At 63.7% G+C, this 113,764-nt stretch carries 106 protein-coding genes (2 of these 106 running past the window's edge); 41 read left to right on the top strand and 65 right to left on the bottom strand.

Translation table 11 applies throughout. The features are described 5' to 3' along the window. The 8 genes from NKH67_RS13665 to NKH67_RS13630 form a co-directional block, all read right to left on the bottom strand. Positions 1-1,249, bottom strand: the 5' portion of a protein-coding gene (locus tag NKH67_RS13665) for a dihydroxyacetone kinase subunit DhaK (RefSeq protein WP_352469939.1). The gene continues 395 nt to the left of window position 1, outside the view; only the first 1,249 of its 1,644 coding nucleotides appear in the window; its start codon is at positions 1,247-1,249; its stop codon lies off the left edge, out of view. Positions 1,250-1,316: 67 nt separating this feature from the next. Then, positions 1,317-2,330: an ABC transporter ATP-binding protein gene (locus tag NKH67_RS13660; RefSeq protein WP_352448469.1), complete on the bottom strand. Its 1,014-nt coding sequence runs from the start codon at positions 2,328-2,330 to the stop codon at positions 1,317-1,319. After that, positions 2,323-3,435 carry an ABC transporter ATP-binding protein gene (locus tag NKH67_RS13655; protein WP_352448470.1) on the bottom strand — a complete coding sequence of 371 codons (1,113 nt, stop codon included), beginning with the start codon at positions 3,433-3,435 and terminating at the stop codon, positions 2,323-2,325. Before NKH67_RS13655 ends, NKH67_RS13660 begins: the two co-directional genes overlap by 8 nt. 3 nt (positions 3,436-3,438) lie before the next feature. Then, complete coding sequence (locus NKH67_RS13650; RefSeq protein ID WP_023676334.1) at positions 3,439-3,639, bottom strand: hypothetical protein; 201 nt, start codon at positions 3,637-3,639, stop codon at positions 3,439-3,441. Continuing rightward, entirely contained in the window at positions 3,636-4,586 is a 951-nt protein-coding gene (locus NKH67_RS13645) for a carbohydrate ABC transporter permease (protein WP_352448471.1), read from the bottom strand. The genes NKH67_RS13650 and NKH67_RS13645 overlap by 4 nt, the downstream gene beginning before the upstream one ends. Beyond that, positions 4,583-5,530, bottom strand: coding sequence for a carbohydrate ABC transporter permease (locus tag NKH67_RS13640; RefSeq protein ID WP_031211681.1), 948 nt, complete (start codon positions 5,528-5,530; stop codon positions 4,583-4,585). The genes NKH67_RS13645 and NKH67_RS13640 overlap by 4 nt, the downstream gene beginning before the upstream one ends. Before the next feature lie 110 nt (positions 5,531-5,640). Further along, positions 5,641-6,972 (bottom strand): ABC transporter substrate-binding protein, encoded by a 1,332-nt coding sequence (locus NKH67_RS13635; protein WP_352469942.1) that lies wholly within the window; start codon positions 6,970-6,972, stop codon positions 5,641-5,643. 212 nt (positions 6,973-7,184) lie between these two features. Further along, a complete protein-coding gene (locus NKH67_RS13630) occupies positions 7,185-7,874 on the bottom strand; it encodes a PIG-L deacetylase family protein (RefSeq protein WP_352448473.1) in 690 nt (229 codons plus the stop codon). Between the two features lie 27 nt (positions 7,875-7,901). Here NKH67_RS13630 and NKH67_RS13625 point away from each other — a divergent pair, with 27 nt between their 5' ends. From NKH67_RS13625 to nhaA, 5 genes are all read left to right on the top strand, one after another. After that, positions 7,902-8,792 (top strand): DMT family transporter, encoded by an 891-nt coding sequence (locus NKH67_RS13625; RefSeq protein ID WP_352448474.1) that lies wholly within the window; start codon positions 7,902-7,904, stop codon positions 8,790-8,792. A 75-nt stretch (positions 8,793-8,867) separates the two neighbouring features. Beyond that, positions 8,868-11,486 (top strand): ATP-dependent helicase HrpB, encoded by a 2,619-nt coding sequence (gene hrpB, locus NKH67_RS13620; RefSeq protein WP_353031131.1) that lies wholly within the window; start codon positions 8,868-8,870, stop codon positions 11,484-11,486. Positions 11,487-11,575: 89 nt separating this feature from the next. After that, positions 11,576-12,901, top strand: a complete 1,326-nt coding sequence (locus tag NKH67_RS13615) for an ActS/PrrB/RegB family redox-sensitive histidine kinase (protein ID WP_352448476.1) — start codon at positions 11,576-11,578, stop codon at positions 12,899-12,901. Between the two features lie 63 nt (positions 12,902-12,964). Then, complete coding sequence (locus tag NKH67_RS13610) at positions 12,965-13,528, top strand: ActR/PrrA/RegA family redox response regulator transcription factor (RefSeq protein WP_023676342.1); 564 nt, start codon at positions 12,965-12,967, stop codon at positions 13,526-13,528. Positions 13,529-13,619: 91 nt separating this feature from the next. Beyond that, entirely contained in the window at positions 13,620-14,813 is a 1,194-nt protein-coding gene (nhaA, locus tag NKH67_RS13605) for a Na+/H+ antiporter NhaA (protein ID WP_352995450.1), read from the top strand. A 17-nt stretch (positions 14,814-14,830) separates the two neighbouring features. On the opposite strand, the gene NKH67_RS13600 is transcribed toward nhaA, so the two are convergent. The 7 genes from NKH67_RS13600 to NKH67_RS13570 form a co-directional block, all read right to left on the bottom strand. Continuing rightward, a complete protein-coding gene (locus NKH67_RS13600) occupies positions 14,831-16,258 on the bottom strand; it encodes a gamma-aminobutyraldehyde dehydrogenase (RefSeq protein ID WP_352969941.1) in 1,428 nt (475 codons plus the stop codon). Between the two features lie 25 nt (positions 16,259-16,283). Then, positions 16,284-17,099, bottom strand: a complete 816-nt coding sequence (locus tag NKH67_RS13595; RefSeq protein ID WP_352469946.1) for an ABC transporter permease — start codon at positions 17,097-17,099, stop codon at positions 16,284-16,286. Next, on the bottom strand, positions 17,089-18,039 hold the full coding sequence (locus tag NKH67_RS13590; RefSeq protein ID WP_352540499.1) for an ABC transporter permease: 951 nt from the start codon (positions 18,037-18,039) through the stop codon (positions 17,089-17,091). Before NKH67_RS13590 ends, NKH67_RS13595 begins: the two co-directional genes overlap by 11 nt. Positions 18,040-18,053: 14 nt before the next feature. Then, positions 18,054-19,049: an ABC transporter ATP-binding protein gene (locus NKH67_RS13585; RefSeq protein WP_353031129.1), complete on the bottom strand. Its 996-nt coding sequence runs from the start codon at positions 19,047-19,049 to the stop codon at positions 18,054-18,056. Between the two features lie 190 nt (positions 19,050-19,239). After that, positions 19,240-20,394 carry an ABC transporter substrate-binding protein gene (locus tag NKH67_RS13580; RefSeq protein WP_352540421.1) on the bottom strand — a complete coding sequence of 385 codons (1,155 nt, stop codon included), beginning with the start codon at positions 20,392-20,394 and terminating at the stop codon, positions 19,240-19,242. Between the two features lie 307 nt (positions 20,395-20,701). Beyond that, entirely contained in the window at positions 20,702-21,628 is a 927-nt protein-coding gene (locus NKH67_RS13575; RefSeq protein ID WP_023676350.1) for a LysR family transcriptional regulator, read from the bottom strand. 78 nt (positions 21,629-21,706) lie between these two features. Continuing rightward, the gene (locus NKH67_RS13570; protein ID WP_352767217.1) at positions 21,707-22,483 is read right to left on the bottom strand and encodes a DeoR/GlpR family DNA-binding transcription regulator; all 777 of its coding nucleotides are present in this window, start codon (positions 22,481-22,483) and stop codon (positions 21,707-21,709) included. Positions 22,484-22,918: 435 nt separating this feature from the next. Here NKH67_RS13570 and NKH67_RS13565 point away from each other — a divergent pair, with 435 nt between their 5' ends. Together NKH67_RS13565 and NKH67_RS13560 are read left to right on the top strand one after the other, a co-directional pair. After that, entirely contained in the window at positions 22,919-23,803 is an 885-nt protein-coding gene (locus NKH67_RS13565) for a phosphotransferase (protein ID WP_353031201.1), read from the top strand. Continuing rightward, a complete protein-coding gene (locus NKH67_RS13560) occupies positions 23,800-26,253 on the top strand; it encodes a GcvT family protein (RefSeq protein WP_353031127.1) in 2,454 nt (817 codons plus the stop codon). Before NKH67_RS13565 ends, NKH67_RS13560 begins: the two co-directional genes overlap by 4 nt. An 18-nt stretch (positions 26,254-26,271) precedes the next feature. Here the strand turns inward: NKH67_RS13560 and NKH67_RS13555 are convergent, their stop codons facing one another. Then, a complete protein-coding gene (locus NKH67_RS13555) occupies positions 26,272-26,904 on the bottom strand; it encodes a class I SAM-dependent DNA methyltransferase (RefSeq protein WP_353031125.1) in 633 nt (210 codons plus the stop codon). Positions 26,905-27,007: 103 nt separating this feature from the next. Between NKH67_RS13555 and NKH67_RS13550 the strand changes: the two genes are divergently transcribed. Next, positions 27,008-27,910 (top strand): phosphotransferase, encoded by a 903-nt coding sequence (locus NKH67_RS13550; protein WP_353031123.1) that lies wholly within the window; start codon positions 27,008-27,010, stop codon positions 27,908-27,910. Here the strand turns inward: NKH67_RS13550 and NKH67_RS13545 are convergent. From NKH67_RS13545 to ilvD, 3 genes are all read right to left on the bottom strand, one after another. Beyond that, positions 27,907-28,827: a DMT family transporter gene (locus tag NKH67_RS13545; RefSeq protein WP_352540426.1), complete on the bottom strand. Its 921-nt coding sequence runs from the start codon at positions 28,825-28,827 to the stop codon at positions 27,907-27,909. The two genes, NKH67_RS13550 and NKH67_RS13545, sit on opposite strands and share 4 nt — an antisense overlap. 220 nt (positions 28,828-29,047) lie before the next feature. Further along, positions 29,048-30,322: an amidohydrolase family protein gene (locus tag NKH67_RS13540; RefSeq protein ID WP_353031121.1), complete on the bottom strand. Its 1,275-nt coding sequence runs from the start codon at positions 30,320-30,322 to the stop codon at positions 29,048-29,050. 231 nt (positions 30,323-30,553) lie between these two features. Continuing rightward, positions 30,554-32,398, bottom strand: coding sequence for a dihydroxy-acid dehydratase (gene ilvD / locus NKH67_RS13535; RefSeq protein WP_352614564.1), 1,845 nt, complete (start codon positions 32,396-32,398; stop codon positions 30,554-30,556). Positions 32,399-32,684: 286 nt separating this feature from the next. Between ilvD and NKH67_RS13530 the strand changes: the two genes are divergently transcribed. Continuing rightward, positions 32,685-33,158: a VOC family protein gene (locus NKH67_RS13530; RefSeq protein WP_352743080.1), complete on the top strand. Its 474-nt coding sequence runs from the start codon at positions 32,685-32,687 to the stop codon at positions 33,156-33,158. Positions 33,159-33,330: 172 nt separating this feature from the next. On the opposite strand, the gene NKH67_RS13525 is transcribed toward NKH67_RS13530, so the two are convergent. From NKH67_RS13525 to NKH67_RS13510, 4 genes are all read right to left on the bottom strand, one after another. After that, positions 33,331-34,929, bottom strand: a complete 1,599-nt coding sequence (locus NKH67_RS13525) for a peptide chain release factor 3 (RefSeq protein WP_502893745.1) — start codon at positions 34,927-34,929, stop codon at positions 33,331-33,333. Between the two features lie 83 nt (positions 34,930-35,012). Continuing rightward, positions 35,013-35,375: a hypothetical protein gene (locus tag NKH67_RS13520; protein WP_352540430.1), complete on the bottom strand. Its 363-nt coding sequence runs from the start codon at positions 35,373-35,375 to the stop codon at positions 35,013-35,015. A gap of 260 nt (positions 35,376-35,635) precedes the next feature. After that, positions 35,636-36,562 carry a haloalkane dehalogenase gene (locus tag NKH67_RS13515; RefSeq protein WP_352681389.1) on the bottom strand — a complete coding sequence of 309 codons (927 nt, stop codon included), beginning with the start codon at positions 36,560-36,562 and terminating at the stop codon, positions 35,636-35,638. Beyond that, a complete protein-coding gene (locus NKH67_RS13510; RefSeq protein ID WP_352614617.1) occupies positions 36,559-37,158 on the bottom strand; it encodes a TetR/AcrR family transcriptional regulator in 600 nt (199 codons plus the stop codon). The genes NKH67_RS13515 and NKH67_RS13510 overlap by 4 nt, the downstream gene beginning before the upstream one ends. A 118-nt stretch (positions 37,159-37,276) precedes the next feature. Between NKH67_RS13510 and NKH67_RS13505 the strand changes: the two genes are divergently transcribed. After that, complete coding sequence (locus NKH67_RS13505) at positions 37,277-38,353, top strand: NAD(P)/FAD-dependent oxidoreductase (RefSeq protein WP_352540433.1); 1,077 nt, start codon at positions 37,277-37,279, stop codon at positions 38,351-38,353. On the opposite strand, the gene NKH67_RS13500 is transcribed toward NKH67_RS13505, so the two are convergent. Beyond that, complete coding sequence (locus NKH67_RS13500) at positions 38,347-39,720, bottom strand: amidase (RefSeq protein ID WP_353031119.1); 1,374 nt, start codon at positions 39,718-39,720, stop codon at positions 38,347-38,349. The two genes, NKH67_RS13505 and NKH67_RS13500, sit on opposite strands and share 7 nt — an antisense overlap. Positions 39,721-39,890: 170 nt before the next feature. Further along, complete coding sequence (locus NKH67_RS13495) at positions 39,891-40,106, bottom strand: DUF6356 family protein (RefSeq protein ID WP_352469961.1); 216 nt, start codon at positions 40,104-40,106, stop codon at positions 39,891-39,893. A gap of 115 nt (positions 40,107-40,221) precedes the next feature. Here NKH67_RS13495 and NKH67_RS13490 point away from each other — a divergent pair, with 115 nt between their 5' ends. The 3 genes from NKH67_RS13490 to NKH67_RS13480 all read left to right on the top strand — a co-directional run bounded on the left by NKH67_RS13490 (position 40,222) and on the right by NKH67_RS13480 (position 41,918). Further along, positions 40,222-40,692, top strand: coding sequence for an Lrp/AsnC family transcriptional regulator (locus NKH67_RS13490; protein WP_023676368.1), 471 nt, complete (start codon positions 40,222-40,224; stop codon positions 40,690-40,692). An 84-nt stretch (positions 40,693-40,776) separates the two neighbouring features. After that, complete coding sequence (dut, locus tag NKH67_RS13485; RefSeq protein ID WP_352448498.1) at positions 40,777-41,262, top strand: dUTP diphosphatase; 486 nt, start codon at positions 40,777-40,779, stop codon at positions 41,260-41,262. Next, complete coding sequence (locus tag NKH67_RS13480) at positions 41,262-41,918, top strand: HAD family hydrolase (protein ID WP_352458656.1); 657 nt, start codon at positions 41,262-41,264, stop codon at positions 41,916-41,918. Before dut ends, NKH67_RS13480 begins: the two co-directional genes overlap by 1 nt. A gap of 33 nt (positions 41,919-41,951) precedes the next feature. Here the strand turns inward: NKH67_RS13480 and NKH67_RS34155 are convergent, their stop codons facing one another. Continuing rightward, positions 41,952-42,482: a TetR/AcrR family transcriptional regulator gene (locus tag NKH67_RS34155; RefSeq protein WP_502893748.1), complete on the bottom strand. Its 531-nt coding sequence runs from the start codon at positions 42,480-42,482 to the stop codon at positions 41,952-41,954. An 11-nt stretch (positions 42,483-42,493) separates the two neighbouring features. Between NKH67_RS34155 and NKH67_RS13465 the strand changes: the two genes are divergently transcribed. The 4 genes from NKH67_RS13465 (at position 42,494) to NKH67_RS13450 (ending at position 45,673) form a co-directional block, all read left to right on the top strand. Further along, positions 42,494-42,844: an SRPBCC family protein gene (locus NKH67_RS13465; RefSeq protein ID WP_353031115.1), complete on the top strand. Its 351-nt coding sequence runs from the start codon at positions 42,494-42,496 to the stop codon at positions 42,842-42,844. A gap of 77 nt (positions 42,845-42,921) precedes the next feature. Then, positions 42,922-43,779: a hypothetical protein gene (locus NKH67_RS13460; RefSeq protein ID WP_353031113.1), complete on the top strand. Its 858-nt coding sequence runs from the start codon at positions 42,922-42,924 to the stop codon at positions 43,777-43,779. A 77-nt stretch (positions 43,780-43,856) separates the two neighbouring features. Then, positions 43,857-44,660, top strand: a complete 804-nt coding sequence (locus NKH67_RS13455; RefSeq protein WP_353031111.1) for an isocitrate lyase/PEP mutase family protein — start codon at positions 43,857-43,859, stop codon at positions 44,658-44,660. Positions 44,661-44,674: 14 nt separating this feature from the next. Then, positions 44,675-45,673 carry a proline racemase family protein gene (locus NKH67_RS13450; protein WP_353031109.1) on the top strand — a complete coding sequence of 333 codons (999 nt, stop codon included), beginning with the start codon at positions 44,675-44,677 and terminating at the stop codon, positions 45,671-45,673. On the opposite strand, the gene NKH67_RS13445 is transcribed toward NKH67_RS13450, so the two are convergent. Further along, on the bottom strand, positions 45,604-46,365 hold the full coding sequence (locus tag NKH67_RS13445; RefSeq protein WP_353031107.1) for a sulfate transporter family protein: 762 nt from the start codon (positions 46,363-46,365) through the stop codon (positions 45,604-45,606). The two genes, NKH67_RS13450 and NKH67_RS13445, sit on opposite strands and share 70 nt — an antisense overlap. 212 nt (positions 46,366-46,577) lie before the next feature. On the opposite strand from NKH67_RS13445, the gene NKH67_RS13440 reads away from it, so the two are divergent. Next, on the top strand, positions 46,578-47,570 hold the full coding sequence (locus tag NKH67_RS13440) for an adenosine kinase (RefSeq protein ID WP_352458263.1): 993 nt from the start codon (positions 46,578-46,580) through the stop codon (positions 47,568-47,570). A 184-nt stretch (positions 47,571-47,754) separates the two neighbouring features. Here NKH67_RS13440 and NKH67_RS13435 read toward each other — a convergent pair whose 3' ends face one another. Beyond that, positions 47,755-50,034, bottom strand: a complete 2,280-nt coding sequence (locus NKH67_RS13435; protein ID WP_352448507.1) for an NADP-dependent malic enzyme — start codon at positions 50,032-50,034, stop codon at positions 47,755-47,757. A gap of 203 nt (positions 50,035-50,237) precedes the next feature. Here NKH67_RS13435 and mutS point away from each other — a divergent pair, with 203 nt between their 5' ends. Next, positions 50,238-52,928, top strand: a complete 2,691-nt coding sequence (gene mutS / locus NKH67_RS13430) for a DNA mismatch repair protein MutS (RefSeq protein WP_353031199.1) — start codon at positions 50,238-50,240, stop codon at positions 52,926-52,928. Positions 52,929-53,039: 111 nt separating this feature from the next. Here mutS and NKH67_RS13425 read toward each other — a convergent pair whose 3' ends face one another. The 3 genes from NKH67_RS13425 to NKH67_RS13415 all read right to left on the bottom strand — a co-directional run bounded on the left by NKH67_RS13425 (position 53,040) and on the right by NKH67_RS13415 (position 56,929). Next, entirely contained in the window at positions 53,040-53,885 is an 846-nt protein-coding gene (locus NKH67_RS13425; protein WP_353031105.1) for an aldo/keto reductase, read from the bottom strand. A gap of 109 nt (positions 53,886-53,994) precedes the next feature. After that, positions 53,995-54,381, bottom strand: a complete 387-nt coding sequence (copM, locus tag NKH67_RS13420) for a CopM family metallochaperone (protein WP_353012057.1) — start codon at positions 54,379-54,381, stop codon at positions 53,995-53,997. 43 nt (positions 54,382-54,424) lie between these two features. Next, the gene (locus NKH67_RS13415; protein ID WP_353031103.1) at positions 54,425-56,929 is read right to left on the bottom strand and encodes a heavy metal translocating P-type ATPase; all 2,505 of its coding nucleotides are present in this window, start codon (positions 56,927-56,929) and stop codon (positions 54,425-54,427) included. Positions 56,930-57,155: 226 nt separating this feature from the next. Here NKH67_RS13415 and NKH67_RS13410 point away from each other — a divergent pair, with 226 nt between their 5' ends. From NKH67_RS13410 to NKH67_RS13390, 5 genes are all read left to right on the top strand, one after another. Beyond that, positions 57,156-59,954 carry a [protein-PII] uridylyltransferase gene (locus NKH67_RS13410; protein WP_353012051.1) on the top strand — a complete coding sequence of 933 codons (2,799 nt, stop codon included), beginning with the start codon at positions 57,156-57,158 and terminating at the stop codon, positions 59,952-59,954. A 46-nt stretch (positions 59,955-60,000) separates the two neighbouring features. Next, a complete protein-coding gene (murJ, locus tag NKH67_RS13405) occupies positions 60,001-61,599 on the top strand; it encodes a murein biosynthesis integral membrane protein MurJ (RefSeq protein WP_353012048.1) in 1,599 nt (532 codons plus the stop codon). A gap of 281 nt (positions 61,600-61,880) precedes the next feature. Further along, on the top strand, positions 61,881-62,957 hold the full coding sequence (trpS, locus tag NKH67_RS13400; RefSeq protein ID WP_353031101.1) for a tryptophan--tRNA ligase: 1,077 nt from the start codon (positions 61,881-61,883) through the stop codon (positions 62,955-62,957). Positions 62,958-63,142: 185 nt separating this feature from the next. Next, on the top strand, positions 63,143-63,634 hold the full coding sequence (locus NKH67_RS13395) for a universal stress protein (RefSeq protein WP_023676385.1): 492 nt from the start codon (positions 63,143-63,145) through the stop codon (positions 63,632-63,634). A 277-nt stretch (positions 63,635-63,911) separates the two neighbouring features. Next, a complete protein-coding gene (locus NKH67_RS13390) occupies positions 63,912-64,481 on the top strand; it encodes a NifU family protein (protein WP_023676386.1) in 570 nt (189 codons plus the stop codon). Positions 64,482-64,591: 110 nt separating this feature from the next. On the opposite strand, the gene NKH67_RS13385 is transcribed toward NKH67_RS13390, so the two are convergent. The 4 genes from NKH67_RS13385 to NKH67_RS13370 all read right to left on the bottom strand — a co-directional run bounded on the left by NKH67_RS13385 (position 64,592) and on the right by NKH67_RS13370 (position 66,237). Continuing rightward, on the bottom strand, positions 64,592-65,209 hold the full coding sequence (locus NKH67_RS13385) for a L,D-transpeptidase (RefSeq protein WP_352448678.1): 618 nt from the start codon (positions 65,207-65,209) through the stop codon (positions 64,592-64,594). A 339-nt stretch (positions 65,210-65,548) separates the two neighbouring features. Then, positions 65,549-65,674 carry a hypothetical protein gene (locus NKH67_RS13380; RefSeq protein WP_352540448.1) on the bottom strand — a complete coding sequence of 42 codons (126 nt, stop codon included), beginning with the start codon at positions 65,672-65,674 and terminating at the stop codon, positions 65,549-65,551. Then, complete coding sequence (locus NKH67_RS13375; RefSeq protein WP_302893588.1) at positions 65,675-65,803, bottom strand: hypothetical protein; 129 nt, start codon at positions 65,801-65,803, stop codon at positions 65,675-65,677. It abuts the gene before it with no gap. A gap of 107 nt (positions 65,804-65,910) precedes the next feature. Next, positions 65,911-66,237 (bottom strand): GYD domain-containing protein, encoded by a 327-nt coding sequence (locus NKH67_RS13370; RefSeq protein ID WP_023676390.1) that lies wholly within the window; start codon positions 66,235-66,237, stop codon positions 65,911-65,913. Between the two features lie 154 nt (positions 66,238-66,391). Here NKH67_RS13370 and NKH67_RS13365 point away from each other — a divergent pair, with 154 nt between their 5' ends. Next, positions 66,392-66,691 carry a DUF1330 domain-containing protein gene (locus NKH67_RS13365; protein ID WP_352613829.1) on the top strand — a complete coding sequence of 100 codons (300 nt, stop codon included), beginning with the start codon at positions 66,392-66,394 and terminating at the stop codon, positions 66,689-66,691. Between the two features lie 712 nt (positions 66,692-67,403). On the opposite strand, the gene NKH67_RS13360 is transcribed toward NKH67_RS13365, so the two are convergent. The 5 genes from NKH67_RS13360 to NKH67_RS13340 are packed head-to-tail and all read right to left on the bottom strand — an operon-like array spanning position 67,404 to position 70,158. Continuing rightward, positions 67,404-67,727 (bottom strand): hypothetical protein, encoded by a 324-nt coding sequence (locus NKH67_RS13360; RefSeq protein WP_352748939.1) that lies wholly within the window; start codon positions 67,725-67,727, stop codon positions 67,404-67,406. Next, on the bottom strand, positions 67,724-67,882 hold the full coding sequence (locus NKH67_RS13355; protein ID WP_353031099.1) for a hypothetical protein: 159 nt from the start codon (positions 67,880-67,882) through the stop codon (positions 67,724-67,726). Before NKH67_RS13355 ends, NKH67_RS13360 begins: the two co-directional genes overlap by 4 nt. Next, on the bottom strand, positions 67,879-68,400 hold the full coding sequence (locus NKH67_RS13350; protein WP_353031097.1) for a type II toxin-antitoxin system VapC family toxin: 522 nt from the start codon (positions 68,398-68,400) through the stop codon (positions 67,879-67,881). The genes NKH67_RS13355 and NKH67_RS13350 overlap by 4 nt, the downstream gene beginning before the upstream one ends. Then, positions 68,387-69,193 carry a hypothetical protein gene (locus NKH67_RS13345; protein WP_353031095.1) on the bottom strand — a complete coding sequence of 269 codons (807 nt, stop codon included), beginning with the start codon at positions 69,191-69,193 and terminating at the stop codon, positions 68,387-68,389. The genes NKH67_RS13350 and NKH67_RS13345 overlap by 14 nt, the downstream gene beginning before the upstream one ends. A gap of 32 nt (positions 69,194-69,225) precedes the next feature. Next, a complete protein-coding gene (locus tag NKH67_RS13340) occupies positions 69,226-70,158 on the bottom strand; it encodes an IS1595 family transposase (protein ID WP_353031093.1) in 933 nt (310 codons plus the stop codon). Between the two features lie 114 nt (positions 70,159-70,272). Here NKH67_RS13340 and NKH67_RS13335 point away from each other — a divergent pair, with 114 nt between their 5' ends. Then, on the top strand, positions 70,273-70,773 hold the full coding sequence (locus NKH67_RS13335) for an MmcB family DNA repair protein (RefSeq protein ID WP_353031091.1): 501 nt from the start codon (positions 70,273-70,275) through the stop codon (positions 70,771-70,773). Positions 70,774-71,206: 433 nt separating this feature from the next. On the opposite strand, the gene NKH67_RS13330 is transcribed toward NKH67_RS13335, so the two are convergent. The 9 genes from NKH67_RS13330 to NKH67_RS13290 all read right to left on the bottom strand — a co-directional run bounded on the left by NKH67_RS13330 (position 71,207) and on the right by NKH67_RS13290 (position 81,013). Further along, complete coding sequence (locus NKH67_RS13330; RefSeq protein ID WP_352448516.1) at positions 71,207-71,569, bottom strand: nuclear transport factor 2 family protein; 363 nt, start codon at positions 71,567-71,569, stop codon at positions 71,207-71,209. Positions 71,570-71,646: 77 nt separating this feature from the next. After that, entirely contained in the window at positions 71,647-72,120 is a 474-nt protein-coding gene (locus NKH67_RS13325; RefSeq protein ID WP_352681353.1) for a carboxymuconolactone decarboxylase family protein, read from the bottom strand. A 111-nt stretch (positions 72,121-72,231) separates the two neighbouring features. After that, entirely contained in the window at positions 72,232-73,785 is a 1,554-nt protein-coding gene (locus NKH67_RS13320; protein WP_353031089.1) for an alpha/beta fold hydrolase, read from the bottom strand. A 105-nt stretch (positions 73,786-73,890) separates the two neighbouring features. Further along, complete coding sequence (locus NKH67_RS13315) at positions 73,891-74,199, bottom strand: formate dehydrogenase subunit delta (RefSeq protein ID WP_352469984.1); 309 nt, start codon at positions 74,197-74,199, stop codon at positions 73,891-73,893. Then, positions 74,189-75,019: a formate dehydrogenase accessory sulfurtransferase FdhD gene (gene fdhD, locus NKH67_RS13310; RefSeq protein WP_352702418.1), complete on the bottom strand. Its 831-nt coding sequence runs from the start codon at positions 75,017-75,019 to the stop codon at positions 74,189-74,191. Before fdhD ends, NKH67_RS13315 begins: the two co-directional genes overlap by 11 nt. Positions 75,020-75,022: 3 nt before the next feature. After that, positions 75,023-77,935 (bottom strand): formate dehydrogenase subunit alpha, encoded by a 2,913-nt coding sequence (fdhF, locus tag NKH67_RS13305; RefSeq protein ID WP_353031087.1) that lies wholly within the window; start codon positions 77,933-77,935, stop codon positions 75,023-75,025. A 12-nt stretch (positions 77,936-77,947) separates the two neighbouring features. Next, the gene (locus NKH67_RS13300) at positions 77,948-79,504 is read right to left on the bottom strand and encodes a formate dehydrogenase beta subunit (protein WP_353022837.1); all 1,557 of its coding nucleotides are present in this window, start codon (positions 79,502-79,504) and stop codon (positions 77,948-77,950) included. Then, positions 79,501-79,980: a formate dehydrogenase subunit gamma gene (locus NKH67_RS13295; protein WP_353031085.1), complete on the bottom strand. Its 480-nt coding sequence runs from the start codon at positions 79,978-79,980 to the stop codon at positions 79,501-79,503. The genes NKH67_RS13300 and NKH67_RS13295 overlap by 4 nt, the downstream gene beginning before the upstream one ends. Before the next feature lie 133 nt (positions 79,981-80,113). Continuing rightward, a complete protein-coding gene (locus NKH67_RS13290) occupies positions 80,114-81,013 on the bottom strand; it encodes a LysR family transcriptional regulator (RefSeq protein WP_352635838.1) in 900 nt (299 codons plus the stop codon). Between the two features lie 193 nt (positions 81,014-81,206). On the opposite strand from NKH67_RS13290, the gene NKH67_RS13285 reads away from it, so the two are divergent. Both NKH67_RS13285 and NKH67_RS13280 read left to right on the top strand, forming a co-directional pair. Further along, positions 81,207-81,848, top strand: coding sequence for a DUF47 family protein (locus tag NKH67_RS13285; RefSeq protein WP_352469989.1), 642 nt, complete (start codon positions 81,207-81,209; stop codon positions 81,846-81,848). Further along, positions 81,848-82,855 (top strand): inorganic phosphate transporter, encoded by a 1,008-nt coding sequence (locus NKH67_RS13280; RefSeq protein ID WP_352469990.1) that lies wholly within the window; start codon positions 81,848-81,850, stop codon positions 82,853-82,855. Before NKH67_RS13285 ends, NKH67_RS13280 begins: the two co-directional genes overlap by 1 nt. A gap of 42 nt (positions 82,856-82,897) precedes the next feature. Here NKH67_RS13280 and NKH67_RS13275 read toward each other — a convergent pair whose 3' ends face one another. Then, positions 82,898-83,275 (bottom strand): VOC family protein, encoded by a 378-nt coding sequence (locus tag NKH67_RS13275; protein WP_353031083.1) that lies wholly within the window; start codon positions 83,273-83,275, stop codon positions 82,898-82,900. 194 nt (positions 83,276-83,469) lie between these two features. Between NKH67_RS13275 and NKH67_RS13270 the strand changes: the two genes are divergently transcribed. From NKH67_RS13270 to NKH67_RS13250, 5 genes are all read left to right on the top strand, one after another. Continuing rightward, positions 83,470-84,654 carry an Mrp/NBP35 family ATP-binding protein gene (locus NKH67_RS13270; RefSeq protein ID WP_353022842.1) on the top strand — a complete coding sequence of 395 codons (1,185 nt, stop codon included), beginning with the start codon at positions 83,470-83,472 and terminating at the stop codon, positions 84,652-84,654. Positions 84,655-84,891: 237 nt separating this feature from the next. After that, complete coding sequence (locus NKH67_RS13265; protein ID WP_353031081.1) at positions 84,892-86,697, top strand: IlvD/Edd family dehydratase; 1,806 nt, start codon at positions 84,892-84,894, stop codon at positions 86,695-86,697. Positions 86,698-87,015: 318 nt separating this feature from the next. Continuing rightward, positions 87,016-87,849: a chromate resistance protein ChrB domain-containing protein gene (locus tag NKH67_RS13260; RefSeq protein WP_353031079.1), complete on the top strand. Its 834-nt coding sequence runs from the start codon at positions 87,016-87,018 to the stop codon at positions 87,847-87,849. Next, on the top strand, positions 87,846-89,234 hold the full coding sequence (gene chrA, locus NKH67_RS13255) for a chromate efflux transporter (protein WP_353031077.1): 1,389 nt from the start codon (positions 87,846-87,848) through the stop codon (positions 89,232-89,234). Before NKH67_RS13260 ends, chrA begins: the two co-directional genes overlap by 4 nt. A 117-nt stretch (positions 89,235-89,351) precedes the next feature. Beyond that, the gene (locus NKH67_RS13250; RefSeq protein ID WP_352469996.1) at positions 89,352-89,750 is read left to right on the top strand and encodes a hypothetical protein; all 399 of its coding nucleotides are present in this window, start codon (positions 89,352-89,354) and stop codon (positions 89,748-89,750) included. A gap of 46 nt (positions 89,751-89,796) precedes the next feature. On the opposite strand, the gene NKH67_RS13245 is transcribed toward NKH67_RS13250, so the two are convergent. The 3 genes from NKH67_RS13245 to pdxR form a co-directional block, all read right to left on the bottom strand. Then, complete coding sequence (locus tag NKH67_RS13245) at positions 89,797-91,026, bottom strand: aromatic ring-hydroxylating oxygenase subunit alpha (protein WP_353031075.1); 1,230 nt, start codon at positions 91,024-91,026, stop codon at positions 89,797-89,799. 115 nt (positions 91,027-91,141) lie between these two features. Further along, complete coding sequence (locus NKH67_RS13240; RefSeq protein WP_353031073.1) at positions 91,142-92,731, bottom strand: trimethylamine methyltransferase family protein; 1,590 nt, start codon at positions 92,729-92,731, stop codon at positions 91,142-91,144. Positions 92,732-92,924: 193 nt separating this feature from the next. Next, positions 92,925-94,418 carry a MocR-like pyridoxine biosynthesis transcription factor PdxR gene (gene pdxR / locus NKH67_RS13235; protein WP_023676815.1) on the bottom strand — a complete coding sequence of 498 codons (1,494 nt, stop codon included), beginning with the start codon at positions 94,416-94,418 and terminating at the stop codon, positions 92,925-92,927. A 255-nt stretch (positions 94,419-94,673) separates the two neighbouring features. Here pdxR and pgi point away from each other — a divergent pair, with 255 nt between their 5' ends. Together pgi and NKH67_RS13225 are read left to right on the top strand one after the other, a co-directional pair. After that, entirely contained in the window at positions 94,674-96,317 is a 1,644-nt protein-coding gene (gene pgi / locus NKH67_RS13230; protein WP_352613841.1) for a glucose-6-phosphate isomerase, read from the top strand. A gap of 5 nt (positions 96,318-96,322) precedes the next feature. Further along, positions 96,323-97,045 (top strand): HAD family hydrolase, encoded by a 723-nt coding sequence (locus NKH67_RS13225; RefSeq protein ID WP_352448533.1) that lies wholly within the window; start codon positions 96,323-96,325, stop codon positions 97,043-97,045. On the opposite strand, the gene NKH67_RS13220 is transcribed toward NKH67_RS13225, so the two are convergent. From NKH67_RS13220 to NKH67_RS13210, 3 genes are all read right to left on the bottom strand, one after another. After that, positions 97,029-97,685, bottom strand: coding sequence for a class I SAM-dependent methyltransferase (locus tag NKH67_RS13220; RefSeq protein WP_352540502.1), 657 nt, complete (start codon positions 97,683-97,685; stop codon positions 97,029-97,031). The two genes, NKH67_RS13225 and NKH67_RS13220, sit on opposite strands and share 17 nt — an antisense overlap. Positions 97,686-97,770: 85 nt before the next feature. Continuing rightward, positions 97,771-99,516, bottom strand: a complete 1,746-nt coding sequence (locus NKH67_RS13215; RefSeq protein WP_353031071.1) for a long-chain fatty acid--CoA ligase — start codon at positions 99,514-99,516, stop codon at positions 97,771-97,773. A 61-nt stretch (positions 99,517-99,577) separates the two neighbouring features. Beyond that, on the bottom strand, positions 99,578-99,847 hold the full coding sequence (locus NKH67_RS13210; RefSeq protein ID WP_353031069.1) for a hypothetical protein: 270 nt from the start codon (positions 99,845-99,847) through the stop codon (positions 99,578-99,580). A 361-nt stretch (positions 99,848-100,208) separates the two neighbouring features. Between NKH67_RS13210 and NKH67_RS13205 the strand changes: the two genes are divergently transcribed. The 5 genes from NKH67_RS13205 to NKH67_RS13185 are packed head-to-tail and all read left to right on the top strand — an operon-like array spanning position 100,209 to position 105,493. Next, positions 100,209-101,801 carry an ABC transporter substrate-binding protein gene (locus tag NKH67_RS13205; RefSeq protein WP_352448537.1) on the top strand — a complete coding sequence of 531 codons (1,593 nt, stop codon included), beginning with the start codon at positions 100,209-100,211 and terminating at the stop codon, positions 101,799-101,801. A 58-nt stretch (positions 101,802-101,859) separates the two neighbouring features. Further along, positions 101,860-102,867, top strand: a complete 1,008-nt coding sequence (locus NKH67_RS13200) for an ABC transporter permease subunit (RefSeq protein ID WP_023676822.1) — start codon at positions 101,860-101,862, stop codon at positions 102,865-102,867. Position 102,868: 1 nt separating this feature from the next. After that, positions 102,869-103,786 carry an ABC transporter permease subunit gene (locus tag NKH67_RS13195; protein ID WP_023676823.1) on the top strand — a complete coding sequence of 306 codons (918 nt, stop codon included), beginning with the start codon at positions 102,869-102,871 and terminating at the stop codon, positions 103,784-103,786. A 4-nt stretch (positions 103,787-103,790) separates the two neighbouring features. Continuing rightward, a complete protein-coding gene (locus NKH67_RS13190) occupies positions 103,791-104,666 on the top strand; it encodes an ABC transporter ATP-binding protein (protein WP_023676824.1) in 876 nt (291 codons plus the stop codon). Beyond that, the gene (locus NKH67_RS13185; RefSeq protein WP_023676825.1) at positions 104,663-105,493 is read left to right on the top strand and encodes a dipeptide ABC transporter ATP-binding protein; all 831 of its coding nucleotides are present in this window, start codon (positions 104,663-104,665) and stop codon (positions 105,491-105,493) included. Before NKH67_RS13190 ends, NKH67_RS13185 begins: the two co-directional genes overlap by 4 nt. 22 nt (positions 105,494-105,515) lie before the next feature. Here NKH67_RS13185 and NKH67_RS13180 read toward each other — a convergent pair whose 3' ends face one another. After that, complete coding sequence (locus NKH67_RS13180; protein WP_353031067.1) at positions 105,516-106,436, bottom strand: LysR family transcriptional regulator; 921 nt, start codon at positions 106,434-106,436, stop codon at positions 105,516-105,518. Positions 106,437-106,529: 93 nt separating this feature from the next. Here NKH67_RS13180 and NKH67_RS13175 point away from each other — a divergent pair, with 93 nt between their 5' ends. After that, complete coding sequence (locus tag NKH67_RS13175; protein ID WP_352540503.1) at positions 106,530-107,402, top strand: NAD(P)H-dependent oxidoreductase; 873 nt, start codon at positions 106,530-106,532, stop codon at positions 107,400-107,402. Here the strand turns inward: NKH67_RS13175 and NKH67_RS13170 are convergent. The 8 genes from NKH67_RS13170 to NKH67_RS13135 form a co-directional block, all read right to left on the bottom strand. After that, positions 107,333-108,625, bottom strand: coding sequence for a cysteine desulfurase-like protein (locus tag NKH67_RS13170; protein ID WP_352540468.1), 1,293 nt, complete (start codon positions 108,623-108,625; stop codon positions 107,333-107,335). The two genes, NKH67_RS13175 and NKH67_RS13170, sit on opposite strands and share 70 nt — an antisense overlap. Before the next feature lie 29 nt (positions 108,626-108,654). Then, positions 108,655-109,329: an amino acid ABC transporter permease gene (locus NKH67_RS13165; RefSeq protein ID WP_352540469.1), complete on the bottom strand. Its 675-nt coding sequence runs from the start codon at positions 109,327-109,329 to the stop codon at positions 108,655-108,657. A gap of 109 nt (positions 109,330-109,438) precedes the next feature. Beyond that, positions 109,439-110,230: an ABC transporter substrate-binding protein gene (locus tag NKH67_RS13160; protein WP_352540470.1), complete on the bottom strand. Its 792-nt coding sequence runs from the start codon at positions 110,228-110,230 to the stop codon at positions 109,439-109,441. Between the two features lie 178 nt (positions 110,231-110,408). Next, positions 110,409-110,804: a RidA family protein gene (locus NKH67_RS13155; protein WP_352540471.1), complete on the bottom strand. Its 396-nt coding sequence runs from the start codon at positions 110,802-110,804 to the stop codon at positions 110,409-110,411. Positions 110,805-110,875: 71 nt separating this feature from the next. After that, positions 110,876-112,024: an acyl-CoA dehydrogenase family protein gene (locus NKH67_RS13150; protein ID WP_353031064.1), complete on the bottom strand. Its 1,149-nt coding sequence runs from the start codon at positions 112,022-112,024 to the stop codon at positions 110,876-110,878. A 224-nt stretch (positions 112,025-112,248) separates the two neighbouring features. After that, the gene (locus NKH67_RS13145; protein ID WP_353031062.1) at positions 112,249-113,061 is read right to left on the bottom strand and encodes an enoyl-CoA hydratase family protein; all 813 of its coding nucleotides are present in this window, start codon (positions 113,059-113,061) and stop codon (positions 112,249-112,251) included. Next, positions 113,058-113,528 carry a MarR family winged helix-turn-helix transcriptional regulator gene (locus NKH67_RS13140; RefSeq protein WP_023676834.1) on the bottom strand — a complete coding sequence of 157 codons (471 nt, stop codon included), beginning with the start codon at positions 113,526-113,528 and terminating at the stop codon, positions 113,058-113,060. The genes NKH67_RS13145 and NKH67_RS13140 overlap by 4 nt, the downstream gene beginning before the upstream one ends. Further along, positions 113,522-113,764: the 3' portion of an SDR family NAD(P)-dependent oxidoreductase gene (locus NKH67_RS13135; protein ID WP_352813737.1), read on the bottom strand. It continues 531 nt past the right edge of the window; the window shows 243 of its 774 coding nt (coding positions 532-774); its start codon lies beyond the right edge, outside the window; it ends in the stop codon at positions 113,522-113,524. Before NKH67_RS13135 ends, NKH67_RS13140 begins: the two co-directional genes overlap by 7 nt.

Below are 113,764 nucleotides of genomic sequence, written 5' to 3'. Positions count from 1 at the left end.
CGACGGCGAGCGTTGCGGCAGGGTCAGCGAGCGGCAGTGTTGCAATGCGGCCAAGCACACTGCGCGCACCGGCCGCCACTGTCGATCCGGTGTCACCGTCTCCCGCCTTGGCATCCAGTCCGTTCAACGAGCCTTCAAGCGAGATCAGCCGTTCGCAGACCGCGACAACCAACCGGTCGGTGCGTGCGTCCTGGCTGGCTTTCGACGCGTTGTTCGGGCCGGCGGCTTTGGCCATCGGCACGACGCTGGCTTGGCGAACGGCTCTTGCCGGCAGCCAGGCGTGGGGGCCTACCGGCGCCCGCAACGCCGCTTCGCGCGACGCATCGAGCCGGATCAGCGACAGGGAAAAGCCGTTCATGTTGAGCGCGGTCATAAGCTGCCCGGGCCCGATTGTCAGCGTCACCTTTTGCGCCAGCGGTGAAGCCAGTACCGCATTGGCGACAAGCAACATTTCCAGCGGTGGCACCGAACCGAGATTATTGATCAGCAAGGCGTAGTGGCTGACCGGATCAAGCCGCGCGGCAAGGCGCTCCGACATGATCGCAACCAGCCTTTCGGCACTTTGCACCGCAATCCGCTCAACGCCCGGTTCGCCATGGATGCCGAGGCCGAGTTCGGCATCGTCCGCCCCGAATCTTTCTTCATGGCTCTGGCCGGGGATCGAGCAGGATGACAGCGATATGCCGAGCGAAACGATATCCGCCGCCACTGCCCGCGCCGCCCCGGCAATCGCCGCCAGGTCAATGCCGGCTTCCGACTGGTGGCCGGCGATCTTGTGCACGAACAAGGTGCCGGCCAGGCCACGCGGCTGGGCAATGTCCGGCAGGGCGATATCGTCGGCGACAATCACCATCTCGACCCGGAAGCCTTCGGCGCGCGCCTTCTCGGCTGCCAGGCCGAAGTTGAGGCGATCGCCGGTATAGTTCTTGACGATCAGCAGACACCCGGCGGGACCGGTCACCGCGCGGATGGCGGCCAATACCGCTTCCACGCTCGGCGAAGCAAAGATCTCGCCCGAAACCGCCGCCGTCAGCATGCCAATGCCAACAAAGCCGGCATGGGCAGGTTCGTGCCCGGCCCCGCCGCCGGAAATGACCGCAACCTTGGTCTTATCCCAGTCCGCGCGGAGAATGACCTTGATCTCGGGATAGCCGTCGAGGCGAGCGAGATCGCCGGCGCCGGTAGTATCGAGGAAGCCGTCCAGGGCCTCAGTTACGATCGTATCCCTGCGATTGAAAAAATGCTTCATCGAATTGGTCCAGTCCGGTGCCCGAAATTGCCGGTTGAAAGGTGCCAGGAAAACACTCGCGCAGCGCTCACATCAGCCGTCGCCCATCGGGGCCGAAATACAGCGGCGAGCGATAGCGGATCATGATCTTGTCGCCCTGAGCCAGGTCGGTGTCGGGGTCGGTTAGCGTCACCAGCTTCCTGGTCCCCACCGTCACATGCAGATGGTTCTGGTCGCCGAGATGCTCGACCCAATCGACGACGCCGTCGGCATGGCCGTTCGCCGCCTTCTCGATCGAAAGATGTTCGGTGCGAGCACCGATCGTCTTTGTTCCCGCCGGCGCGCCGCCATCCGGCAGCAGTCCGACCGGCAACAAATTGATTGCCGGTTGGCCGAGCCGTGCGGCGACGTGTAGGTTTGCCGGCTCAGAATAGATCGCGCGCGGGGAACCGATCTGCACCAGCACGCCGTCGGCGAGAATGCCGATGCGGTCGGCCATGGTCATCGCTTCGATCTGGTCGTGCGTGACGTAGAGCATTGTGGCGCCGAGTTCCGCCTGGATGCGCTTCAGCTCTAGCCTGAGATCGGCGCGCAGCTTGGCGTCGAGCGACGACAGCGGCTCGTCCATCAGGTAGATCGACGGCTTGCGCACCAAGGCGCGGCCGATGGCGACGCGCTGCATCTCGCCGCCAGAGAGTTTGGTCGAGCGATTATTCAGCTTGTGGTGGATGCGCACCATCTTGGCCACGTCCTCGACGCGGCGGCGGATCTGATCCTCCGGCATTTTCCGTGCTGGCGAGCGCAGCGGAAAGGCGAGGTTGTCGTAAACCGACAGATGCGGATAGAGCGAATATTGCTGGAATACGAAAGCGGTGTCGCGCTCGGCCGGCGACAGCGTCGTCGTGTCGTGGCCGGCAATATGGATCGAGCCCGCTTCCGGACGCTCCAACCCGGCGATCAGCCTGAGCGTCGTCGTCTTGCCGGCGCCGGTCGGCCCGAGCAGCACGACGAATTCCCCGTCGGCGATATGCAGGTCGAGATTGTCGACGGCGACATGCTCGCCAAAAGCCTTGGTCACGCTTTTGATGTGAACGTCAGCCATGATGTGCTCTCCCCTGGGAGGCCGAGTCATGGATTTCGGTGCGCACCGCACGCCCGGATCCTTTTGCGAACAGCGACAGCCGCGCGCTGCTCAGCGCCAGGCCCACATGATCGCCCGGATTGAGCCGGATTTCGGCCGGCACCCTGGCCTTGATGATGCCGTCCGCTGTCTCCACCGCGACGATCTGAGTGGTGCCGAGATATTCCGTGCCGTAAATAGCACCGCGCAGCTTCGAAGCGTCATCGAAGCGGATGTGCTCCGGTCGGATGCCAAGCGCCATCTCGGCCGGCGCGACGTCCTCGCGGATCTCCGGCACGGCCACCTTCGCGCCTTGCACAACAATTTCCCTGGCGCCCTTTGAAAGCCCGCCGCCGAAGCCGAGGAAATTCATCGGCGGCGAGCCGATGAAGTCGGCGACGAACATCGTCGCCGGCCGGTCGTAGATCTCGCGCGGCGTGCCGAACTGCTCGATGACGCCGTGGTTCATCACCGCGATCTTGTCGGCCATCGACATCGCTTCCATCTGGTCATGCGTGACATAGACGGTGGTGGCGTGAATGCGGTTGTGCAGTTCTCGCAATTCATGGACCATCAGGTCGCGGAATTCGGTGTCGAGCGTGCCGAGCGGCTCATCCATCAGGAAGCATTTTGGCCGCCGTACGATGGCGCGGCCGAGCGCCACGCGCTGGCGATCGCCGCCGGCAAGCCCGGAGACCGATTTGTTGAGCAGATGGTCGATCCGCAAAAGCTTCGCCGTCTCCTCCACTCGGCTCCGGATTTCAGCGCCTGGCACGCCTTGCGCCAGCAGTGGAAAGCCGATGTTCTTCCGCACATTCATGTGCGGATAGAGCGCGAACAGCTGGAAGACGAAGGCGATGTCGCGCTCGCGGGCACGCCGCATGGTGACGTCCTCGCCGCCAAGCAGGATCTTGCCGCCGGTTGGCAGTTCGAGCCCGGCGATCATGCGCAACGTCGTCGTCTTGCCGCAGCCGGACGGCCCCAGCATGACGAAGAATTCGCCGTCCTCGACGACGAAGTTGGAATCCTGCACGGCGACGAAATCGCCGAATGCCTTCCTCAGATGTTCGACCCTGATCTCGGCCATCGTCTACTCCGGAAATTTCGAGACGATGATGAACATCGCCGTGCCCGCAAGCATGGTGATGAAGGAATAGGTGTAGAGCACCAGTGCGAAGGGCTGGAACAGCATCAGGAAGCCGATGGCGATGATCGCGGTGGCGACGTTTTCCATCAGCCCGCGCCTGGCCCAGACGGGCCAGCGCGATTTGCGTTTTGCGGTCATGCTCATTTACGCACCGCGCCAAAGGTGATGCCGCGCAGCAATTGCTTGCGAAGCAGGATGGTGAAGACCAGGATCGGCACCAGAAAGATCGTCGTGCCGGCCGCGACCGCCGGCCAGTCCTGACCGCCTTCGCCGATGATGGTCGGAATGAAGGGCGGCGCGGTCTGCGCCGTGCCCGAGGTCAGCAGCGCAGCGAAGGCATATTCGTTCCAGGCAAAGATCAGGCAGAAGATGGCGGTTGCGGCAATACCGGTGGTCGCCTGCGGCAGCACCGTGCGCCAGAACGCCTGCAGCCTGGTGTAGCCGTCGATCATCGCCGCTTCTTCATATTCGCGCGGGATCTCGTCGATGAAGCCTTTCAGCAGCCACACCGCCAAGGACACGTTGACCGCCGTATAAAGCAGGATCATGCCGAGAGCCGTGTCCGACAGGCCAAGCTCCCGGTACATCAGGTAGATCGGGATGGCGACCGCGATCGGCGGCATCATCCGCGTCGACAGGATGAAGAACAGAAGGTCGTCGGCGAGCGGCACCTTGAAGCGCGAAAAACCATAGGCCGACAGCGTGCCGAGGAAAACCGCGCAAAACGTCGAGCCGAACGCGATAATCAGCGAATTGACGAAGCGCGGCATGAAGTTGGACGGGCCGGCGATCACCATATTGCGCTTGCGCACCGTCTCGTCGCACAGGCCCGTCGCCGGTCCCAGCGAGTTGATGTATTCCGGTGTTTGCCGAGTCCGGGTCGAGAACAAATTGCAGTAGCCCTCGAGGCTGGGCTGGAACAGGATCTTCGGCGGATAGGCGATCGAATCCGGCGGCGTCTTGAAGCTGGTGGCGAAGATCCACAGCAGCGGCACGATCGAGATCAGCGCGTAGGCGACGATGATGGCGCCGGCGACGCGCTTCGACGTGGCCGACGGCGCGACAACGGAATGGGCTGACGTCAGGCTCATCTCTGCTTCACCTTGTTGAGCGCCTTGACGTAGATGTTTGCGAGGCCAAACACTGCGACGAACAGGATGATGGCGAAAGCCGAGGAATAGCCCGTCCGCCAGCTTTCGAAGGCCTGCCGCTTCAGCGTGATCGAGGCCACTTCGGTGGTCGATCCCGGCCCGCCGCCGGTGAGCAAATTGACCATGTCGAACATCTTGAAGTTCTCGATGCCGCGAAACAGCACCGCCAGCATGATGAAGGGCAGCGCCATCGGCAGCGTGATCGACCAGAACTGCCGCCAGTTGGAGGCGCGGTCGACCTCGGCCGCTTCGTAGATGTATTCGGGGATCGAGCGCAGGCCGGCGAGGCAGATCAGCATTACGTAAGGCGTCCACATCCAGGTGTCGACGATGATGATCGACCATGGCGCCAGTGACACGTTGGAGAGCATGCTGATCTCGGTTGCCGGAATGCCGGTGACGAACGAAACGGCGTAGGCGAACAGCCCGATCTGCGGCTCGTAGAGAAAGCGCCAGAAATTGCCGACCACCGCCGGCGATAGCATCATCGGCACCAGGATGATGGTCGTCCAGAAGGCGTGGCCGCGGAACTTGCGGTCGATCAGCCAGGCCAGAGTGAAGCCGATCAGCGTCTGCAGCAGGATGGTCCAGAACACGAAATGCGCCGTCGTCTGCATGGCGATCCAGATGTCCTGGTCGGCGAGGATGCGCTTGTAGTTGGCCAGCCCGAGGTTCTTCACAACCTCGTTGGGCCGATTGGCGCGAAAATTGGTGAAGGACAGATAGATTGCCCAGAACAGCGGAAAGATGTTGATAGCTAACAGCAACAGGATCGTCGGCGAGATGAACAGCCAGGCGAGGCCCTTGTCGCTGATGCCCCGGACCTTGCGGGCCAACGGCTCGGGCGTAGCCCGGGCAACGCTGTCCGCCGTCCGATTGAGCATGGTCAGTCCTGCTTCGGTCACTTGGCTCGTCTCGACAATGGAATTTATCTGAACTGTGTCCCGTGCCAAGTGGCACGGGACGGTTCGGTCATGGGCTCGGGAGGAGCCGTTTACATCTTGCCATCGTCCTGGAAGACCTCGGTCCAGTCCTTGACGAGGCCGTCGAGCGCATCCTTGGCCGAGCCTTGCCCGGCAACGACATAGTCGTGGAAGCGCTTCTGCGATGCCTGCAACAGCGGGGCATAGCTCGGCTCGGCCCAGAAGTCCTTCACGATGGCCATCGAGTCGAGGAAGGTCTGCGCATAGGGCTGGCTGGCCGGGAAGGCGGGGTCCTTGACGACCGCGTTGAGGCAGGAATAGCCGCCGAGCGACCACCATTTGGACTGCACGTCCTTGTTGGCGAACCATTTGATGTATTTGAGCGCGGCTTCCTGCTTGTCGGAATAGGAGACCACCGAGATGCCCTGGCCGCCGAGCTGGGCGAACTGGTCCCCGTCCGGACCTTTGGGATTGACGAAATAGCCGATCTTGTCGCCGCCGACATTCTCGTCCTTCTGCAGGCCTGGCCAGGTGAAGGCGAAGTTCATGTGCATCGCCACCTGGCCGGATTTGAAGGCATCAACGCCTTCGCCCATGTAGCTGTTCGAGGCGCCGGGAGGGGTGCAGCAATCGTAGAGGGCTTTGTAGAACTCCAGGCCCTTCACCGATTTATCGGAGTTGACGAAGCCTTCCATCTCGTAGGGTTTTTTCGGGTTTTCGTACTGGAAGCCAAAGCTGTAGAGCACGTCCATGGCGCCCATGGTGATGCCTTCCGAGCCGCGCTCGGTGTAGATCGACGCGCCATAGACGGTCTTGCCGTCGATGTCGCGCTTCTGGAAGAATTCGGCGATCTGCTTCAATTGGTCGAAGGTCGTCGGCGGGCCGAGATCCCAGCCGTACTTTTCCTTGAATTCCTTCCGCAGCTCCGGCTTGGAGAACCAGTCCTTGCGGTAAGTCCAACCGACGACGTCACCCATGGCCGGCAGCGCCCAGTAATTCGGCGAGTTCTTCGGCCATTCCGAATAGCCGACGACGGTCGCCGGCACGAAATCATCCATGCTAATCTTCTCCTTGTCGAAGAAGTCGTTCAGCTTGACGTAATGGCCGTTCTCGGCGGCACCGCCGATCCACTGGCTGTCGCCGATGATGAGGTCGCACAGCTTGCCGTGCGAATTCAGCTCGTTGAGAAAGCGATCGGCATAGTTGGTCCACGGCACGAATTCGAATTTCATGCCGATGCCGGTTTCCTTGGTGAAGTCCTTGGACAATTCCACAAGCGCGTTGGCCGGGTCCCAGGCTGCCCAGCAAAGCGTCAGATCTTCTGCCCGCGCGACATTCGAAACGGCTGTCGACGCAAAGAGTGTCGATGCCAGTCCCAACGCCAATTTCAAGGTCGATTTCATGCCTTCCTCCCATTTGCGAAACACGTCCGGATGACGGTTTCAAGAGCCCGCTAAACCCCTCCTCCGGGGCCCAAACACAACGACGCGGCGGCGCACCGGATGTTTAGTAATTTGTTGAGTGATGCAATTTTTACTAAACAAAGCAAGCGAATTCGTTGCTGCACCGCAGCATGCTGGACAGGAAAGCAACGTGAGAAGTTGCGGCGACCTGTCTAGGTCACCGTCTTGTTGCTGACAGCCACCGGACGGATCACTGGGGCCGGCGGCAGCAGCGCGCGGATATCGGCGAAGGGGAAGACTGGCTCGAAGCGGAAGGCCTCGGCAAACGATCCGGCCGGGCCGTTGCACTGGCCGGCGCGAAAGGCGTTCTGCGTGCGCGCCGCGTCGACGAAACGCTCGGGATCCTGCGACTGGTGCGCCCTGATCGCCTCCGCCTTGAGATCGAAATGCCTGGAGGTGTCGACGTAGTGCGTTGGCGAAAACCCGGTGCCGCCGAACGTGTCGGCATGTAGCACCGGCACCGAGAATGACGCTGCGATGCGCACGCCATCCGACAGCGCGCGGTGGTCGCCATGATAGTCGTTCGGCGCATGCGTTATCACCAGATCCGGCCCTATCTCGCCGATCAGTGCTTTGAGCGCCCCGATCAGCGCGGCATCCGCGACCAGCCCGCCATCGGGAAAGTCAAGGAAGCGCGGCGTCACGCCAAGCAGGCCGGCCGCCGCCATCGCCTCCTTGCGGCGCGTGCGGGCCAGCGCTGACGGATCGCCGTAGCCGCCCCTGGTGCCATCCGTGGCTATGGCAAAAAAGAGTTCTGCGCCTTGCGCGGCATAGGCCGCCATCGTACCGAACATGAAGATCTCGATGTCGTCCGAATGCGCGCCAAGCGCCAATATCTTCACTCTCATCTCTCCCGGAAATGGAAAAACGTGCCCAACGGAATTCTGCTCGCACTCATCGCCTATGCAAGCTATTCGTGCAGCGACGCCGTTGTCAAAAGCCTGGGCGGGCAGTTCAACGTCTTCGAGATCGGCTTCTTCTCGACATTGTTTGCCGGCTGCTTTCTGCTCTTTGCCAGGCCGGCAGGCGAGCGCTGGCTCGATTTCTGGCGCACCAACCGGCCCTGGGCGGTACAGGCCCGGGCCTGGGCCGGCATCGCCTCGGGCGTGCTCAGCGTCTATGCCTTCACCACCATCCCGCTGGCGGAAGTCTATGCGCTCATCTTTCTGGCGCCGCTGTTCGTCACCATCCTAGCCACGCTGGTCCTCAAGGAGAAGGTCGGCCCGTGGCGGTGGCTGGCGGTGGTCGCCGGCTTTGCCGGGGTCATGCTGGTCGTCAGGCCGGGGTTTCGCGAATTGCATCTTGGTCATCTGGCGGCGTTCATCATCGCCTTCCTGGCCGCCACCAATGTGATCCTGATGCGTTCGCTCGCCGCGCAGGAAAAGCGCACGACGATGCTCGGCGTGCTGATCGGCTACGGCCTGCTCTTCAACGGCGCCGGTGCGGCGGCTACCTCGTTCTCGTTGCCGGATGGCAGGCAATGGGCCTGGCTGGTACTGGCCGGCGCCTTCACCGCCGGCGGCCAGCTGTTGCATCTGCTGGCGGTCAAATACGCACCGGCCAACCGCATCGCGCCGACGCATTACTCGCAGATCGTCTGGGCGGTGGTTCTGGGTGCGCTGTTCTTCAGGGAATATCCGGATTTTCTGTCGCTGGTCGGCTTGGCCGTGGTCGGCGGTTCCGGCCTGCTGACCATGGTGCGCGAGGAGGTGCGGCTCGGCACGGTGCGCTGGAACCCGTTTTCGCGGACCAGGCTTTGAGTCGGCGCCGAGGTTGCGCCGCGACCGCCACCGCTGATATGCGGTTGCTGCCAACTGGCTGCACAGCATAGCACAATGACGACAAAACCCTTGCCGGACCTGCCGGTCTCCGTTGTCTTGCCGGCGCTCAATGAAACGCTGAGCCATGGTAACAGCGCCGTGCTGGTGGCGCCGCCCGGTGCCGGCAAGACGACGCTGGTTCCACTGGCGCTGCTCGACGCTGAATGGCTCGGCGCCGGAAAGATCATCCTGCTCGAGCCGCGCCGCCTCGCCGCCCGCGCTGCCGCCCGCCGCATGGCCGAATTGCTCGGCCAAGAGCCCGGCGAAACCGTCGGCTATGCCATGCGCATGGAAAACCGCAGTTCCGCAAAAACCAGGGTTCTCGTCGTCACCGAAGGCGTGCTGTCCCGCATGATCCTCGACGACCCGGAACTGCCTGGTGTCGCGGCGGTGCTATTCGACGAGTTCCACGAACGCTCGCTCGACGGCGATTTCGGGCTGGCGCTGGCGCTCGACGTGCAGGGTGCGCTGAGGCCCGAACTCAGATTGCTGGTGATGTCGGCAACGCTCGACGGCGCGCGTGTCGCAAAATTGCTGTCCGGCGCGCCGGTGATCGAGAGCGCAGGCCGCGCCTTCCCGGTCGACATCCGCTATGACGAGCGGCCGGCCGGCGTCACCATCGAGGACGCCATGGCCAAGGCGATCCGCTCGGCGCTTGCCGGGGAGGAGGGCAGCGTGCTCGCTTTCCTGCCCGGCCAGCGCGAGATCGAGCGCACCGCCGAGCGGCTGGCGGGCAAGGTCGGCGCCGATACCGACATCGTGCCGCTCTATGGTATGCTCGACAACAAGGCGCAGGACGCGGCGATCAAGCCGGCGCCGCTCGGCCGCCGCAAGGTCGTGCTGGCGACGTCGATCGCCGAAACCTCCATCACCATCGACGGCGTGCGCGTCGTCATCGATTCCGGCCTGTCGCGGCTGCCGCGCTATGAACCGGCGAGCGGCCTGACGCGGCTGGAGACGGTACGTGCTTCCCGCGCTTCCGCCGACCAGCGCGCCGGCCGTGCCGGGCGCACGCAGCCGGGCGTCGCCATCCGGTTGTGGCGGGCCGAGCAGACGGCGGCCCTGCCGGCCTTCACGCCGCCGGAAATCCTCGAGGCCGATCTTTCCGGCCTGTTGCTCGATAGCGCAGCGTTCGGCGTCGCCGATCCGACCAGTCTATCCTTCCTCGACCCCCCGCCGGCTCCGGCGCTCACCGAGGCGAGGGTACTGCTACGTGCGCTCGATGCTGTCGATGCGGCAGGACGCCTGACGGATGCCGGTGCCGCGATGCGTAGGCTGGCGCTACCGGTGCGGCTTGCCCATATGGTCGCCGAGGCGGCAAGGACCGGAGAGGCGCTCGAGGCGGCGATGCTCGCCGTATTATTGACCGAGCGTGGCCTTGGCGGCGATGGTGCCGATCTCGAACGGCGGCTGCTGCGCTTTCGCGCCGAAAGATCGCCGCGCGCCACCGCCGCCCGGCAGCTGGCTGAGAGGCTGGCAAAGCAGGCTTCACCCTTCCCCTCTAGGGGAGGGTCGGCGAGCGAGCCGAGCGCAGCGAGACGAGCGAGACGGGGCGGGGTCGTCGATGGCGTGCCCGAAGCGGCCCCACCCCTATCCGCTACGCGGATCGACGCGCCGGGGCGAGCCACGGGTCTCGCCCGTCCTTCCGACCCCCTCAAGGGGGAGGGCAGCACAGCCGGCGCTCTCCTCATCCATGCCTGGCCGGATCGGGTCGCCAAAGCGCGCGGCGAGCGTGGCCGCTTCGTGCTTGCCAACGGCTCGGGCGCCATGCTCGACGCCTCCGATCCGCTGGCCGGCGAGACCTGGCTCGTCGTCGCCGACCTGCAGGGCAAGGCGCAGAACGCCCGCATCACCGCAGCGGCAGCCATCGATGAGGCCGACATCCGCACTGCGCTGGCGGAAAAGATCGAGGCCCGCCGCGAGGTGAGCTTCGACCGCGACATGCGCGCGGTGCGGGTGCGCGAAACGGTTCGCCTCGGCGCCATCACGCTGTCCGAACGCATGCTGCCGGCGCCGACCGGTGCCGACGCGGATCGCGCCATCCTCGACGCCTTGCGCGAACACGGCCTGTCCCTGTTGCCGTGGAACAGGGAGGCGGAGACGTTGCGGCAGCGGCTCGGCTGGCTGCATCGCGGCCTCGGCGTGCCATGGCCCGATGTCTCCGATGCCGCGCTCCTCGAGCGCCTCGACGACTGGCTGCTGCCGTTCCTTTCCGGCGCGGCATCCTTTGCGGCAATCGATCCCAGCGTGCTTTCGCAAGGCCTGATGACGCTGGTGCCGCACGAATTGCAGCGCAAGATCGCCACATTGGCGCCGACCCATTTCGACGCGCCGTCGGGCAGCCGGCTGCCGATCCGCTATGACGGCGAATGGCCGGTGCTGGCGATCCGCGTGCAGGAACTGTTCGGCCTCGACCGGCATCCGGCGATCGCCAACGGCACTGTGCCGCTGACGCTCGAATTGCTGTCGCCGGCGCACCGGCCGATCCAGACGACGCGCGACCTGCCCGGCTTCTGGCGCGGCTCCTGGGCCGATGTGCGGGCAGAGATGCGCGGCCGCTATCCCAGGCATGTCTGGCCGGAGAACCCGCTTCTCGCCGCCGCCACCAGCCGCGCCAAGCCGCGCGGTACCTGATGCTTCCAGACTGTCATCCCGAACCGAGGCCCAGCTTCGACGGTTTTCGGAAAAGACCTCCGGCTGTTTCCCCTCTATAATCACTGGCCATGATAAACATCCTGCACGCACCCGACTTCCAGCAAAGCCAGCGGCTGCGCCTCAACACGCTGATCAGGTTGCGCTGGCTTGCCATCGTCGGCCAGAGCCTGACCGTGCTTGTGGTCGCTTACGGGCTGAAATTTCCGCTACCGGTCAGCATGTGTTTTGCGCTGATCGCCTGTTCGGCCTGGATGAACCTTTTGCTGACTTTCCGCTATCCGGCGGCGCATCGGCTTACCCCGTTCTCGGCCTTTGCCATCCTGACCTTCGACAGCCTGCAGCTTGCCGGCCTGCTCTACATGACCGGCGGCCTTACGAATCCGTTTTCGCTGCTGATGACCGTGCCCGTCGTCGTCTCGGCGACGTCGCTGCCGCTGCGGCTGACCGCCATGCTCGGCGCGCTGGTGATCGTGGCGGCGACGCTGCTGGTCTTTTACCACCTGCCGCTGCCCTGGCATGAGGGGGCGCCATTGGCGATGCCGTTCATCTATGTCGCCGGCATGTGGATGGCGGTGTTCTGCTCCATCGCCTTTACCGCGATCTATGCGTTCCGGGTGGCCGAGGAGGCGCGGCTGCTTGCCAACGCGCTTGCCGCCACGGAATTGGTGCTGCAGCGAGAACAGCATCTCTCGGCCCTCGACGGCCTCGCCGCGGCCGCCGCACACGAACTCGGCACGCCGCTCGCCACCATCACGCTTGTCGCCAAGGAGATGGAGAAGGCGCTTGGCGAAGATCCGAAATACGGCGAGGACGTGAAGCTGCTGCGTTCGCAGAGCGAGCGCTGCCGCGAAATCCTGAAGCGCCTGACCAGCCTGTCCTCCGAGAGCGAGGTGCACCTCTCGCGCCTGCCGCTGACCTCGCTGGTCGAGGAGGTGACGGCGCCGCACCGTGATTTCGGCATTTCGATCAAGCTTCGGCCGGGCGAGCGCATCGGCCCGGAACCGGTGGGCCGGCGCAATCCCGGCGTCATTTACGGCCTCGGCAATCTGGTCGAGAACGCGGTCGACTTCGCCCGCAACAGCGTGACAGTGCGCTGGAACTGGAATGAGGCCGCCGTCAGCTTCTCGATCATCGACGACGGGCCGGGCTTTCCACCGGAGATCATCGACCGAATCGGCGAACCCTATATGTCGACGCGACAAGGCACCGAAGCTGGCGGCGGCCTCGGCCTCGGCCTATTCATCGCCAAAACCTTGCTCGAACGCTCCGGCGCGACGCTCGATTTCCGCAATTCAAGCGAGCCCGGCGAGGGCGCCATCGTGCAGATATCGTGGCCGCGCAGCGTCTTCCTCAATCCCGAGCAGGCTTCGGCCACCATGTTCGACACGGCCTAAATTGGACAATAGCGTTGCGAAACTATATTTGCGTAAAAATCAGGCAGCAGGATTTTCAGCACGATGAGTACTGACGAAACGATTGGCGCAATGGTCGAAGGCGAGGACACCTCGCTGCTGATCGTGGACGACGACAAGCCGTTCCTGACGCGGCTTGCCCGCGCCATGGAAACCAGGGGTTTCGTGGTCGAGACGGCGGAGAGCGTCGAGGAGGCGGTTGCCAAGGCGCGCGCCAATCCGCCGGCCTATGCGGTCGTCGACATGCGGCTGGCCGACGGCAACGGCCTCGACGTCGTCGCCGCGATTCGCGAGAAGCGCGACGATGCCCGCGCCATCATCCTCACCGGCTACGGCAACATCGCCACCGCGGTGACGGCGGTAAAGCTCGGCGCCATCGACTATCTGTCGAAGCCGGCCGATGCCGATGATATTTTTGCCGCCCTGACCCGCACCGCGGGCGAACGCGCAGCGCCGCCAGAAAATCCAATGTCGGCCGATCGCGTGCGCTGGGAACACATCCAGCGCGTCTACGAAATGTGCGACCGCAACGTCTCGGAAACCGCACGCCGCCTGAACATGCATCGCCGCACGCTGCAACGCATCCTCGCCAAGCGCGCGCCGCGCTAAAGGGCTCTCATTACAGGCTTGCCCGGCCAGCGCTGTTTGCGCATCATCGCTTGGCGGTGTCGGACCTTGCCGCTGATACGACGGAGGCGACATGCAGGACGAAAAGCGGCTGGTCTCCATGCTGCGCGAATTCCTCGACAGCGAGGCGGCCGGCGGCCTCATCCTGATGGCTGCGGCGGCCTTGGCCCTGATCGTCGCCAATTCGCCGCTGGGCGAGGCTTATTTCTCCGCCCTCCATGCCTATCTCGGACCGCTCAGCGTCTCGCACTGGATCAATGACGGCCTGATGGCGGTGTTCTTCCTGCTGGTCGGTCTCGAGATCAAGCGCGAAATGCTTGACGGCCAGCTGTCGACCTGGCCGCGCCGCGTGCTGCCCGGCATCGCCGCCGCCGGCGGCATGGCAGCGCCGGCACTGGTCTACGTCGCCATCAACCGCAACAATCCAGCCGCTCTGTCCGGCTGGGCGATCCCAACCGCCACCGATATCGCCTTTGCGCTCGGCGTGCTGTCGCTGCTCGGCAGCCGCGTCCCGGGTTCGCTGAAGATATTCCTCACGGCGCTTGCCATCATCGACGATCTCGGCGCGGTGCTCATCATCGCGGTGTTCTATACCAGCGGCCTCTCGCTTGCCTATCTCGGCGCCGCCTTCGCCGTGATCGCGCTGCTGGTGGTGCTCAACCGCATGCGGGTGCTGACGCTGCTGCCGTACATCTTGCTCGGCATCGTTCTGTGGGTTTTGGTGCTCAAATCGGGCGTCCATGCGACGCTCGCCGGCGTCGCGCTGGCCCTCACCATACCGCTGAAGATATCGCCGGGCAGCGGCCATGATCTCGACCATTCGCCGCTGCACCGGCTCGAACACGGCCTGCACAAAGTCGTCGCCTTTTTCGTCATCCCGATTTTCGGCTTTGCCAACGCCGGCGTCTCGCTCGCCGGTCTCAGCGCTGCCGCCCTGGCCGAGCCGCTGACGCTCGGCGTCGCCGCCGGCCTCGTCTTGGGCAAGCTGGTCGGCGTGTTCGGGTCTTCCGCGCTTGCCATCCGGCTTGGCTTCGCCGATCTGCCGGTCAATGCCGGCTGGCTGCACATGGTCGGCATTTCGCTGCTCTGCGGCATCGGTTTCACCATGAGCCTGTTCATCGGCTTGCTCGCCTTCGCCGGCGACGCCGCCCTGCAGGACGCGGTCAAGGTCGGCATCCTCGCCGGCTCTTTCATCGCCGCGCTCCTAGGCGCCGCAGTGCTGCTGGTCGCGCCGGCCGCAGGCGAGGCGGAGGAGGCGGAAGAATAGGCGTCTCCTCGCGGGCGCTACCCGTGAGCGACCATGACGTGGCGGACGGCGGTATAGTCCTCCAGCGCGTAGAGCGACATGTCCTTGCCGTAGCCGGATTGTTTCAACCCGCCATGCGGCATCTCGTTGGTCAGCATGAAATGGGTGTTGATCCAGGTGCAGCCATATTGCAGCCGGGCGGCCGTCGCCATGGCCCGCGAAACATCCTTGGTCCACACCGACGACGCCAGGCCGTAGTCAGAATCATTGGCCCAGTTCACCGCTTCGTCGACTTCGGAAAAGCGGGTGACCGAGACCACCGGACCGAACACTTCGCGGCGCACGATCTCGTCCTCCTGCAGCGCGCCGGCGACGACGGTCGGCTGGTAGAAGAAGCCGGAGCCCTCGCCCGGCTTGCCGCCCGTGGTGATCTCGATGTGCTTGAGCTCAGAGGCGCGCTCGACGAAGCTCGAGACGCGGTCACGCTGGCGACGCGAGATCAGCGGGCCGATCTCGTTCTCGGTATCGTCGGGGCGATCATACTTGATGGTCGAGACCGCAGTGGAGAGGTCGGCGACGAGCTTGTCGTAGATCTTCTTGCCGGCGTAGATGCGGCAGGCCGCGGTGCAGTCCTGGCCGGCATTGTAATAGCCGAAGGCGCGCAGGCCGTTGACCACCGCGCCGAGATCGGCGTCGTCGAAGACGATGACCGGCGCCTTGCCGCCGAGCTCGAGATGCGTGCGCTTGACCGATTTGGCGGCAGCCTGCAGCACCTTCTTGCCGGTGGCGACGTCGCCGGTGATCGAGATCATGTTGACCTTCGGGTGGTTGATCAGCGTGTTGCCGACGCTGTCGCCGCGACCGAGCACGACGTTGACGACGCCTTCCGGCAGGATTTCGGCAAGGATTTTCGCCAGCTTCAGCGCGGTCAGCGGCGTCTGTTCCGACGGCTTGAAGACGACGGTGTTGCCGCCGGCAATCGCCGGCGCCAGCTTCCAGGCCATCATCATCAGCGGATAGTTCCACGGCGCGATCGACGCGACAACGCCGATGGCGTCGCGGCGGACCATCGAGGTGTGGCCGGGAATGTATTCGCCGGCGACCTGGCCGGGCATCGAGCGGACCGCGCCGGCAAAGAAACGGTAGCAGTCGACGATCGCCGGGATTTCGTCATTGAGCACGGCATTGATCGGCTTGCCGCAGTTCAGCGCCTCGAGCGCCGCGAAATCCTGTGCAGCAGCCTCGATGCGATCGGCGATCTTCAGGAGATAGCCGGCGCGCTGCGCCGGTGTTGTGCGGGACCAGGTGACGAAGGCTTTTTCGGCAGCAAGCACGGCCGCCTCGATCTGCGCTGGGCTGGCCTCCGGCAGATTGAGGATGGTCGCCCCGGTCTTCGGGTTGAGGATCGGCTCCTCGGTCTCGGTGCCTTTTTCGAATTTCGAGCCGATCAGCATCTGCGTGTCCATGGAAGTCTCTCCCTTGTGAACGAGATCATTTGCCCGAACCGGCGATCTGGTCGCCGTCGCGGGTCAGGTAATAGGCAGCGAGGATGGGGAGCAGCGTCACCAGCACTACCACCATCGCCACGACATTGGTGACCGGACGCTGGCGCGGACGGATCAATTCTTCGAGCATCCAGATCGGCACCGTCTGCTGCTGGCCGGCGGTGAAGGTGGTGACGATGACCTCGTCGAAGGACAGCGCAAAGGCAAGCATGCCGCCGGCCAGCAGCGCGGTTGCGATGTTGGGCAGCACGACATGCCGAAAGGTCTGGAAACCATCGGCGCCGAGATCCATCGACGCCTCGATCATCGAGCCGGACGTGCGGCGGAAGCGGGCGACCGCATTGTTGTAGACGACGACCACGCAGAAAGTGGCGTGGCCGAGCACGATCGTCCAGAACGAGAACGGGATTTCGGCCAGCGCGAAGGCCGAGCGCAGCGCGATGCCGGTGATGATGCCGGGCAGCGCGATCGGCAGGATGACCAGCAGCGAGATGGTTTCGCGGCCGAAGAATTTTGTGCGGGACACGGCAGCGGCGCACAGCGTGCCCAGGACCAGCGCGATGGTAGTCGAGATCGCCGCGACCCGCACAGACAATGACAGCGCCTGCCAGACGTCGGGGCGGTTCCAGGTGACGGCGAACCATTGCGTGGTCAGGCCCGGCGGCGGCCAGACGAAGCTCTTCTCCTCGGTGGTGAAGGCATAGACGAAGATCAGCAGGATCGGCAAATGCAGGAAAAGCAGGCCGCCGGTGGCAGCGAGCTTCAGGCCGATCGGCGCGGATGGGCCACGGTCAGAGCGCATCGAAAGCCCCCATGCGCTTGGCGCCCCAGAGGTAGAAGCCCATGATGACGATGGGCACCACGGTGAAGGCGGCGGCGAGCGGGATATTGCCGGCGGTGCCTTGCTGCGAATAGACGGCCTGGCCGATGAACAGCCGCGAGGTGCCGATGATCTGTGGGATGATGTAGTCGCCGAGCGTCAGCGAGAAGGTGAAGATCGAGCCGGCGACGATGCCGGGCAGCGCCAGCGGGAACAGCACGTTGCCGAAGGTCTGCCCGGGCGAGGCGCCGAGATCGGACGAAGCCTCGACCAAATTGCCCGGCACGCGCTCGAGTGCGGCCTGCACCGGCAGGATCATGAACGGCAGCCAGACATAGACGAAGACGATGAAGGTACCGGTTGAGGAGACCGACAGCGAGTTGCCGCCGACGACCGGCAGCGACAGCCAGGCATCAAGCAGCCACAGAAGATGCAATTTGGCCAGCAGCCAGGTCAGGATGCCTTCCTTGGCGAGAATCAGCTTCCAGGCATAGATCTTGACCAGGTAGCTCGACCACAGCGGCAGCATGACGCCGAGATAAAACAGCGCCTTCCAACGGCCGCGCGCATAGCGCGCCGCATAATAGGCGATGGGAAAGGCGATGACCGCCGCCGCCAGCGTCACCAGCGCCGCCATTGTCACCGTGCGCAGGATAATGTCGAGATTGGCGGCCTGCAGCAGGTCGCCATAGGTCTTCAGCGTGAATTGCCGGTTGATCAGGCCGGAGAACTCGTCGATCGAAAAGAAGCTCTGCAAAAGCAATGCGAAGAGCGAGCCGATATAGACGATGCCGAGCCACAAAACCGGCGGCAGCAGCATGAGGAGCAACAGCAGCTTCGGCTGTCGCCAAAAAATATCCGACACCGCGCCACGCAGGCCGCCGCTTCGCGGCAGGATGGCGGGCGGCGTGGCGCGCGGCATGACGGTGTCGAGGCTCATCCGAGCTCGTCCATCAAATGCAAATGCTCGCGCTTGAAGGTGAGCACCACCGCCTCGCCTTCCCCCGGCAGCACAGCACCCGCCGGCACGATGGCATGCAGTCGCAAGCCCTCTGCATCGAGCGCCAGTCTTGTCGTGGCGCCGAGATAGTTGGTCGAGACCAGGCGGGCGGCAACCCCTTCGCCGTTGGCCCGGCCAATACGGATGGATTCGGGCCGCAGGCTGCCCCAGCGATACTGGCCGGCATAGCGCTGGACGAAATCCGGCGGCAGCACGTTGGACGAGCCGACGAAATCGGCGACGAAGCGGGTCTTGGGGCGCTGGTAGATGTCTTCCGGCGTGCCGATCTGCATGATCTTGCCGTCATTGAAGACGGCCACGCGGTCGGCCATCGACAGCGCTTCGCCCTGGTCGTGGGTGACGAACACGAAGGTGATGCCGAGCGCCTTCTGCAGCGATTTCAACTCCTCCTGCATGTTTTCGCGAAGCTTGAGGTCGAGGGCGCCGAGCGGCTCGTCGAGCAACAGCACCTTGGGCTGGTTGACCAGCGCACGGGCGAGCGCGACGCGCTGGCGCTGGCCGCCGGAAAGCTGGCCAGGGCGACGGGCGCCGTAGCCGGGAAGCCGCACCAGCGCCAGCGCTTCTTCCGCCGCCTTTTGCCGCTCCGGTCTGCCGACGCCCTTGACCATCAGCCCATAGCCGACGTTGTCGAGCACGTTGAGATGCGGGAACAGCGCATAATCCTGGAACACGGTGTTGACGTTGCGGCGATAGGGCGGCACGCCCTCGGCGCGTTCGCCGAAGATCGAGATCGAGCCCGCCGTCGGCTGCTCGAAACCGGCGATGAGGCGCAGGCACGTCGTCTTGCCCGAGCCGGAAGGCCCGAGCATGGCGAAGAACTCGCCCGGCACGATGTCGAGATCGACCGCGTCGACGGCACGCACGCTGCCGAAATGGCGAGAGACGTTTTGGAAGGAAACGGCGGAGGTCATGGGGCTGTCCTGATCTGTCAGGCTCATCAAATTTCAGGCGGTAGCGCTGCCTCTCATCCGCCTGCCGGCACCTTCTCCTCGTATAGTGGACGGGGAGAAGGGAGGCGCTCCAACGTTGGCGGCCCCCCGGTTCTTCACCGGGAGAGGGTAAGGGTGAGGGGCAGCGCCGAACTTCGTAGGTGAGGCGAACTCACCGCCCGCCGATGACGCCGATATAGTCCGACACCCAGCGGTAATAGGGCACGCACTGGTCGTTCTGGGTGGCGCATTTCGAGACCGGCGTCTTCCAGAACTTGATCTTGTCGAAATTGTCGTAGCCGTTGGTCTTGCAGCCTTCCTCCCCGAGCAGTTCGTTGCCCTTGCAGGCGGCGGGCACCACCGGCAGCGAGCCGAACCAGGCGGAGACGTCGCCCTGCACTTTTGGCGACAGCGAATGCTCCATCCACATGTAGGCGCAGTTCGGGTGGGCAGCATCGGCCTCCATCATCGTGGTATCGGCCCAGCCGGTGACGCCCTCCTCGGGGATAGTCGAGGCGACCGGCTTCTTGGCCGCGATCAGCGTGTTTACCTGGTAGGGCCAGGAACCGGAGGCGACGACGCCTTCGTTCTGGAAATCGTCGACCTGGATGGCGGCGTCGTGCCAATAGCGTCCGACCAGCGTACGCTGGACCCGCAGCAGGTCGAGCGCCGCCTTGTACTGATCCTCGGTCAGTTCGTACGGATCCTTGATGCCGAGCTCCGGCTTGTGAGCCATCAGGTAATTGGCGGCGTCGGCGATGTGGATCGGCCCGTCATAGGCCTGGACGCGGCCCTTGTTCGACTTGCCGTCGGGAAGCTTCATTTCCTCGAAGACCACGTTCCAGCTCTTCGGCGCCTCCTTGAACACTTCGGTGTTGTACATCAGCACGTTCGGCCCCCACTGATAGGGGACGCCGTAATGGACTCCGCCGACGGTGAACCAGGGCGCATCCTTCAGCCGGTTGTCGACCGTCTTCCAGCTCGGTATGAGGTCGGTGTTGATCGGCTGGACGCGCTTGCCGGCGACAAGGCGCAGCGAAGCGTCGCCCGAGGCGGTGACGAGATCGAAGCCGCCCTCGTTCATCAGCGAGACCATCTCATCGGAGGTGTTGGCGGTCTTGACGTTGACCTTGCAGCCGGTTTCCTTCTCGAACGAAGTGACCCAATCATAGGCCTTGTCGGTTTCGCCGCGCTCGATATAGCCCGGCCAGGCGACGATATTGACCTCGCCTTCGCCTTTGCCGAGCTCCTTCACCTGGGCGATGGCCTGGCCGGAGAAGCTCAGCGCGACCGTCAAGGCAGTGCATGATTTCAGCAATGAATTCATCGTCGATCTCCCATTTTTGCATGACCTCGAAACCGGTTTCGGGTTTCGGAAGAAGGTCATGCGCCCGTTCAAAAACGTTGGATGCGCGGCCCTGAAGGGCCGTGCTCCTCGCATCGGCCCGAAAATCGGAAATCGATTTTCGGAAGGCCCGATGCGAAAACTAAAAGTCTTAGAGCGTACTATGTGCGTCCAATTGGACGCACGTCGCGCTCTAACGGCAGCTTTGTTCCCTGACCGAAAAGTGCTGCGAAATTTCCGGTTTCGCAAATTCATTTATCAGAAAGCCGATATCGATTTTTCCGATACGTCAGCGGCCAATCTTCTCGGGCCGTTGGCGCACCATGCGCTGCGACTGGGCAAGTCCGATGAAGTCGCGCGCCGCCTGCGGCAGACCGGAGCCGCGCCGCCAGACCATGCCGACCTGGACGACCGGCAACGACCCCGAAATATCGCGCGATTCGATGCGGTCGCCTTCCAGCGACCATGGCCGGTAGACGAGGTCGGGCAGCAGCGCCACGCCGGCGCCGGTAGCGACGAGGCTGCGCACCGCTTCGACCGAGCGGGTGCGGAAGGCGACATGCGGCTTGGCGCCGATTGCCGTCAGCAGCTTTCCGGTATTCTCCTCGATCTCGTCGACGGTCAGCATGATCAGCGGTTCCGAGGCGATGTCGCCGATGCCGATGATGTCGGCACCGGCCAAGGGGTGGCCGAGCGGCAGCCACAGCCGGTAGGCCGAGACTTCGAGGATTTCGGACTGCAGTGCCGTGCGGTCGCGCAGGTTCGAGGTGACCATGACGGCAATGTCGAGCTTGCCGCCAATTAACAGGTGCTCGAGATAGTCGCCATTGTCCTCGATTGCCGAGACCTCGACACCCGGATAGGCGCGGCGGTAGCGGGCAAGAAGATCGGACAGCACATAGCCGGCGACCAGCGAGGTGACGCCAAGTTGCAGCCGCCCGCTTGCCGCGGCCTGTTCGCCGAAGAAGGCGCGGCGCGCATCGGAAACGTCGGCCAGGATCTTCCTCGCATGGCGCAGGAACTGGTGGCCTTTATGGGTGATGTTCAAGCCGCGCGGGTGGCGCTCGAACAGCTCGACGCCGAGATCGTGCTCCAGCTCCTTGATCGCCTCGGTGACCGACGATTGCGAGATCGACAGGTTCTGGGCGGCGCCCGACACCGTGCCCTGCTCGGCGACGGCGATGAAGAACTGCAATTGGCGGATGGTGAAAGCCATGGCCGGACTAAACACGGCAGACGCGGCGCTGGGAAGTGGGTGCTGGAGCAGATCTCCCGACAGAGCTCACGATAGAGGTCAGCCCTCGCTTCCGCCATCGGCAATGCTGAGCCGTGCGCCGGCCTGGGCGAGGGCGGCGCCGATGTCGTGCGGCGGCGGACGGTCGGTCGCGAGTTCGGAAAAGCCGCCGAAGCCGCAGACCTGAACAAGGCCCTGGCGGCCGAATTTGCTATGGTCGGTGACGACAAGCGAACGCTGGCCGCGCGACAGCACCATGCGGGCGAATTCGGCCTCTTCCAGATCATAGTCCATGACGCCGGTTATGGCATCGACCGCACCGGTCGATATCACTGCATGGCTGACGGAAAAGCGGCTGACGAATTCGATGGCCGAGACGCCGAAGGCAGCACCGGAATCGCTGCGCAGCTCGCCGCCGGCCATGTAGACCTTATTGCCGTTGACGGTGGCCAGTGTGCGGGCGATGTCGGAGGAGTTGGTGACGACCGTCAGCCGCCGGTGGCCGAGCAATTCCCGGGCCAGGAAAGAGGTGGTGGTGCCGGTGTCGAGCATGATCGATTCGCCGTCGCGGATGGTGGCGGCGACCATGCGCGCTATTGCTCGCTTGGCATCGGCGTTCTCGCGCATGCGCCGCTCGAACGGCGCTTCGCCGGCAATCGACGGCAGGCCGACGGCGCCGTGCATCTTGAGGATGGAACCGTCGCTGGTCAGTGGCTTGACGTCGCGGCGTACTGTCTCCAGCGAGACGCCCAGCCGGTCGGCCAGGCTCGCAATGGTCACGGTGCCTTCCTCCTTGAGGAGGCGCAGGATTTCGCCATGCCGCTTCGAGTGGACCATCGGTTCCATCCGGTCGGATTGTTGCACCGCTGACCGCTTCTACGGCATAAATGCCACTAACTCCAAGGAATTTAGCAAAATTCGGGCAAAAAACCAGAAAATACCACAATTTCGCGTTGACAACGCCTCCAGCGTGGCGCGACATTATCGCTGTGACAGGCTCGGAACGGAGGACGACGGCTGAGCCGCACGAAAAATCGCTTGCCCGAACGCCCGGGAGATCGTCGGGTGCAAGGGTACCGAAATTCAGGATCCGCGGGGGCGGATGCCGGCGTCGAAGAACCCGGCACAAAGGGGCTCGTCGGTGCGGTGCGGGATACCGATCCCGAGATCTGCACCGACGAGATCTTCGCGTTGCCTCCATTCCTCCGTCCGATTGTCATCGCTGGCCAGCCGTGACATGCGTGGAAAATTGACCCAATGTTGGACGAGATCGTGACTGTCGAAGACCGCATCCGTGCGCTGCCTTGCTGGACCGGCAGCATCGGCATCGCGCCGCTGCCGGGCGGGCTGAGCAATGCCAATTATCTGGTCAAGGACGCGGCCGGGCGGCACGTCGTGCGGCTCGGCCAGGACTATCCGTTCCACCATGTCTTTCGCGAGCGCGAGATGATGACGGCGCGGGCAGCGCACGCGGCAGGCTTCGCTCCGGCCGTCCATTACACTGGACCCGGCGTCATGGTGACGGAGTATCTCGGCGCCAAGGCCTATGTCGCGCAGGACGTGCGCGCCGATCTCGGCCGCGTTGCCGCGTTGCTGCGCGGTTTCCACCGGGAGATGCCCGGTCATGTCTCCGGCGCCGGCTTCATGTTCTGGGTATTCCATGTCATTCGCGACTATGCGCGCACGCTGGAGGAAGGCCGCAGCCGCAAGCTGGGCGAACTGCCGCGCCTGCTGACGCTGGCGGACGAGCTCGAGCGTGCGCAAAAGCTGCTTCCGATCGTCTTCGGCCATAATGACCTCTTGCCGGCTAACATAATCGACGACGGTCACAGGCTGTGGCTCATCGATTTCGAATATGCAGGCTTCAACACCGCGATGTTCGACCTTGCCGGCGCGGCGTCGAATGCAGGCATGAGCGACGAGGAGTCCTTCGCCTTCCTCACCGCCTATTTCATGAAGGAGCCGGACCCGGCGATACGGCGCTCGCACGCCGCCATGCAATGCGCGTCGCTGCTGCGTGAGGCGATGTGGGGCATGGTTTCCGAGCTTTACCTCGACGCGCCCGGTGTCGACTACGCCGCCTACGCCGACGAAAACCTGGCGCGGCTCGAAGCCGCCCTGGAAAACTACAGGACAAAATACGGGACGCGGACATGACCTTGCCCGCCCAGGCCGGGATCGTCGTCATCGGCGGTGGCATCATCGGCTGTTCGACGGCCTATCATCTGGCGCGCGACCACAAGGCCGAAATCGTACTGCTCGAACAGGGCAAACTGACCTCGGGTTCGACCTGGCATGCTGCCGGGCTGGTGGGCCAGCTGCGCTCGTCGGCGTCGATCACGCGCGTGCTCAAATATTCGGTCGATCTCTACAAGGGGCTGGAAGCCGAAACCGGCCTCGCCACCGGTTGGAAGATGACTGGCTGCCTGCGCCTCGCCACCAATGGCGACCGCTGGATCGAGTATAAGCGGCTGGCAACGACGGCTAAGAGCTTCGGCATGGACATGCATCTGCTGTCGCCGGCCGAGGTCAAGGAAATGTGGCCGCTGCTGGAAACCGGCGACCTCGTCGGCGCGTCCTGGCTGCCGACCGACGGTCAGGCAAGCCCTTCCGACATCACCCAGTCGCTGGCCAAGGGTGCGCGCATGCATGGCGCAAAATTGTTCGAGGAGGTGCGGGTCACCGGCTTCGAAATGAGAGACGGCCGCATCACCGCGGTAAAGACCAGCAAAGGCGATATCGCCTGCGACAAGGTAGTGAACTGCGCCGGGCAATGGGCGCGGCAGGTGGGTGCGCTCGCCGGGATAAACGTGCCGCTGCAGCCGGTGAAGCACCAGTACATCATCACCGAAAAGATCGATGGCCTGCCGACCGACGCGCCGACAATTCGCGACCCCGATCGCCGCACCTATTTCAAGGAGGAGGTCGGCGGGTTGGTGATGGGCGGCTACGAGCCGAACCCGCAGGCGTGGACGACCGGTCTACCGGGCGGCGATGTGCCGGACGATTGGGAGTTCCGGCTGTTCGACGATGATTACGATCATTTCGAGCAGCATATGAGCCAGGCGATCGAGCGTGTCCCGGCGCTCGCCAATGCCGGCGTCAGGCAGATGATCAACGGGCCGGAGAGCTTTACGCCGGATGGCAATTTCATCCTCGGTGTGGCGCCGGAATGCGCCAATATGTTCGTCGGCGCCGGCTTCAATGCCTTTGGCATCGCGTCCGGCGGCGGCGCCGGCTGGGTGCTGGCGCAATGGGTCGTCGACGGCGAGGCGCCGCTCGATCTGTGGGTGGTCGACATCCGCCGCTTCTCCGATCTCCACCGCGACCGGCAATGGGTCCGCGACCGCACGCTGGAAGCCTATGGCAAGCACTACACGATCGGCTTCCCGCATGAGGAATATGTCAGCGGCCGGCCGCGCATCGTCTCGCCTTTGTACGAGCGGCTGCAAAAACATCGCGCCGTGTTCGGCTCGAAACTTGGCTGGGAGCGGCCGAACTGGTTCGCGCCGGAAGGCATCAAGCCGAAGGACGTCTATTCGATGGGCCGGCAGAACTGGTTCCCGGCGGTTGGCGACGAGCACCGCCACGTGCGCGAAAAGATCGGTATTTTCGACCAGTCGTCTTTCGCCAAATACGAAATGACCGGAGCCGACGCGCTGAAGGCGCTGGACTGGATCTGCGCCAACGACGTCGCCAAGCCGGTCGGCCGGCTGACCTACACGCAGCTCCTCAATACGCGCGGCGGCATCGAGGCCGATTTGACCGTGGCGAGGCTCGGTGAGGAAAAATTCTACATCGTCACCGGCACCGGTTTCCGCACGCATGATTTCTCCTGGATTGCCGATCATATCGGCAGGGAGTTCGACGTGACGCTGACCGACGTCACGGAGGATTTCGGCACATTGTCGCTGATGGGGCCGCGCGCCCGTGACGTGCTGTCAGCGGTGACCGATGCCGACGTCTCGAACGCCGCCTTTCCGTTCGGCCATGTTCGCGAGATCGCCATTGCCGGTCACGCCGTCCGGGCACTGCGCGTCACCTATGTCGGCGAACTCGGCTGGGAACTGCATGCGCCGATCGCGGCGACGGGCGAGGTTTTCGACGCGCTGATGACGGCGGGCGCTGTCCACGACATTCGCCCGGTCGGCTATCGGGCGCTGGAATCGCTGCGGCTGGAAAAGGGCTACCGCGCCTGGGGCGCTGACATTACACCCAACGACACGCCGCAGGAGGCCGGCCTCGGCTGGGCGGTGAAGCTCAGGAAGAACACCGATTTCCTCGGCCGGCGGGCGCTTGAAAAGCTCGATGGCTCGACGCTCAGCAAACGCTTTGCCGGCTTCACCGTCGATGATCCAGACGTCGTGCTGCTCGGGCGCGAGACCATCCTGCGCAACGGCGAGGCGGTCGGTTATCTCACCAGCGGCGGCTATGGCTACACCATCGGCAAGAACATCGGCTACGGCTATGTGCGCAATGCCGATGGCGTCAACGATGATTTCCTTACCTCCGGCAACTACGAGCTGGTGGTGGCAATGGAACGGACGCCGGCTAAGATACACCTCGAGCCGCTTTACGATCCGGCAGGAGCAAAGGTGAAGGCATAGAGCCTTCCGGTTTCAGCCTCAGTTCACGATGAGCACCAGCCCCCGGCTCGGCACGGTATCGGCCTCGCCTGGCATCGAAACATAGGGCGGCGTCTCTTCGGCGCGCGTGACGGTGCCTTGCGCCTCGAGCTCGGCGATCCGCGCGGCAAACCCGGCATCCCACAGCGTGTTCTTCACTGTCAGCACGATCACCCCGCCCGGCCGGCAGATGCGGATCAGCTCGTCCAGACCCTCGGCCCCGACATGGCCGGACGTGAAGACGCCGGCTGAGATGATCCCGGCATAGGCGTCGTCCACGAAGGGCAGCGGTCCGCCAAGCGCCAGGCAGTGCAGCGCTGAATAGACGCCCTTGCGCGCGGCTTGCGCCAGCATGCCTTCCGAGATGTCGAGCGCCTCGACCTGCGGATAACCGGTAATGGCAAGCCATTCGCCGATGAGCCCGGTGCCGGCGCCGGCATCGAGCAGAGGAGCGGCGCCGCGCGCCAGATGGCGGGCCAGCAAGGCAAGGCAGATGGTGGGATGGCGATAGCCAGCCACCGACATGTCGGCGTCATAGGTGCCGGCCCACCTGTCGTAAAGAGCCGCGACGTCTTCCGGCCGCTTCGCCGCATAGGCTGCGGCGAGTGCGCTCTGCTGATTGCTGTCCGTCATCGCTTTCCGTCGCCTGGTATCGATCCGCAACGCGATCATAGCCAAACGGCGAAAACTGTGGAACCGTCGTCGTCCCAATAACACGGGGAAAGGAGCGAAATCCATGGCGGACGACCGGGCGCGCGCCGCACTTGTGGCCATTCCGATGCTGGCGGGCTATGACGGCCCTCTGGAACGGCTCGGCGGTCTCACCAACCTCGTCTTCAGGGGTAAGGATTTCTGCCTGCGTATCCCCGGCAAGGGTACCGAGGAATACATCAACCGCGCCAACGAGGCAGTGGCGGCGCGGGAAGCGGCGAAGGCCGGCGTCAGTCCCGATGTGCTGCATGTCGATGCCGAGACCGGCGTGTTGGTGACCCGCTTCATCGCCGGTGCCGAGACGATGTCACCGGAAAAGTTCAAGATTCGGCCGGGCAGCCCGGCACGCGCCGGCAAGGCCTTTCGCAGACTGCACACATCCGGCGCGGTGTTCCCCTTCCGCTTCGAGCTGTTTGCGATGATCGACGATTATTTGAAAGTGCTGTCAACCAGGGACGTCGCCCTGCCTGCCGGCTACCACGATGTGGTCCGCGAGGCGGAGGCAGTGCGCTCAGCACTTGCGGCTCAACCTCTGTCGATCGTCGCCTGCCATTGCGACCCGCTATGCGAGAACTTTCTTGATACCGGCGACAGGATGTGGATCGTCGATTGGGAATATTCCGGGATGAACGATCCGCTCTGGGATCTCGGCGACCTCTCGGTCGAAGGGCAATTCGACGCCGCGCAGGACGAAGAGATGATGCTGGCCTATTTCGGCGGCGAGCCGAGACCGGCGGAGCGCGCCCGCATCGTCATCTACAAGGCGATGTGCGACCTGTTGTGGACGCTCTGGGGCTTGATCCAGCTTGCCAACAAAAATACGGCCGACAACTTTCGCGCCTATGCCGACGGCCGGTTTGCGCGCTGCAAGGCACTGATGGAGATGCCGGAATTTTCGCGGCATCTCGCAGCGGTGCGCCGGGGTTAATTCACACCCTTCGGCACGTTTTCCGGCGGTACCGTGTCGACCACCTTCTGGCGGTGGAAGATGAACAGGCCGGCCAGCACGACGATGGCCGAGCCGATCAGGATGCGCGGCCCAGGCACATCGCCGAAGAAGGCGAGGCCGAAGACCACTGCCCACAACAGCAGGCTGTAATGCAGCGGCGCCAAGGTCGAGGCCGGCGCCAGCTTCAACGCCCTGGTGATCATCAGATGCGCGCCGCAGGAGACGATGCCGAGAAGCAGCATGGCGCCGAAATCGAGCGAGGACGGCGTCTTCCAGCTACCGAGGGTCAACGCAGCGCCGACCAGCAGCGTGCCGATGGTTTGCCAGGTAACCAGCGAGGTGTCGCTGGTGCCGCGCAGCCGCCGATTGAGGATGATGGCGAAGGCAAAGGAAATGCTGCCGGCGAGCGCGAACATCGACGACAGCGAGAACGCGGCCGAGGACGGCTTCAGCATGATCAGCACGCCGCAGAAACCGACCAGGATAGCCGCCCAGCGGCGCCAGCCGACCCTTTCGCCGAGCAGGAAGTGCGACAGCGCCGCGACATAGATCGGCCCGGCCATGTAAAAACTCATCACATCGGCGAGCGGCAGATAGACGACCGCCGCGTAGAACAGCGCCGTGTCGAGCGTCGTCATCACCACGCGAAGCAGCTGCAGCTCCGGCCGCTCCATGCGAAACAGCTTGGCCGCACCCTGATGTGCAATCATCGGCCCGAGTATGAAAAACGCGCCGATCGAGCGGATCAGCACGACCTGGCCGACGGAAAAACTGGCGACCAGCCACTTGCCCATCGCGTCGTTCAGCGCAAACAGGAAGTCGCCGGCGAGCATCAGCAGGATGCCGGCCAGCAGCACGTTCATGATCGTTGAGTACTGGGCTGCGGGCTGCGCCATTCCGTTACCGGTTCCTCGCCGTGGGGTACGGTGACCCGCGTCGTAGTCGCAAGCTGCGGCCATGACGAGGCGAAAATCGAGAATTCGGTAAGACCAGCGCCGGAAATCGGCTGGACTAATGCATGTCGCGCAAAAGTGTGCAGCGGTTTTTGCGATAACGACACGCTTAAAAACAAGACCTTAAAGCGCGTCGCGTGGGTCCGTTCAAACGCGACGCGCTTTAAGCGTGGCGCCGGTTCACCGTGCCCGGCCTTCCAGCGATCGAAAGCCGCGTGTCCTGCCGGCTGCGCTCGGCCACCACCTTGCCCCTGGCGATGACGCAGAGACGCTCTGGGCGCAGCCGCAGCGCCTCGACTGGGTTGCCGGCATCGAGAACGACCAGGCTGGCGCGCTTGCCGACCGCCAGGCCAAGGTGGTCGAGGCCCATGATGGCGGCATTGACGTTGGTGACCATATCGAAGCAGCGCGCCATCTCGGCCGGGCTCGACATCTGCGCGACATGCAGGCCCATGAAGGCGACGTCGAGCATGTCTGCGGTGCCCAGCGAATACCAGGGGTCGAGCACGCAATCCTGGCCCCAGCCGACGCGGATGCCTTGCGCCAGCATCTCCTTGACCCGCGTCAGTCCGCGGCGCTGGGGAAAGGTGTCGTGGCGGCCCTGCAGCATGATGTTGATCAGCGGATTGGGGATCGCCGAAACGCCGGCCTCGGCAATCAGCGGCAATAGCTTCGAAACGTAGTAATTATCCATCGAATGCATCGATGTCAGGTGCGAGCCGGCCACTCTGCCCTGCAACCCGAGCCGCTGCGTCTCATAGGCAAGCTGCTCGACGTGGCGCGACAGCGGATCGTCGGTCTCGTCGCAATGCAAGTCGACCATCAGGCCGCGCTTCGCCGCGATTTCGCAGAGCTCGGTGACGGAGCGCGTGCCGTCGGCCATTGTGCGCTCGAAATGCGGAATGCCGCCGACGACATCGACGCCTATGTCGAGCGCCCGGATGGTCTTGTCGCGCGCCGTCGGTGAGCGGTAAAACCCGTCCTGCGGGAAGGCGACCAGCTGCAGGTCGATATAGGGGCCAACCGTCTTCTTCACGTCGAGCAGCGCTTCGACCGCCAGCAGGCGGTCGTCGCAAACATCGACATGGGTGCGGATGGCGAGCAGGCCCATCGACACCGCCCAGTCGCAATAGGCGAGCGCACGGTCGCGCACCGCTTCGTGGGTCAGAAGCGGCTTCAACTCGCCCCAAAGCGAGATGCCTTCGAGCAGCGTGCCCGAGACATTGATGCGCGGAATGCCGAGCGAAAGCGTGGCGTCCATATGGAAATGCGGATCGACGAAGGGCGGCGAGACCAGATTGCCATGGGCATCGATCGCCGTGCCGGCGCTGACGTTCAGCTCGGGCTCTATCGCTGCGATCGTTTCGCCGACGATGCCGATATCCGCGATCCTGCCGTCGGGCAGCATCCCGCCGCGCACCACAAGGTCAAAATCCATCTAGCGCCACCTCGTTCAAAAAAGCCGTTTCTTTCCATGCAGCGTGCTGCCGCAAGGCGGAACCTTCAGGCGCGGCCCTTCCCTTCTTCCCTTGTGGAAGAAGGTGGCCGCGAAGCGGCCAGATGAGGGGTGTTCCAGCTTGGCGCCGGCGGCACTCCGTCCAGCACCCCTCAACCGTCTTGGCGTTGCGCGCCAATCCACCTTCTCCCACAAAGGGAGAAGGAAAAGCCTCTATTCCGGCACGTACCGCACCGCCCCCTTGGCGGCACTTGTCGCCATCGCCGCATAGGCGCGCAAGGCTGTCGTCACCTTGCGCTTGCGCTTTTCTTCGGGCTTCCAGGCAGCCGTTCCCCTGGCCTCCATCGCGGCGCGACGGGCGATGAGTTCGGCGTCGTCGACAGCAAGCCTGATGGTGCGGTTGGGGATATCGATCTCGATCGTGTCGCCTTCCCTGACCAGCCCGATCAGACCGCCTTCCGCGGCTTCCGGCGAGACATGGCCGATCGACAGGCCGGAGGTGCCGCCGGAAAAACGACCGTCGGTGATCAGTGCGCAGGCTTTGCCGAGACCTTTCGACTTCAAATAGCTGGTCGGGTAGAGCATTTCCTGCATGCCGGGTCCGCCGCGTGGCCCTTCATAGCGGATGACGACGACATCGCCGGCCTTGATCTCGTTCGACAGGATCGCCTTGACGCTGGCGTCCTGGCTTTCGAACACTCTTGCCGGACCGGTGAATTTCAGGATCGATTCATCGACGCCCGCCGTCTTCACGATGCAGCCATCGATTGCCAGATTGCCTTTCAGCACGGCAAGGCCGCCATCCCTGGAGAAAGGATGTTCGGCCGAGCGGATGACGCCCTTCTCGCGGTCGAGATCGAGATCGTCCCAGCGGCGGTCCTGGCTGAACGCGACTTGCGTCGGCACGCCGCCGGGTGCCGCCAGGAAGAAATCCCGGACATTCTGGCTGGTGGTGCGCGAAATGTCCCAATGATCGAGCGCTTCGCCGAGGCTTGCGGTGTGCACCGTCGGCAGGTCGCGGTTGATCAGCCCGGCGCTATCCAACTGGCCGAGGATGGCCATGATGCCGCCGGCGCGATGGACATCCTCCATGTGGACGTCAGCCTTGGCCGGAGCCACCTTGCACAGCACCGGCACCCGCCGCGACAGCCGGTCGATGTCCTCCATGGTGAAGTCGACCTCGCCCTCATGTGCCGCGGCGAGGATGTGCAGGACCGTGTTGGTCGAGCCGCCCATGGCGATGTCGAGCGTCATGGCATTCTCGAAGGCGCCCTTCGAGGCGATGCTGCGCGGCAGCGCGGTGTCATCGTCCTGCTCGTAATAGCGCTGGGCGAGATCGACGATCAGATGACCGGCCTCGACAAACAGCCGCTTGCGGTCGGCGTGCGTGGCCAACGTCGAGCCGTTGCCGGGCAGCGAGAGGCCGAGCGCCTCGGTCAGGCAGTTCATCGAATTGGCGGTGAACATGCCGGAGCAGGAGCCACAGGTCGGACAGGCCGAGCGCTCGATGATCCTGACGTCCTCGTCGGACACCTTGTCGTCGGCGGCTGCGACCATGGCGTCGACCAGGTCAAGCGCCTGGGTCTTGCCGGCGAGCACCACCTTGCCGGCCTCCATCGGCCCGCCGGAGACGAAGACGGTCGGGATGTTGAGGCGCAGCGACGCCATCAGCATGCCGGGCGTGATCTTGTCGCAATTCGAGATGCAGACCATCGCGTCGGCGCAGTGCGCGTTGACCATGTATTCGACCGAGTCGGCGATCAATTCGCGCGACGGCAGCGAATAGAGCATGCCGTCATGGCCCATGGCGATGCCGTCATCGACGGCAATGGTGTTGAACTCCTTGGCGACGCCGCCGGCTTTTTCGATCTCGCGGGCAACCAGCTGGCCGAGATCCTTCAAATGGACATGGCCCGGCACGAATTGGGTGAAGGAATTGACCACGGCAATGATCGGCTTGCCGAAATCCGAATCCTTCATGCCGGTAGCGCGCCACAGGCCGCGGGCGCCGGCCATGTTGCGGCCATGGGTGGTGGTGCGGGAACGGTAGGCGGGCATTGAACTGTCCTTGCTGTCTGCGTCGCGCCCAAAGGTGCGGAAAACCGGAATTGAGCCGCAGGCCTTATAGACGGCACACTCTGGTCTGGCCACAATTTTGCGCTGCGCCAGGGTGCGGAACGAGCGGCCAGCCAAAGACGCAGCCGGTCCAGGCCGTAAAAAAGTCAGAAGCGCTGTCGGATCGTGGTTTGCTCGAGCGTCCTTGAGCAGACGGCGGACCGGGCATCAATTGCCAGCCGGCCGTTTGCGAGCGAAACAAGCCAAAACCAGCCCGAGGAGCAAGCGAATGCAAAAGATCACCCCCTGCCTGTGGTTCGACGACCAGGCCGAGGAGGCCATGAACCATTACATCTCCATCTTCAAGAATTCGAAGGTGCTGAGCGTGATGCGCTGGCCCAAGGGCAGCGGCGATAATGAGGGCAAGGTGCTGATGGTCTCATTCGAGCTCGACGGCGTTCAGTTCCAGGCGCTCAACGGCGGCCCGCAATTCAAGTTCACCCAGGCAGTCTCGCTCTCCATCGACTGCAAGACGCAGGAAGAGGTCGACTATTTCTGGGACAGGCTCATCGCGGGCGGTGGCCAGCCCAGCCAGTGCAGCTGGCTGAAGGACAGATTCGGCCTCTCCTGGCAGGTCGTTCCCGAACAGCTGCCCAGGCTGCTGCTGGACCCCGACACGGAAAAGGCTGGCCGCGTGATGCAGGCGATGATGCAGATGAGCAAGATCGACATCGCCAAGATCGAAGAGGCAGCCAAGGGGTGAATGGAACGCGATCTTGCCTTCTCCCCCTGTGGGAGAAGGTGGATCGGCGCGAAGCGCCGAGACGGTTGAGGGGTGTGGGACGGAATGAGACGTTGGTGTTTTCTGGAACACCCCTCATCCGTCGCCTTCGGCGACACCTTCTCCCACAAGGGGAGAAGGGAAAACCAACAGCTCAAGCCGCCCTGTCGCGGACCTGATAATCCTTGACCGCGGTGAAGCGGATCGCCTTCCAGCGCTCGGCCTCGTAGTTGAGCGAGAAGGCGTGCTGGGCGAGGAACACCGGATCGTTGTCGAGGTCGCGGGCAATGTCGCCGCGATGCGCCTCGATGAAGCGCTGGAGCTCGGCCCTGTCGTCGGCCGATATCCAGCGGCAGACGGAAAAGCGCGACATTTCGAAATCGACCGGCAGTGTGTATTCGAAGTTTAGCCGCTCCTTCAAGACGTCGAGCTGCAGGGCGCCGACGACGCCGACGATGGCTGGCGAGCCGTCCTCCGGCGAGAACAATTGCACGACGCCTTCCTCGGCCATCTGGTGCAGCGCTTCCTTGAGCTTCTTGGCTTTCATGGCATCGCCGAGGCGAACGCGGCGCAGGATTTCAGGCGCGAAATTCGGCACGCCGCGAAACAGGATCTCCTCGCCCTCGGTCAGCGTGTCGCCGATGCGCAGCGTGCCGTGGTTGGGGATGCCGACGACGTCGCCGGCGAACGCCTCGTCGGCCGTGACGCGGGTGCGGGCGAAGAAGAATTGCGGTGCCGACAGGCTCATCGGTTTCCCCGTGCGCACCAGCTTGGCCTTCATGCCGCGCTCGAGCTTGCCGGAGCAGACGCGCACGAAAGCGATGCGGTCGCGGTGATTGGGGTCCATATTGGCCTGGATCTTGAAGACGAAGGAGGTCATCTTGTCCTCGGTCGCCTCGACCTTGCGGCTGTCGGCCTCCTGCGCGCGCGGCGGCGGCCCGTAGGCGCCGAGCGCCTCGATCAGGTCGCGCACGCCGTAATTGCGCAGCGCCGAGCCGAAATAGACCGGGGTCAGATGGCCCTCGCGGAAGGCATCGAGGTCGAGCGGGCGACAGGCCGCGCGCGCCAGCTCCAGCTCCTCGATGAAGGCCTCGCGCTCGTTCTCCGGCAACAGGCCGGCGACGCGGTTGGAATCGGGTCCATTGACCGGCGTGCGCTCCTTTTCGGCGTCGCCCTTGCGCACCGCGTTCAGCGCCAGATGGTAGGTCCCGGAAAAGGTCTTGCCGCGGCCGATCGGCCAGGTGATCGGCGCTGTATCCAGTGCCAGCTTCTGCTCGATCTCGTCGAGGATGTCGAATGGGTCTCGGCTTTCGCGGTCCATTTTGTTGACGAAGGTGATGATCGGGATGTCGCGCAGCCGGCAGACCTCGAACAGTTTCAGCGTGCGCGGCTCGATGCCCTTGGCGGCGTCGATGACCATGACCGCGCTGTCGACCGCCGACAGCGTGCGATAGGTGTCGTCGGCGAAATCCTCGTGGCCGGGCGTGTCGAGCAGGTTGAAGACGGTGTCCTCGTATTCGAAGGTCATCACCGAGGTGACCACCGAAATGCCGCGCTCGCGTTCGATCTTCATCCAGTCCGAGCGGGTCTGGATGCGGTCCTTCTTGGCCTTGACCTCGCCGGCAAGCTGGATGGCGCCGCCGAACAAAAGCAGTTTTTCGGTGAGCGTCGTCTTGCCGGCGTCGGGGTGGGCAATGATCGCGAAAGTGCGGCGGCGCGATACCGCTTGTTCGATGTCTTCAGCCAATTTCATGGAATCCTGTCTGTGGCGCGGGCTTCTAGCAGCGCTTTTCCAGCGTGTCGAACGGAAACACCGCTGATACCCCGGCAGCAGGTTCAGTCTCTGACGATAGCCGCCTGCGTGACCGAGCCAACGTCATCCAGGCGCATAACCAGCCATTCAGAGTCGATCGAAAAAAATCCTCTTTCCGAACCAAGAATATAAACCAGACTCCAGTCCTCGAAATAGTCCGTCTTCGGCGGCTCGCCGAGCATGGCAACAACTTCTGCCCGCGATTTCCCAACCAACGCCCCGGTCAGCACCAAACCGTCAGCGATGCGATGGCGTTTATGCAAAGGATCCAGCCAGTTGTCGTCCTGCCACCAAGATCGAACGAACGGCAGCGGGCCAAAGAAGACGGCATAGACAATGGCGGCTCCGGCTGCAGCAAAAACCAACCCTTTTATCCAGCGGCGCAAATGACCCTCATGTGATTGAGCTGAACGTTTCCAGTGAGGCGATCGTCATCGACCCGCTTCGAGAGCGGTCCCGGCAACGCCCTTGGTAAGTCTGTAGCATGGTGGCAATGAGGGCAAGAAGTCCTGGGCGTTTGAAGGTACACGGCCGTGAGCAAGAACATCATCGTCATTGGATCCGGCATCATTGGCGCCTCCATCGCTTGGCACCGGCAGAGCTAAGCTGTCGACCTCTCCGGCTGCCGCCGGTTCACGTCCCGACGTCAGGCCGATTCGGTCGCTCGGCTCTCGAAGGCCACCTCCGGAATCCACTCGGCAATTGTGGCGCCGATCCTGTCGGCATGGTCCTCCTGTAGATAATGCGCGCCGGGTCCGAGATCGATCAACCGGCAGTTCTTCAGGCCGGCCGCGAATTCCCGTGCCGCATGCGGCGAGACGAGGGCCCCCGGATCGCCTGAGAAAAGCAGCTTCGGGTAGGAGGAGAGCCGGAGCGCCCGATGGTCGTACTCGCTGATGGCAGCGACATCGGCGGGCTGGCCTTCAATCGGCAGGTCGCGCGGCAGCCGCAGGATCGGCTTGCGCGATTGGGGCGTCGGGAACGGTGCCCGGTAGGAGGCCATTTCCTCATCGCTCATCGTGCGCAGCACCGCAGCCGGAAGCACCTTTTCGACGAAGACGTTGTCTTCCAGGACAAGCTTCTCACCGACGCCAGGCGTGCGCATTGCCTTGAACAATTCGCGCGCCTGCGGACGCTGGTGAAAATCGTCCCAACTCTCGAAGGGGCGGATGAATTCCATGAAGGCGAGGCCGAGGATCCGCTGCGGCCGCCGGGCCGCGAGATGGAAGGCGAGCGCGGTGCCCCAGTCCTGCGCGACGACCACCACGTCACTGATGCCAAGCGTCTCGATGAAGGCGTCGAGATAGCGGACGTGGTCGAAGAAGCGATAGTCGATGTCCGGCTTGCCGGATTGGCCATAGCCGATCAGGTCGGGCGCAATGCAGCGGCCGAACGGCGCCACATGCGGGATGATGTCGCGCCAGATGTAGGACGACGTCGGGTTGCCGTGCAGGAATAGCACCGTCGGACCGGCAGTACCTGCCTCGACATAGGAGATGGTGGAATCGAGTACCGCGACTTCCGAGCGCGGCACCGTTGTGCGGGATTGCTGCTTTTCGAGTTTCGGGTTCATCGGATCAGCTCCTTTTTTACGAAGACTGTTTTGAAGACGATATTCTTGAAACGCTCGAGCGGTTCGGGACTGCGCTCCACCTTCATGCGCAGCATCGCGCCTTGCCAGGAACTCAACAGGAAATCGGCGAGGTCCTCGGCATCGAACGCGTCGGTGATGTCGCCAGCCGCCTGGCCCTCGGCGATGCATTCGGCAAAGGGCTTGCGCCAGCGTTCGAAGATGGCGACGAGTTGCAGCCTCAGCGCCTCACTGTGAGCAGCCGTCTCGAGGCTGAGATTGCCGATCATGCAGCCCCGTGCCCAATCATGCGCCTCCAGCTTCGACGTGATGATTTCGAGATAGCGGCGCAAGCGCCCGACCGGGGGTGTGCCGTCCCGGGCAAGGGCCTGCTCCGCCAAACCGCTCACATAGGCGAAATAGCGGTCCAGCACCTCGCCGGTGAACGCCTCCTTGGAGGCAAAATGATTGGTGAAGGACCCCGGACGGGCATCGGCCGCGGCGACGATGTCGCGTACGCCGGCGGCCGAATAGCCGGAGCTCCAGATGGTTTTGAAACCGGCGTCGAGAAGTTTTTCGCGAAGTGAATGTCTAGCCATGCCAGGTAAAATACGTACGTACGTATTAAAGTCAAGAGGCACATTTGATACGGCTCGCTCTTGGCAGAACCCACGGGCAATGGCATCGCAGTGGTGGCGTTGGAACGAGGAGTGAAGCATGACAGCTGCGAAAGAAGTGATCGTCATCGGCGCCGGTATCATCGGCGCCTCCATCGCCTGGCACCTGACCAGGGCTGGAGCAAAGGTGACGGTCGTTGCCGGCAGCGGCGCCGGCGGCGTCGCGACACCGAATTCCTTTGCCTGGATCAATGCCAGCTGGGGTAATCCGCAGCCTTACTTCCGACTACGGACTCGATCGATGGCCGAATGGACGCGACTGGCGAACGAGGTGCCCGGCATCCCGTTGCAATGGTGCGGCGGCCTGTGCTGGGACCTGCCACGTCCCGAACTCGAAGCCTATGCGGCCGAGCACTCCGCATGGGGCTACGGCATCGAGCGTGTCGACCGTGCCGGAGCGGCCCGCATCGAGCCCAATCTGACCGAGCTTCCCGATTTCGCCCTTTATGTCGCCGAGGAAGGCGTTGCCGAGCCGGTCGCCGCCACGCAAGCACTGCTGGCCGACGCCGAACGGCGCGGCGCGCGAATTGTAGCCGGGACGACCGTCACCGCTCTGGTGCAAGCCAACGGCAGGATTGCCGGCGTCGATACATCCGGCGGGCGGATTGCTGCCGACGAGGTGGTGATCGCGGCCGGAGCCGGCTCTCCGGCAATCGCTGCCACAGCCGGGATAGAACTGCCGATCGAAACGCCGCCCGGCCTGATCGTGCATTCGCGCCCCTACGAAAAGCTGCTCAACGGCCTGGTGATCGGCGACCGCCTGCATATGCGCCAGACGGCGGAAGGCCGCGTCATCGCCGGCTCGGATTTCGGTGGCGCCGATCCCGGCATGGATGCCCCGGCCACCGCCCGCGACCTGTTTGCGGCGATGAAGGCGATGCTGCGCGGCGCGGATGGGCTGGAACTCGATTTCCACACCGTTGGCTATCGGCCGACGCCGGTCGATGGCTTTCCGATCATAGGCCGCGCCGAAGGCACGAGCGGCGTCTATGTTGCGGTCATGCATTCCGGCATCACGCTGGCGCCGGCCGTCGCCCTGTTCGCCGCCCGCGAAATCCTCGACGGCGAGCGCGATCCGCTGCTTGATCCCTACGGACTGGCGCGGTTTACTCAATAGCCGGGCGGACGGCGAAAGCCGCCGGCCAGCGGCTCGATTGCCCTGGCGATCCCGAGCAGGCACCGCTCCGACCAGCGTTTGCCAACAAGCTGTAGTCCGATGGGCAGGCCATTGCTGTCCTGTCCGCAGGGCAGCGACAGTGCCGGATGGCCGCTGTAGTTGAACACCGCGCCATAGGCCGGCAGCATCCAGTAGCTTTGCGTCTTGCCGTCGACCTCGATCGGCGTTCCCGGCTCGCAATGCGGGAAGGCGGTGGCCATGGCGACCGGGCACAGCAAGGCGTCGCAGCCGTCGAAGAACCGTTCCCACGCCAGGATGGAGCGGTCGCGGCGGGCGAGCGCCTCGAACCAGCGCGAGACCGGCGTCGGCTTCTCCGGTGGTTTGGGCTGCGCCGCCTCCAGCATCATGCCGATCAGCGCACCGCCTTGTGCTAGGTCGTCGTGCAGGTCGAGCTCCGGCAATTTGGCATCCTCGACGATGGCGCCTGCCGACTGAAGCTCCTTTGCCAGACTTTCGACCGCCGCGCTGATCTCGCCGGCCACCGGAAAGCCCGGAAAGGACGGCGCGACGGCAATGCGCAAATTTCTGAGATCCAGCTCCGGCATGGTTTCGACCGGTACCGGCGCAAGGTCGGTATCGCTTCCATCCGGCCCGGCAATGAGGCCGTAGATCAGTGCCAGGTCCTCGACGCTGCGCGCCAGCGGTCCGAGGCAGGACATCAGCCGCACGCTGCGCGGCGCCCCGCCCGGGTCGGGGAAGGCGCCGGCGAGCGAGACGCGGTGCTCGGTCGGCTTGAGGCCGTAGACGCCACAAAAGGCGGCCGGCAGCCGGATCGAATCCTGCATGTCGGTGCCGACCTCGAACGGCGTCATACCAGTGCCGAGCGCCGCCGCCGCACCGCCGCTGGAGCCGCCGGCGGTGCGCTGGAGGTTCCAGGGGTTGCCGGTGCGGCCGAACAGTGGATTGTCAGACTGCCAGTCACCGAGCATCGTCGCCACGTTCGTCTTGCCCACCAGCACGCCGCCTGCCGCCTTCAGCCGGGCAACGACCGGACTGTCTGCCCTCGGAGCATAGTCGGCGAAGGCCGGGAAGCCGACGGCGGTTCTCATGCCGGCGGTTTCATGCGTGTCTTTCAGTGTGAACGGCACGCCATGCAGCGGCCCAAGGGCCTCGCCGCGCGCCTGCGCGTCGTCGGCTTTGACGGCGCGTTGCCGCGCACCGTCCCGATCGAGGGTTACGACGGCATTGACCGCCTTATTGTGCCTGTCGATCTGCGCCAGATGCTCGTCCAGCACCTCTATTGCGGAAACCGTACGGTCGCGGATGGCCGCGGCCAGTTTGGTGGTCGAGGAAAAGACGATATCCATGGTGAATGCTCCGGGCTATCGCGCCGCGATCCTCAAAATGGCGGATTGGCGCGTGGATACAAGCCTGGCTCGGCATTCGACGATGGCGGCGCTTGATCGGGATTGCGCTGCGGGGCCTGTTGAGGGTCGGCGCTGTCCAGCGGCCTCGCTGCGCTCGGTACCTCTGCGGCTTACCGTCCTCTGTTGTGCGTCCGCTCATAGAGCTCACGGATGATGCCGCTTGCCGTGGTCTCGAACAGAAACGGCAAGAAAGCATGAACGAGCGCGGCAAAGGCCGCCATGAACAATCGCGACGAGAACCATGCGGCGAAAGCCATATGGCCGAAATAACTCTCGCCGACCGCGGCCGGGTGAGAGGTGAAAAGTCTTGCGAGCCGTGCGGTCATGTCGATCCCTCCTGCCGGCATGAAGAGCCGGCGATGAGTATACTGGCATGGGTGTTCGGTTCATCGGTCTCAAATTGTCCTTGTGAAAGGCTGAATTTTGGGACAAACATCCCACATGGCGCCGGAAATCGACGAAATAGACCGGAGATTGCTGGCCGAGCTGCAACGCGACGGCACGCTGTCCGTCGACCAGCTCTCGGCAAGAATATCGCTGTCGCGCAATGCCTGCTGGCGCCGGGTGAAGCGGCTGGAGGAGGACGGCGTCATCACCGGCCGGGTGGCGCTGGTCGATGCCGACAAGCTTGGGCTCGGCCTTTCGGTGTTCATCCTGATCCGCACCTCCAACCACGATCCCGACTGGCTGCAAAGATTCCGGGCGGCGGTGACCGGCTTTGCCGAGATCACCGGCGCTTACCGCATGTCCGGCGATCTCGACTATGTCCTGCGCGCCCGCGTCGCCGATGTGAAGGCGTATGACCGGCTCTATCAACGGCTGATCGCCAAGGTGGCACTATCCGACGTTTCGGCCTCCTTCGTCATGGAGGAGATCAAGGAGACCACGGTCGTTCCGATGGAACTGCGCTGAGGCGGAACCGCACTGAAAGAAAGCCGTTGATAGCATTGCCGCCGAGTTGACTGAGCCGGCGTTCGCGACGATAGGATCAGCCTCATGCGCGCAGCACTTTATCCCACCTCCGTCATCGGTCCGGCTGTCGGCTTCGTCAGGCTGCCGCATGGCGAGGGCTTGCCGCTTCCGGCCTATGAAAGCTCGGGCGCCGCCGGCATGGACCTGCGCGCCGCCGTCCCGGACGACAGGCCGCTTTTGATCCTGCCGGGAAAGCGCGCGCTGGTGCCGACCGGGCTGGTCCTGGAAATTCCGGAGGGCGTCGAAGGCCAGGTCCGGCCGCGTTCGGGCCTCGCCTTCAAGCACGGGCTCACCTGCCTCAACACGCCGGGCACCATCGACAGTGACTATCGCGGCGAGGTCAAGGTGCTGCTGATCAATCTCGGCGACGAGGATTTCGCGGTGACGCGGGGCATGCGGATCGCCCAGATCGTCTTCGCCCCGGTGACGCAGGCGACCGTCGAGGAGCGCACATTGGCTGGCGGTACGGCGCGCGGCTCGGGCGGCTTCGGATCGACCGGCACGGCCTGATGAAAATACCCAAGCTCGTCATCTTCGATTGCGACGGGGTTCTGGTCGACACCGAGAACCTGGCCAATCGGCGCCTCGCCGAATGGCTGACCGCGGCCGGCTTTCCGGCCAGCTTCGAATATTGCCGGAAGAATTTCTCCGGCCGCAGCATGGTCTCGGTGCAGAAGGAAGTCGAGGCGACCGGCGTCAGCCTCGGCGCCGATTTCGTCGAGCGCTGGAACGCCGGCCTGCCGGACCTGTTCGCGCATGGCGTCGAGGCCATCCCCTACGTTCGCGAGTTCATCGAAACCGTGCACGCCGCCGGCATCGCCACCTGCGTCGCCTCGTCGGCACGGGTATCGAAAATGCACATCACGCTCGGTCAGACCGGGCTGCTGCCGCTGTTCGAGCATGCGCTGTTCAGCTCGACCATGGTCTCGCGCGGTAAGCCGTTCCCCGACCTCTTCCTGCATGCGGCAGCGACGATGGGCTTCGCACCCGCCGACTGCATCGTCATCGAGGACAGCGTCGCCGGCACGGCAGCCGGCATCGCCGCCGGCATGCGCGTCTATTCCTACCACGGCGACCCGCTTTCCGACCGCGACGGGCTGATCGAAGCCGGCGGCATCCTGTTCGACGACATGCGTGAACTGGCCGGGCTGGTGCCGATCCACTGATCGCCTTTGCGCAGCCTGCATGCGCGCCCGATCTCAGACCGGGCGCGGCGCCCCAAGTACTCGGTCGACCGTGTCGCGTATGAGACTGCGCAGATTGGCCGGCCTGTCGAGATGACTGACGACAAGGAGGCCGTCGGCCGCCACCGTTAGCGCGTCCGCGGTGCGGTCCGGATCGGGATCTGCGTCGGCGATCAGCAAGTCCCTGAGGGTGCCCCACTTCCAGTGACGATGCTGATCGATCGCCTGGCGAACCGGGCTGCTGGGGTCCGGATATTCAGCAGCGGCGTTCTGAAACGGGCAGCCGCGGTAGCCCGGCTGATCCGCCGCGTCGGCGATGAGATCAACTATGGCAAGGATCATCTGGCGAGGTGGCCGGCCAAGGCTCGCGATTGCCGCCCGTCCTCCCTTGCTGAGCTCCTCGATATAGGCGCGGACGAGGTCGTCCTTGGCCGCGAAGTGATGATAGAACGTCGCCTTGGCAACGCCGGCCTCGGCGATGATGCGGTCGATCCCGACTGCACGGACCCCCTCCAGAGAAAACAGTGCGGTCGCCGTATCGAGGATGCGACGGGACGGTGGGCGACTTCGCCGGCGGCGCCCAACGGATAGCCCCAGGCGTTTTCGTCGACTGGCGGGTGGATGAGGGCGACGTACGGGCCCTTACTTTCGCCGACGGCAAGATTGTGCGAGAGCGGCTCATCGCCCGCGACGAGCAGAGCCGGCGGATCGTGTGGGGATGGCTCGGCGACGAGGTCACCCACGATAATACCTTCATGCAGGTCTTTGCCGAGGGCGAGGGCCGGAGCCGCCTGGTCTGGATCCACGACACTCTGCCCGACGAGCTCGGCGCGTGGCTCGCAGCCGCCATGGATCAGCTGGTGCCGGTTTTTCAGCAGACCCTGGCGAGCCAAGCCAAGCCAACATAGTGAGGCAACGCCAGGTGTTTCCTCTTGGTCGCAAAATGCTCTAGCTTGCGCGCGCCCAAGATAACGAGCGCGCGCGCATGACCTTCTCCCTGCTTCGTTTCATCTTTGCCTGCCTGCTGCTGCCCTGTCTTTGGACGACGGCCAGCGCGGAGGCCGTCAGTTTCCCGGAGCTCGGCAGCGCCGTCCCCGGCCACGGCGATGTTACCTATCTCGATCTCGCCAGGATGGTCATTCCCGATCTGACCGCGGACAAGGACGGTTTTTTCCGAGGTTCGATGCCGATCGAGATGCGCCACGTCGCTGGACCGGACTACGACGGCTCGCCGCCGGCGACGTCGGGTCTTTCCAGCGGCGACGTGCTCGGCATCAAGGCCGGCGGCAAGGACCGGCTGGCGATGCTGCTCGACCTCGGCGACTCGCCTGACAGCGCCGAGGGTTATGCCGTGCTGGCACTCTACGACATCACCGGCAAGCCGGCCTTGCTCGACGCGGTCAATGTCGCCGTCGACCGCAGCACCTACTTTCGCGATCCGGGCAAGCTGTCGATCGGGCCCGGCGATGACGCCATCATCAGCATGAGCATGCATTTCAATTCGAGCCAGGGCTATGGGATCACGCCGCTGATCATGGTCCGCAACGACAGGTTCGAGCTGATCGACATGATCTATACGTTCGACGAAAACCTCTGCACTCATAGGAGGACACAGAATGCGGCGTTCCAGGTGATCGCCGACGGCCAGCCCTATGCAGCCATCAAGGTCACGGTGACCGACGCGACGCTGCCGGGAGAAGAAAGCTGCGACGGCCAGCCGCCGCCACAGGCGTCTTCGCGCGACATCTCCGTCACCTATCATTGGGACAAAAATGCTTCGCGCTACGTCAAGGATTCCGACGCGCTGGATCGATTGGCAGATGACAACGCCAAACGCTTCTGAGCCAACCGCATTTGTTTGCCCGGCGCCTTCCGCCGGGCTAGAATTTGCCTCACATTCTGCACTGGAGGGGAGCATCCATGGACAAGGGCAAGATTTTTCGCGACCTGCATGCCTCGATCTTCGTCATGGCCAATTCCTGGGACGTCGGCACGACCAAGCTCTTGGCCTCGTTCGGCTTCAAGGCGCTGGCCACGACCAGCGCCGGCTTTGCCTTTTCGCGCGGCCTGCCCGATGGCGCGGTGACGTTCGAGGCGATGATCCATCATTGCCGTGAAGTGTCGGCGGCGACCGGGCTGCCGGTTTCGGCCGATCTCGAAAAGGGCAAGGGCGACAGCGCAACAAGTGCCGGCGAGACCATCTTCGCCGCCGAGGCGGCTGGCCTCGCCGGCTGCTCGATCGAGGACCATACCGGCGAGCCCGACAAGCCGATCTATGATTTCGCGCATGCCGTCGAGCGCGTCGCGGCGGCGGCGGAAGCGGGACGGGCACTGAAACGCGATTTCGTCTTCACCGCGCGGGCCGAGAATTTCCTGTGGGGCAAGCCCGACCTCGACGATACGATCAAGCGGCTGCAGGCCTTCGAGAAGGCCGGCGCCGACGTGCTCTATGCACCGGGGCTGGGCGACATCGAGATGGTGCGAACCGTCTGCTCGGCGCTGACCAAGCCGGTCAACGTCATGGCCAGGCCCGGCTTCACCATCGCCGACCTGGCCATGGCGGGGGTAAAGCGCGTCTCGCTCGGCCCATGGCTGACCAATTTCGCCTTCGGCATGCTGGAGACCGCGGCGCGCGAGATCCAGCAGGATGGCACCTTCGGCTTCACCCGCGCCGCCATGCCGTTCGGCAAGCTGCAGGCGCTGTTTGCCAAACCTTCCGCCTAGGTCGGGTCCGGCAAATGACCCTCACGGTCGTGGACATGCACACCGGCGGCGAGCCGCTGCGGATCGTCACCGGCGGCTACCCCGATATTCCCAAGGGCACGATCCTCGAAAAGCGTGCCTATGTGCGCGACCATCTCGATCATCTCAGAAAGATCCTGATGTTCGAGCCGCGCGGCCATTACGACATGTATGGCGCACTGCTGGTCGAGCCCGACCTGCCGGGCGCCGACCTCGCGGTGCTGTTCATGCACAATGAGGGCTATTCGACGATGTGCGGCCACGCCATCGTCGCGCTCGGTCGCTACGCGGTCGACGAGCGGCTGGTGGCGCCACGCGAGCCGCTGACGACCGTCAATATCGAGGCGCCATGCGGGCTGATTTCGGCTGCAGTCGAGGTAAGGGATGGCAAGGCCGGCGCGGTGTCCTTCGAAAGCGTGCCGGCGTTTCTGTTCGTCGGCGACCAGCGGATCGAGCTGCCGGGCTATGGTCCGGTCGGCTTCGACATCGCCTATGGCGGCGCCTTCTATGCACTGGCCGACTGCCGCCAGTTCGGGCTGGAATTTGGCAGGAACCGGGTGCGCGATTTCGTCGATGCAGCGACCGCGCTGACTGATAAGCTGAAGGCCGAATTGCCGCTGTCGCATCCCGACCATGCCGATCTCGCCTTTCTCTACGGCACAATCCTGACCGACGGACAGGATGCGTTCTCCGATACGCCGACCAAAAACATCTGCGTTTTCGCTGAAGCCGAGGTCGACCGTTCGCCGACCGGCTCGGGCGTCACCGCGCGGCTGGCGGCCATGCACGCCAAGGGGCAAATCGAGATTGGCCGGGCGCGGCTGTTCGAGAGCATTGCCGGCTCGCGCTTTTCCGGCGCGGTCGTACGCACGGCCACAGCCGGGCCGCATGATGCCATCATCGCCCGCGTCGGCGGCCGCGCCTATTACTCAGGGCGGGCCGAATTCATCGTCGAGGACGACGACGAACTGGGCAGGGGTTTTCTGCTGAGATAGCTCCCTTCCCGTGCCGAGATCGCCTTGTGCAGATGCACCATCATGGCGGCGGCGAACAGTGGCGTCAGAAGGTTGAGCAGCGGCACGGCGAGGAAAGCGGCGACCACCAGCCCGGCCAGGAACACGGTGATCGAGTGCTTTCTGCGCAGCGCCTTGGCCTCGGCCTCCGGGCGAAAGCGCATGGCGGCGAATTCGAAGAACTCGCGCCCGAGCAGATAGCCGTTAACGACGAAGAAGGCGGCGATGTTGATGCCCGGCACCAGCAGCAGCAGCAGGGCGACGATATTGCCGAGGATGACGACGCCGAAGAAGCGGATCGCCAGCACCAGCGAGCGCAACGGCGGCACGGCGCGGCCGGGCGGGTCGTTTGGATAATCCGTGCGCTCGACCACTTCGGCGACGTCGTCGAGGAACAGGCCGGCGATGATCGCCGTCACCGGCGCGATGAGCAGCGCCAAGCCCAGCGCAAGGCCGATGCCGACGACGACGGCGCCCAGCCAACCGGCCCAGGAGGGTAGGGCGGGCAGCCATGCATCGATCCACGGCCAGGCCAGCCATTCGAACAGGCTCTTGATCCCGAACCAAAGCGCCGCCAGCGCCAGCAAGGTCGGCGCCAGCGTCTTCAGGAACACGGAACGGAATTCGGGTGAGAACAGCCGGCTCAAGGCGGCACGGGCGGCGTCGAGGATCACGGCGTTTCCAATTCCATGTCAAACGAGGCCATGGGCGATATTTCGGGATAGGCGGAGACAGGTCGCGAGACAAGCGCAAACCGCGATACGAAGCATCTGCGTTCTGCCCGGATTTATAACTCGCGGCCTAGGCAAAGCCGCATCAAACCGCTAGACCCGCCCGCGCCCGGCGTGGCAGAAAGCCGGTGGGTTTTTGGCGGAGACATGAATTGATGCCGGACTATGACGTGCTTTGTATCGGGAATGCCATCGTCGACATCATCGCCCAGTGCGACGAGGCGTTCCTGGAGACCAACGGCATCATCAAGGGCGCGATGAATTTGATCGACACGAGGCGCGCCGAACTGCTCTACAGCCGCATGGGCCCGGCCATTGAAGCCTCGGGCGGCAGCGCCGGCAACACCGCGGCGGGCGTCGCCTCCTTCGGCGGCCGCGCCGCTTTCTTCGGCAAGGTCTCCAACGACGCACTCGGCGAAATCTACGCGCATGACATCCATGCCCAGGGCGTCGCCTTCGACACCAGGCCGCTTAACGGCGAACCGCCGACGGCGCGCTCGATGATCTTCGTCACGCCGGACGGCGAGCGCTCGATGAACACCTATCTCGGCGCTTGCGTCGAGCTCGGCCCGGAGGACGTCGAGGCCGACAAGGCGTCGGGCGCCGCGGTCACCTATTTCGAGGGTTATCTGTGGGACCCGCCGCGCGCCAAGGAGGCGATCCGGCAGACGGCTAAGCTCGCCCACGCCGCCGGGCGCGAAGTGTCGATGACATTGTCGGACTCGTTCTGCGTCGACCGCTACCGCGACGAATTCCTCGATCTGATGCGCTCCGGCACCGTCGACATCGTCTTTGCCAACAGCCACGAGATCAAGTCGCTCTACCAGACCGCTTCATTCGACGAGGCACTGGCCCAGATCCGCAAGGATTGCAAGATCGCCGCCGTCACCCGCTCGGAAAAGGGCTCGGTGATCGTGCGCGGCGACGAGACCGTGACCATCAATGCCACCAGGATCCGCGAGCTGGTCGACACCACAGGCGCCGGCGACCTCTACGCTGCCGGCTTCCTCTACGGCTACACGCAAGGCCGCAGCCTCAAGGATTGCGGCGATCTCGGCTCGCTGGCAGCCGGGCTGGTCATCCAGCAGATCGGCCCAAGGCCACGGCAGAATCTGCGCCGCGAGGCCGAGCAGGCGGGGCTTCTGTAGCGGCATCTCTTCCTTCTCCCCCTGTGGGAGAAGGTGGATCGGCGCGCAGCGCCGAGACGGTTGAGGGGTGCTGGACGGAGTGCTGCCGGTGCCAAGCTGGAACACCCCTCATCCGACCGAGCTTCGCTCGGCCACCTTCTCCCACAGGGGGAGAAGGGAGAGGCGCTGCTGCTGCCCCCGCTCCTCAAGCCCCCGCGCTATACGCCGCAATCGCTGCCATGTTGACGATGTCTGAATCCTTGGCATTGAGCGAGACGATCTGGACCGGCTTGTTCAGGCCGACCAGCAGCGGGCCGATGACGGTCGAGCCGCCGAGCTCCTGCAGCATCTTGGTCGAGATCGAGGCCGAGTGGAAGGCCGGCATGATCAGCACATTGGCCGGGCCGGTCAGCCTGATGAACGGGTATTGCGCCATGGCGCGGGCGTTGAGCGCCACGTCAGCGGCCATCTCGCCGTCATACTCGAAATCGACGCGGCGCTTGTCGAGGATGCGCACCGCTTCCTGGACGCGCTCGGAGCGCTCGCCCTGCGGATGGCCGAAGGTTGAATAGGCGAGCATGGCGAGCCTCGGCTCGTAGCCCATGCGGCGGGCGAAACCGGCGGCCTCCTCGGCGATGTCGGCGATCTCGACGGCATCCGGCATGTCGTGCACCGCGGTGTCGGCAACGAGGACGGTGCGACCCCGCGCGAGCACGATCGACACGCCGATGACGCAATGGCCGGGCCTTGCGTCGATGACGCGGCGGATGTCGTCGAGCGCCGTCGAATAGTTACGGGTAACGCCGGTGACGATGCCGTCGGCATCGCCCAGCGCCACCATGCAGGCGGCGAAATGGTTGCGGTCGTTGTTGATCAGCCGCTGGCAGTCGCGGAACAGGAAGCCTTTGCGCTGCATGCGCTCGTAGAGATAGTCGGTGTAGACGGAGTTGCGCCGCGACAGCCGCGCATTGATGATCTCGATGCCTTGCTTGCCGAGGTCGATGCCGGCGTTCCTGGCGTTTTCCTTGATGATGTCGTCGCGGCCGAGCAGGATGGCGGTGCCGAGTCGCTGGTTCACATAGGAGACGGCGGCGCGCATCACCTGCTCCTCCTCGCCCTCGGCAAAGACGATGCGCTTGGGCTGGCGGCGCACCCGGTCGTAGATGCGCTGCAGCGTCGATGCGATCGGGTCGCGGCGGGCGGAAAGCTCCTGCGCGTAGCGGTCGAGATCGAGGATCGGCTTGCGCGCGACGCCCGAGTCCATCGCCGCTTTGGCCACCGCAATCGGAATGGCCGAGATCAGGCGCGGGTCGAACGGCACCGGGATGATGTAGTTGGGGCCGAATTTCGGCCGCATGCCCTGATAGGCGGCGGCGACGTCGTCGGGCACGTCCTGGCGCGCCAGTTCGGCGAGCGCTTTGGCCGCGGCGATCTTCATGTCGTCGTTGATGGTGGTCGCCCGCACATCCAGCGCGCCGCGGAAGATGTAGGGGAAGCCAAGCACATTGTTGACCTGGTTGGGATAGTCGGACCGTCCCGTCGCCATGATGGCGTCGGTGCGGATCTCGGCGACTTCCTCCGGCGTGATCTCGGGGTCGGGATTGGCCATAGCGAAGATGATCGGGTTCTTGGCCATCGACTGCACCATTTTGGTGGTCAGCGTGCCTTTGGCCGAGAGGCCGAGGAACACGTCGGCGCCGTCCAGCGCCTCGGCCAGCGAGCGCGCGCCGGTTTTCACGGCGTGCGCCGATTTCCACTGGTTCATGCCTTCGGTGCGGCCCTGGAAGACGACGCCCTTGGTGTCGCAAAGGATGATATTCTCAGGCGCAAAGCCCATCGCCTTCATCAATTCGATGCAGGCGATGCCGGCAGCACCGGCGCCGTTGCAGACCATTTTCGTGGTCTTCATGTCGCGGCCGGTGATTTCCAGCGCGTTGATCAGGCCGGCGGCCGAGATGATGGCGGTGCCGTGCTGGTCGTCATGGAAGACCGGGATGTCCATCAGCTCGCGCAGCCGCTGCTCGATGATGAAGCACTCCGGCGCCTTGATGTCCTCGAGGTTGATGCCGCCGAAGGAGGGGCCGAGAAAGCGCACGCAGTTGATGAATTCGTCGGCATCCTCGGTATCGACCTCGAGGTCGATGGAATCGACATCGGCGAAGCGCTTGAACAGCACCGCCTTGCCTTCCATTACCGGCTTCGAGGCCAGCGCGCCGAGATTGCCGAGGCCGAGGATGGCGGTGCCGTTGGAGATGACGGCGACCATGTTGCCGCGAACCGTGTAGTCGAAGGCGCGGCTCGGGTCCTCGGCGATGGCGAGAACCGGCACAGCGACGCCCGGCGAATAGGCAAGGCTGAGATCGCGCTGCGTCGCCATTGGTTTTGTGGCTACGATCTCCAGCTTGCCGGGGCGGCCCATGGCATGGAATTCCAATGCCTCCTGGGCGCTGACGGAGGGCCCGTTGCTTTCGGTTTTCTTGGCCATGGTACTTTCGGTTTCCTCGCCCGTACGGCACCGCTTGAGATGGGTGCGCATGCTTTCTTTTGTGGAAGGTTCGGGATTAAGGCTACACTTCGCCGCTGTAAACCGCCAAGCATGGCTTGCAAAATTTTGGAAGCAGCTTCTTGAACGACGAGACGCCCATTCGAAGCGACAACGCCACGCCGGCCTTCGCGCCGGCGACGCCGATGATGGAGCAGTATATCGAGATCAAGGCGGCGAACCCGGATTCGCTGCTGTTCTACCGCATGGGCGATTTCTACGAGCTGTTCTTCGACGACGCCGAGAAGGCAAGCCGGGCGCTCGGCATCGTGCTGACCAAGCGCGGCAAGCATCAGGGGCTCGACATCCCGATGTGCGGCGTGCCGGTGCATGCCGCCGACGATTATCTGCAGAAGCTGATCGGCCAGGGGTTCCGCGTCGCCGTCTGCGAGCAGATCGAGGATCCGGCCGAGGCGAAGAAGCGCGGCGGCAAATCGGTGGTGCGCCGCGACGTGGTGCGGCTGGTCACCCCAGGCACCATCACCGAGGACAAGTTGCTGGCGCCGTCGGAATCGAGTTTTCTGATGGCGCTGGGACGGGTCAAGGGCGGCAGCAGCGATACAAGAGGCGGGGAGCGCGGCAGCGCGACAGGGAACCAAGGAAGTTTCGCCCTGGCCTGGATCGAGATCTCGACCGGTGTCTTCCGCGTCGCCGAGACAACCGCCGACCGGCTGCTCGCCGATGTCGTCCGCGTCGATCCGCGTGAGCTGATCGTCGCCGAACCGGTGTTTTACGACCCGGAGCTGAAGCCGGTGTTCGACGTGCTTGGACGCGTCGCCAGCCCGCAGCCGCCGTCGCTGTTCGATTCGGCTTCGGCCGCCGGCCGCATCGCCCGCTTCTTCGAGGTGGCGACGCCGGATAGTTTCGGCACATTTTCGCGCGCCGAGCTGTCGGCGATCTCAGGCGTCATCGCCTATGTCGAGAAGACGCAGAAGGCCGAACGGCCACCGCTGTCGCGGCCGGAACGCGAGGAGCAGGGTTCGACGCTGTTCATCGACCCGGCGACGCGCGCCAATCTGGAGCTGCTGCGCACGCTGTCCGGCAGCCGCGACGGATCGCTGTTCAAGGCGATCGACCGCACGGTGACCGGCGGCGGTGCAAGGCTGCTTGCCGACCGCTTGATGGCGCCGCTGACCGATCCGGCGGCAATCGCTGCAAGGCTGGACTCGGTGTCGTTCTTCCGCTCCGAGACGCGCCTTTGCCAGGCGGTGCGGGCAAGCCTGAAGAGCGTCGCCGATATGCCGCGCGCGCTGTCCAGGCTGGCGCTCAACCGCGGCGGCCCGCGCGACCTCGGCGCGCTGCGCGCCGGTTTCGAAGCGGCCGGCGCCATCGCCGAACTGTTCGGCCAAACCGCCTTGCCGGGCGAACTGGCCGCGGCGTTGGGAGCCATCAAGGCACTGCCCAGTGAACTGGCGACGCATCTGGCACAGGCGCTCAGCGACGAGCTGCCGTTGCTCAGGCGCGACGGCGGCTTCGTCCGCGGCGGCTACCACGCCGAACTCGACGAGATGCGGGCACTGCGCGACGAGTCGCGAAAGGTGATCGCCGGGCTGGAGCGTTCGCTGATCGACGAGACCGGCATCCGCTCGCTGAAGATCAGGCACAACAATGTGCTGGGCTATTATATCGAAGTCACCGCTAACCACCATGCGCTGATGACCGGCAGCGACGGCGCCAAGGCGCGCTTCATTCATCGCCAGACCATGGCCAACGCCATGCGCTTCACCACCACGGAACTCGCCGAACTGGAAACCAAGATCGCCAACGCCGCCGACCGGGCGCTGGCGATCGAGCTTGCCGCTTTCGAGGCGCTGACGGCGGAAGTGGTCGGCCAGGCCGACACGATCCGTGCCGGCGCCGAAGCGCTCGCCGTGCTGGACGTTTCGGCCGCACTTGCCTTGCTTTCCGAGAGCGAGGCCTGGTGCCGGCCGCTGGTCGATGCGAGCCTTGCCTTCGAGATTTCGGGTGGACGTCATCCGGTGGTCGAACAGGCGCTGCGGCGTTCCGGCGAGGGCCCGTTCGTCGCCAATGATTGCGATCTGTCGCCGCAAGGCGATGCCAAGGCCGGCGCGATCTGGCTGCTGACCGGGCCCAATATGGGCGGCAAATCGACCTTCCTCAGGCAAAACGCGCTGATCGCCATCCTCGCCCAGACCGGCTCCTTCGTGCCGGCGGCATCAGCCCATATCGGCGTCGTCGACCGGCTGTTTTCGCGGGTCGGCGCCTCCGACGATCTGGCGCGCGGCCGCTCCACCTTCATGGTCGAGATGGTCGAGACGGCGGCGATCCTCAACCAGGCCGGCGAGCGCGCACTGGTCATCCTCGATGAGATCGGCCGCGGCACCGCCACTTTCGACGGCCTGTCGATCGCCTGGGCGGCGGTCGAATATCTGCACGAGAAAAACCGCTGCCGGGCGATCTTCGCCACGCATTTCCACGAGATGACGGCGCTGGCCGGAAAACTGCCGCGGCTCTCCAACGTCACCATGCGGGTCAAGGAATGGGAGGGCGACGTGGTCTTCCTGCACGAGGTCGGCAAGGGTGCGGCCGACCGTTCCTACGGCGTCCAGGTAGCGCGGCTGGCCGGCCTGCCAGAGGCCGTCGTCGGCCGGGCCAAGGAAGTGCTGCACCAGCTTGAAGCAGGCGAGGTCTCGGGCAAGGCCAACCGTCTGGTCGACGACCTGCCGCTGTTTTCCGTGGCGGCGCAGCGGGAAGCGTCGAAGCCGGCGAAGAGTGACGGGCTGGGCGCGGCGCTAGCGGAGATCAATCCCGACGAGATGACGCCAAGGGAAGCGCTGGAAGCGCTGTACCGGCTGAAGGGGCTGGCTGGGAAGTAGTGCTCGTCCGATAGCGCTCTACCGCACCCCCCCTCTGTCCTGCCGGACTGTCCGGCAGGACAGAGGGGGGTGTGACGGAACGCTGCTTTGGCTTGCCTTCCGCCCCACCCCTCAAATCATCGCCAAGCCGGACTTCCGCCTCGGTGGTGGGAAGGCGCGGTCAATTTCGGCGAAATCTTCGCTCGTGAGCTCGATGTCCAACGCCGCGACATTCTGCCGGATATGCTCCGGGCGGCTGGCCTTCGGAATGGCAATCACGCCCTCCTGCGCCATCACCCAGGCAAGCGCGATCTGCGCCGGCGTCGCACCGTGGCGGGCGGCGATGGCATCTAACCTGGCGTTGCGCGCCAATACCCCCTGATCGACCGGCGAATAGGCCATCAGCGGCATGCCGCGTTGCCGGCTCCACGGGGCGAGGTCGAACTCGACGCCGCGCTGCGACAGATTGTAGAGCACCTGGTTGGTCTGGACGTTGCCGCCGGCCGGCAACCGAACCAGCTCTTCCATCTCATCGGTATCGAAATTGCTGACGCCCCAATGGCGGATCTTGCCGGCCGCCTTCAACGCTTCGAACGCCTCTACCGTTTCCATCAAAGGAACGCTGCCCGGCCAATGCAAGAGATAGAGATCGATGCGGTCGGTGGCGAGATGCCTCAGGCTGTTCTCGCATGCCCGTTTCAGGCCGGCGCGCGAGGCATTGGACGGCAGTACTTTGGAGACCAGGAAAACCTCGTCGCGGCGACCGGCGATGGCCTCCGCCACCACCTCCTCGGCGCCGCCGCTGGCATACATTTCGGCGGTGTCGATCAGCGTCATGCCGAGATCCAGCCCGAGCTTCAAGGCATTGGCCTCGTCGCCACGGCGGCGGCCGTCTTCGCCCATCTTCCAGGTGCCCTGGCCGAGCACCGGCACGGCTTCGCCGCAGGGCAGGGTGGTCGTTCTTATCGTCGATGGCATGGCATGCTCCAGTCCGAGGCCCGGATAGCACCACAGTCGCCAAGGCAAATCCAGGTGAAGCAGAAATCCAGGTGAGGCCTCTCGCCCGGATTCCCCGGCAGCGTGACGCCTACTTCACCGGATGGGCGGCGAGCCAGTCCTGCATCTGCTTGATCTCGGCCTGCTGCGCGGCGATCACTGCTTCGGCCAGCTTGCGGATTTCCGGATCCTTGCCATTGGCGAGCTCGATCTTGGCCATGTCGATGGCCGCTTGGTGATGCGGGATCATGCCGCGGGCGAAATCGACGTCGGCATTGCCGGAATATTCGATCGCCATCATGTCGACGTGCATCTTGTCCATCGCCGCCTTGTAGCCTTCGGTCGAAGGGCCCTGCGCGCCCATCGCGCCCATGTCGTGTTTCATCTCCTCGGCTTGCGCCGGAACGCTTTCGAGGAAAACGGCAAGCAGCATTCCCGCCGCCATCATCAGCAGCACGATCTTCTTGGCCAAGGTCATTCATCGTCTCCTTTTTTGAACAGGGTCTATCTGGGCAGTCGACTCAGAGTTTCAACGTTCTGAGCCGCAACGCGTTGGAGATCACCGAAACCGACGATAGGCTCATCGCCGCCGCCGCAATCATCGGCGACAACAGCGTGCCGGTGAGCGGATAGAGCACGCCGGCGGCGACCGGCACGCCAAGCACGTTGTAGAGGAAAGCGAAAAACAGGTTCTGGCGGATGTTGCGGATCGTGCCCTGGGCAAGCGTGCGGGCTCGGACGATGCCGTTGAGATCGCCCTTGACCAGCGTGATCCCTGCACTCTCGACCGCAACATCGGCGCCTGTGCCCATGGCGATGCCGACATCGGCGGCGGCCAGTGCTGGCGCATCGTTGACGCCGTCGCCGGCCATGGCGACGCCGGCACCGCCGGCGCGCAATTCCTCGACCAGCGCGTTCTTCTGTTGGGGCAAAAGTCCGGCACGCACCGCGTCGATGCCGAGCTTGGCTGCGATGGCCTTGGCGGTGCGCTCGTTGTCGCCGGTCGCCATGACGATCTTCAGCCCGCTGTCATGCAGCGCCTTGATCGCCTCGGCGGTGGTCGCCTTGATCGGGTCGGCAACGGCGACGAGGCCGGCGAGCATGCCTGCGACAGCGACGAACATCGCGGTCTTGCCGTCGGCCTGCAGCGCCTCGGCGCTGGCCTGGACCGGTGTGCTGTCGATGCCGAGATCGGCCATCATCGCGGCATTGCCGAGCGCCACCTTCTGTCCCGAAACCGTGCCGGAAACACCCTTGCCGGTGACGGCCTCGAAACCGCCGGCGTCCGGGATATTCACGCCGCGTTCGCGGGCGCCGTCGACGATCGCCTCGGCCAGCGGATGCTCCGAGCCTTTTTCCAGCCCGGCGGCGAGCGCCAGCAGCTCGTCTTGCGCCATCCCTTCGAAAGCGACGACGTCGGTCAGCCGCGGCCGGCCTTCGGTCAGCGTTCCCGTCTTGTCGACGATCAGCGTGTCGACCGAGGCAAAGCGCTCGAGCGCCGCCGCTTCCTTGATCAGCACTCCGGCATGCGCGCCGCGCCCGGTGGCGGTCATGATCGACATGGGCGTGGCAAGGCCGAGCGCGCACGGACAGGCGATGATCAGCACCGAGACCGCCGAGACGATGGCAAACACCAGGCTGGGTTCCGGTCCGACGATCGCCCAGGCGACGAACGCAATGATCGCAACCAGAACGACGGCCGGGACGAAGTAGAACGAGACGCGGTCGGCCAACCCCTGGATCGGCGCGCGTGAACGCTGCGCCTTGGCGACAAGCTCGACGATGCGCGCCAGAGTCGTCTCGGCGCCAATCTTTTCGGCGCGCATGATCAGCGAGCCGTTCTTGTTGAGCGTGCCGCCGGTGAGGTTGTCGCCTTCGGTCTTTTCGACCGGCAGCGGCTCGCCTGTGATCATCGATTCGTCGATGGACGAGCGCCCTGCGAGCACAATGCCGTCGACCGGCACGGCGTCGCCGGGGCGGATGCGCAAGCGGTCGCCGGCCTTGACCGTGTCGAGCGGCACGTCGTTCTCGGATCCGTCCACGCTGATCAGCCGCGCCGTCTTCGGCGCCAGGTCGAGCAGCGCACGGATCGCCGAACCGGTTTTCTCGCGGGCACGCAATTCCAGCACCTGGCCGAGGAACACCAGCGCGACGATTACCGCCGCCGCCTCGAAATAGACCGGTACGGTGCCGTCATGGCCGCGGAACTGGTGCGGAAAGAGGCCTGGAAACAGCGTGGCGACGACGCTGTAGAGATAGGCGGCACCGACGCCGAGCGAAATCAGCGTCCACATGTTGGGGCTGCGGTTGAGGACCGAGTCCCAGCCGCGGTGGAAGAACGGGAATGCCGCCCACAGCACCACCGGGCTGGCCAGCGCCAGCTCCAGCCAGACCTTCGCGCGGTCGTCGATGAAGGCCTGAAACGTCAGGCCGAGCATCGGCGCCATGGCGATGAGCAGCAACGGCACGGACAGCACCGCGCTCACCCAAAAGCGCCTGGTGAAGTCGACCAGTTCCGGGTTAGGCCCCTCGTCGCCGGTCGGCACGCCCATCGGTTCCAGCGCCATGCCGCAGATCGGGCAGGAGCCGGGCTTGTCGCGGATGATTTCGGGATGCATCGGGCAGGTGTATTGCGTGCCCTTGGGCATCGGCTGCGGCGCCGGCCTGTCGCCGAGATATTTTGCCGGCTCGGCCTCGAACTTCGCCTGGCAAGCGGCCGAGCAGAAATAGAAGCCCCGGCCCTCGTGCCGCAAAAAGTGCTTGGCCGTGGCGCGATCGACGCTCATGCCGCAGACGGGATCGGTAGCGGTCAGGTATTTTTCCGGCTCGGCGACGAATTTCGCGCGGCAGCTCTCGCTGCAGAAATGATAGCGACGGCCGTCATGCTCGGCCGTCGGCTTGCCGGCAGCCGGATCGACGGTCATGCCGCAGACCGGATCGCGGATGACGGCGTCCGCAGCAGAGGGGGCGCCTTTTGCCGAGCAGCAGCTGCCATGGGCGTGATGATGGTGATCGGAATGCGTCATGCCGAAAGCCCCTGTATTTCGATGTTGCGGCGGAGGTAGTGCTTCCAGTAACTGGAAGGTCAAGGGCCGATTTCGATTTTTCGTGGCCAGGCGCTAACCGAACCGGCCGCGGGCGCGAGATGATCCTCCTGTCGGCGGCTGCGGAGAACGCGTCCGTCCGCCCCATACCCAGCGCCGCGAAAACGCGCTATAGACGCCGCCGAAACGGCGAGGCCGAACGGCATTTATGGCAAGAATATCCCTGAAGCTCGAGGAACTGATCGACGGCGAAGCCTTGCGCCGCGAGATGACCGAACTGACCGCGGCCACGGCAGGCGACGGCTCCGGCAAGGCCGCGCGCAGCGGCGTCCTCAAGCTTCTCAAAAGCCGGCTCGCCGACGGCCGCACGGTCGCCGAACGCATGCTGATGGACGATGGCAGCGGCACCGCCTGCGCCGCCCGGCTGTCGCATCTGATGGATGAGATCATCCGCGCGCTCTACGATTTCGCCGCCACCCATGTCTATCGCGTCAAAAACCCGTCTTCGGCCGAGCGCATGGCGGTCGTGGCCGTCGGCGGCTATGGCCGCGGCACGCTGGCGCCCGGGTCCGACATCGATCTGCTGTTCCTGCTGCCCTACAAGCAGACGCCGTGGGGCGAGCAGATCGTCGAATACATGCTCTACATGCTGTGGGATCTGGGGCTGAAGGTCGGCCACGCCACGCGCAACATCGACGAGTGCCTCAGGCTGTCGCGCACCGACATCACCATCCGCACCTCGATCCTGGAGGCGCGCTTCCTGTGGGGCGAGCAAAAGCTCTATGACGAGCTTTTGCAGCGCTTCGACCACGAGGTGGTGCGCACCACCGGCCCCGAATATGTCCAGGCCAAGCTCGCCGAACGCGACGAGCGCCACGCCAAGGCCGGCGAGAGCCGTTACCTGGTCGAACCTAACGTCAAGGACGGCAAGGGCGGCCTGCGCGACCTGCAGACGCTGTTCTGGATCGCCAAATATTTTTACCGCGTGCGCACCGGCGAGGAACTGGTCGACAAGGGCGTCTTCACCGACGCCGAATACAGGGAATTCCAGAAGGCCGAGGATTTTCTATGGGCGGTGCGCTGCCACATGCATTTCCTCACCGGCAAGGCCGAGGAGCGGCTGCATTTCGATATCCAGCGCGATATTGCCGAGCGGCTGGGCTACACCACCCATCCCGGCCTGTCGGCGGTCGAGCGATTCATGAAGCACTACTTCCTCGTCGCCAAGGATGTCGGCGACCTGACCCGCATTTTCTGCGCCGCGCTGGAAGAAGAGCAGGCCAAGCATGTGCCGGGCTTCAACCGTATCTTCCTCACCTTTTCGCGGCGCAAGCGCAAGCTCGCCGGCACGGCCGATTTCATCGTCGACAACCACCGCATCAACATTGCCGACGACGAGGTGTTCGAGCGCGATCCGGTCAACCTGCTCAGGCTGTTCTGGTTTGCCGACAAGCATGGCCTGGAATTTCACCCCGATGCGCTGAAGCTTTTGACCCGCTCTCTCGGCCTCGTCGGCAAGGCGCTCAGGCGCGACGAGGAGGCCAACCGGCTGTTCCTCGATATCTTGACCTCGGACCGCAACGCCGAGCTCAATCTGCGGCGCATGAATGAGGCCGGACTGCTTGCCAAGCTGATCCCGGATTTCGGCAAGATCGTCGCCATGATGCAGTTCTCGATGTACCACCACTACACCGTGGACGAGCACCTCATCCGCTGCATCGGCGTGCTGGCCGAGATCGAGCGCGGCGACGGGGAAAAGATCCATCCACTCGCCCACTCGCTGATGCCGGGGCTGAAGAAGAGCCGCGAGGCGCTCTATGTCGCCGTGCTGCTGCACGACATCGCCAAGGGCAGGCCGGAGGACCATTCGCAAGCCGGCGCCAGGATCGCCCGGCGCATCTGCCCGCATATGGGGCTGTCGCCGGCCGATACCGAAACGGTTGCCTGGCTGGTCGAGAACCACCTCGTTATGTCGATGACGGCGCAGACCCGCGATCTCAACGACCGCAAGACGATCGAGGACTTTGCCGCCATCGTGCAGTCGGTCGAACGGCTGAAGATGCTGCTTGTGCTTACCGTCTGCGATATCCGCGGCGTCGGGCCTGGGGTCTGGAACGGCTGGAAGGGCCAGTTGCTGCGTACGCTCTACTATGAGACCGAGCTTTTGTTGACCGGCGGGTTTTCGGAGGTGTCGCGCGCCAAACGGACGGCGGCGGCGCGCGAACAACTGGCCGAGGCGCTTGCCGACTGGCCGGAAAAGGCCCGCAAGCGTTATGTCGGCCAACACTACGAGAACTATCTGCTGGCGGTCGATCTTCCCGACCAGCTCCGCCATGCCGAATTCATCCGCGAGGCCGATCACGCCGGCAAGAAGCTCGCCACCATGGTGAAAACCCACCAGTTCGAGGCGGTGACCGAGATCACCGTGCTGGCGCAGGACCATCCGCGCCTGCTCTCGGTGATTGCCGGCGCCTGTGCCGCGGCCGGCGGCAACATCGTCGACGCGCAGATCTTCACCACCTCGGACGGCCGCGCGCTCGACACCATCCTGATCTCGAGGGAGTTCGACCGCGACGAGGACGAGCGCCGCCGTGCCGAGCGCGTCGGCCGGCTGATCGAGGACGTGCTGTCGGGCAAGAGCTGGCTGCCCGAAATGATCGAGAAGCGCACCAAGCCGCGGCGCGGCGCCAAGGTTTTCCGTATTCCGCCACGCGCCGAGATCCGCAACACGCTGTCGAACCGTTTCTCGGTGATCGAGGTCGAGGGGCTGGACAGGCCGGGCCTTCTGTCGGAGATCACCGGCATGTTGTCGGACCTGTCGCTCGACATCGCCTCGGCCCACATCACCACCTTCGGCGAAAAAGTCATCGACACGTTCTACGTCACCGATCTCACCGGCCAGAAGATCGACAGCCCGTCGCGCACCGCGACCATCCGCAACAGGCTGATCGCGGTGCTCGAGGGCACGGCGTCCGAGCGCGGCAAGACCAAAACGGCCGCCGAGTGACTGTTACCTTCCATTTGCCCCAATCGCACAGGCAGTCTTCAAGCGCATGAGCCTTGTCAAGAAATTCGCCACGGTCGCTTCCGGCACGCTGATGAGCCGCGCCCTCGGTTTCGGCCGCGAGATGCTGATGGCTGCTGCACTTGGCACCGGGCCGATCGCCGACGCCTTCAATGCCGCCTTCCAGTTTCCCAACACCTTTCGCCGGCTGTTCGCCGAAGGCGCCTTCAATGCCGCCTTCGTGCCGCTGTTCGCCAAGGAGATCGAGACACACGGCACCGACGGCGCCAAGCGCTTTTCCGAAGAGGTGTTCGGCGTCTTGTTCACGGCGCTTCTGGCGCTGACCATCGCCATGGAACTGGCGATGCCGCTGATCGTGCGCTATCTGGTGGCGCCGGGCTTTGCCGACACGCCGGGAAAATTCGAGACGACGGTGGCGCTGGCGACCGTCATGTTCCCCTACCTGATCTGCATGTCGCTCGGCGCCATGATGGCCGGCATGCTGAATTCGCTGCGCCGCTATTTCGCCGCTGCGGTGGCGCCGGTGTTCCTCAACGTCATCCTTATCGCCGTGCTTGCCTATGCCTGGTACAAGGGTTCGGACGCCCGCACCGTTGGTTTCGGCCTGGCTTGGGGCGTGCTGGCGGCCGGCCTGGTGCAGCTGGCGATCGTCTGGGCGGCGGTGCGCCATGCCGGCATTTCGATCGGCTTCCGGCGGCCGAAGATGACGCCGAACGTCAAGCGGCTGCTGATCCTGGCGCTGCCGGCGGCGATCACCGGCGGCATCACCCAGATCAATCAGCTGATCGGCACGGCGATCGCGTCGGCGCAGGACAGCGCGGTGTCATCGCTGGCCTATGCCGACCGCGTCTACCAGCTGCCGCTGGGCGTCGTCGGCGTCGCCGTCGCCATCGTGCTGTTGCCGGAACTGTCGCGGGCGCTGAAATCGGGCAATCTGGTCGAGGCCGCCAATCTGCAGAACCGCTCGGTCGAGTTTACCCTTTTCATGACCTTGCCTGCGGCGGCCGCGCTGCTGGTCATGTCCGAGCCGATCGTGCGGCTGGTCTATGAGCGCGGCGCCTTTGCCGCCAACAATTCGACGCCGACGGTCGCGGCAATCCTGGCGATCTTCGGGCTCGGCCTGCCGGCCTTCGTGCTGATCAAGGCGTTCACCCCAGGCTATTTCGCTCGCGAGGACACGCGCACGCCGATGATTTTCGCCGCCATCTCGGTGGCGGTTAACATTACGACGGCACTGACGCTGTTTCCGACGATGGGCGCGCCCGGCATTGCCGTTGCCTCCGCTGTCGCCGGCTGGGTCAATGCGGCGATGCTGCTCGCCGTGCTGATCCGGCGCGGCCATTGGGGCCGCGACGTGCCGCTCATGAAACGCATCCCGCGGCTGGTGCTGTCGGCGGCGGTGATGGCCGCGGCGCTCTATTTTGCCGAACACTGGTTCGCCGCAAGTCTCGGCTCCGGCTCGCCGCTGGTGATCAAGGCGGTGACGCTGCTTGCGCTCGTCGCCGGCGGGGCGCTGCTTTACTTCGTCACCGCCTTCGCCACCGGCGGTGCCGATTTCGGCATGATCCGCCGCAATATCGGGCGCAAGGGCTCCCAGCCGGTCAAGGAGCAATCTCCGGATCCGTGAGGGGGAAAATTCATCAGCGCCAATTTTGTTCTTGCTTTGTGCCGGCAGCTATGCTATTAATTTCGGTATGGTGCTAATTGGCTCCAACGACCCGCCCACCGAGGCGGGTTTTTGTTTCTGGTCGGCGCCATCCCTCAAACAGCCTTCTGTTCGGCCGACGTCAAAGCCTGCGCGCCCTGGCCAACGCCCCTCTTGATCGTCTCCTCGCTCTCGTCCATAAGCGCGCCGTCGCAAGACTTTCGCCGCGCGCGAAACGGCCCTCCACAAGCCAGGGAAACACCATGACCGATCAGCCCCCCTTCAAACCGCTCGTTTTTTCCGGCGTCCAGCCAACCGGCAATCTGCATCTCGGCAATTATCTCGGCGCCATCAAGAAATTCGTCGCCCTGCAGGACACCTCCGACTGTATCTATTGCGTCGTCGATCTGCATTCGCTGACCGCACAGCTCGTCCATGAGGATCTGCAGGACCAGACGCGGTCGATCACCGCGGCGTTTCTCGCCTCGGGCATCGACCCGACCAAGCACATCGTCTTCAACCAGTCGCGGGTGATGCAGCACGCCGAGCTTGCCTGGATCTTCAACTGCGTGGCGCGCATCGGTTGGATGAACCGCATGACGCAATTCAAGGACAAGGCGGGCAAGGACCGCGAGAACGCCTCGCTCGGCCTGCTCGCCTATCCCTCCCTGATGGCCGCCGACATCCTGGTCTACCGCGCCACCCACGTACCGGTCGGCGACGACCAGAAGCAGCATCTGGAGCTGACCCGCGACATTGCGCAGAAGTTCAACAACGACTTTTCGCATCGCATCGCAGCGCTTGGCGTCGGCGTCGAGATGCAGGTCGGCGAAGAGACGGTGAACGGCTATTTCCCGCTGACCGAGCCGGTCATCGGCGGCCCGGCAGCGCGCATCATGTCGCTGCGCGACGGTTCGAAGAAGATGTCGAAGTCGGACCCGTCGGACCTGTCGCGCATCAACCTGACCGACGATGCCGACGCCATCTCGAAGAAGATCCGCAAGGCCAAGACCGACCCGGAGGCTTTGCCCGGCGAACTGGACGGGCTTGCCGGCCGGCCGGAAGCGGAAAACCTCGTCGGCATCTATGCCGGCCTCGCCGAAATCTCGAAAGAGGCGGTGCTGAAGGAATATGGCGGCCAGCAGTTTTCGGTGTTCAAGCCGGCGCTGGCCGACCTTGCGGTGGAAAAGCTGGCGCCGATCGCCGGCGAGATGCGCCGCATCTCCGGCGACCGCGCCTATGTCGACGCGGTGCTGCGCGATGGCGGCGAGCGTGCCGGCACATTGGCCGAAGCGACCATGAAGACCGTGCGCGACATTATCGGCCTGCTGCAAGGCTAATGCATGTCGCGCAAAAGTGTGCAGCGGTTTTGCGATAACGACATGCATAAAACAGGAACCTGAAGCGCGTCGCTGGTCGAACGCATCGCGCTTTAAGCTGCACCAGCATTGCCACAGCCGCCGGTCGCTTGCGGGCGGGCTGTGGCGGTGGCAGATTGCGGCCGAAACCATCGAACAGGGTGAATATGGTCTCCAAACGCCTCAGCCGCGAAGTCGGTCATCGCCGCAAGTTCCTGGCGATCATCGACGATACGCCCGAATGCGAGCGCGCCGTCGCCTACGCCTCGAAGCGGGCGCAAAGCACGGGCGGCGTGCTGGTGCTGCTCTATGTCATCGAGCCGGATGATTTCCAGCACTGGCTGGGCGTCGAGAAGATCATGCGCGAGGAGGCGACCGCCACGGCGCGTGCCGCACTGGACAGCTACGCCAACAAGGTGCGCCAGAAGCTCGGCATCGAGCCGGAACTGGTGGTCCGCGAGGGCAAGCCTACCGAAGAGATCCACAAGCTGATCGAGGAAGACCAGGACATCGCCATTCTGGTGCTGGCGGCAGGCGCCGGCAAGGAAGGCCCAGGGCCGCTGGTCGGCGCGGTCGCCGGCAAGGGCGCCGCCTTTCCTATCCCGGTCACGGTGGTGCCGCAGAACCTGTCGGACGAGGAGATCGACAGCCTCGCCTGAGATGTGCTGATATTCAGGTGAGGCCGGCCTGCAAATGGCGGCTTCCTGCGCTTCCGGTGCTCACGTACCAAAAGTACGCTCCGCTCCGGTTCTCGGAAACCACCATTTTCGGCTCGGCCTGACCTGAATCTCAACACATCTCCAATCGTTTCAGCGAACTAGCAAAACATTCCGCCAGCCAGCCGTTCTCCCCGATGCCTTTCCCTTGAATGTCGGGCGGATAAAGCCTAATTAGAATTATTCCAAACTAGCTGCCCCAACGGGCACGGAGACGGCCATGTTCATCCAGACCGAGTCGACGCCAAACCCGGCGACGCTGAAATTCCTGCCCGGCAAGGAAGTGCTGCAAGAAGGCACCGCCGATTTCCGCGATGCCGATAGCGCCGCGACGGCTTCGCCGCTCGCCGGCCGGCTGTTCGAAATCCCCGGCGTCACCGGCGTCTTCTTCGGCTATGACTTCATCACCGTGACCAAGGACGGCCCCGACTGGCAGCATCTGAAGCCGGCTATCCTCGGCGCCATCATGGAGCATTTCATGTCCGGCGCCCCGGTGATGGCCAAGGCCGGCCCCGCCGCCGAGACCAGCCAGACCGGCGAATTCTACGACAAGGCCGACGAGGAGCTGGTCGTCACCATCAAGGAGCTGCTCGACACGCGGGTGCGCCCGGCGGTGGCCCAGGACGGCGGCGACATCACCTTCCGCGGCTTCGAGAACGGCACCGTGTTCCTGCACATGAAGGGCGCCTGCGCCGGCTGCCCGTCGTCGACGGCGACGCTGAAGCACGGCATCCAGAACCTGCTCCGGCACTTTGTGCCGGAAGTGCAGCACGTCGAACAGGTCTCCTGACGCACCGTTCCATCGTCAACGTCGATAGACAACAAAAAACCGGGCCAAAGTGCCCGGTTTTCTGTTTGCGACGTCTGTGTTGTTGCCTAGACGGTCCGCGTATAAGGGTTTTATATCACAATGACCTTGGCGCCGACCGAGGTGCGGTCGTAGAGGTCGATAATGTCCTGGTTCATCAGCCGGATGCAGCCCGACGACATCGCCTTGCCGATCGAATTCCATTCCGGGCTGCCATGCAGGCGATAACCCATGTCGCCGCCCTTGTTGAACAGGTACATGGCGCGCGCGCCGAGCGGGTTCTTCAACCCCGGCTCCATGCCACCGGCAAACTTTGCCAACTCCGGCTGGCGCTTGATCATCTGCGAAGGCGGTGTCCAGGTCGGCCATTCGCGCTTCAGCGCGATATGGGCGGTGCCGTGCCATTCGAAACCCTCACGGCCGACGCCGATGCCGTAGCGCATCGCTTCGCCGTCGCCCATGACGAAATAGAGGAACTTGTTCTGCGTATCGACGATAATGGTGCCCGGCTTTTCCCTGGTGTCGTAGTCGACGATCTGCCGGCGGTATTTGAACGGCACCTTTTCGATCGGAACGCGCGGCAGGTGATAGCCGGCGTCGGTCACCGCGCCGTAGTTGTTGGTGAAGATCTGCGAGCCGATGGTGCTGCAACCGGCGACAGCCGTCGACAGCGCCAGGGCCGCGACGATTGCAAGTGACTTCATGCGCATGAAAAGGTCCGATGCCTGCCCAAACAACAGCGGCTCGAGTCGGCCGCTTTTTTCATCTTCATTCATGCTGGCATTTGCTTTGCTTGCCAAGCGGGCGATGCCTATATCCTTGGACTTGCGTGCTGGTAAACCCGCGACTATGGCATTTCGGCAACAGCCCCCGCAGGATTATGTTGCAAAATCAATGGGGCCAGGAACAAGGACCAGGAGACGAAGAAATCACCCATGAAGTCGGCGACGCTGCCCGGCGCTCTGGCCTGCGGCCAAGACCATCCGTTGCTACGAGGAGATCGGCCTGAGACGCGGCCGCCGCAGGGGAAAGTCCAGACGGGCCCGGGTTTAATAAAGGACGCCGCGAAGCACGGCCCAAGCCAGAAGCCCGAACGTGCCGATCACCACCAATGCACCAAGGACCGTGCCGATCTTTTCAGGCAATCCATCGGGGCGACCAGGATCGTCGGCCATTCAACTATCGATCATGACGTAGGCCGCACCAAACACGGCAACGATAATTGCCCCAAGCACCGCCCAGCCTCTGATGGCCGAGCGGATTTCCTCCGGCGTCGCCGATTTCCGGTCGTCATCTTCCGTCATCTAATGCTCCTCCTAAAATCCGTGGCAGACATTGAAAACGCAAGCTGCAACGTGCGCCGTTCGAGAGCAAGCGTTCCCCAGCCTTCGACACTCCGCAGGGGCGGCGGTCACGATCCCGGTGGGCGGTACCGGATCGACTTGGCTTTGCCAAGCGCGTCCATCGTCTCTTCGACACTTAACAGGACGGTGGTCTGGTACGAGCTGAGCGCGCCTCCCGCACCGATGGCCAGCATGACAGAGGCCATGGACACGTTGTCCGGCGCCTCCCATAGGTTCCAGCCATCGTACTCCCCGAAGGCATACCAGAACCCGTGCAGCTTTCCGCCGACCGACTCGATGTAGGAACGGGCAGCCTCGCGTCTGTCCTCGGGATTATCCATCAAGCGCGCCCAGGTTTCGGGCCTGTAGCTGAATCGCGTGAGATACATCGGCATGGTTCGTCTCCTCCCAGAGCTGCCCCCACCAAGACAGTTAAGCGCCCCAATCCGGGAGAACGCGAGTCGTTTCCGAGGCGTAGTACCGCTGGCTTAGTTGCGGGGCCGCTAATAGACCTGTTTCAATTGCCTTTTCCCAAGGGGAGTAAGGTCAATGGCCGCATATCTCATTGCTGATGTAGACGTAACCGACGCCGCCGTTTTCGAGGAATACCGCCGGGACGTGCCGGCAACCGAAGCCCGCTACGGGGGAAGGTACATCGCTCGCGGCGGAGCCACCAAAGTTCTGGAAGGCGATTGGGAACCTCATCGCCTCGTCATTGTCGAATTCCCGGACATGGCGTCCCTCCTGGCATGGTACGACTCTCCGGAATACGGCCGCCTCAAGGCCATCCGCGAACGCTGCGCAAAGACGAGAATTATTGCTCTGGAGGGCATGATGCCGGTTAGCTGAAGGTCGGGTCGATGACAATGGCAAGTCTGAGTTGCCATATCAGGTGCGGCCCGGCGACGGGACAGGAGCATTCTGATATGAATCAGCAAGCTTGAAACTTGCGGGCGGGAAACGGCCAATGATGGGAGGATGACGCCGGAAACACTCATTGAACGGGACCTACAAATCAATATGACCCAACACCAGATCGGCAGGCGGTGTTACAGCGTGACCTAGGGTTGTGTCATGGCGTTGAAAATGCCGGCGCCAACTATCGCACATAAGGCTGCGGCCCCAAGCCCTCCCACAATGATGCACCACCAGGCGCGGCCATTTCCCCGAAGCACGGGATTCATTTTTATCATCCGTCGCGCCAGAAGCCCCTGGTAGAGTGCATAAGAAGACCCGAAACCGGCGAGCCAAATGACGGAAAATACGACGCCCCGCGTGAGCATCCTATTGAGCCTAGTCTGCTCGACCGTCAAACTTGCATTCTCAGTAACCATGCTTCGCCACCTTTTTGATTATGCTGCGACCACTATCGGGCCTGCAGCGGTGAATATTAGATCAACCGCGACGCCTCGCGAAAACATAGCTCCCCTCACCAGTAGGAAACGCATTCATAACGCGAGCGGCCCGCCTTGTGGAAGGGCGGGCCTTGTAGCGCCCGCTCCACAGTATTTTGCAGATTAGGTTTGTCAGCCAGATAATCGCCGCGAGGCGATTATGTACTTTACAAACAGGGAGGTCTGAAGACGCGGGTAGCCCCCTCTTCGGGGTCGATCACCAACACAACGTTTTCTGGGTTTTGCCAAGGCAGCGACATCACGTAGGCCGCAAAGTCGTCTTCGGAGAAATGGTTGAAGCCGCCGCCGGCTACAAACATTTGCGGGTGCTTGCTGCCGCCAAAGCTAGCCTCGACACTGTTAAGTTGTTGGAAGGGGCCGCGCTCCGCCAGCCATTCCTGTATGCGCTCAAAAAGAACGGGTTGACCGTTCGGGCTCGAACAGTCTTCGGCAGCGGATGTACAAAGCACCACACCGCTGACGACGCTCATTGTGCTTTCTTGCCCTTCGGCTTGTGTTTAGGGTCCGGCGGCGTTTTCGCCAGCTTGCCCATTATGGCATCGGCCTTGTCGGCCTTACCATCCGCATCGATTTCGCGCGCCTTCTCAATGAAGGCGGCAGACTGTGAAGGGTTGTCTGCCTTCATTTTCCTTCGGGTCTTTTCAGGTCGAGCTGCGGGCTTTTTGCTTCTGGTTTGCATATCGTGAGTTTGTGTCCTCCAACATTGCCCGACAACGGCAGGAGACCTAGGCTTTTTGCACTACCGCCATTGTCGAACGTATGGAACTCATGGGCACGGTAATGGATGGCTGTCGCCAAATGAATAGCATCCGGGGTAGAAAGTGTCTTCCCGGCGTGGGCTGCGGCATTTGCCGAATAGTGGTCACGCAGATCATGCGAAAGCCCGGCAACTTTGGTGTCCATTCCCAATTGCGTCATTCGCTTTATCAGGTCGGTGAAGCTGCTGCCAACGCCGACCGGTATCCTGGATTGCAGCACTTCGACCCGCGTCAAGACCGAAGTGACCAGCTTTACCTCGCGTCGTTTATGACGGGCGATTACCTCGCGCACGCCATCCATTTCGCCAGACTTCCGGTTCTCATCGTTGAGCCACGCGAGGAAAAGGCAGGTATCCCAATAGTAGATTGGACTAGCGCCAGCCATCGCGAAGCTCCCGGACAAAGGCTTCAGAACTCAAGCCGCCAGTCGCGTCCGGGGCGCGGCCTCTCAGATCTTCCCAATCGGGCAGATCGGATTCGGGGGGGTAGGCTTCGATGCTTGTTACCTCAATCTGGTGCGGGAAGTCGGTTCGCGCACGATAGAGAAGTGTGCCAAAGACCTCCACTTTGCGGCCAACCGCAGAGACGGCTTCGTCATATAAGCGAGCCGGAAAATGACAGGTTACCTTCTTTGGCCCAACATCTGGATAGATTTGGAACGTGTTGACCCCTAGGTGAAGGTTGATCTGTTCAAGGTTCCCCTGAAGAAACCCTTCACATTCCTCATCGACCGCAAGAGCGGCGTCAACGCGGCTGACGATCTGCGGCGTAAGGTCGATGCGACTATCGTTGAAAAGCAACGTCGCGCTTTTGACAGTCGTCCCAACTGGACGTGCTAGGTTCCGGATGTCCCAGAGCAATTCAGCATCAAGGTCAAGCAGGTCGCCGCCGCTCGCCAACGCCGCAGAAATCCGGTTCAGACTATCAATCACGATTAGGCCGGTAGGCGGCTTACCCGGCAACGGATGTGGACCGAGAGTGACGCGAACCGGACTATTGTAGGACAGCTCGGCGATACGAAAATAGCTGGCCGTCTTGCCCGCGTTTGCATCGCGATCAAGCCGATTGAGCGTGGCGTTTAGGTTCTGGAGTTCGGACAGAAACGCGGCGAGCCGCACTTGTCCGTCATCCTCGGGCAAGCCCTCAATGACAAGCGTAATGTGGTCTTCAGTAGCCATCAATCGCACCACCACATGAACGGACTTGGAGCTTACCCGGCGAACGAGTCCCGGTATTTCAAACGCTTTCCAACGATGCCAGCCATGGCCTTTACCGTCCTGTTGTTGTCATCGACGCCAAGCGCGATGCGGTTACTGTAGCGGAAATCGAACTCGGCAAGATAGCGGTGCAAATGCTGCTCGCCGCAATGCTGATAGATCCCCTTCATGCCACGTTTGAAGATGCTGTAATAGCCTTCGACCGTGCTGGTATGGACGGTCTTTTCGCCTTCGTAGCGGACGTATTCGTCCTTGGAATGCTTAACGACATCATGGGAGGCGAAATCCTGATCGGCGCGGCGATAGATGCCGCTTTCGTCGGTCATCAACGCGCTCTCGCGAGCGATGTTGGCGCGAACGATGGGCATGACGTTGCCCATGCGGGCGGTATCGACGTGGAAGGAACGCGCGCGACCACCACGCTCGACAAGCGTGACAACAGAATTCTTGTGAGCGCCACCGCCACGCCTTACCGGAGCGCCTTTCAGGCGACCGATGTACGTTTCGTCAACTTCGACATGCTTGCCTTCGCCGCCCATCGGAGAAAGGACGCCATCGCGCATTGCCTCACGCAAGCGATGGAACATGAACCATGCGGTCTTGTACTGGACCTGCAACGTCCGGTGCAGTTGGTGAGCGCTGATACCCTTCTTGCTGGACGCAAGAAGGTGCGCCGCTTGCCACCACTTGTGCAGCGGCACATGGCTTGATTCGAACACCGTTCCGACCTTCACGGTGAATTGCTTCTTGCACTCCAAGCAGCGGCGAAGGCCGGTGCGAGCGGTTGGGCCAGAGACTCGGGTAATGCGCGCCTGTTCGCAGTTGCCGCACTTCGGGCAAATCGGACCTTCGGACCAAACAATCGCTTCCAGCCGCTCAAAAGCAGCTTCTTCGTTGTGGAAATGTGGCTCGGAAAGGACGCTCATAACCCGGATTCCTACTGTGGATTCAAGGTATCAGGCATCGCCGTGTTTGTAAAGTACATAATCGCCCGCCGCGACCGGGTTCAAACCGTGAACAAAATCTGGCATGGTGCGGCCATGCCGATTATCTCACCTCTACCCCTCAATCCGCTCATCGATGGCCGCCAGTCGGAGCGCGCCATGCTGGTCCGGCGCGGCGTGCAGCGGCTGCTCAGGCAGATGGGCGCGCATGTCTTGCCCGAACTGTCGCTGGCCACCGGCCGCCGCGCCGACCTCGTCGCGCTGACCCGCCACGGCGACATCTGGATCATCGAGATCAAGTCCTCGGTCGAGGATTTCAGGGTCGACCGCAAATGGCCGGACTACCGGCTGCATTCCGACCGCTTCTTCTTCGCCACCCATCCCGGCGTGCCCCAGGAGATCTTTCCGGAGGAGTGCGGCTTCATTCTCTCCGACGGGTACGGCGCCGAGATTTTGCGCGATGCGCCCGAGCACCGCATGGCAGCGGCGACGCGCAAGGCGCTGATGCTGCGGATCGCACGCGCCGGTGCGTCGCGGCTGCTCGCGGCCGAGCTTGCCGGCGTGTCGGTGCCGGCGCTGGACGGCGAGAGCGAGTAGGGGGGTGCGCTCGTCGTGATTTCAGACGTCGTGCTGCCCCTCGTCCGGCCGCTGCGCGGGTGAGGGGGCATCTTCCCAAATGCGATAGCCCTGCGGAAGCGAGGATGAGAACCGCTATTCCACGATGCGGTAGATGTTCCACAGGCTGGTGCCCGACACCACGTAGGGCTCCATCTCCTTGCCCCATTTGGCGTGCGCGTCGATCTTGCCGATCCTGGCGAAGAACGCCTTCAACTGGCGAGGCTTTCGACCTGGTGATGTGACCCGACCGTCGCTTCCCGCGCGCCGATTCGGTCATGATCTGGAACTTGAGGTCGTCGAGACCGGCCTGCGAGCCGATCTCGCGTTCCCATTCTTTAACAGTTCGAGCACGGTCTGCTTGTGGCCGAACTTGGCGTCGATCTGCCATCTGGCACTGAACATCGCCGCCTCCTTATTCGTCCCAGGCCTGCACGACCGTCTGCCGTGCGATCTGGCCGTTCTTCAGCTCCAGCATCGCCGCGCAGAATACCTTGGTCCCGTCCGGATAGGAGCAGGCCTGGGTGAAGGCGAGGTTGTTGCCGTCGGCAATGGTGGTGTCGACCTTGTGGGTCATCGCCCGGCTGCAAATGTCGTCCCAGAACGTGGTGATCGCAGCGCGCCCGCGGATTTCGCGCGGCTTGCTCGGCGGGTTGTTGCGGTCGATCACCCGCACCAATGCGTCGTCGGCATAGAAGCTCGCCAGCAATTTTCCATCACGGCCCTCAATCGCCTTCTTGATCGCAGCGCCGTCTATCGTCTGTGTCTTGGTCAGCATTTTTTCCTCCATAGGCCCGTCTTCACCGGGCGTTCAGTTGATCAGAACCGCCCGGCGCTCATAGACGGGCAGGTGGTTCACTGCGACTTCGCCTTGACGGCCGCGAACACCTCGTCGGACTGCTTCTTGAAAGTGGCGAGATCGACCTGGCTGCCGTTGAGCATCGTCGACCAGTGGCGCACGATCGCCGCCATCGCCACCGCCTCCTTGATCTCCTCGTCGCTGGCGCCATTGAGCTTGGCCGCCTGCGTGTGGAAATAGATGCAGTACTGGCAGGGGATCTGCGAGGCGACGGCGAGGCCCATCAGTTCCTTGGTCTTGCCGTCGAGCGCGGTGTTCGGGTTGAGCTGCACGCCCTTGATCTCGGCCCAGGCGCCGGCAACGGCGACATCCGGCAGCGTCTTGAACATGTCCGGCACCGAGCCGAGCGTTGCCTGGATGTCCTTGTAGGCAGCCGTCGCCGAGGCGTCTTCGGCCTTGGCAGGAGCGATCGCCAACAGCGCGCCGACGCCTGCCGCCAGCACCAGTGATTTGAGTGTCGACTTCAGCATTTTATTCCTCCCTTCGCAGCGCCTTTCCCGGCGACATCCGCCTGGCCTGCATGGGACGAAGTGATAGCGCTTACGCATGCCTGGCCGCTTCGCCCGAAAGCGCCATGGCTGCTATGGCCCGTGCGGGCCAGCATGCCGGGCCGAGAACGCCGCCGCCGCCGCCCGCGACGGCAGGTCCAGCTTGAGCAGAATATTGGCGACGTGGCGCTTGACGGTGTGTTCGCTCAGCCCGAGTTCGGCGGCGATCGCGGCATTGCTCTTGCCGTCGGCGATGAGGTTCACCACCTCGCTTTCGCGCGCCGTCAGTGCGGCCGGCTCGGCAGCCTTGGCCTTCGGCCGGCAGGCCGGCTCCAGATGCTGTTCCGAGGTCGCCTGCACCAGCGCCAGCGGCTCATCCAGCTCGTCAAGCGCGATGCGCCCGGCGTCATTGAAATGAAGGCCTGAACCGGCGGCGAGATCGGCGACCAGCCGCGAAGCGAGGATGTCGCCGCGCCCGGCATGCGCGGCAAGCTGCATCGTCACGCGCGCCGTCAACCCCGTCGGCGGCCCACGCAACTCGACCTCGCCGACATGCACGCCCTGCGCGCTGGCGACGCCGATCTCCTGCGCCGCATCGCGCAGCCCCGCCGCGCAGCGTACGGCCCGCGCCGGGCCGTCGAAGCGCGCCATCATCAGCTCGCCATGCGTGCCGGCCGGGCGGCCGCCATGGCGCCCGACCGTAAGCCGCCAGCTTTCCTGAAAACGCTGGCTGCGCTCGCTCCACATGCGGTCGCCAAGCCGCGCCGTGTCGTAGATCCGGGTGACCAGCAGTGCAGCCAGCACGCGCTCGGCCTCGGCAACGGCGCGCGCTCCGGTCAGGAATTCCTCTATCAGATCGGCCACCCGGTCGATATCGCCGGTCCAGATCGGGTGGTCGCGCCCGGCCACCTCGATCAGCCGCGAATTCGGGATCTTCCTTGCCAGGAAGCGGCTGGCCTCCGGGTCGACGCGCGCATCGTTGCGGCGATGGATGAGCAGCGTCGGTGCGCTGATCGCCGCCAGCACGCCGCGCACGTCGATAGCCGCATTCATGCGGGCCAGGGCGATTGCCGCGGTCGGGCTCGCCGACAGCCGCTCGAAGCGCGCCCACCATGTGGCGAAACGCGGATCGTCGACGCGGCCGGGCGCGAAATGCGGCAGGGTGGCGCCGGTGCCCCATGCGGTCTCCGCCGTCGCGATGAACGCCTCAAGGCGTTCCGGCGGCATCACCCATTTGTGGAAATGCGCATAGCCGCCATAAAGCGCCAGCGCCCGCGTCCGCTCCGGGTAGGTGGCGGCGAACAGCATTGCCATCGGCGCGCCTTCCGAAGCGCCGAGCAAGGCGGCGCGGCCGCTGCCGGTCGCATCCATCACCGCGCGTACATCGTCCATGCGGGTTTCGAGGCTGGGCAGGTGGTGGACATCGACGCGGTCGGACAGACCGGTGCCGCGCTTGTCGAACAGGATCAGCCGTGAGAACGCGGAAAGCCGCTTCAACAGCCGGGTGTAGCCCTCGTCTTCCCAGTGCAGGTCGAGATTGGAAATGAAACCCGGCACGAAGACGAGATCGAGCGATCCCTGGCCGACCACCTGATAGGCGATCCGCACGTCGCCACTGAGCGCGTATCGAGTTTCGATCGGCCTCACGAGTTGTCCGCCCGACCCGACGATTTCTTATCGCCGGATCATAGCAGAGGCGCGCGGCCTGCGGCAGATGAAACTTCAGAGAGTGTGAATGTGGGCCCGCGGCGCCTACTTCTGTGACGCGGCGGCAGTCTCGGTGTTCGCTCCGCCGACGCTAAAACCTGCGCCCTCCGGCGCGCCCGGCCGCTTGATGTGTGGCGCGGCCGCGACGACAAGCTCGTTGAACCCCTCGCCACCGCTGTCCAGCATCTCGAACAATTGCCGGCGCATCCTCGGCTCCCAGAATTTGTTGATGTGCTCGGCGACGCCGGCAATGCCTTGCTCGCGCGGCTTTGAGTGGAAAAAGGCGGCAATCTGGTTGGCCATGCGAACCAGCTTTTCGCTGGTGCTCATGAGGTGGCCCTCGTCATGCGACATGCTTGGCAACTCCGGAAACCACGCGGTCAGGATGGGTGAAAATATCGAAATCGTCGCCGCGCACCAGCGCCACCAGCGTCATGCCGGAATCGTTCGCGGTGCGGATGGCAAGTGCCGTCGGCGCCGAGACGGCAATGATGACGGCCGAGCCGATCGCCGCGGTCTTCTGCACCATCTCGACCGAAACGCGCGACGTGACGACGACGGCCCCCGACCTGCCGTCGATACCAGCTTTGGCCAGCGCGCCAGCCAGCTTGTCCAGTGCGTTATGGCGGCCGACATCCTCGCGCGCCATGACGATGCCCTTGCCGGGAAGGTAAAAACCGGCGGCGTGGACGGCACCGGTCTCGGCGTGCAGCGGCTGCAGCTTCGACAAAAGCTTGACCGAGCGGACGATGTCATTGGCCTGAAGTGTAAGTTGCGACGCACCGACCGGGTTTACCGAGCGCATCGCCTCCTCGATCGATTCGATGCCGCACAACCCGCAGCCGACCGGGCCGGCCAGGCGTCTGCGACGCGCTTCGAAGCGGGTGTTGGCCTGGTCCTTCAGCCGGATCTGGATATCGATGCCGGCGCCGTGATCCTCGACTTCGATCGCTTCGATTTCGTCCGGCGAGGCAATGATGCCTTCGGTCAGCGAGAAGCCGAGCGCGAAATCCTCGAAATCAGCCGGGCTTGCCATCATCACCGCATGCGTGGTGCCGGCAAAGGAGAACGCCACCGGCGTCTCTTCCGGCACCATGCGGTTGGCGGCCGCAGTGCCGCCGGCGCGGCGCGCGAGACGCGAGATCTGCGCAATGGCTTTGCGGCGCGCGGTCAAGGACTACTCCGCCGCTTCCAACTTCGCGATGCGGCGGCTTTGCTTTGCCTGCTCGTCATAGTCGCGCTGCCATTCCGACGGGCCGTTGGATGCACCCACCTGCACCGCGGTCACCTTGTATTCCGGGCAGTTGGTCGCCCAGTCGGAGAAGTCGGTGGTGATGACGTTAGCCTGGGTGTCGGGATGGTGGAAGGTCGTATAGACGACGCCCGGCGACACCCGCTCGGTGATCAGCGCGCGCAGCGTCGTCTCGCCCGAGCGGCTGGTCAGCCGCACCCAGTCGCCATCGCGCAGGCCGCGATTTTCGGCATCGTGCGGATGGATCTCCAGCCGGTCCTCGCTATGCCAGACCACGTTGTCGGTGCGCCGGGTCTGCGCGCCGACATTGTATTGCGACAGGATGCGGCCGGTGGTCAGCAGCAGCGGGAAGCGCGGTCCGGTCCTTTCGTCGGTCGCGACATATTCGGTGCGGATGAACTTGCCCTTGCCGCGCACGAAGCCGCCAATGTGCATGATCGGCGTGCCTTCCGGCGACTTCTCGTTGCAGGGCCATTGCACGGAGCCCACCCGGTCGAGAAGGTCGAAGGAAACGCCGGCGAAACTTGGTGTTGTCTTGGCGATCTCGTCCATGATCTGGGACGGATGCGTGTAGTTCCAGCCGAGGCCGAGCGCCTTGGCGAGCTCCTGCGTCGCTTCCCAGTCGGCATAGCCGCATTTCGGCTCCATTACCTTGCGCACCATGTTGATGCGGCGCTCGGCATTGGTGAAGGTGCCGTCCTTCTCGAGGAACGTCGAGCCGGGCAGGAACACATGCGCGTAGTTGGCCGTCTCGTTGAGGAAGAGGTCGTGCACGACGACGCATTCCATCGCGGCGAGACCGGCGGCGACATGCTTGGTGTCGGGGTCCGACTGCAGGATGTCCTCGCCCTGCACATACAGTCCCTTGAACGAGCCGTCGACGGCCGCATCCAGCATATTGGGGATGCGCAGGCCGGGCTCGTCGTCGAGCTTGACGCCCCACAGGCTCTCATAGATGGCGCGCACCGCGTCGCCTGAAATGTGGCGATAGCCGGGAAGCTCGTGCGGGAACGAGCCCATGTCGCAGGAGCCCTGCACATTGTTCTGGCCGCGCAGCGGGTTCACGCCGACGCCCGGCCGGCCGATATTGCCGGTCGCCATGGCGAGGTTGGCAATGGCGATGACGGTGGTCGAGCCCTGGCTGTGCTCGGTCACGCCGAGGCCGTAATAGATCGCGCCGTTGCCGCCGCGAGCATAGAGCCGCGCCGCGCCGCGTATGTCGTCGGGATCGACATTTGCAAGCTGGCCGACCACTTCCGGGCTGTTTTCCGGCAGCGCCACGAACGATGCCCAGTCCTGGAACTCGTCCCAGTCGCAGCGCTCGCGGATGAAAGCCTCGTCGAACAGGCCCTCGGTGACGATGACATGGGCAAGTGCGGTCAGCATGGCGACGTTGGTGCCCGGCTTCAGCGGCAGATGGAACTGCGCCTCGACGTGGGCCGAGCGCACGATGTCGGTGCGGCGCGGATCGAGCACGATCAGCTTGGCGCCCTCGCGCATGCGCTTCTTCATGCGCGAGGCGAACACCGGATGCGCATCGGTCGGATTGGCGCCAATCAGCAGGATCACGTCCGTCTGCTCGATCGAATCGAAGTCCTGCGTGCCGGCGGAGGTGCCGAAGGTCTGGCCGAGGCCATAGCCGGTCGGCGAATGGCAGACACGGGCGCAGGTATCGACATTGTTGTTGCGGAAGCCCTGCCGGACCAGCTTCTGGACGAGGTAGGTCTCCTCGTTGGTGCAGCGCGACGAGGTGATGCCGCCGATCGAGGTGCGGCCGTACTGGTACTGGATGCGGCGGAATTCGTTGGCGGTATGGGTGAGCGCCTCTTCCCACGACACTTCGCGCCACGGATCACTGACCCGCTCGCGGATCATCGGCTTCAGGATCCGGTCCTTGTGCGTCGCATAGCCATAGGCGAAGCGGCCCTTGACGCAGGAGTGGCCGTGGTTGGCCTTGCCTGCCTTGTAGGGCATCATACGAATGACCTCGTCGCCCTTGACCTCGGCCTTGAACGAGCAGCCGACGCCGCAATAGGCGCAGGTGGTGACGGTCGAGCGCTCGGGCAGGCCTTTCGCCAGCACGGTCTTCTCCCTCAGCGCATCGGTCGGGCAGGCCTGCACGCAGGCCCCGCAAGAGACGCACTCGGAATCGACGAACGCCTCGTGCATGCCGGCCGAGACCCTGGATTCGAAGCCGCGGCCCTCGATGGTCAGCGCGAACGTGCCCTGCACCTCCTCACAAGCGCGCACGCAGCGCGAGCAGACGATGCACTGCGTCGGATCGTAGGTGAAATACGGGTTCGATTCATCGCGGGCGATGTAATCGATGGTCAGCGAGCCATGGCCGGGCGCCACGCCGTTTTCCTGCTTCACGTGGTTGCGGCCGTCCACGCCATAGCGGTTCTCGGTCAGGCCGACCGTCGTGACGACCTTGTCGAACTCGCTGGCGCCAGTGCCGGCCTTCTCGCCCCACGCCGCAGGATGGTCGGAGACGTAGAGTTCCATCACGCCGCGGCGAATCGCGTTCAGCCGATCGGTCTGCGTATGCACGACCATGCCTTCGCCAACCGGCGTCGTGCATGAAGCCGGCGTGCCGCCGCGCCCGTCGATCTCGACGAGGCAGACCCGGCAGGAGCCGAACGAGTCCAGCATGTCGGTGGCGCACAGTTTCGGGATTTCGACGCCCGCTTCCATCGAAGCGCGCATGATCGAGGTCCCCGCCGGGACCGTTATCGACTTGCCGTCGACCGTCAGCGTCACTTGCTGCTCGGCTTCAGAGGCAGGTGTGCCGTAGTCGATTTCCTGGACCAGCGATTTGATGTCGAATGCCGCGTTCATGGCTGTCCGCTCCTATTCCGCTGCTTCGGCGACCGGCGTCGGCCGAAAGTCGTCCGGGAAATGGTTGAGTGCACTCATCACTGGATATGGGGTGAAGCCGCCGAGAGCGCAAAGCGAGCCGAACTTCATTGTGTTGCAAAGGTCGGTGACCAGCGCGATCTGCTTTTCCGGTTCGACGTTCTGGGCGAGCCTGTCCAGCACCTCGACACCGCGCGTCGAGCCGATGCGGCACGGCGTGCACTTGCCGCAGCTCTCGATGGCGCAGAATTCCATGGCAAAGCGTGCCTGCTTCAGCATGTCGGCGCTGTCGTCGAAAACGACGATGCCGGCATGGCCGATCAGCCCGTCCTTGGCGGCAAACGCTTCGTAGTCGAACGGCGTGTCGAACAGCGCGCGCGGGAAATAGGCGCCGAGCGGGCCACCCACCTGCACCGCTTTGACCGGGCGTCCCGTCGCCGTGCCGCCGCCGATATCGTCGACGATCTCGCCCAGCGTCATGCCGAACGCCGCCTCGTAGAGACCGGGATACTTGACGTTGCCGGCAATCTGGATCGGGATGGTGCCGCGTGAACGGCCCATGCCGAAATCCTTGTAGAAGGCAGCGCCCTTGTCCATGATCACCGGCACCGAGGCCAGCGAGATGACGTTGTTGATCACTGTCGGCTTGCCGAACAGGCCCTTGTGCGCCGGCAGCGGCGGCTTGGCCCGCACCTGCCCGCGCTTGCCTTCGAGGCTGTCGAGCAGCGCGGTCTCCTCGCCGCAGACATAGGCGCCGGCGCCGACCCGCACTTCCATGTCGAATGAATTGGCCGAGCCGAGCACATTGACGCCGAGCACGCCGGCCTTGCGGGCGATCTCGACGGCCTTCTGCATCACCGCCACCGCATGCGGATATTCGGAGCGGATATAGATGAAGCCCTTGGTCGCGCCGGTGGCGATGCCGGCGATCGCCATGCCTTCGATCAGCACGAAGGGGTCGCCTTCCATGATCATGCGGTCGGCGAACGTGCCGGAATCGCCTTCATCGGCATTGCAGACGATGTATTTGCGGTCGGCCGACGTATCGAGCACAGTTTTCCATTTGATGCCGGTCGGGAAGCCGGCGCCGCCACGACCGCGCAGCCCGGACTCGGTCACCTGCTTGACGACCTCGGCCGGCGTCATCGCCACTGCATTCTGCAGGCCCTTCAGCCCGCCATGCGCCTTATAGTGATCGAGCGACAGCGGATCGGTGACGCCGCAGCGCGCAAAGGTCAGCCGCGTCTGCCTGGCAAGGAACGGGATCTTGTCCGGTGCGCCCAGCCAGCGCCTGTGGTGGCCCCCGGTGAGGAAGCCGCAGTCGAACAGGCTTTTGACGTCGGATGGCTTCACCGGCCCGTAGGCGACGCGGCCAGTGGCTGTCGCAACCTCGACCATAGGCTCGAGGAAATAGGCGCCGCGCGAGCCGTTGCGCACGATCTTGGCCTCGATGCCGCGCTCGGCCAATTCCGCACGAACCGCCTTGGCAACCTTTTCCGCACCGAGCGCCAGCGCGCCGGAATCGCCGGGAATATAGATACGCGGGATCATGAGCGCACCTCGGCAACGATCTCGTTGAGCTTTTCGTCGTCGAGCCGCCCGATCACCTCCCCGTCCAGCATTGCCGACGGCGAGCAGGCGCAAAGGCCGAGGCAATAGACCGGCTCCAGTGTCACCGAACCGTCGCGGGTTGTCTCGTGGAAACCGATGCCCAGCAATGATTTGAGCTTGGCGGCAATCGCATCCGAGCCCATCGACTGGCAGGCTTCCGCCTGGCAGAGCTTCAGCACATGGCGGCCGGCGGGCTGGCTGCGGTAATCGTGATAGAAGGTGACGACGCCATGAACCTCGGCCCTGGAGATGTTCAGCACCTCGGCGATGATCGGCAGTGCGTCCTGCGGCACATAGCCGAACTCTTCCTGTATGCCGTGCAGGATCGGCAACAGCGGGCCTTCGAGGCCTTTCAGCTCGTGGATGATCGCCGCGGTGCGCGATGCGATCTCGGTACTTGCAGGCTGCATCGTCATGCAGCGCCCTCCCTGGTCGTGGCGGTCTTCCGCTAAGTGCTTAGGAAATCAGAGGAAACCCGCTAAATCAATAAAGCCGATCCGTTGCTCGATAGAAATCTTCGATCGATCGCGTTCACCAGCATTGTCTATCCTAACGGCGGCCGTGGAAATCGTCAGCCAGCGCCATTGCCTCGTCCAACAGCGCCGAGACCAGCGGCGTGTGCGGTTCGCGCCGCGCCGCCACCAGCCCGACCGTGTGGCTGGCATCCGGCTCGACGATCGGGATCGCCCGGATCGGCTCGGAAAAACCGAAGGTTTCCGAGAGGTTAAGCGGCATGATCGACGACCATTTGCCGGTGCGGATATGCGAAAACAGCACGATCATCGAGTTGGATTCCAGTGTCGGCCGCACCTGCACGCCGGCTTCGGCCAGATGCTGGTCGATGATTCGGCGGTTCTGCATGTCCGGCGTCAGCAGGCAGAGCGGCAGCTGGCTGAGTTCCGCCCATGTCACTTTGTCGCGGTCGAAATAGGGGTTCCCGACCGCGGTGATCAGCTGATAGCGCTCGTCATAGAGCGGCACGCTGGTGACGCGTCCGAGCGGCTCGTTGTCGAGATAGGTGATGCCGGCGTCGATGTCGAAATTGCCGAGCAGCGATAGCACCTCGATCGAGGTGCGCGACAGCACCGAGAAGGTGACGCCGGGGTGCTTTGCCCGAAACGGCGTCGTCAGTCGCGCCACCATGGCCAGCGCCGTCGGGATCGCGGCGATGCGGATGCGCCCCGACAGGCCGTGGCGCGCCGCCCGCATCTCCTCGCGCATGGTCCTGCTATCGCCGACGATGCGGCGCGCCCACACCAACACCTGCTTGCCTTCCGGCGTCAGCCCCTGGAAGCGCGAGCCGCGCAGCACCAGCATCACGCCGAGCTGACCCTCCAGCTGCTTGATGCCGGCCGAAAGCGTCGGTTGGGTGACGCCGCACACCTCCGCCGCCCGGCCGAAATGTTCTTCCCTGGCAAGTGCTATGAAGAATTCCAGCTTGTCGATCATGCCGTCGGAGCCTGTCTTGGACGCTGTGTCCGATCTTAGCGCGCAAGGTCGGGGAAATCGCCTTCGGCCGCAAGCCGCCTGTGTAAATCGTCCGCATCCACATCTTTCAGCCGGCTTACTGTTTCCCGCGATGGAATGCGGCGCTATGTGGATGAGACGGGGTCGTGGACTGGACACGACGGGAGTACCGAACATGCTGGGCTGGTTCCGCAAGCTGCTGCCGCGCGAAGATCGCTTCTTCGACCTGTTCGAGCGGCATTCCCGCACCGTGGTCGGTGGCGCCGAGGCACTGCAGCAGCTTTTGCAGGGCAACGACATCGAGCGCTGGTGCCAGACGATCATCGATCTCGAGAACGAAGCCGATCAGATCACCGCGGAAGTGCTGCTGGCCGTGCGCCGCTCCTTCATCACGCCCTTCGACCGCGGCGACATCAAGGACCTGATCCAGTCGATGGATGATGCCATCGATATGATGCACAAAACCGTCAAGACGGTAAGGCTGTTCGAGAAGAAGGAATTCGACCCGCTGATGCAGGAAATGGGAGGTGTCATCGTCGAGGCCGCCAAGTTGGTGGCCGAGGCGATCCCGCTGCTCGGCAAGGTCGGGGCGCATACGGTGCGCCTCAACGCCATCGCCGAGGAGGTCATGCGCGCCGAAGGCCGGGCCGACGACCTGCACGAGCAGGGCCTGAAGGACCTGTTCAAGCGGCACGGCCGCAGCGATCCGATGGCCTATCTGATCGGCAGCGAGATTTACGGCCAGCTGGAAAAGGTGGTCGATCGCTTCGAGGACGTCGCCAACGAAATCAGCGGCATCGTCATCGAGAACGTATAGTGTCAGAAGCCGCAATAGCCTTTCCCGTGCTGGTCGGCCTTGTCGTCGTCGCGCTGTTCTTCGATTTCCTCAACGGCCTGCACGATGCCGCCAACTCCATCGCCACCATCGTCTCCACCCGGGTGCTGCGGCCGCACTATGCGGTGTTCTGGGCGGCCTTCTTCAATTTCATCGCCTTCATGTTCTTCGGTCTCCACGTAGCGGAGACGCTCGGAACCGGCATCATCGACGCCAGCATCGTCACGCCGGCAGTGATCTTCGCAGCACTTGTCGGCGCCATCGTCTGGAATGTCGTCACCTGGCTCGTCGGAATCCCGTCCAGCAGCTCGCACGCTCTGATCGGCGGTTTGGTCGGCGCCGGGGTTGCCAAGGCAGGCACCGGTGCCATCGTCTGGGCCGGGTTGGGCAAGACGACGGCGGCCATCGTGCTATCGCCGGCGGCAGGCTTTCTGCTGGCGCTTGTCTTGATCCTCGCGGTCTCCTGGCTGTTCGTGCGGCAGACGCCGTTCGCCGTCGACAGCACCTTCCGCGTTATGCAGTTCTTTTCCGCCTCGCTCTATTCGCTCGGCCATGGCGGCAACGACGCGCAGAAGACCATGGGCATCATCGCCGTGCTGCTCTATTCGCAAGGCATGCTCGGCGCGAATTTTTACGTGCCGCTGTGGGTCGTCATCACCTGTCAGTCGGCGCTGGCGCTGGGCACGTTGCTCGGCGGCTGGCGCATCGTCCACACCATGGGCTCGAAGATCACCCGGCTGAACCCGATGCAGGGTTTCTGCGCCGAGACCGGCGGAGCGATCACCCTGTTCGCCGCCACCTGGCTCGGTATTCCGGTATCGACCACGCACACGATCACCGGCGCTATCATCGGCGTCGGCGCCGCCCGCCGCGTCTCCGCCGTTCGCTGGGGCATTGCCGGCAACATCGTGGTCGCATGGATCGTCACCTTGCCGGCAACCGCGGCGATCGCGGCTCTCACCTACTTCGCGGTCGGTCTGGCAAGGTGATGTGAAGCATCATGGCGCCTGGAGCCGCCTCTGGCGCGGCGACTACCGGTCCACAAGATTCAGGATGTTGCAGTCCGGATCCCTGAACCATGCGACCTTCATGCCGTGACCGACATGGATGTCACCCTCAAGCGTCAGCCCGGGCATGTCGTAATGCTCGAAGGTCACGCCCTTCGATTTCAATGCCTCAACGATCTTGCCGAGTTCGTCGCCGACCGTCCATGTCACAGCCGTCGCCTTGTTGGTCCCAGCGAAGTTCGAACGGTAGACGTTGATGCTGGTGTCGCCGCTTTTATAGACGATCAGTTCGCCACCTTCATTGTGCACCTCTTTCAGGCCAAGGACCCCTTCGTAGAATGCCCTGGCCTTGGCCAGGTCCTTCACGGCGAGATTTGCCGTCGCGTTGCTGTTTGCGAGCATGATTCGTCTCCTTCCCTGGCTGTCATTCCATGCTCATGAAATAGGCTGCGCTGACGATTTGGCGACGGCTGCTCCCACTGGAAATGCCGTCATATGCTCGCTGCCTCCCCGATACGCCGCTGCAATTGGTGGTCCATCGCTTGGTTCTGTTCCGGAACTGCATTATCTGGAGCGGAAAAGTAGAGGAAAAACTCATGCCCGCCGCCAATGAAAACGTGACCAAGGAAATCGTTATCGAGCGCCTGAAGACGGTCAATGGGCCGGATTTCACCGGCAATATCGTCGACCTCGGCCTGGTTTCCGAGATTTTCATTGCCGATGCCAAGGTGTTCTTTTCGATAACCGTTCCCGCTGCCCGTGCCCAGGAGATGGAACCGCTGCGTGCGGCGGCCGAACGTGTCGTCAAGGCGATCCCCGGTGTTGCCGGCGCCGTGGTCGCGCTGACGGCGGAAAAGAAGGGCGGCGGCATGGAGGCGCCGGTTCCGCAAAGACCGGCTCAGAGGCCCGCTCCGCCGGCCGCACCTGCGCGTCCCACGCCGCAGGCGCCCGCCTCGCACAGCCAGGGCAAGCGCGGCGTACCCGGCATCGAAGCGATCATCGCCGTCGCTTCCGGCAAGGGCGGCGTCGGCAAGTCGACCACCGCCGTCAATATCGCCCTTGGGCTTGCCGCCAACGGGCTGCGGGTCGGGGTGCTCGATGCCGACATTTATGGCCCTTCCATGCCGCGTCTGCTCAACATTCGTGGCAGGCCGCAGACCGTCGACGGCAAGATCCTGAAGCCGATGCAGAATTATGGCCTCAAGGTCATGTCGATGGGCTTCCTCGTCGATGAGGAGACGCCGATGATCTGGCGCGGGCCGATGGTGATGTCGGCATTGACGCAGATGCTGCGCGAGGTCGAATGGGGACCGCTTGATGTGCTCGTCGTCGACATGCCGCCCGGCACCGGTGACGCCCAGCTGACCATGGCCCAACAGGTGCCGCTGGCCGGCGCCGTCATCGTCTCGACGCCACAGGACCTGGCCCTGATCGATGCGCGCAAAGGCCTCAACATGTTCAGAAAGGTCGACGTGCCGCTATTGGGTATCGTCGAAAACATGAGCTATTTTCTCGCCCCCGATACGGGAAAACGCTACGACATCTTCGGCCATGGCGGCGCCCGCCGCGAGGCCGAGCGTCTCGGCGTCACCTTCCTTGGCGAAGTGCCGCTCGAGATGGGCATCCGCGAAAGCTCCGATGCCGGCACGCCGGTGGTGATCTCCAAGCCGGATGGCGCTGAGGCGAAAATCTATCGCGACATCGCCGCCAAGGTCTGGGACCGCGTCAATGAAGAGCGCGGCGCGGCCGAGGCTGCAGTGCCGAGCATCGTGTTCGAGTGATGCGGATGTCCCTCCCCAAGTGGGCCCCTTGAGGGGGAGGGTGGCCGGAAGGGTCAGGTAGGGTCCGCGGCGACGCGCTCCAACTCTCCGGGATAGCGGGCTGACAAACCACGATCCCGCCTGGCGCGGAGGCAGATGTATGTCTTTCGTACCAAAGAGCGGATTCGGATGGCGCGTGCCCCTTGCCTGCTCCCGCGCGTTGTCATATCGATTTGTCATACAAATACGGAGACCACGATGGCAGGCGCCCCCACCCACAAGAAGAAATTTCGCTCGCAGGAGTGGTTCGACAATCCCGACAATCCGGGCATGACGGCACTCTATCTGGAGCGCTACCTGAATTACGGGCTGACGCGGGCCGAACTGATGTCCGGCAAGCCGCTGATCGGCATCGCCCAGACCGGCTCGGACCTGTCGCCCTGCAACCGCCATCACATCGAACTGGCCAAGCGCGTGCGCGAAGGCATCGTCTCGATGGGTGGCATCCCTTTCGAGTTCCCTTGCCACCCGATCCAGGAGACCGGCAAGCGGCCGACTGCTGCACTTGACCGCAACCTTGCCTATCTCAGCCTGGTAGAGGTGCTCTACGGCTATCCGCTCGACGGCGTAGTGCTCACCATCGGCTGCGACAAGACGACGCCAGCCATGCTGATGGCCGCGGCCACCGTCAACATTCCGGCTATCGCGCTTTCGGTCGGCCCGATGCTCAACGGCTGGCACAAGGGCAAGCGCACCGGCTCCGGCACCATCGTCTGGGAATCGCGCCAGCGCCTGTCGGCCGGCGAGATTGGCTATGACGAGTTCATGGATATCGTTGCCTCCTCGGCGCCGTCGACCGGCTATTGCAACACGATGGGTACCGCCACCACGATGAATTCGCTGGCCGAGGCGCTCGGCATGCAATTGCCGGGCTCGGCCGCTATCCCCGCCCCCTATCGCGAGCGCGGCCAGATCGCCTACGAGACCGGAAAGCGCATCGTCGACATGGTGCATGAGGATCTGAAGCCGTCCGACATTATGACCCGTAAGGCCTTCGAGAACGCCATCGTCGTCAACTCGGCGATCGGCGGCTCGACCAACGCGCCGATCCACCTCAACGCCATCGCCCGCCATCTCGGCGTGCCGCTCGACAATGACGATTGGCAGAAGGTCGGCCTCAACATACCGCTCATCGTCAATCTGCAGCCGACGGGCGAATATCTCGGCGAGGACTATCACCATGCCGGCGGCGTGCCGGCCGTGGTCGCCGAACTGATGAAGGGCGGCCTGCTGCCCTATCCGGAAGCCATGACAGCTAATGGCAAGACCATCGGTGACAATTGCAGGGGCGCCGTCAACGAGAACCTCGACGTCATCCGCACGGTTGCCGAGCCGCTGAAAGCCAATGCCGGCTTCATCAATCTCAAGGGCAATCTGTTCGATTCGGCGATCATGAAGACCAGCGGCATCTCGCCCGAGTTCCGCGAGCGCTATCTGTCGAACCCGAAGGACCCCGAAGCCTTCGAGGGCAACGCCATGGTGTTCGACGGGCCCGAGGATTACCACGCCCGCATCGACGATCCGGCACAAGGCATCGACGAGCACACCATCCTGTTCATGCGCGGCGCCGGCCCGATCGGCTATCCGGGCGGCGCCGAAGTCGTCAACATGCAGCCGCCGGCCTATCTGATCAAAAAGGGCATCCACGCGCTGGCCTGTATCGGCGACGGCCGCCAGTCGGGCACGTCGGGTTCGCCGTCGATCCTCAACGCCTCGCCGGAAGCCGCCATCGGCGGCGGCCTGGCGCTGCTGAAGACCGGCGACCGCGTCCGCATCGACCTGCGCAAGGGCACCGCCGACATCCTCGTCAGCGACGACGAGATCACGCGGCGCCGCGCCGAGCTGCAAGACAATGGCGGCTATCAGTATCCGAAGCACCAGACGCCCTGGCAGGAAATCCAGCGCGGCATGGTCGACCAATTTTCCGAAGGCATGGTGCTGAAGCCGGCGGTGAAATACCAGGATGTGGCTCATACAAGCGGCGTGCCGAGGGACAATCACTGACCAGGGTCCGTCGCACGAACCAGCCGCCGGTGCAGGCAATTTGCCGAGGTCAGCGCCAGGAGGGGTAGGGGTGGGGGTACATCGTAGAGCGAAAGCCTCGGCTTTCCACCTGCGATAGCCTGCCGTTAATGGGCAGAAATGCCCGGCACAGGGTTGGACGCGGTCATTTGTCAACAGCGATTGCCCCCGCGAGAACGGCAATGCTTGACAAGCGGGCGTGACAAATCCACGATCATCGCAAGGGGTGCATCGCGACGACCCCGTGAGGCGTCAGCCCAATGTTCGCGTCCAAGCTTCTCTTTCAAGGAGGTGGACGCCATGCCGTCAACAACCGCTATCACTGTATCGCAACTGTCCCGTCTGATTGGGCTGCCGGGTGCACCCGCAATCATCGACGTCCGCATCGATGATGACTACAACGCCGATCCGCGCCTGCTGCCGGGGTCGGATCGTCGTGATTTCAGGAGTGTCTCGAACTGGGCTGCCGACTTCGCCGGCAGGCAAGTGACAGTCGTCTGCCAACAGGGAAAAAAGCTCTCGCAAGGCGTGGCCGCATGGCTACGGCAGGAGGGCGTTGCCGCCGAATCGCTCGATGGCGGGTTTGAAGCGTGGCGCGATGCCAAGGGCCTTCTCGTTCACGCCGGCAAGATACCGCCCACCGATGCCAAGGGCCGCACCGTTTGGGTGACGCGTACGCGCCCGAAGGTCGACCGCATCGCCTGCCCCTGGCTGATCCGGCGCTTCATCGATCCTCACGCGGTCTTTCTCTTCGTCGAGCCGGCCGAAGTGTCGGCCGTCGCCGATCGCTTTCAGGCCGTGCCTTTCGACATTGAGAACGTGTTCTGGAGCCATCGCGGCGAACGCTGCACCTTCGACACCATGATCGAGGAGTTCGGGCTTAAATCCGAAGCACTCGATCGCTTGGCCACGATCATACGCGCTGCCGATACTGCGAGCCTCGATCTTGTTCCACAGGCGGCCGGGTTCCTGGCCGCCTCGCTTGGCCTGTCACGGATGTTTCGCAACGATCTGGAGCAGCTCGAGGCCGGCATGCTGCTCTATGATATGTTCTTCCGCTGGTGCCGCGATGCCACCGAGGAGACGCATAACTGGCCGGCCGCCGGCACAGTCAGCGCGGGCAAGCCATCGTGAGCGCCGTCCTATCGAAAAAGCCGGCGGAGATTCAGGAGCCCGCTGTGCCGAGCTTCCGGCAGGCCGTGAAGGTCTGGGCAAAAATCGGCGTGCTCAGCTTTGGCGGCCCGGCCGGGCAGATCGCGCTCATGCACAAGGAACTGGTCGAGGAACGGCGCTGGATCGGCGAACAGCGCTTTCTGCATGCGTTGAACTACTGCATGCTGCTGCCTGGCCCTGAGGCCCAGCAGCTCGCCATCTATATCGGCTGGTTGCTGCACAAAACGGCCGGCGGCCTTGTTGCCGGCATTCTCTTCGTCGTGCCGGGCGCGCTTGTCATGCTCGTCCTGAGCAGCCTTTATGCGCTCTATGGCGATGTACCACTCGTCTCGGCGCTGTTTTTCGGGGTCAAGGCGACCGTGCTCGCCATTGTCATCGAGGCGGTGATCCGGATCGGCAGACGCGCGCTGAAAAACCCGGTCATGGTGTCGATCGCACTCGCTGCCTTCATCGCCATCTACGCGTTGAACGTGCCGTTTCCGCTGATCGTGCTGCTTGCCGGGCTGGCAGGCTGGATCGGCAACCGTAGTGCGCCGGCATTTTTTTCCGGCGCCTCGCATGGCAAGGGCGATGTTCCCGACATAAAGGGCGTGGTCGATCTGATGTTCGAGCGCGGCGAACTGACCCACGTCAGGCCGACACGATGGCACGCGCCGCGCACTTTGGCGATCTGGCTGCCGATCTGGCTGGGGCCTGTTCTGCTGGTCTGGGCTTTCACCGGCCCTGCCAGCGTCTGGACGCAAATCGGTGGCTTCTTCAGTGTCATGGCGGTCGTCACCTTCGGCGGCGCCTACGCAGCCCTTGCCTATGTCGCGCAGGCAGCGGTCGAGTACTTCGGCTGGCTGGCACCCGGTGAAATGGTCGACGGCCTTGGACTTGCCGAAACCACGCCGGGTCCGCTCATCCTGGTCTTGCAGTTCGTCGGCTTCGTTGCCGCGTTCCGCCAGCCGGGCTTGCTGGCGCCGCTGGTTGCCGGACTGTTTGGCGGGCTGTTCACGCTGTGGGCGACGTTTACCCCATGTTTCCTATGGATATTCCTTGGCGCGCCTTACATCGAAGCGCTGCGCGGCAACAAGGCGCTGTCGGCGGCGCTCGGTGCGATCACCGCCGCCGTCGTCGGCGTCATCATGAATCTCGCTCTATGGTTCGGCTTGCACGTCATCTTCGGCGAAGTGCGCAATGTCGGGCTTGGAATGGACGTGCCGGTGCTTTCATCGATAGACTGGCGCGCGGCGCTGCTTTCCTGTGCCTCGATGATCGCCATTCTGAAGCTGAAGATCGGTATGCTGCCGACGCTTGCCGGATCGGCGCTGGCCGGTGTCTTGTTGCTGGCGGTAAGTAGCTGATGCCTGCAAGGACTTGAAGCGCATCGCCTGAATCTACTTAAACGCGACGCTTTGGATGCCGCTGCTTTTGTATTCCGCTTGTGAACCACCTAACTGGTTGGGAACGGTTGGACCATTATGGCGCAACGGCGTTCTTCCCTCGGCTTCCTTGGAATGTTCGGTCGCTCGGGCGACTTGAGGCAGCTCGACGATGCATTGCGCGGCGCCGATCTGCATCCCGCCCTTGTGCCGGAGGGGGTAAAACTCACGATCGTCAATCTGATGAAGGATCACTGGCCCGACGAGCCGCCGCCGGGCATCTATGCGTCGGTGGCACAATTGTGCAGCTATTGCATCGCGGGTCCCGAAACCTTCGAGCAAGCCAATGGCCATCAACGGACGCTGGAAGCCGAGCGCCGCATCGAGGCGGCACTTGAGGCCGGCGACAGCTTCGACGCACAGATCGTGCTGATGACGCTGCATGCCAAGCTGATCAACGCCGAAGTCGTCGACCGATACGGGCTCAGCGCGGAATGACGCGACAGCCAAGATCTGCCGGATCCCCCCGCGGCAGCCGAGTCGATCAAGCCCGGCTGATCTCCTCAAGATACCAGCCGATGTAGCGCAGTTCGTTGTATTCCATCGGCGCGATCGGCCCCGGCACGAAATAGTGCGAGCGCACGCCACGCGCTGTGTGCTCGATGATCTTCTTGTCCTCTTGGGTGGTGACCTTCCACAGCCAGGTCAGCTTCTCCAGATCGTAGTCCTGGCCCTCGACCGCGTCGCCGCGCACCAGCCAGATCAGCTCCATCTCGCAGGTGCCCGCGGTTTTCGGGATGAAGCGGTAGATCATGCCGTGATCGGGATAGCACACGAGGAAGGTCGTGCCGCCGAGATGGATGGAGGTGACGCCACCGTCATAGTCGGTGAAGCGGCCCATCAGCGGGGCCACCGGCGAGCCATCCTGGCTGCCGCTCGAAACGCCATCATAGAGCGCATAGCGGAAGGTATGGATTGCTTCCTGACCGGCCGCCGAGTTCTGCCAGCGGTTGGCGCTGCCGATCTCGATGCCAAGCGCGCAGGTGCGCTGCTCCATCGCCGCGTTGAGCTGCTCGATCATCTCGGCCGGCTTTTCCAGCGCATGCGTCTGCGAATATTCCGGATGCGCCGGCCCGCAATGGTAGCATTCGACATAGTTCTCGACGGCGAGCTTCCAGTTGGCGTCGAGCGGATAGGACTGGCGATACGCCACCTTGGCGTCGCCCCAGCCATACTGGCCACAGCTTGTGCGCAGCGACTGTTCGATTGGATCGAAATCGAGCGGCGTCTCCGCGAAGGAAATGAAAACCAGCCCGGAGGCAACGCGGACATGAAGCTTCTTCAGCCCGTGCGCTGTGCGGTCGAAATCCTTCGGCATCAGGCGGGCAGCGCGCAACGACCCGTCATTGGAATAGGTCCAGGCGTGGTAGGGACACACGAACATCTTCGCGTTGCCCTTCTCCTTGGTGCAGACCTCGGCGCCGCGGTGGCGGCAGACATTGAGCATGGCATGCACGGTGCCATCCATGCCGCGCGTCAGGATGACCGCCTCGTCGCCCAATTTGAACAGCTCGAAATCGCCGGGGTTCGGGATAACGCTGGCATGGGCCAGGCAATGCCAGTGGCGGCGAAAGACACGTTCCATGTCACGCTCGAAGATCGCCGGGTCATGATAGAAGGCACGCACCAGGCCGTGGCCGGGCCGGTGAGACGCCACCAGCCGATCGATCGCGTCGCTGTCGGTGTGGGCTTGCAGGATAGGATGCGCACTCATTTCTCGTTCTGCCCGATGGTTGGTCCTGGGGCAATTCCAGGAAAACTGTGAAGCGGTTTTCCGTCCGGAATTGGCTCTGGGTGGTGGCTGTATGGCTGCACGAACTCGTCTCCGGTCAGCCGCCCATATGCGTACGCGGCAGGTGGATCAGGCTGCCGAAGCGGGCACGCAATCTGTCGTCGACCTGTTTTGGCACGTGGCGCGGAAATCGTTCGGCAAGAATGCGTTTCTTCTCGGTGATCGCACGCAGCAATATATCAGGTCGGCCTTTTTCGTTCCATTCCTTCGGTGAGGAACGATCGGCGAAGGCGGGATAGAAATGCTCGGTCTGCATCAGCTTGAGCGTTTGTTCGTTGTCGAGATAGTGGCCTGGGCCTTTGAGGCAGACCTCGGCGATGCTGTCGATCGACAGGGCCTCGTCAGTCACGTCGATGCCACGTGCGCAGCCCAGGCAATGACCGAGCATGTCGTTGTCGATGACCAGGCTCTCCAGGCAGAAGCCGAGCAGCGAGGCATGCATGCCGGCCGCCTCGTAGACGAGGTTGAGGCCGGAGAGGCCGGCCATCACATTGGTGATGCCCTTTTCGTAGCCGGATTGAATGTCGGGCAGTTTCGAATCCGTCATGCCAGCGGCCGAGCCGCCGGGCAGATCGTAGAATTGCGCCATCTGGGCGCAGGCCGCGGTTGCCACCGACTGCTCGGCCGACCCGCCGGCCATGGCGCCGGTACGCAGGTCCGACATGAACGGCCAGGCGCCGAAGATCGCCGGATGGCCCGGCTTGAGCGCATTGACATAGACCAGGCCGGCCAGTACTTCGGCCACCGCTTGCACGACGGCGCCGGCCATCGCCGCGGGTGCTGTGGTGCCGGACTGGCCGGTCGAGAGCAGCAGGATCGGGATGCCGCCTTCAACGCAAGCCTCGAGCACGCCGCAGGCATCCTCGGCGAACTTCATCGGCGGCACGACGAATGAGTTAGAGTTAGAAACGAATGGCCGGGCGCGGAAATTCTCCTCGCCGCCGGCGATGGCGTACAGCATTTCAAGCGCCGGCTTCACGTTCTCACGCACGGTGAAGGATGTTCCGACGTGCTTCGATGTCCCCATCACACAGGCATAGAGCGTGTTGAAATCCATCTCGAGCGGATCGGCGATGTCGCGCGCCACCATCGGCCGCTGGAAGAAATGGATGTTGTCCAGCCCATCGACGATGCGGGCAGCATCATAAATGTCCTGCAGCTTGGATTCGCGGTACTCGCGCTTCTCCAGATCCACCAGGTGCACGGCGATACCTGCCGTGCCGTAGTGCACGCGCTTGCCCTGGACCACCATGTCGTGCCTGGCGTCCTGGCCATGAAGTGTGAAATGTCGTGCCGCCCGCTTGATGGTGTCGAGCACTAGCGCGCGCGGAAAGCGCACACGGTCGTCGTCGCCATGGACCGCCCCCGCCTTGGTCAGCACCTTTATGCAGGAAGGGATGGCATTGGCGAAACCCACCGTCTCCAGGAGCGTCAGCACGCCCTCGTGGATGCGCTCGCAGTCATCCCCGCGCAGCGGCCCGTAGCTGCCGCTCTCGATGGCCTGGTGTCGTGGTCCGGTGTCCTCCATCAGAGGAGCTGATCGCATGGCATGTCCTGTTTCGCGAAGACCGGAGCGCTGTGGACGACGGTTCGCCGGCGTGTCCTGCTGTTCGACAGCCACTGGCATGGAAGCACTCCACCTTCATCGGCAGGAACTCGCGGCGGTTGGTCCACCATCGGCCTGCTCCGTCCCCTCTATACAGCGACTATGCCGCCGGCATTGGCACAGCCTATGTGCCAGCCGGTCCCGTCGCATATGCCAAGGAGCTAAAGAACCGGAGCCGCACTACATGCGCCAGGCTCCGGTCGGGGAAGGGAGATCAGGCCGCTGCCGGCCTGCGTCCAGCTGCCGTCGCCAGTTCGCGGATGCCGGGTTCGATGTGCTGCAACGCGATCGAGGAAATGCCCAAGCGCATGAAACGCGATGGCTTTTCGGTGCGGTCGAAGAAGCGGTCGCCAGGCTCGATGATGACGCTGCGCGAGGCCGCGGCCTCCGCCAGCCCGCGCGAATCGGTGCCGCGCGGCCCCTCGAGCCAGAGCGACGTGCCGCCGGCCGAATCGGTCGAGCGCCACTCCGGCAGGAAGGCGGAAATCGCATGGACCAGACGCTTGCGCCTCTCGTCGAAGGCGCTCGACAGCCGCCGCACCAGCGCCTCGTGATGGCCGAGCGACAGGAAGAGCGCCACGGCGCGCTGGTTGTTCGCCGGCGGATGGCGCAGCATGAAGCGGCGTAGCGCCCGAAGCTCGGAGATCAGCCCGGCCGAGGCGACGATGTAGCCAAGCCTCAGGCCGGGAGCCAGCGTCTTCGACATCGAGCCGACATAGACGACGCGGCCGGAGCGATCGAGGCTCTTCAGCGCCTGCTGCGGCGCCTCGTCCAGGAGCTGGCTGTCATATCCGTCCTCGATGATGATCTGGTTGTGCCGGTTGGCGCGCGCCAAAAGCTCCTGCCGCCGCTCTGCCGACAGCGGCACCATGGTCGGGCAATGGTGGCTGGGCGTGACGAAGACGAAGCCGGAATCATTGGGAATGGCCGAGGTTACGATGCCGGAGTGGTCGACCGGAACCGGCTGGATCTCGGCGCCGGCCAGCCGGAAGATCGAACGTGCATCGGGATAGCCCGGGTCCTCCATCGCCACCTTGGAGCCCTTGGTCATCAACAGCGTCGCCAGCATGTAAAGCGCGTTCTGCGCGCCCAACGTCACGATGATCTCGTCCGGATTGGCGAAGATGCCGCGTCGCGGCAGCAGCCGTGCCTGGATCTGCTCGATCAGGAGCGGATCGTCGCGGTCGACCATGTCGGATGCCCAGTTGCGGATTTCGAGCACCGCCAACGCCATGCGGTTGCACTCGCGCCATTCGGCGGTCGGGAACAGCGCCGGGTCGAATTGGCCATAGACGAAGGGGTATGACGACTTGATCCAGTTGTCGTGCTTGGCCGGCGGCGGCATGTCGCTCGCGGCGATCTGCCGACGCGCCTTCCAGTCGATCTCGTTGGCCTGGTCGGGCGCCTTCTGATGCGGCTTGGCCGGCGTCGCCAGCACTTCGGGATTGACGAAATGGCCGCGGCGCTCGCGCGCCACCAGGAAGCCCTGGTCGACCAGCTGCTGGAAGGCCAGCACCACGGTGCCGCGCGCCACGCCGAGTTTTTCGGCAAGAATCCGGCAGGACGGAAGCGGCATGGAAGCCGCGATCTGCCGGTCGAGGATGGCGGCGACGATCGCCTGGCGGATCTGCGCCTGCAGGGTCTGACCGGATTCCGCCGAAATCCGGAACAGGCCGGACCATATGGCCGTGTCGTTTCGCTGTGGCATGGGAGATGTTCCTCGATGGCCAGCTTTTTTCACGTGGCTGGACCAGTCGAATGTACCGGTGGCACAAGGTGTTGCGCCAATCAATTTTTCTGATCGCTGGGATTTATGCCAGTGATCCTTTGAGCCGGCCCACGCTGCGCTGCGGCATCGCTGCGCATTGAAACAGATGGAATTCGACCCGATAGTTTGCCGCGACGACACGCGCCGGAAACATCCGGCCTGATAAGATGCATCTCAAGAGACCGGAGCGAAGCAGTGGATCAATCGTCCTTTCAAAAGCAGCTCGACGCATTGCGCGATCACCGTGCGGCCAAATCGGGCTCGATGCGCGAGGCTTTCGCTGCCGATCCGCAGCGCTTCGAGAAATTCTCCGCCAGTGACGGCGACCTGCTGCTCGACTGGTCGAAATGCGCGGTCGATGCGCGGACTATGGAGTTGCTGGAGAAACTGGCTGAGGCCGCTGACCTCGAAGGCCGGCGCGACGCGATGTTTGCCGGCAAGAAGATCAACGTCACTGAAGGCCGCGCCGTGCTGCACACGGCGCTGCGCAACCTGACCGGCAAGGGCATCGTGCTCGACGGCCAGGACGTGAAGGCGGAAGTCCTTGCCGTACTCGACGCGATGGGTGCCTTCGCCGACGCGGTGCGTTCCGGCAAGGCGGCCGGCGCGACCGGCAAGAAGATCACCGACATCGTCAACATCGGCATCGGCGGCTCCGATCTCGGCCCGGCCATGGCGACGCTGGCGCTGGCGCCCTATCATGACGGGCCGCGCGCGCATTACGTATCCAATATCGACGGTGCCCATATCCACGACACGCTGAAGGGTCTTTCCGCCGAAACCACCCTGTTCATCATCGCCTCCAAGACCTTCACCACGGTCGAGACGATGACCAATGCCGAAACCGCGCGCAGATGGGTCGAGAAGGCGCTCGGCAAGGAAGCGGTCGGCAAGCATTTCGCCGCCGTCTCGACGGCGCTCGACCTGGTCGCCAAATTCGGCATCGCGCCCGATCGCGTCTTCGGCTTCTGGGACTGGGTCGGCGGGCGCTATTCCGTCTGGGGTGCGATCGGTCTGCCGGTGATGATCGCCATCGGCCCGAAGGATTTTCGCGCCTTTCTCGACGGCGCCCATGAGATGGACGAGCATTTCCGCACCGCCCCGCTGGCGAAGAACCTGCCGGCGCTGATGGGGCTGGTTGGCTGGTGGCACCGCGTGATCTGCAAATACCCCGCTCGCGCCGTCATCCCCTACGATCAGCGTCTGTCCAGGCTGCCGGCCTATCTGCAGCAGCTCGACATGGAATCGAACGGCAAGAGCGTCACCCTGGACGGCGGCGCTGTAACGACGCCGACCGGCCCGCTGGTCTGGGGCGAGCCCGGCACCAATGGCCAGCATGCCTTCTTCCAACTTCTGCATCAGGGCACCGATTTCATTCCGGTCGAATTCCTCGCCGCTGCCGTCGGCCACGAGCCGGAACTGAAGCATCACCACGACCTTCTGCTTGCCAATTGCCTGGCGCAGTCGGAAGCCTTCATGAAGGGCCGCACGCTTGAGGAAGCCCGAGCGCAGATGCTGGCGAAAGGCATGAAGCCGGCCGATGTCGACAGGATTGCTCCGCACCGCGTCTTCTCCGGCGACCGCCCCTCAGTGACGATCCTCTACAGGAAACTCGACCCCCACACGTTCGGACGGCTGATTGCGCTTTACGAACACCGCGTCTTCGTCGAAGGCACGCTGTTCAACATCAACTCCTTCGACCAGTGGGGCGTCGAGCTCGGCAAGGAACTGGCGACCGGGCTGCTGCCCGTCGTTGAAGGCAAGGAGAACGCCGCAAAGCGGGATGCCTCGACTGCTGGACTGGTGGAATACATCCACCGCTTGCGCGGCCCGGAGTGAAAAGCTTGGCGGACATCAAGGGAATATTGTTCGACAAGGACGGCACGCTCGTAGATTTCAACGCGACATGGCTGGGCATCGCCGACTTCATGGCGATGGATGCGGCCGAAGGCGATCGCTGGAAAGCAGACAGGCTGCTTGCGGCGGCGGGCTTCGACTTCGCCACCAAGCGCTTCAAGCCGGATTCGATTTTTGCCTCCGGCACCAACATGGACGTCGTCGAGCTGTGGTTTCCACGGCTGTCCGACGAGGACCAGATGCTTGCCGTCGCCCGCTTCAACGCCATCACCTCGGCGCAAGGATCGGCAATGGCGGTGGCGCTGCCGGGCGTGGTCGAGACGCTTGGCCTGCTTCACAGAAAATCCTACCGGCTTGGTGTCGCCACCAACGACTCGACCAGCGGCGCGGAAAAGACCCTGGTCACGCTGGGCGTCGCGCAGCTTTTCGACGCCGCCTATGGTTACGACGCGGTGGCCAATCCAAAACCGGCGCCGGATACGATCCTTGCCTTCTCTGATCTGACGGGGCTCAGGCCCTCGGCAATCGCCATGGTCGGCGACAACCGTCACGATCTTGAAATGGCGCGGGCGGGCGGCTGCGGTCTGGCGGTCGGCGTGCTGTCCGGCACCGGCACACGTGAATCGCTGTCCCAGATAGCCGACGTCATTCTGGATTCGGTGGCCGACCTGCCTGATTTTCTTTCGGCGCGGGTCAGCGAGACAGTCTAGACTCGCAGCTAGCTAGTCCGAACGAGAACACGCCGCTCGGTTTCATCGCCGCATTCCTGCCTTCGCCGACATCCGGCACCTCGTATTCGGCCAGCAGGCGAAGCCGCGAGCGGGGCAGATAGGCGCGGCCCGGATCGCCGATCAGCACGGCGATGCCGGCTGCAAGGCAGCGGTCGAGGAAGGGGACGACCCGGCCGGCGAGATCATGGGCGTAGAACAGGTCGCCGACCACCACGACATCCACCGGTGGCGGCGGACCGCTGGTGATGTCTTCGCCAATGATCATGATAGCGACGCCGTTCGCAGTCGCGTTGAGGCCGAGCGCAACCACACCGTTGCGATCGATCTCGGCCGCGACGACCGCGCTTGCCCCGGCTTTTGCCGCTGCAATGCCGACGAGACCCGAACCGGCGCCGAGGTCGAGCACGCGACGGCCGGCCACGGTCTCCGGCCGGTCGAATATGTAGCGGGCGAGCACCGCGCCGCCGGCCCAGACATAGGCCCAGTACGGTGGCTCCGGTTCAGGTCCGTCTTCTTCGGTCGCATGTTGGTTCCATTCGAGAAGCCGCCTGAGCCCGCTTCCCGGATGGGCGGTGTAAAGCCGAATTTCGGGAAGCGTGGGCACGGGGGCGATCCGCATGTTCGCCCGGATGAACTGTGCCGGGTCCGGGCGCGAACCTATGCTCACGGCGTTGGCGCCGGCGATGCAATCGCTCAAGCTGCGCCTAGCCCCGCAACGCCCGGCGCAGGATCTTGCCGACCGGTGTCTTCGGCAGCTCGGTGCGGAACTCAATATACCTGGGACGCTTGTAGCCGGTCAGGTTCTCACGGCAATAAGCCGTCAGCATGTCGGCGGTCAGTGCCGGGTCCTTCTTGACGACGAACAGCTTCGGCACTTCACCCGAATGCTCGTCCGGCACGCCGATCGCGGCAACTTCGAGTACGCCTGGATGCTGCGCCACCACTTCCTCGAGTTCGTTCGGATAGACGTTGAAGCCGGAAACCAGGATCATGTCCTTCTTGCGGTCGACGATCTTGGTGTAGCCAAGCTCGTCCATGAAGCCCATGTCGCCCGATTTGAAGAAGCCGTCCTCGGTCATCACCTTGGCGGTCTCGTCCGGCCGGTTCCAGTAGCCGGCCATCACCTGCGGTCCGCGGATGCAGATTTCGCCGACTTCGCCGAGCGGCAAATTGTTGCCGTCGTCGTCGCGGATCGCGATCTCGGTCGAGGGCAGCGGCAGGCCGATCGTGCCGGTGTAAACGCCGTCGCTGAATTTGTTGATCGTTGCTCCCGGCGAGGTCTCGGTGAGCCCGTAGGCCTCGCTGATCGGGCAGCCGGTCAGCACCTTCCAGCGTTCGGCGATGGCCCTCTGCACCGGCATGCCGCCACCCAGCGTCAGGATCAGCGGCTTGAAATCGAGCTCGCGAAAATCCTCATTATTGAGCAGCGCATTGAACAGCGTGTTGAGGCCCGGAAAGATGTGGATCGGGTATTTCTGCAGCTCCTTGACGAAGCCGGGAATGTCGCGCGGATTGGGGATGAGGACATTCTGCGCGCCTTGCTGCATGCCTACCAGCACGTTCGCCGTCAGCGCAAAAATGTGATAGAGCGGCAGCGCGCAGAGGAAGTTCAGATGCGCCGGCTTCGGCTTGACGGTAAAAGCGTCTTCGGCCCACAGCGCGTTCTGCGCGACGTTCGCCAAAATGTTGCTGTGCAAAAGCATCGCGCCCTTGGAGATGCCGGTCGTGCCGCCCGTGTATTGCAGGAAGGCGATGTCGTCGGCCGTGACCCTTGCGGGCCTGAAGGCCTTGCCTGTGCCCGCCTTCAGCGCGGCGTTGAACTTGACATGGCCGGGCAGCGACCATGCCGGCACCATCTTCTTGACGCGGCGTACAACGAAGTTGACGATCGTTCCCTTGAGCCCGCCGAGCATGTCGCCCATCGAGGCGACCACGACATGCTTGACCGCGGTCCTGGCGATCACCGCTTGCAGGGTGCAGGCAAAATTTTCGAGGATGACAATGGCTTGAGCGCCGGAATCCTTGAGCTGGTGCTCCAGCTCGCGCGGCGTGTAGAGCGGATTGATGTTTACCACGACATAGCCGGCGCGAAGCACTGCCATCATCGCCACCGGATATTGCAGCACATTCGGCATCATCAGCGCGACGCGCGCGCCCTTCTGCAGCCCCGTTGATTGCAGATAGGCGCCGAAGGCGGCCGACTGTCGCTCGAGGTCGGCATAGGTGATCGATTTGCCCATGCAGACGAAAGCCGGCCGGCTTGCAAACTGCTTGCACACGGTGACGAGAAAGTCGCCGATCGAGCTGGAGGGCAGGGCGCCGATCTCGGCCGGCACGATCTTTGGATAACTCTTGAGCCACGGTTTTTCCGGCAGGCCGGCGGCCAGCGACGTGATCGCCTTTGGTAATCTCTTGGCCGGACCTGCCGGCAGTCGTGGCGCTGTCGGCACTGCCTTCGCCGCCGGCTTGGCGGCAGACTTTGCAGCAGGCGCCGTCTTGCCGGTTGCCGGTTTAGCAGCCGCTCCAGCCGTGGTCTTCGCCGCCGGCTTCGCGCTTGCCTTCGCGGTAGCCGTCGGCTTGGCGGCGGCCGCTTTTGACTTGACTGCTTTCGATGTTGCCTCGGCCTTTGCTTTCGCCGCGTTGGTTGTCTTTGCCGGTTTTGCCACCTGTCGCTCCCTCAATCGTTCTTATTGTTTCGGCATGCTTGCGCGCCACCACCGCCCTGATCACAACGATATCCCACGCTTGCCGCAATGTCCGGAACGTGGGAAATTCCGGCACGCTGCCCACCTATCTATGTATTGCCACAAGCGACGGCCGTGCAAGCCTCGCCACCTGGAGTGCGGTAAGACTTGCCGTCAAACCTCTCGGCCGCGACCGGTTTTCGGATGCGCATCTCTTGAACCGAACGGCTCGATTCCCACAATTGGCGGCATCGCCGATCAACAAAAAATTGAAGTCGCTAATAATGTCGTGATCTGCGGATTCGGCTCGTTTTTTCCACAATTTGCCGCGTGCCGGAATTTTTTTCTGCTTCCCGTGGGTTAGGCAAACAAGCAGTTCCAAAGCTAGAAAAACGGTGCTTATATGCGGCCTTCGCGAGCCTGATAGAGGGGCTTGGAAGAACATCAGGGAGTGCTCAATGAAAAAGAAACTGACTTTTGCAGCCGCGTTGCTGGCTGCAAGCGTCCTCGGCGGCATGGCCAATGCAAAACAACTGGTCTATTGCTCGGAGGCTTCGCCGGCCGGCTTCGACCCGTCGCCATGGAGCGGCGGCAACGACTTCGACGCCTCGTCGCGCACCATCTATTCGCGCCTGGTCGAGTTCGAGCATGGCAAGACCACCATCTCGCCCGGCCTGGCCGAGAGCTGGACGGTTTCCGACGACGGTCTCGAATACACCTTCAAGCTTCGCCCGGGTGTGAAATTCCAGACGACCGATTATTTCACGCCGACGCGCGACCTCAACGCCGACGACGTGATCTTTTCCTTCGAACGCCAGTGGAAGAAAGAAAGCCCGTGGTACAGCTATCTGGAAGGCACCGGCTGGGAATATTTCACCGGCATGGGCTTTCCCGATCTCCTGAAGGAAATCGTCAAGGTCGACGACCTGACGGTGAAATTCGTGCTGAACAAGCCTGAAGTCGCGTTCCTGCCGGACCTCGGCATGGATTTCGCCTCGATCGTCTCCAAGGAATATGCCGACCAACTCGACAAGGCCGGCACCAGGCAGCAGTTCACCCAGAAGCCGGTCGGCACTGGTCCGTTCCAGTTCGTCGACTATCAGGTCGATGCGGTCGTGCGCTATGCAGCATGGGACGGCTACTATGGCGGGCGACAGAAGATCGACGATCTGATCTTCGCCATCACGCCCGATCCGGCCGTACGCGCGCAGAAGCTGAAGGCGGGCGAGTGCGATATCATGTCATACCCGGCGCCGGCCGACATTGCCGGACTGCAGGCTGACGCGAACCTCAAGGTCGACGAGCAGGAAGGCCTGAACATCGGCTACATGGCTTACAACACGACGCAGCCGCCCTTCGACAAGGTCGAGGTCCGCAAGGCCCTCAACATGGCGGTAAACAAGAAGGCGATCATCGACGCGGTCTATCAGGGCGCCGGCGCGCCGGCCATCAACCCGATCCCGCCGACCATGTGGTCCTATAACAAGGACATCAAGGACGATCCCTATGATCCGGAGGCGGCCAAGAAGATGCTGGCCGATGCAGGCGTCAAGGATCTGTCGATGAAGATCTGGGCTATGCCGGTCAGCCGCCCCTACAACCCGAACGCCCAGCGCGTCGCCGAGTTGATCCAGGCCGACTATGCCGCCGTCGGCGTCAAGGCGGAGATCGTCAGTTACGAATGGACCGAGTATCGCCAGCGCGGCAAGGCTAAGGATCGCGACGGCGCCTTCCAACTGGGCTGGACCGGTGACAATGGCGATCCGGACAACTTCTTTTTCCTGCTCGGTTGCGATGCCATCGGCCAGTCCAATTATGCGATCTGGTGCAACCAGGAATTCGAAGCCCTGCTGAAAAAAGGCAAGGCGACGACGGACGTCGCCGAGCGCACCAAGATCTACGAGGAAGCTCAGGTGGTGTTCAAGCGTGAGGCTCCGTGGCTGACCATCGCCCACTCCAAGGTCTTCATGCCGATGAACAAGAAGGTGTCGGGCTTCGTTATGGACCCGCTCGGCATTCATCGGTTTGACGGCGTCGACGTCACCGAATAAGTCCTGAGAAATTGAACGGCGGCGCTGGACTTCCCGCGCCGCCGTTCTATGAAGCAAGATGCTCCGTTATCTCCTCCACAAGCTCGCTTTGATCATCCCGACCGTGTTCGGCATATCGCTGGCGGCGTTTGCTTTCGTCCGGCTTCTGCCCGGCGATCCTATCCTGGCCCTGGCGGGCGAGCGCGGCGTCAGCCCCGAGCGCTACGCCCAGCTCATCGAGCAGTTTGGCTACAACCGGCCCTATGTCATCCAATACCTGGAATATATCGGCAGGGTCCTGACCGGCGATTTCGGCATATCTATTGCCACCAAGCGGCCAGTGCTCGGCGAATTCCAGGCGCTGTTTCCAGCCACGCTGGAACTGGCCACAGTGGCGTTGATCATCGCCGTCCTGCTCGGCATTCCTGCCGGTATCTTCGCCGCGGTCAAGCGCGGCTCGTGGTTCGACCAGGCTACGATGGGTGTCGCGCTGACCGGATATTCGATGCCGATCTTCTGGTGGGGGTTGCTGCTCATTATCTTCTTCTCCGGCTATCTCGGCTGGACGCCGGTTTCCGGCCGCATCGGCCTGCAGTATTTCTTCAGGCCGACGACCGGGTTCATGCTCATCGACAGCCTGATCTCCGGCAGGAGCGGCGCTTTCAAATCTGCCGTCAGCCATTTGATCCTGCCGTCGATCGTGCTGGCGACGATCCCGCTTGCCGTCATAGCGCGCCAGACGCGCTCGGCGATGCTCGAGGTGCTGGGCGAGGACTATGTCCGCACCGCGCGCGCCAAGGGCCTGGCGCCGCGCCGCGTCATCGGTCTGCACGCTTTTCGCAACGCGCTGATCCCGGTAGTCACCACCATTGGACTGCAGGTCGGCACCTTGATGGCGGGCGCCATTCTGACCGAGACCATTTTTTCCTGGCCGGGCATCGGCAAATGGATGATCGATGCCATCGGCAAGCGCGACTATGTCGTCGTCCAGAGCGGATTGCTGATCATCGCGCTGATCGTCATGGCGGTGAACCTGATCGTCGACGTGCTCTACGCCGTCATCAATCCGCGCATCCGGGTGCAGTGAGATGACCGACGAATCCGCCGCCGAAGCTACCGCCGCCTCCATCCCGACAGGCGGCAGGCAACGCGCTTTCGCCGAGTTCTGGCACTACTTCTCGATGAACACCGGCGCGGTCATCGGCCTTGTCGTGTTTTCGGCGCTGGTGCTGGTGGCGATCTTTGCGCCGTTCGTCGCCCCACATTCGCCCGACGAGCAGTTTCGCGATGCGCTGCTGGCACCCCCTGCCTGGCAGGAAGGCGGCAAATCGATGTTCCTGCTCGGCACCGACGCGGTCGGCCGCGACATGCTTTCGCGGCTGATCTTCGGGGCGCGTTTCTCGCTGTTCATCGGCCTGGTGGTCGTCGTCTTCTCGCTCACCAGCGGCATCGTGCTTGGCGTGCTCGCCGGCTATTTCCGCGGCTGGGTCGACACGCTGATCATGCGCATCATGGATATCATCCTGGCCTTCCCGTCGCTGCTTCTGGCGCTCGTGCTGGTGGCGATCCTTGGCCCCGGCCTGTTCAATGCCATGCTGGCGATCGCGCTGGTGCTGCAGCCGCATTTTGCGCGCCTCACCCGCGCCGCCGTGATGGCCGAAAAGAACCGCGAATATGTCATCTCCGCCAAGGTGGCTGGTGCCGGTCATCTTCGCTTGATGGTGAGGACGATCCTGCCGAACTGCCTGGCACCGCTGATCGTGCAGGCGACGTTGTCCTTCTCCAATGCTATTCTCGAGGCTGCGGCGCTCGGCTTCCTCGGTGTCGGTGCGCAGCCGCCGACGCCGGAATGGGGCACGATGCTCGCCTCGGCGCGCGAGTTCATCCTGCGCGCGCCTTGGGTGGTGACCTTCCCCGGCCTTGCTATCCTGATCACTGTGCTGGCCATCAATCTGATCGGCGATGGCTTGCGCGATGCCTTCGATCCCAAGCTGAAGAGGTCATAATCCAATGCCTCTTCTCGAGATCAAGAACCTGACCGTTTCCTTCGACACCGCCGCTGGACCATTCATGGCGGTACAAGGCATCGACCTGTCGGTCGAACCGCGCGAGGTGCTGGCGATCGTCGGCGAATCCGGTTCGGGCAAGTCGGTGGCGATGCTGGCGGTGATGGGGCTTTTGCCCAACACCGCGACGGTGAGGGCCGACCGCATGGCCTTCGACGGCATCGACCTGCTCAAGCTCGGCCCATCCGAGCGGCGCAAGATCGTCGGCAAGGACATTTCGATGATCTTCCAGGAGCCGGTCGCCAGCCTCAACCCGTGCTTCACCGTCGGCTTCCAGATCGAGGAGGTGCTGCGCTTCCATATGGGCATGGACCGCGCCCAGCGCCGGGCGCGTGCCATCGAATTGATGAAGTTGGTCGGCATCGCCGACCCCGAGGAACGGCTGGGCTCCTTCCCGCACCAAATGTCGGGTGGTCAGTGTCAGCGCGTCATGATCGCCATCGCCATCGCCTGCAATCCCAAGCTTTTGATCGCCGACGAGCCAACCACGGCGCTCGACGTCACCATCCAGAAGCAGATCCTCGATCTGCTGGTCGGCCTGCAGGCCAAATATGGCATGGGCCTGATCATGATCACCCACAATATGGGGGTGGTTGCCGAGACCGCCGACCGTGTCATCGTCCAGTACAAGGGCCGCAAGATGGAAGAGGCCGACGTGCTGTCGCTGTTCGAGTCCCCCAAGAGCAACTACACGCGCGCTCTCCTGTCGGCGCTGCCGGAAAATGCCGTCGGCGACCGATTGCCTACTGTTTCCGACATGCTGTTCGAGCCGGCCCCATCTGTAGTCGCAGCCCGGTCCGCAGGAGGAACCGCCTCATGAGCGTGACGGTAGTCGAAGGCAAGAACATCGTGCGCGACTATCATGTCGGTGGCGGGCTTTTCCGCCCCTCCCGTACGGTTCATGCGGTCAAGGGTGTTTCGTTCAGCGTCGACAAGGGCAAGACGCTGGCCATCGTCGGCGAGAGCGGCTGCGGCAAGTCAACACTCGCCCGCATCATCACCCTGATCGACCCGGCGACCTCCGGCGAGCTTTTCATCGATGGCAAGAAGGTAGACATCGGCAGGAACGGCCTGTCGAAGGAAATGCGCCGCAAGGTCCAGATCGTCTTCCAGAACCCTTATGGTTCGCTCAATCCACGCCAGAAGATCGGCGACGTGCTTGGCGAGCCGCTGCTCATCAACACCGACAGCACGGCCGACGAGCGGCGCGATCTTGCCATGAAGATGCTAAAGAAGGTCGGTCTCGGCCCCGAGCACTTTAATCGCTACCCGCATATGTTTTCGGGCGGCCAGCGCCAGCGGATCGCCATCGCCCGCGCGCTGATGCTCAACCCCAGCCTTCTGGTGCTGGACGAGCCGGTCTCGGCACTTGATCTTTCGGTGCAGGCGCAGGTGCTGAACCTGCTCGCCGACCTGCAGGACGAGTTTCAGCTGACCTATGTTTTCATCAGCCACGACCTGTCGGTGGTACGCTACATCGCCGACGACGTGATGGTAATGTATTTCGGCGAGGCGGTCGAATACGGCTCGCGCGACGAGGTCTTCGCCGACCCCAAGCACAGCTACACCAGGACGCTATTCGCGGCGACGCCGCGTGCCGACGTTGCCAGCATCAAGGCAAGGTTGGCGAAAAAGAAGGCCGCCTGATCCGGCGAGGTTTGCCGGCCGGCTACCGCTTCTCGATCCCCGGAATGCCGGAGATCTGCTCGGCGAGAAAGTCGACCAGCAGCCGCACCCGGGCAATGCCCGCACGCTCCGGAACGATCAGCATGCTCAGCGGGACGGGAGGCGGAAAATAGCCCGGCAGGACCACTTCCAGCCGGTCGGCCGCCAGAAGATCGTCGACAAGCCAGTGGTGGGCGGGTGCGATGCCGCGTCCGGCGACAAGGGCTTCGCGCGCAGCAAGCCCATGGTCGACCAGAAATCTGCCGCCAAAGGGCACCGCAAAGGTCTCGCCGCCCGGCCCCTGTAAGGTGAGCGTGTCGCTTCCCGCGATGTTCGACATCCGGATGCCTTCATGGCCAGGCAGATCCTGCGGGACAGCGGGTCTGCTCCGCGCCGCCAGATAGGCCGGCGCCGCCACCAGCAGACGCCGGCACTGGCCGAGCGCCCGCAGTTTCATTGAGCTGTCGGTGAGCGGGCCGAGGCGAAGCGCGATGTCGACGCCCTCCCGCACAAGGTTGATGCGCTCGTCGGTAAGGCTGAGATCGATGCCGATGTAGGGATAGCGGTCCTGAAAGGCGAAGATCAGCCGGCTGACATGCAAGACCCCGAGCGCCGCCGTGCAGGATATCCGGATCGTGCCGGCCGACGCGCCGCGCGTGCCCCGCGCCTCATCGCCGGCCTGCTCAACGAGGCGCAGGACCTGGACGCTGTCGGTATAGTAACGGCTGCCTTCATCAGTCATCGTCACACGCCGGGTGGTCCTGCTGAGCAAGGGCACTCCGACGGCCTCCTCGAGTTCTCGCAAATGCCGTGTGACCGTCGACTGCCCAACTCCGAGCTCGCGCGCCACCGCCGAGAGGCTGCCGCGCTCGGCGACGCGAACGAAGGTGCGCATGCGCTCGAGAGTGACGTCCGATCTATCCATTATTCGGCATTATCTTATACATTTCCTACATATAGCGGATCATTCCGCGGCTGGCTACCTTTGGTGTCTATCGTCCTTCTTCGGAGTAGACCCATGAAAGTCCTGCTTGTTTTTGCTCATCCTGAACCGCGTTCGCTCAACGGCGCGCTGCGCGACGTCGCCATCAGGGAACTCGAGGCCCAAGGCCACGAGGTGCGGGTGTCGGACCTCTATGCCGACGGCTGGAAAGCCGAGGTGGACCGTGCCGACTTTCCGTCGTGGCCGCCCGAAGCACGCTTCCTGCCGGCCGGCGCCTCCAAAAAGGCTTTTGCGACCAACACTCTGACCGATGACGTCAAAGCCGAGATCGACAAGCTGCTATGGGCCGACACCCTGATCCTCCAGTTCCCGCTGTGGTGGTACGCCATGCCGGCGATCCTCAAGGGCTGGGTCGATCGCGTGTACGCCTACGGCTTCGCCTATGGCGTTGGCGAGCACAGCGACAAGCGGTGGGGTGACCGCTTTGGTGAGGGAACGCTCGCCGGCAAGCGCGCAATGCTGATCGTGACCGCAGGCGGCTGGGAAGAGCATTACTCCGCCCGCGGCGTCAACGGCCCGATCGACGACCTGCTGTTCCCGATCAATCACGGGATTCTATACTATCCGGGCTACGACGTGCTTCCGCCGTTCGTGGTTTACAGGGTGGACCGTTTCGGGGAGGCGGATTTCGAGCCTGTCGCGGAGCGACTGCGCGAAAGGATGCGAACGCTCGAGACAATCCGGCCCATTCGTTATCGGCAGCAGAATGGCGGCGATTACTTGATCCCAAGCATGCAATTGCGCCCCGGCTTGGAGAACCCGGGTGCGACCGCCTTTGCGCTTCACGAGGATCGCGCCGGCGCCGCCGCCCACTCCGATCAGGACAGCCGGGCGATGATGGTGCGCAGCGCCTCGCCGAAGCGCCGGACTTCCTCGATCGTATTGTAATGCACCAGCGAGGCGCGCACGGCGCCGCTGTCCATGCCGAGGTTGAGCCGCTTCATCAGACGCGGCGCATACATGTGGCCGTCGCGAATGCCGATCTGCATCTCGGCCATTTCCTCGACGATCCTCTGCGGCGATAGCGTGCCGACATTGAAGCAGAAGGTCGGCACGCGCTCGCTGAGGCGTGCCTCTTCGGCCACGCCGTAGATCGTCGCGCCGCAATCCTTGAGCACCGCCAGCATTTCGCGCGCCAGCACCTGTTCGTAGTCGCGGATTGCATTCATGCCGGCGACGATGTTGTCGCGGCGCGACCGGTTATTCTCGGACAAGAAATTGCGGCCGATCGATTCGAGGTAGCGCACCGCGGCATCCATGCCGGAGACGTTCTCGTAGATGAACGTGCCGGCTTCGATTTTGTGGGGCGGCTCGTCGGGGATGAAATCCTCGCGGAAGGTCGGCAAGCGCTTCAGTGTTTCGAAGCGGCCCCACAGGAAGCCCATATGCGGCGAGAAATTCTTGTAGCCGGAGCAGACCAGATAATCGCAATCCCAGGCCTGCACATCAATCAGCCCGTGCGGCCCGTAATGCACGCAGTCGAGGAACACTTCGGCGCCTGCCGCATGCGCAATCGCAGCCACGGAAGCAACGTCGACAATCGAGCCGATCGAATGCGCCGTGACCGTGCAGGCGACGAGCCGGGTGCGCTCTGAGACCAGCGGGCGCAAATCGTCGACATGCAGATTGCCGTCGTCGCGCATCCGCCACCATTTGAACTTGGCGCCGGCGGGCGCCAGCGCCAGCCACGTCGCGATATTGGCGTCGTGATCCATGTCGGTGATGACGATCTCGTCACGCTCCCCGTTTGGGCGCTCGGAAAGCATCTGGCCGATGCCGAGGCTGACCAGGCGGATGAACGAAGTGGCGTTCATGCCGAAACAGATCTCCGCCGGGTTGGTGGCGTTGATCAGCAAGGCCACGCTTTCGCGAGCGCCGGCGACGGCTTGGTCGACGGTGACGCTGCGGCCATAGCGGCCGCCGCGCTGCACATTATGCGCGACCAAATGGTTGGTGACCGCATCGAGCACGCTTTGCGGGATCTGCGCGCCGGCTGCATTGTCCATGAAGACGAAGTCCCCGGCTTGCTGCAAGGCGGGAAACATGGCGCGGATCGTCTCGACTGGGAAAGCTGCGGCATCGCCGGTTTTCGAAATCTGATGCTGGTTCAAGGTCGTCTCCTGCGAAGTGCGCTGACAGATTAGCGGGTCTTTTCGGTTTGAAAGCGGCGTTCAAGGAGGCTGACGAAACGGACCATCGGCCAGAGAAAGATGAGATAGACCAGCGCCGCGCCGATCAGCGGTGAAGGATTGGCATAGAGCGATTGCGCGTTGGTCGCTTCTTTCAGCAGTTCGGGCAGCGCCACGGTGGAAGCGAGCGAAGTATCCTTGAACATCGAAACGCAATTGCTGGTCATTGGCGGAATGACGACGCGGATCGCCTGCGGCAGCACTACCTTGCGCAAGGTCAGCAAGAACGGCAGGCCGAGCGCCTGCGCCGCCTCGAACTGGCCGCGCGGAATGCTCTCTATACCGGAGCGGAACACCTCGGCCGAATAGGCCGCCATGATGATGGCGAAGGCCATCACCGCGGACGTCCACGATGACAGGCGAATGCCGAGGAACGGCAGCGCATAGTAGATCAGGATCAGCACGACCAGCACCGGCATCGCCCGGAAAATGTCAATGTAGCCGACAGCCAGCAGCCGAAGCGGCTTTGGCGCATAGAGCCGCACCAGGCTGATCGCGAGGCCGACGGGAATACCGATGCCGATGCTCATGATTCCGAGCAGCAGGGTGTTCAGGAAGCCGCGCAACAGCGCCGGCAGGCTGGAGACCATGACGTCGGCGTTGAAGAAGGTGTCCAGCAGCGACATCGCAGCATTTCCGAAACGTTTGGCGTCCCGCGACGCTCGAGCCCGAGCCCGAAATCCGAAATCGTGCCGGCATCGAAAGCCGGCACGACATTTAAGCGTGAACTGCCGCTCAGGCCTTCGGCAAAGGAGTTTCCTTGACGGTCGAGGAATCGGCAGGTGCGTCGCTGCCGAACCACTTCTTGTGGATCGCGGCCAGCGTGCCGTCCTTCTTCATCGCGGTCAGCGCGTCGTTCAGCTTGCCGAGCAGCGGGTGGTCCTTGGTCATCATCAGACCGTACTGCTCGCCGGTCTTGATGCGCTCTTTTACGGCGAGATCCTTCATCCTGGTGAAAGAATATTCCAGGCCCGGAATATCGCTGACCGCCGCATCGACGCGGCCGGAGCTGAGATCGAGCAGCAAGTTCTGCTGCGTGTCGTAGCCCTTGACGTCACTGAACCCGTCCGCTTCCTGGTGGGCCTTGACCCAGGCTTCGCCGGTCGAGCCGGACAGCACGCCGACGATCTTGCCCTTGAGGTCGGCCTCGGCCTTGATCGGGCTGTCGGCCTTCGCGGCGATGCCCATGTCGGAATCATAGTAGGGCTGCGTGAACGACTGAGACTTCAGCCGCTCCGGCGTGATGGTGATCGACGAGATGGCGACGTCGATGCGCTTCGAGGTGGTGGCGGCGAACAGCGCCTGGAAACCGAGATCGGCGATATCAGTGGTCATGCCGATACGCTTTGCCGCCTCATTGATGATGTCGACTTCGAAACCCTCGAACGTGCCGCTCTCGTTCTTGTATTCAAAAGGCGGATTGGTCGGATAGGCGCCGACATTCAGCGTGCCTTCGGCGTAGGCCGGGCCGCCGGCGATGCCGATGGCAGCAGCAAGAAGCAGCAGGTTGCGACGGGTGAAGTTCATTTTCGTTCCCTCTGGTTGTGATCGGACGGGTTTGGCCCCGCACGGTTTTGATGCGTCAAGTGACGGGACTGCCGGAAAGCCCTCCCGGCACGGCAGTCGCAAGACATCGAATGCTATCCAAAGTACCGCGCTTTTCAAGGCGAAAGTTTTAAGCTTAAAAAATTGCCGCGTGTTGCCGTCACTCCGGAATAACCGCTGTGGCCTGGATCTCAACCTTGGCGCGATCCTCGACCAGCGCCATCACCTGCATGGCGGCCATCGCCGGAAAATGCCGGCCGATCACCTCGCGATAGACCTCGCCGATCCCCTTGAGATTGGCCAAATATTCCGCCTTGTCGGTAAAGTACCAGGTCATCGAGGTGATATGTTGCGGCTTGGCGTCGGCCTCGGCGAGCACAGCAACAATATTGGCCAGCGTCTGCCGCACCTGGCCGACAAGATCATCGGTCTCGAAGCGGCCCTGTCCGTTCCAGCCGACCTGCCCGCCGACGAAGACAAGCTGCCCACGCGCGGCGACGCCATTGGCGTAGCCGACGGGTTTCGCCCAGCCTTCCGGCTGCAGGATGGTGTGCATGTCAAAACCTCCCAATGCTCAAATCCGGTCGCTCAAAACTCGAAGACAATAATTTCACGCAAACTCCCGTCTCAGGCCGCTCCCATCACTTGCCGTGCAATCACCACCTTCTGCACGTCGGACGCTCCCTCGTAGATGCGCAGCGCCCGGATCTCGCGATACAGGCTCTCGACGATATGGCCCTTGCGGACGCCGTCGCCGCCATGCAGCTGCACAGCCTTGTCGATCACCTCCTGCGCTTTGTCGGTAGCGAACAGCTTGGCCATGGCGGCTTCGCGGGTAACCCGAGCGGCACCCATGTCCTTGGTCCAGGCGGCACGATAGACCAGCAACGCGGCGGCATCGACATCCAGCGCCATGTCGGCGATGTGGCCCTGCACCATCTGCAGCTCGGCCATCGGCGCACCGAACAGCCTGCGCTCGGCCACTCTTGTGATGCTTTCGTCCAGCGCGCGCCGGGCAAAGCCGAGCGCCGCTGCGCCGACGGTCGAACGGAACACGTCGAGCACGGACATGGCGATGCGAAAACCGTCCCCGGGTCTGCCGATCAGCGCCGAGGCTGGAATGCGTGCATTGTCGAAGGACAGCCGGGCGAGCGGGTGCGGCGCAATCACCTCCAGCCGCTCGGCAACGATCAGCCTCTCGGTTTCGGAAGGCACGACAAAGGCGGAAAGCCCCTTGGCACCGGGCGCCTCGCCGGTACGGGCAAAGACAACATAAAAGTCAGCGATACCGCCGTTGGAGATCCAGGTCTTTTCGCCGGATAGGAGATAGCTGTCGCCGTCACGCGCGGCGGTCATTTCCATATTGGCAACGTCCGAGCCCGAGCGCGGCTCCGACAGCGCGAAAGCCGAAATCGCCTTGCCGGCCCGTGTCTTCGCCAGCCAGTGCTGCTGGTCGGGCGAGCCGAACAGGCTGAGCGCGCCAGTGCCGAGCCCTTGCATGGCGAAGGCGAAATCTGCCAGCCCATCATGCCGGGCCAGCGTCTCGCGCGTGAGGCAGAGCGTGCGCACGTCCAGTGCTGCAGGGTTGTCGGTATCGAGCGCCGTCGGCTTCAGCCAGCCGTCCTTACCGAGCTTGGCCACCAGCTCGCGGCAGGCGGCGTCGACATCGTCATGCGCGACCGGCAGGTTCTTGGCGCACCATGCCTCCAGCCGCTCCGCCAGATCGCGGTGGCGATCCTCGAAGAACGGCCAGGAGAGGAAGGAACGGTCAGTCATTGCTGCCTCCACAATTCTCCGGCCCTGGCGCTCCACGGCGCCCCCCTCTGTCCTACTGGACATCTCCCCCTCTATGGGGGAGATTGGCGGCTTCGCTGCCACGGCTCTCCCTGCGATGTTGGAGATTGACGAAAGCGGGCGTGATATCCAATCTCCCCCCTTGAGGGGGAGATGCGCGGCAGGCCAGAGGGGGGTGCTGTCCCGCCAGCGTGGAAGCGATCATCTCAATTTCCCTCGAACACCGGCTTCTCCTTAGCCATGAAAGCCGTGTACGCCCGCTCGAAATCGCGGGTCTGCATGCAGATCGCCTGCGCCTGCGCTTCCGCTTCGATCGCCTGGTCGAGACCCATCGACCATTCCTGGTTCAGCTGCGTCTTGGTCATGCCATGGGCGAAGGTCGGGCCGGAAACGATGCGCGCGGCCATGTCGAGCGCGTCGGCCTCAAGCGTTGCGGTATCGACCAGCCGGTTGTAGAAGCCCCAGCGCTCGCCTTCCTCGGCACTCATCGTGCGGCCGGTATAGAGCAGCTCGGCGGCGCGGCCCTGGCCAATGATGCGCGGCAGGATCGCGCAGGCCCCCATGTCGCAGCCGGCAAGGCCGACGCGGGTGAACAGGAATGCTGTCTTGGCCTGGGGCGTGGCGATGCGGATATCGGAGGCCATGGCGATAATCGCGCCGGCGCCGACCGCCACGCCATCGACCGCCGCAATAATCGGCTTGCGGCAATTCAGCATCGCCTTGACGAAATCGCCCGTCATGCGGGTGAAGGCGAGCAGCGCCTTCATGTCCATCTTGACCAGTGGGCCGATGATTTCGTGGACATCGCCGCCCGAGCAGAAATTGCCGCCATTGGGCAGGACCACCACAGCATCGACATCATCGGCGTAGACAAGGTCGCGAAATATGTCGCGCAATTCGGCATAACTGTCGAAAGTCAGCGGGTTCTTGCGCTCCGGTCGATCGAGCCGGATCTTTGCGATCTTGCCTTCGACCTGCCAGTGGAAATGCTTCGGCTTGCGGCCGGCCAGCTTCGTCATTCCCGTCCCTCCCAATTGCTGCGGAAGGAGGTCAGCATGCCGGTCAGCCGGCGCGCCTCATCCTCGCTCACATTGCCCAGCAACTCGCCGACCCATTTCTCATGCGCGGCGGCGATCACGGCGAAAATCTTCGATCCCTCTTCCGTCAGCCGCACCATCGAGGTGCGGCGGTCGCCATTGCGTCGGGCCCGCATCACCAACCCTTCCGAGACCAGCCGGTCGATGATGCCGGTGACATTGCCGTTGGACACCAGCAGGAAGCGCGAAAGATCGCTCATCAGCATGCCCTCCGGCGCGCGGTAGAGCGCGGCCATCACGTCGAAGCGCGGCAGCGTTGTGTTGAACTCTTGCCGCAGTCGTTCGCGCAGCTCGGCCTCGATGGTGCGCGAGGCGCGCAGCAGGCGTATCCACAGCCGCAGGCGGTCCTTGCCGGGTCCGGACGGGGCGGGCAGGGGACCGGCTACCATGTCTCACCTCCGGAGATCGAAATCGTCTGTCCGGTAATCGACCGGGCGGCGTCGCCACACAGATAAAGTACCGCGGCCGCAATTTCTTCCGGCTGGATGAAGCGGCCTTGCGGGTTGGTCGCGGCTAGGCTCGTCCGTGCCTGCTCGGACGAGCGGCCGGTCGTTTGGACGATGCGTTGGACGGTGCTCTCCAGCATCTCGGTTTCGACAAACCCTGGGCACACGGCATTCACTGT

It is taken from the genome of Mesorhizobium sp. M0968 (assembly GCF_040319065.1).
In the GTDB taxonomy this organism is placed as follows: Bacteria; Pseudomonadota; Alphaproteobacteria; order Rhizobiales; family Rhizobiaceae; genus Mesorhizobium.
Note: the sequence above shows the minus strand (reverse complement) of the source record. Positions and strands in the feature narration are given on the sequence as shown.

Bases quoted from the DNA above. Each gene is read 5' to 3' on its own strand.
- dut (WP_352448498.1), top strand. From the start codon at position 40,777: ATGCGCGCAGCACTTTATCCCACCTCCGTCATCGGTCCGGCTGTCGGC.
- NKH67_RS13250 (WP_352469996.1), top strand. From the start codon at position 89,352: ATGGCGCAACGGCGTTCTTCCCTCGGCTTCCTTGGAATGTTCGGTCGC.
- NKH67_RS13300 (WP_353022837.1), bottom strand. From the start codon at position 79,504: ATGATCCCGCGTATCTATATTCCCGGCGATTCCGGCGCGCTGGCGCTC.
- NKH67_RS13150 (WP_353031064.1), bottom strand. From the start codon at position 112,024: ATGACTGACCGTTCCTTCCTCTCCTGGCCGTTCTTCGAGGATCGCCAC.
- hrpB (WP_353031131.1), top strand. From the start codon at position 8,868: ATGACGACAAAACCCTTGCCGGACCTGCCGGTCTCCGTTGTCTTGCCG.
- NKH67_RS13165 (WP_352540469.1), bottom strand. From the start codon at position 109,329: ATGTCGCTGCTGGACACCTTCTTCAACGCCGACGTCATGGTCTCCAGC.
- pdxR (WP_023676815.1), bottom strand. From the start codon at position 94,418: ATGCCACAGCGAAACGACACGGCCATATGGTCCGGCCTGTTCCGGATT.
- NKH67_RS13140 (WP_023676834.1), bottom strand. From the start codon at position 113,528: ATGGTAGCCGGTCCCCTGCCCGCCCCGTCCGGACCCGGCAAGGACCGC.
- ilvD (WP_352614564.1), bottom strand. From the start codon at position 32,398: ATGCCCGCCTACCGTTCCCGCACCACCACCCATGGCCGCAACATGGCC.
- NKH67_RS13265 (WP_353031081.1), top strand. From the start codon at position 84,892: ATGGCAGGCGCCCCCACCCACAAGAAGAAATTTCGCTCGCAGGAGTGG.
- NKH67_RS13395 (WP_023676385.1), top strand. From the start codon at position 63,143: ATGGTCTCCAAACGCCTCAGCCGCGAAGTCGGTCATCGCCGCAAGTTC.
- NKH67_RS13295 (WP_353031085.1), bottom strand. From the start codon at position 79,980: ATGACGATGCAGCCTGCAAGTACCGAGATCGCATCGCGCACCGCGGCG.
- NKH67_RS13315 (WP_352469984.1), bottom strand. From the start codon at position 74,199: ATGTCGCATGACGAGGGCCACCTCATGAGCACCAGCGAAAAGCTGGTT.
- copM (WP_353012057.1), bottom strand. From the start codon at position 54,381: ATGACCTTGGCCAAGAAGATCGTGCTGCTGATGATGGCGGCGGGAATG.
- NKH67_RS13615 (WP_352448476.1), top strand. From the start codon at position 11,576: ATGATAAACATCCTGCACGCACCCGACTTCCAGCAAAGCCAGCGGCTG.
- NKH67_RS13370 (WP_023676390.1), bottom strand. From the start codon at position 66,237: ATGCCGATGTATCTCACGCGATTCAGCTACAGGCCCGAAACCTGGGCG.
- NKH67_RS13180 (WP_353031067.1), bottom strand. From the start codon at position 106,436: ATGGATAGATCGGACGTCACTCTCGAGCGCATGCGCACCTTCGTTCGC.
- murJ (WP_353012048.1), top strand. From the start codon at position 60,001: ATGAGCCTTGTCAAGAAATTCGCCACGGTCGCTTCCGGCACGCTGATG.
- NKH67_RS13390 (WP_023676386.1), top strand. From the start codon at position 63,912: ATGTTCATCCAGACCGAGTCGACGCCAAACCCGGCGACGCTGAAATTC.
- NKH67_RS13200 (WP_023676822.1), top strand. From the start codon at position 101,860: ATGCTCCGTTATCTCCTCCACAAGCTCGCTTTGATCATCCCGACCGTG.
- NKH67_RS13530 (WP_352743080.1), top strand. From the start codon at position 32,685: ATGCAAAAGATCACCCCCTGCCTGTGGTTCGACGACCAGGCCGAGGAG.
- NKH67_RS13560 (WP_353031127.1), top strand. From the start codon at position 23,800: ATGACCTTGCCCGCCCAGGCCGGGATCGTCGTCATCGGCGGTGGCATC.
- NKH67_RS13425 (WP_353031105.1), bottom strand. From the start codon at position 53,885: ATGCCATCGACGATAAGAACGACCACCCTGCCCTGCGGCGAAGCCGTG.
- NKH67_RS13590 (WP_352540499.1), bottom strand. From the start codon at position 18,039: ATGCCGCGCGCCACGCCGCCCGCCATCCTGCCGCGAAGCGGCGGCCTG.
- NKH67_RS13365 (WP_352613829.1), top strand. From the start codon at position 66,392: ATGGCCGCATATCTCATTGCTGATGTAGACGTAACCGACGCCGCCGTT.
- NKH67_RS13145 (WP_353031062.1), bottom strand. From the start codon at position 113,061: ATGACGAAGCTGGCCGGCCGCAAGCCGAAGCATTTCCACTGGCAGGTC.
- NKH67_RS13645 (WP_352448471.1), bottom strand. From the start codon at position 4,586: ATGAGCCTGACGTCAGCCCATTCCGTTGTCGCGCCGTCGGCCACGTCG.
- NKH67_RS13175 (WP_352540503.1), top strand. From the start codon at position 106,530: ATGAAAGTCCTGCTTGTTTTTGCTCATCCTGAACCGCGTTCGCTCAAC.
- NKH67_RS13660 (WP_352448469.1), bottom strand. From the start codon at position 2,330: ATGGCTGACGTTCACATCAAAAGCGTGACCAAGGCTTTTGGCGAGCAT.
- NKH67_RS13650 (WP_023676334.1), bottom strand. From the start codon at position 3,639: ATGAGCATGACCGCAAAACGCAAATCGCGCTGGCCCGTCTGGGCCAGG.
- NKH67_RS13360 (WP_352748939.1), bottom strand. From the start codon at position 67,727: ATGAGCGTCGTCAGCGGTGTGGTGCTTTGTACATCCGCTGCCGAAGAC.
- NKH67_RS13510 (WP_352614617.1), bottom strand. From the start codon at position 37,158: ATGGCTAGACATTCACTTCGCGAAAAACTTCTCGACGCCGGTTTCAAA.
- NKH67_RS13480 (WP_352458656.1), top strand. From the start codon at position 41,262: ATGAAAATACCCAAGCTCGTCATCTTCGATTGCGACGGGGTTCTGGTC.
- NKH67_RS13595 (WP_352469946.1), bottom strand. From the start codon at position 17,099: ATGCGCTCTGACCGTGGCCCATCCGCGCCGATCGGCCTGAAGCTCGCT.
- NKH67_RS13340 (WP_353031093.1), bottom strand. From the start codon at position 70,158: ATGAGCGTCCTTTCCGAGCCACATTTCCACAACGAAGAAGCTGCTTTT.
- NKH67_RS13505 (WP_352540433.1), top strand. From the start codon at position 37,277: ATGACAGCTGCGAAAGAAGTGATCGTCATCGGCGCCGGTATCATCGGC.
- NKH67_RS13240 (WP_353031073.1), bottom strand. From the start codon at position 92,731: ATGCCAGTGGCTGTCGAACAGCAGGACACGCCGGCGAACCGTCGTCCA.
- NKH67_RS13495 (WP_352469961.1), bottom strand. From the start codon at position 40,106: ATGACCGCACGGCTCGCAAGACTTTTCACCTCTCACCCGGCCGCGGTC.
- NKH67_RS13540 (WP_353031121.1), bottom strand. From the start codon at position 30,322: ATGGATTTTGACCTTGTGGTGCGCGGCGGGATGCTGCCCGACGGCAGG.
- NKH67_RS13220 (WP_352540502.1), bottom strand. From the start codon at position 97,685: ATGCGGATCGCCCCCGTGCCCACGCTTCCCGAAATTCGGCTTTACACC.
- NKH67_RS13570 (WP_352767217.1), bottom strand. From the start codon at position 22,483: ATGGTCCACTCGAAGCGGCATGGCGAAATCCTGCGCCTCCTCAAGGAG.
- NKH67_RS13545 (WP_352540426.1), bottom strand. From the start codon at position 28,827: ATGGCGCAGCCCGCAGCCCAGTACTCAACGATCATGAACGTGCTGCTG.
- NKH67_RS13450 (WP_353031109.1), top strand. From the start codon at position 44,675: ATGACCCTCACGGTCGTGGACATGCACACCGGCGGCGAGCCGCTGCGG.
- NKH67_RS13635 (WP_352469942.1), bottom strand. From the start codon at position 6,972: ATGAAATCGACCTTGAAATTGGCGTTGGGACTGGCATCGACACTCTTT.
- NKH67_RS13185 (WP_023676825.1), top strand. From the start codon at position 104,663: ATGAGCGTGACGGTAGTCGAAGGCAAGAACATCGTGCGCGACTATCAT.
- NKH67_RS13275 (WP_353031083.1), bottom strand. From the start codon at position 83,275: ATGCTCGCAAACAGCAACGCGACGGCAAATCTCGCCGTGAAGGACCTG.
- NKH67_RS13345 (WP_353031095.1), bottom strand. From the start codon at position 69,193: ATGGCTACTGAAGACCACATTACGCTTGTCATTGAGGGCTTGCCCGAG.
- NKH67_RS13525 (WP_502893745.1), bottom strand. From the start codon at position 34,929: ATGAAATTGGCTGAAGACATCGAACAAGCGGTATCGCGCCGCCGCACT.
- NKH67_RS13355 (WP_353031099.1), bottom strand. From the start codon at position 67,882: ATGAAGGCAGACAACCCTTCACAGTCTGCCGCCTTCATTGAGAAGGCG.
- NKH67_RS13155 (WP_352540471.1), bottom strand. From the start codon at position 110,804: ATGCACACCATCCTGCAGCCGGAAGGCTGGGCGAAACCCGTCGGCTAC.
- NKH67_RS13415 (WP_353031103.1), bottom strand. From the start codon at position 56,929: ATGACGCATTCCGATCACCATCATCACGCCCATGGCAGCTGCTGCTCG.
- NKH67_RS13490 (WP_023676368.1), top strand. From the start codon at position 40,222: ATGGCGCCGGAAATCGACGAAATAGACCGGAGATTGCTGGCCGAGCTG.
- nhaA (WP_352995450.1), top strand. From the start codon at position 13,620: ATGCAGGACGAAAAGCGGCTGGTCTCCATGCTGCGCGAATTCCTCGAC.
- NKH67_RS13580 (WP_352540421.1), bottom strand. From the start codon at position 20,394: ATGAATTCATTGCTGAAATCATGCACTGCCTTGACGGTCGCGCTGAGC.
- NKH67_RS13160 (WP_352540470.1), bottom strand. From the start codon at position 110,230: ATGAACTTCACCCGTCGCAACCTGCTGCTTCTTGCTGCTGCCATCGGC.
- NKH67_RS13335 (WP_353031091.1), top strand. From the start codon at position 70,273: ATGCCGATTATCTCACCTCTACCCCTCAATCCGCTCATCGATGGCCGC.
- NKH67_RS13410 (WP_353012051.1), top strand. From the start codon at position 57,156: ATGGCAAGAATATCCCTGAAGCTCGAGGAACTGATCGACGGCGAAGCC.
- NKH67_RS13455 (WP_353031111.1), top strand. From the start codon at position 43,857: ATGGACAAGGGCAAGATTTTTCGCGACCTGCATGCCTCGATCTTCGTC.
- NKH67_RS13325 (WP_352681353.1), bottom strand. From the start codon at position 72,120: ATGCTGAAGTCGACACTCAAATCACTGGTGCTGGCGGCAGGCGTCGGC.
- NKH67_RS13260 (WP_353031079.1), top strand. From the start codon at position 87,016: ATGCCGTCAACAACCGCTATCACTGTATCGCAACTGTCCCGTCTGATT.
- NKH67_RS13515 (WP_352681389.1), bottom strand. From the start codon at position 36,562: ATGAACCCGAAACTCGAAAAGCAGCAATCCCGCACAACGGTGCCGCGC.
- NKH67_RS13585 (WP_353031129.1), bottom strand. From the start codon at position 19,049: ATGACCTCCGCCGTTTCCTTCCAAAACGTCTCTCGCCATTTCGGCAGC.
- NKH67_RS13435 (WP_352448507.1), bottom strand. From the start codon at position 50,034: ATGGCCAAGAAAACCGAAAGCAACGGGCCCTCCGTCAGCGCCCAGGAG.
- NKH67_RS13610 (WP_023676342.1), top strand. From the start codon at position 12,965: ATGAGTACTGACGAAACGATTGGCGCAATGGTCGAAGGCGAGGACACC.
- mutS (WP_353031199.1), top strand. From the start codon at position 50,238: ATGATGGAGCAGTATATCGAGATCAAGGCGGCGAACCCGGATTCGCTG.
- NKH67_RS13385 (WP_352448678.1), bottom strand. From the start codon at position 65,209: ATGCGCATGAAGTCACTTGCAATCGTCGCGGCCCTGGCGCTGTCGACG.
- NKH67_RS13575 (WP_023676350.1), bottom strand. From the start codon at position 21,628: ATGGCTTTCACCATCCGCCAATTGCAGTTCTTCATCGCCGTCGCCGAG.
- NKH67_RS13655 (WP_352448470.1), bottom strand. From the start codon at position 3,435: ATGGCCGAGATCAGGGTCGAACATCTGAGGAAGGCATTCGGCGATTTC.
- NKH67_RS13460 (WP_353031113.1), top strand. From the start codon at position 42,922: ATGACCTTCTCCCTGCTTCGTTTCATCTTTGCCTGCCTGCTGCTGCCC.
- NKH67_RS13205 (WP_352448537.1), top strand. From the start codon at position 100,209: ATGAAAAAGAAACTGACTTTTGCAGCCGCGTTGCTGGCTGCAAGCGTC.
- NKH67_RS13330 (WP_352448516.1), bottom strand. From the start codon at position 71,569: ATGCTGACCAAGACACAGACGATAGACGGCGCTGCGATCAAGAAGGCG.
- NKH67_RS13375 (WP_302893588.1), bottom strand. From the start codon at position 65,803: ATGACGGAAGATGACGACCGGAAATCGGCGACGCCGGAGGAAATCCGC.
- trpS (WP_353031101.1), top strand. From the start codon at position 61,881: ATGACCGATCAGCCCCCCTTCAAACCGCTCGTTTTTTCCGGCGTCCAG.
- NKH67_RS13555 (WP_353031125.1), bottom strand. From the start codon at position 26,904: ATGACGGACAGCAATCAGCAGAGCGCACTCGCCGCAGCCTATGCGGCG.
- NKH67_RS13195 (WP_023676823.1), top strand. From the start codon at position 102,869: ATGACCGACGAATCCGCCGCCGAAGCTACCGCCGCCTCCATCCCGACA.
- NKH67_RS13190 (WP_023676824.1), top strand. From the start codon at position 103,791: ATGCCTCTTCTCGAGATCAAGAACCTGACCGTTTCCTTCGACACCGCC.
- fdhF (WP_353031087.1), bottom strand. From the start codon at position 77,935: ATGAACGCGGCATTCGACATCAAATCGCTGGTCCAGGAAATCGACTAC.
- NKH67_RS13550 (WP_353031123.1), top strand. From the start codon at position 27,008: ATGGCGGACGACCGGGCGCGCGCCGCACTTGTGGCCATTCCGATGCTG.
- NKH67_RS13350 (WP_353031097.1), bottom strand. From the start codon at position 68,400: ATGGCTGGCGCTAGTCCAATCTACTATTGGGATACCTGCCTTTTCCTC.
- NKH67_RS13380 (WP_352540448.1), bottom strand. From the start codon at position 65,674: ATGGCCGACGATCCTGGTCGCCCCGATGGATTGCCTGAAAAGATCGGC.
- NKH67_RS13640 (WP_031211681.1), bottom strand. From the start codon at position 5,530: ATGCTCAATCGGACGGCGGACAGCGTTGCCCGGGCTACGCCCGAGCCG.
- NKH67_RS13290 (WP_352635838.1), bottom strand. From the start codon at position 81,013: ATGATCGACAAGCTGGAATTCTTCATAGCACTTGCCAGGGAAGAACAT.
- NKH67_RS13270 (WP_353022842.1), top strand. From the start codon at position 83,470: ATGCCCGCCGCCAATGAAAACGTGACCAAGGAAATCGTTATCGAGCGC.
- NKH67_RS13500 (WP_353031119.1), bottom strand. From the start codon at position 39,720: ATGGATATCGTCTTTTCCTCGACCACCAAACTGGCCGCGGCCATCCGC.
- NKH67_RS13600 (WP_352969941.1), bottom strand. From the start codon at position 16,258: ATGGACACGCAGATGCTGATCGGCTCGAAATTCGAAAAAGGCACCGAG.
- NKH67_RS13440 (WP_352458263.1), top strand. From the start codon at position 46,578: ATGCCGGACTATGACGTGCTTTGTATCGGGAATGCCATCGTCGACATC.
- NKH67_RS13285 (WP_352469989.1), top strand. From the start codon at position 81,207: ATGCTGGGCTGGTTCCGCAAGCTGCTGCCGCGCGAAGATCGCTTCTTC.
- NKH67_RS13245 (WP_353031075.1), bottom strand. From the start codon at position 91,026: ATGAGTGCGCATCCTATCCTGCAAGCCCACACCGACAGCGACGCGATC.